112 protein-coding genes and 2 pseudogenes (2 of these 114 running past the window's edge) are annotated in these 113,259 nt (G+C 71.0%); 59 read left to right on the top strand and 55 right to left on the bottom strand.

All coding sequences use genetic code 11. The features are described 5' to 3' along the window. The 6 genes from ABEA33_RS09135 to deoC form a co-directional block, all read right to left on the bottom strand. Positions 1–598 carry the 5' portion of a hypothetical protein gene (locus ABEA33_RS09135; RefSeq protein WP_345526449.1) on the bottom strand. It extends 488 nt beyond the left edge of the window, so only the first 598 of its 1,086 coding nucleotides appear in the window; the start codon lies at positions 596–598; the stop codon falls past the left edge of the window. Next, positions 595–2,115, bottom strand: a complete 1,521-nt coding sequence (locus tag ABEA33_RS09140; RefSeq protein WP_345526450.1) for a WXG100 family type VII secretion target — start codon at positions 2,113–2,115, stop codon at positions 595–597. The genes ABEA33_RS09135 and ABEA33_RS09140 overlap by 4 nt, the downstream gene beginning before the upstream one ends. Next, positions 2,102–2,383: a hypothetical protein gene (locus tag ABEA33_RS09145; RefSeq protein ID WP_345526451.1), complete on the bottom strand. Its 282-nt coding sequence runs from the start codon at positions 2,381–2,383 to the stop codon at positions 2,102–2,104. The genes ABEA33_RS09140 and ABEA33_RS09145 overlap by 14 nt, the downstream gene beginning before the upstream one ends. A gap of 213 nt (positions 2,384–2,596) precedes the next feature. Next, positions 2,597–3,469: an aldehyde dehydrogenase family protein gene (locus ABEA33_RS09150; protein WP_345526452.1), complete on the bottom strand. Its 873-nt coding sequence runs from the start codon at positions 3,467–3,469 to the stop codon at positions 2,597–2,599. Further along, on the bottom strand, positions 3,466–4,908 hold the full coding sequence (locus ABEA33_RS09155) for an aldehyde dehydrogenase family protein (protein ID WP_345526453.1): 1,443 nt from the start codon (positions 4,906–4,908) through the stop codon (positions 3,466–3,468). Before ABEA33_RS09155 ends, ABEA33_RS09150 begins: the two co-directional genes overlap by 4 nt. Before the next feature lie 5 nt (positions 4,909–4,913). Next, positions 4,914–5,888, bottom strand: coding sequence for a deoxyribose-phosphate aldolase (gene deoC, locus ABEA33_RS09160; protein WP_345526454.1), 975 nt, complete (start codon positions 5,886–5,888; stop codon positions 4,914–4,916). A gap of 64 nt (positions 5,889–5,952) precedes the next feature. On the opposite strand from deoC, the gene ABEA33_RS09165 reads away from it, so the two are divergent. Continuing rightward, positions 5,953–6,564 carry a hypothetical protein gene (locus tag ABEA33_RS09165; RefSeq protein WP_345526455.1) on the top strand — a complete coding sequence of 204 codons (612 nt, stop codon included), beginning with the start codon at positions 5,953–5,955 and terminating at the stop codon, positions 6,562–6,564. A 14-nt stretch (positions 6,565–6,578) separates the two neighbouring features. Here ABEA33_RS09165 and ABEA33_RS09170 read toward each other — a convergent pair whose 3' ends face one another. Further along, positions 6,579–8,216, bottom strand: a complete 1,638-nt coding sequence (locus tag ABEA33_RS09170) for a phospho-sugar mutase (protein ID WP_345526456.1) — start codon at positions 8,214–8,216, stop codon at positions 6,579–6,581. Between the two features lie 18 nt (positions 8,217–8,234). On the opposite strand from ABEA33_RS09170, the gene ABEA33_RS09175 reads away from it, so the two are divergent. Continuing rightward, a complete protein-coding gene (locus ABEA33_RS09175) occupies positions 8,235–8,678 on the top strand; it encodes an SRPBCC family protein (protein WP_345526457.1) in 444 nt (147 codons plus the stop codon). 58 nt (positions 8,679–8,736) lie between these two features. Here ABEA33_RS09175 and ABEA33_RS09180 read toward each other — a convergent pair. The 15 genes and pseudogenes from ABEA33_RS09180 to ABEA33_RS09250 form a co-directional block, all read right to left on the bottom strand. Next, positions 8,737–9,369: pseudogene (locus ABEA33_RS09180) on the bottom strand (lysoplasmalogenase family protein); the annotation flags it as partial. A 42-nt stretch (positions 9,370–9,411) separates the two neighbouring features. Then, complete coding sequence (locus tag ABEA33_RS09185; protein ID WP_345526458.1) at positions 9,412–10,416, bottom strand: aldo/keto reductase; 1,005 nt, start codon at positions 10,414–10,416, stop codon at positions 9,412–9,414. Between the two features lie 8 nt (positions 10,417–10,424). After that, positions 10,425–10,817 (bottom strand): MerR family transcriptional regulator, encoded by a 393-nt coding sequence (locus tag ABEA33_RS09190; protein WP_345526459.1) that lies wholly within the window; start codon positions 10,815–10,817, stop codon positions 10,425–10,427. 39 nt (positions 10,818–10,856) lie between these two features. Then, positions 10,857–11,519, bottom strand: coding sequence for a biliverdin-producing heme oxygenase (locus tag ABEA33_RS09195; protein WP_345526460.1), 663 nt, complete (start codon positions 11,517–11,519; stop codon positions 10,857–10,859). Positions 11,520–11,633: 114 nt separating this feature from the next. After that, positions 11,634–12,209: a TetR/AcrR family transcriptional regulator gene (locus tag ABEA33_RS09200; protein ID WP_345526461.1), complete on the bottom strand. Its 576-nt coding sequence runs from the start codon at positions 12,207–12,209 to the stop codon at positions 11,634–11,636. An 89-nt stretch (positions 12,210–12,298) separates the two neighbouring features. Continuing rightward, complete coding sequence (locus ABEA33_RS09205; RefSeq protein WP_345526462.1) at positions 12,299–14,461, bottom strand: Ig-like domain-containing protein; 2,163 nt, start codon at positions 14,459–14,461, stop codon at positions 12,299–12,301. Next, entirely contained in the window at positions 14,458–15,804 is a 1,347-nt protein-coding gene (locus ABEA33_RS09210) for an HtaA domain-containing protein (protein WP_345526463.1), read from the bottom strand. Before ABEA33_RS09210 ends, ABEA33_RS09205 begins: the two co-directional genes overlap by 4 nt. Beyond that, on the bottom strand, positions 15,801–17,018 hold the full coding sequence (locus tag ABEA33_RS09215) for a hypothetical protein (RefSeq protein WP_345526464.1): 1,218 nt from the start codon (positions 17,016–17,018) through the stop codon (positions 15,801–15,803). The genes ABEA33_RS09210 and ABEA33_RS09215 overlap by 4 nt, the downstream gene beginning before the upstream one ends. Beyond that, positions 17,015–17,815, bottom strand: coding sequence for a heme ABC transporter ATP-binding protein (locus ABEA33_RS09220; protein ID WP_345526465.1), 801 nt, complete (start codon positions 17,813–17,815; stop codon positions 17,015–17,017). Before ABEA33_RS09220 ends, ABEA33_RS09215 begins: the two co-directional genes overlap by 4 nt. Further along, positions 17,812–18,930: a FecCD family ABC transporter permease gene (locus ABEA33_RS09225; protein WP_345526466.1), complete on the bottom strand. Its 1,119-nt coding sequence runs from the start codon at positions 18,928–18,930 to the stop codon at positions 17,812–17,814. Before ABEA33_RS09225 ends, ABEA33_RS09220 begins: the two co-directional genes overlap by 4 nt. Continuing rightward, a complete protein-coding gene (locus ABEA33_RS09230; RefSeq protein WP_345526467.1) occupies positions 18,927–20,039 on the bottom strand; it encodes a heme/hemin ABC transporter substrate-binding protein in 1,113 nt (370 codons plus the stop codon). Before ABEA33_RS09230 ends, ABEA33_RS09225 begins: the two co-directional genes overlap by 4 nt. A 110-nt stretch (positions 20,040–20,149) precedes the next feature. Beyond that, positions 20,150–21,328, bottom strand: a complete 1,179-nt coding sequence (locus ABEA33_RS09235; RefSeq protein ID WP_345526468.1) for a sulfotransferase family protein — start codon at positions 21,326–21,328, stop codon at positions 20,150–20,152. Beyond that, complete coding sequence (locus ABEA33_RS09240) at positions 21,325–22,359, bottom strand: zinc-binding dehydrogenase (protein WP_345526469.1); 1,035 nt, start codon at positions 22,357–22,359, stop codon at positions 21,325–21,327. The genes ABEA33_RS09235 and ABEA33_RS09240 overlap by 4 nt, the downstream gene beginning before the upstream one ends. A gap of 46 nt (positions 22,360–22,405) precedes the next feature. Beyond that, positions 22,406–23,041, bottom strand: coding sequence for a TetR family transcriptional regulator (locus ABEA33_RS09245; RefSeq protein WP_345526470.1), 636 nt, complete (start codon positions 23,039–23,041; stop codon positions 22,406–22,408). 1 nt (position 23,042) lies between these two features. After that, positions 23,043–23,855: a purine-nucleoside phosphorylase gene (locus ABEA33_RS09250; RefSeq protein WP_345526471.1), complete on the bottom strand. Its 813-nt coding sequence runs from the start codon at positions 23,853–23,855 to the stop codon at positions 23,043–23,045. A gap of 104 nt (positions 23,856–23,959) precedes the next feature. Between ABEA33_RS09250 and ABEA33_RS09255 the strand changes: the two genes are divergently transcribed. Next, positions 23,960–24,247, top strand: a complete 288-nt coding sequence (locus ABEA33_RS09255) for a VOC family protein (RefSeq protein ID WP_345526472.1) — start codon at positions 23,960–23,962, stop codon at positions 24,245–24,247. A gap of 123 nt (positions 24,248–24,370) precedes the next feature. Next, positions 24,371–25,324 (top strand): type IV toxin-antitoxin system AbiEi family antitoxin domain-containing protein, encoded by a 954-nt coding sequence (locus ABEA33_RS09260; RefSeq protein WP_345526473.1) that lies wholly within the window; start codon positions 24,371–24,373, stop codon positions 25,322–25,324. Positions 25,325–25,430: 106 nt separating this feature from the next. Here ABEA33_RS09260 and ABEA33_RS09265 read toward each other — a convergent pair whose 3' ends face one another. Further along, positions 25,431–25,883 (bottom strand): gamma-glutamylcyclotransferase, encoded by a 453-nt coding sequence (locus tag ABEA33_RS09265; RefSeq protein WP_345526474.1) that lies wholly within the window; start codon positions 25,881–25,883, stop codon positions 25,431–25,433. A gap of 114 nt (positions 25,884–25,997) precedes the next feature. Between ABEA33_RS09265 and lpdA the strand changes: the two genes are divergently transcribed. From lpdA to ABEA33_RS09285, 4 genes are all read left to right on the top strand, one after another. Beyond that, positions 25,998–27,395 (top strand): dihydrolipoyl dehydrogenase, encoded by a 1,398-nt coding sequence (lpdA, locus tag ABEA33_RS09270; RefSeq protein ID WP_345526475.1) that lies wholly within the window; start codon positions 25,998–26,000, stop codon positions 27,393–27,395. A gap of 34 nt (positions 27,396–27,429) precedes the next feature. Then, complete coding sequence (locus tag ABEA33_RS09275) at positions 27,430–28,821, top strand: NAD(P)H-quinone dehydrogenase (RefSeq protein ID WP_345526476.1); 1,392 nt, start codon at positions 27,430–27,432, stop codon at positions 28,819–28,821. Positions 28,822–28,876: 55 nt separating this feature from the next. Next, positions 28,877–30,049, top strand: coding sequence for a SpoIID/LytB domain-containing protein (locus ABEA33_RS09280; RefSeq protein WP_345526477.1), 1,173 nt, complete (start codon positions 28,877–28,879; stop codon positions 30,047–30,049). Between the two features lie 99 nt (positions 30,050–30,148). Next, on the top strand, positions 30,149–31,360 hold the full coding sequence (locus ABEA33_RS09285) for a SpoIID/LytB domain-containing protein (RefSeq protein WP_345526478.1): 1,212 nt from the start codon (positions 30,149–30,151) through the stop codon (positions 31,358–31,360). Here ABEA33_RS09285 and ABEA33_RS09290 read toward each other — a convergent pair. Continuing rightward, positions 31,341–32,528 (bottom strand): benzoate/H(+) symporter BenE family transporter, encoded by a 1,188-nt coding sequence (locus ABEA33_RS09290; RefSeq protein ID WP_345526479.1) that lies wholly within the window; start codon positions 32,526–32,528, stop codon positions 31,341–31,343. The genes ABEA33_RS09285 and ABEA33_RS09290 overlap by 20 nt on opposite strands. A gap of 47 nt (positions 32,529–32,575) precedes the next feature. Here ABEA33_RS09290 and ABEA33_RS09295 point away from each other — a divergent pair, with 47 nt between their 5' ends. The 3 genes from ABEA33_RS09295 (at position 32,576) to ABEA33_RS09305 (ending at position 35,477) form a co-directional block, all read left to right on the top strand. Next, positions 32,576–33,100: a helix-turn-helix domain-containing protein gene (locus tag ABEA33_RS09295; protein WP_345526480.1), complete on the top strand. Its 525-nt coding sequence runs from the start codon at positions 32,576–32,578 to the stop codon at positions 33,098–33,100. A gap of 14 nt (positions 33,101–33,114) precedes the next feature. Beyond that, the gene (locus ABEA33_RS09300; protein ID WP_345526481.1) at positions 33,115–34,272 is read left to right on the top strand and encodes a hypothetical protein; all 1,158 of its coding nucleotides are present in this window, start codon (positions 33,115–33,117) and stop codon (positions 34,270–34,272) included. 98 nt (positions 34,273–34,370) lie between these two features. After that, the gene (locus ABEA33_RS09305) at positions 34,371–35,477 is read left to right on the top strand and encodes a hypothetical protein (protein WP_345526482.1); all 1,107 of its coding nucleotides are present in this window, start codon (positions 34,371–34,373) and stop codon (positions 35,475–35,477) included. Positions 35,478–35,519: 42 nt separating this feature from the next. Here the strand turns inward: ABEA33_RS09305 and ABEA33_RS09310 are convergent, their stop codons facing one another. The 7 genes from ABEA33_RS09310 to ABEA33_RS09340 all read right to left on the bottom strand — a co-directional run bounded on the left by ABEA33_RS09310 (position 35,520) and on the right by ABEA33_RS09340 (position 46,238). Next, entirely contained in the window at positions 35,520–38,921 is a 3,402-nt protein-coding gene (locus ABEA33_RS09310; protein ID WP_345526483.1) for a pyruvate carboxylase, read from the bottom strand. Between the two features lie 263 nt (positions 38,922–39,184). Further along, on the bottom strand, positions 39,185–40,657 hold the full coding sequence (locus tag ABEA33_RS09315) for a PH domain-containing protein (protein WP_345526484.1): 1,473 nt from the start codon (positions 40,655–40,657) through the stop codon (positions 39,185–39,187). Then, positions 40,654–41,154, bottom strand: a complete 501-nt coding sequence (locus ABEA33_RS09320) for a PH domain-containing protein (RefSeq protein WP_345526485.1) — start codon at positions 41,152–41,154, stop codon at positions 40,654–40,656. Before ABEA33_RS09320 ends, ABEA33_RS09315 begins: the two co-directional genes overlap by 4 nt. A 25-nt stretch (positions 41,155–41,179) precedes the next feature. Then, on the bottom strand, positions 41,180–42,385 hold the full coding sequence (locus tag ABEA33_RS09325; protein ID WP_345526486.1) for a hypothetical protein: 1,206 nt from the start codon (positions 42,383–42,385) through the stop codon (positions 41,180–41,182). A gap of 24 nt (positions 42,386–42,409) precedes the next feature. Then, complete coding sequence (locus ABEA33_RS09330; protein ID WP_345526487.1) at positions 42,410–43,072, bottom strand: hypothetical protein; 663 nt, start codon at positions 43,070–43,072, stop codon at positions 42,410–42,412. Next, the gene (locus tag ABEA33_RS09335) at positions 43,069–44,382 is read right to left on the bottom strand and encodes a hypothetical protein (protein WP_345526488.1); all 1,314 of its coding nucleotides are present in this window, start codon (positions 44,380–44,382) and stop codon (positions 43,069–43,071) included. Before ABEA33_RS09335 ends, ABEA33_RS09330 begins: the two co-directional genes overlap by 4 nt. 77 nt (positions 44,383–44,459) lie before the next feature. Further along, on the bottom strand, positions 44,460–46,238 hold the full coding sequence (locus tag ABEA33_RS09340) for an acetyl/propionyl/methylcrotonyl-CoA carboxylase subunit alpha (protein WP_345526489.1): 1,779 nt from the start codon (positions 46,236–46,238) through the stop codon (positions 44,460–44,462). Between the two features lie 182 nt (positions 46,239–46,420). On the opposite strand from ABEA33_RS09340, the gene ABEA33_RS09345 reads away from it, so the two are divergent. Together ABEA33_RS09345 and ABEA33_RS09350 are read left to right on the top strand one after the other, a co-directional pair. Then, the gene (locus tag ABEA33_RS09345; protein WP_345526490.1) at positions 46,421–47,605 is read left to right on the top strand and encodes an acyl-CoA dehydrogenase family protein; all 1,185 of its coding nucleotides are present in this window, start codon (positions 46,421–46,423) and stop codon (positions 47,603–47,605) included. A 30-nt stretch (positions 47,606–47,635) separates the two neighbouring features. Beyond that, the gene (locus tag ABEA33_RS09350) at positions 47,636–48,232 is read left to right on the top strand and encodes a GtrA family protein (protein ID WP_345526491.1); all 597 of its coding nucleotides are present in this window, start codon (positions 47,636–47,638) and stop codon (positions 48,230–48,232) included. Here the strand turns inward: ABEA33_RS09350 and ABEA33_RS09355 are convergent. Beyond that, on the bottom strand, positions 48,177–48,776 hold the full coding sequence (locus ABEA33_RS09355; protein ID WP_345526492.1) for a Maf family protein: 600 nt from the start codon (positions 48,774–48,776) through the stop codon (positions 48,177–48,179). The two genes, ABEA33_RS09350 and ABEA33_RS09355, sit on opposite strands and share 56 nt — an antisense overlap. Beyond that, the gene (locus ABEA33_RS09360) at positions 48,773–49,357 is read right to left on the bottom strand and encodes a TetR/AcrR family transcriptional regulator (protein ID WP_345526493.1); all 585 of its coding nucleotides are present in this window, start codon (positions 49,355–49,357) and stop codon (positions 48,773–48,775) included. The genes ABEA33_RS09355 and ABEA33_RS09360 overlap by 4 nt, the downstream gene beginning before the upstream one ends. Before the next feature lie 101 nt (positions 49,358–49,458). On the opposite strand from ABEA33_RS09360, the gene ABEA33_RS09365 reads away from it, so the two are divergent. The 6 genes from ABEA33_RS09365 (at position 49,459) to ABEA33_RS09390 (ending at position 57,670) form a co-directional block, all read left to right on the top strand. Then, positions 49,459–50,877, top strand: coding sequence for an MFS transporter (locus tag ABEA33_RS09365; protein WP_345526494.1), 1,419 nt, complete (start codon positions 49,459–49,461; stop codon positions 50,875–50,877). Between the two features lie 59 nt (positions 50,878–50,936). Next, complete coding sequence (locus tag ABEA33_RS09370) at positions 50,937–51,941, top strand: glycoside hydrolase family 6 protein (protein ID WP_345526495.1); 1,005 nt, start codon at positions 50,937–50,939, stop codon at positions 51,939–51,941. A 56-nt stretch (positions 51,942–51,997) separates the two neighbouring features. Further along, a complete protein-coding gene (locus tag ABEA33_RS09375; protein WP_345526496.1) occupies positions 51,998–52,990 on the top strand; it encodes a response regulator transcription factor in 993 nt (330 codons plus the stop codon). A 292-nt stretch (positions 52,991–53,282) separates the two neighbouring features. Beyond that, positions 53,283–53,489 (top strand): hypothetical protein, encoded by a 207-nt coding sequence (locus ABEA33_RS09380; RefSeq protein WP_345526497.1) that lies wholly within the window; start codon positions 53,283–53,285, stop codon positions 53,487–53,489. Positions 53,490–53,733: 244 nt separating this feature from the next. Further along, positions 53,734–54,354 (top strand): HtaA domain-containing protein, encoded by a 621-nt coding sequence (locus ABEA33_RS09385; RefSeq protein WP_345526498.1) that lies wholly within the window; start codon positions 53,734–53,736, stop codon positions 54,352–54,354. 109 nt (positions 54,355–54,463) lie between these two features. After that, the gene (locus ABEA33_RS09390; RefSeq protein ID WP_345526499.1) at positions 54,464–57,670 is read left to right on the top strand and encodes an Ig-like domain repeat protein; all 3,207 of its coding nucleotides are present in this window, start codon (positions 54,464–54,466) and stop codon (positions 57,668–57,670) included. Positions 57,671–57,760: 90 nt separating this feature from the next. Here ABEA33_RS09390 and ABEA33_RS09395 read toward each other — a convergent pair whose 3' ends face one another. The 4 genes from ABEA33_RS09395 to ABEA33_RS09410 all read right to left on the bottom strand — a co-directional run bounded on the left by ABEA33_RS09395 (position 57,761) and on the right by ABEA33_RS09410 (position 62,201). After that, positions 57,761–58,495, bottom strand: coding sequence for a hypothetical protein (locus tag ABEA33_RS09395; RefSeq protein WP_345526500.1), 735 nt, complete (start codon positions 58,493–58,495; stop codon positions 57,761–57,763). A gap of 41 nt (positions 58,496–58,536) precedes the next feature. Beyond that, positions 58,537–60,000, bottom strand: a complete 1,464-nt coding sequence (locus ABEA33_RS09400; RefSeq protein WP_345526501.1) for a glycosyltransferase family 2 protein — start codon at positions 59,998–60,000, stop codon at positions 58,537–58,539. 145 nt (positions 60,001–60,145) lie between these two features. Beyond that, positions 60,146–60,400 carry an acyl-CoA carboxylase subunit epsilon gene (locus tag ABEA33_RS09405; RefSeq protein WP_345526502.1) on the bottom strand — a complete coding sequence of 85 codons (255 nt, stop codon included), beginning with the start codon at positions 60,398–60,400 and terminating at the stop codon, positions 60,146–60,148. A 169-nt stretch (positions 60,401–60,569) separates the two neighbouring features. After that, positions 60,570–62,201 (bottom strand): acyl-CoA carboxylase subunit beta, encoded by a 1,632-nt coding sequence (locus ABEA33_RS09410; RefSeq protein ID WP_345526503.1) that lies wholly within the window; start codon positions 62,199–62,201, stop codon positions 60,570–60,572. Positions 62,202–62,269: 68 nt separating this feature from the next. On the opposite strand from ABEA33_RS09410, the gene ABEA33_RS09415 reads away from it, so the two are divergent. From ABEA33_RS09415 to purE, 6 genes are all read left to right on the top strand, one after another. After that, on the top strand, positions 62,270–63,076 hold the full coding sequence (locus tag ABEA33_RS09415; RefSeq protein WP_345526504.1) for a biotin--[acetyl-CoA-carboxylase] ligase: 807 nt from the start codon (positions 62,270–62,272) through the stop codon (positions 63,074–63,076). A 12-nt stretch (positions 63,077–63,088) separates the two neighbouring features. Further along, on the top strand, positions 63,089–63,595 hold the full coding sequence (locus tag ABEA33_RS09420) for a PH domain-containing protein (RefSeq protein WP_345526505.1): 507 nt from the start codon (positions 63,089–63,091) through the stop codon (positions 63,593–63,595). Next, the gene (locus ABEA33_RS09425) at positions 63,561–64,583 is read left to right on the top strand and encodes an adenylate/guanylate cyclase domain-containing protein (protein ID WP_345526506.1); all 1,023 of its coding nucleotides are present in this window, start codon (positions 63,561–63,563) and stop codon (positions 64,581–64,583) included. Before ABEA33_RS09420 ends, ABEA33_RS09425 begins: the two co-directional genes overlap by 35 nt. An 86-nt stretch (positions 64,584–64,669) precedes the next feature. Then, positions 64,670–64,987: a winged helix-turn-helix domain-containing protein gene (locus tag ABEA33_RS09430; protein ID WP_345526507.1), complete on the top strand. Its 318-nt coding sequence runs from the start codon at positions 64,670–64,672 to the stop codon at positions 64,985–64,987. A 22-nt stretch (positions 64,988–65,009) separates the two neighbouring features. Further along, positions 65,010–66,194: a 5-(carboxyamino)imidazole ribonucleotide synthase gene (locus ABEA33_RS09435; RefSeq protein ID WP_345526508.1), complete on the top strand. Its 1,185-nt coding sequence runs from the start codon at positions 65,010–65,012 to the stop codon at positions 66,192–66,194. A gap of 2 nt (positions 66,195–66,196) precedes the next feature. After that, positions 66,197–66,718 (top strand): 5-(carboxyamino)imidazole ribonucleotide mutase, encoded by a 522-nt coding sequence (gene purE, locus ABEA33_RS09440; RefSeq protein WP_345526509.1) that lies wholly within the window; start codon positions 66,197–66,199, stop codon positions 66,716–66,718. On the opposite strand, the gene ABEA33_RS09445 is transcribed toward purE, so the two are convergent. Next, a complete protein-coding gene (locus ABEA33_RS09445; RefSeq protein ID WP_345526510.1) occupies positions 66,648–67,913 on the bottom strand; it encodes an MFS transporter in 1,266 nt (421 codons plus the stop codon). The two genes, purE and ABEA33_RS09445, sit on opposite strands and share 71 nt — an antisense overlap. A gap of 22 nt (positions 67,914–67,935) precedes the next feature. On the opposite strand from ABEA33_RS09445, the gene ABEA33_RS09450 reads away from it, so the two are divergent. Genes ABEA33_RS09450 through ABEA33_RS09460 form a run of 3 tightly spaced genes read left to right on the top strand, consistent with a single transcriptional unit; the run spans position 67,936 to position 70,185 of the window. Further along, the gene (locus tag ABEA33_RS09450; protein ID WP_345526511.1) at positions 67,936–68,532 is read left to right on the top strand and encodes a TetR/AcrR family transcriptional regulator; all 597 of its coding nucleotides are present in this window, start codon (positions 67,936–67,938) and stop codon (positions 68,530–68,532) included. 31 nt (positions 68,533–68,563) lie between these two features. Next, a complete protein-coding gene (locus ABEA33_RS09455) occupies positions 68,564–69,199 on the top strand; it encodes a DUF6758 family protein (protein WP_345526512.1) in 636 nt (211 codons plus the stop codon). Between the two features lie 26 nt (positions 69,200–69,225). After that, the gene (locus ABEA33_RS09460) at positions 69,226–70,185 is read left to right on the top strand and encodes a PHP domain-containing protein (RefSeq protein ID WP_345526513.1); all 960 of its coding nucleotides are present in this window, start codon (positions 69,226–69,228) and stop codon (positions 70,183–70,185) included. On the opposite strand, the gene ABEA33_RS09465 is transcribed toward ABEA33_RS09460, so the two are convergent. Further along, positions 70,121–70,882 carry an SDR family NAD(P)-dependent oxidoreductase gene (locus ABEA33_RS09465; protein WP_345526514.1) on the bottom strand — a complete coding sequence of 254 codons (762 nt, stop codon included), beginning with the start codon at positions 70,880–70,882 and terminating at the stop codon, positions 70,121–70,123. The two genes, ABEA33_RS09460 and ABEA33_RS09465, sit on opposite strands and share 65 nt — an antisense overlap. Before the next feature lie 77 nt (positions 70,883–70,959). Between ABEA33_RS09465 and ABEA33_RS09470 the strand changes: the two genes are divergently transcribed. Continuing rightward, on the top strand, positions 70,960–71,769 hold the full coding sequence (locus ABEA33_RS09470; RefSeq protein ID WP_345526515.1) for a ParA family protein: 810 nt from the start codon (positions 70,960–70,962) through the stop codon (positions 71,767–71,769). Then, on the top strand, positions 71,766–72,485 hold the full coding sequence (locus ABEA33_RS09475; RefSeq protein WP_345526516.1) for a L,D-transpeptidase: 720 nt from the start codon (positions 71,766–71,768) through the stop codon (positions 72,483–72,485). The genes ABEA33_RS09470 and ABEA33_RS09475 overlap by 4 nt, the downstream gene beginning before the upstream one ends. A 198-nt stretch (positions 72,486–72,683) precedes the next feature. On the opposite strand, the gene ABEA33_RS09480 is transcribed toward ABEA33_RS09475, so the two are convergent. Then, positions 72,684–74,168: a DEAD/DEAH box helicase gene (locus ABEA33_RS09480; protein ID WP_345526595.1), complete on the bottom strand. Its 1,485-nt coding sequence runs from the start codon at positions 74,166–74,168 to the stop codon at positions 72,684–72,686. 166 nt (positions 74,169–74,334) lie between these two features. On the opposite strand from ABEA33_RS09480, the gene ABEA33_RS09485 reads away from it, so the two are divergent. Next, positions 74,335–75,048: a ferritin-like fold-containing protein gene (locus tag ABEA33_RS09485; protein WP_345526517.1), complete on the top strand. Its 714-nt coding sequence runs from the start codon at positions 74,335–74,337 to the stop codon at positions 75,046–75,048. A 21-nt stretch (positions 75,049–75,069) separates the two neighbouring features. Here the strand turns inward: ABEA33_RS09485 and ABEA33_RS09490 are convergent, their stop codons facing one another. From ABEA33_RS09490 to ABEA33_RS09500, 3 genes are read right to left on the bottom strand one after another with little or no spacing between them, the layout of a single operon-like run. Next, a complete protein-coding gene (locus ABEA33_RS09490; protein ID WP_345526518.1) occupies positions 75,070–75,339 on the bottom strand; it encodes a hypothetical protein in 270 nt (89 codons plus the stop codon). 24 nt (positions 75,340–75,363) lie between these two features. Further along, entirely contained in the window at positions 75,364–75,585 is a 222-nt protein-coding gene (locus ABEA33_RS09495) for a DUF3107 domain-containing protein (protein ID WP_345526519.1), read from the bottom strand. Positions 75,586–75,641: 56 nt separating this feature from the next. Further along, positions 75,642–76,229, bottom strand: a complete 588-nt coding sequence (locus ABEA33_RS09500) for a TetR/AcrR family transcriptional regulator (RefSeq protein ID WP_345526596.1) — start codon at positions 76,227–76,229, stop codon at positions 75,642–75,644. A gap of 195 nt (positions 76,230–76,424) precedes the next feature. Between ABEA33_RS09500 and moeZ the strand changes: the two genes are divergently transcribed. From moeZ to ABEA33_RS09515, 3 genes are all read left to right on the top strand, one after another. Beyond that, complete coding sequence (gene moeZ, locus ABEA33_RS09505; protein WP_345526520.1) at positions 76,425–77,624, top strand: adenylyltransferase/sulfurtransferase MoeZ; 1,200 nt, start codon at positions 76,425–76,427, stop codon at positions 77,622–77,624. Positions 77,625–77,728: 104 nt separating this feature from the next. Then, positions 77,729–78,607, top strand: a complete 879-nt coding sequence (locus tag ABEA33_RS09510; RefSeq protein ID WP_345526521.1) for a S1 family serine peptidase — start codon at positions 77,729–77,731, stop codon at positions 78,605–78,607. A gap of 83 nt (positions 78,608–78,690) precedes the next feature. Continuing rightward, a complete protein-coding gene (locus tag ABEA33_RS09515; protein WP_345526522.1) occupies positions 78,691–79,023 on the top strand; it encodes an MGMT family protein in 333 nt (110 codons plus the stop codon). A 50-nt stretch (positions 79,024–79,073) separates the two neighbouring features. Here the strand turns inward: ABEA33_RS09515 and ABEA33_RS09520 are convergent, their stop codons facing one another. From ABEA33_RS09520 to ABEA33_RS09530, 3 genes are read right to left on the bottom strand one after another with little or no spacing between them, the layout of a single operon-like run. Next, positions 79,074–80,465, bottom strand: coding sequence for a YlbE family protein (locus tag ABEA33_RS09520; protein ID WP_345526523.1), 1,392 nt, complete (start codon positions 80,463–80,465; stop codon positions 79,074–79,076). Further along, positions 80,462–81,847, bottom strand: a complete 1,386-nt coding sequence (locus tag ABEA33_RS09525; protein WP_345526524.1) for an AllF/FdrA family protein — start codon at positions 81,845–81,847, stop codon at positions 80,462–80,464. Before ABEA33_RS09525 ends, ABEA33_RS09520 begins: the two co-directional genes overlap by 4 nt. Beyond that, positions 81,844–82,515: an oxamate carbamoyltransferase subunit AllH family protein gene (locus tag ABEA33_RS09530; RefSeq protein ID WP_345526525.1), complete on the bottom strand. Its 672-nt coding sequence runs from the start codon at positions 82,513–82,515 to the stop codon at positions 81,844–81,846. The genes ABEA33_RS09525 and ABEA33_RS09530 overlap by 4 nt, the downstream gene beginning before the upstream one ends. Positions 82,516–82,590: 75 nt before the next feature. Here ABEA33_RS09530 and ABEA33_RS09535 point away from each other — a divergent pair, with 75 nt between their 5' ends. The 7 genes from ABEA33_RS09535 to ABEA33_RS09565 all read left to right on the top strand — a co-directional run bounded on the left by ABEA33_RS09535 (position 82,591) and on the right by ABEA33_RS09565 (position 91,072). After that, entirely contained in the window at positions 82,591–83,844 is a 1,254-nt protein-coding gene (locus ABEA33_RS09535; RefSeq protein ID WP_345526526.1) for a PucR family transcriptional regulator, read from the top strand. Positions 83,845–83,973: 129 nt separating this feature from the next. Then, positions 83,974–85,344 (top strand): uracil-xanthine permease family protein, encoded by a 1,371-nt coding sequence (locus tag ABEA33_RS09540; protein WP_345526527.1) that lies wholly within the window; start codon positions 83,974–83,976, stop codon positions 85,342–85,344. After that, positions 85,341–86,171, top strand: coding sequence for an FAD binding domain-containing protein (locus ABEA33_RS09545; RefSeq protein WP_345526528.1), 831 nt, complete (start codon positions 85,341–85,343; stop codon positions 86,169–86,171). The genes ABEA33_RS09540 and ABEA33_RS09545 overlap by 4 nt, the downstream gene beginning before the upstream one ends. Then, positions 86,168–86,668, top strand: a complete 501-nt coding sequence (locus tag ABEA33_RS09550; RefSeq protein WP_345526529.1) for a (2Fe-2S)-binding protein — start codon at positions 86,168–86,170, stop codon at positions 86,666–86,668. Before ABEA33_RS09545 ends, ABEA33_RS09550 begins: the two co-directional genes overlap by 4 nt. Further along, positions 86,665–89,052, top strand: a complete 2,388-nt coding sequence (cutA, locus tag ABEA33_RS09555) for an aerobic carbon-monoxide dehydrogenase large subunit (RefSeq protein ID WP_345526530.1) — start codon at positions 86,665–86,667, stop codon at positions 89,050–89,052. The genes ABEA33_RS09550 and cutA overlap by 4 nt, the downstream gene beginning before the upstream one ends. Next, positions 89,049–89,684: an SRPBCC family protein gene (locus tag ABEA33_RS09560; protein ID WP_345526531.1), complete on the top strand. Its 636-nt coding sequence runs from the start codon at positions 89,049–89,051 to the stop codon at positions 89,682–89,684. Before cutA ends, ABEA33_RS09560 begins: the two co-directional genes overlap by 4 nt. Beyond that, positions 89,681–91,072, top strand: a complete 1,392-nt coding sequence (locus ABEA33_RS09565) for an amidase (RefSeq protein WP_345526532.1) — start codon at positions 89,681–89,683, stop codon at positions 91,070–91,072. Before ABEA33_RS09560 ends, ABEA33_RS09565 begins: the two co-directional genes overlap by 4 nt. Before the next feature lie 51 nt (positions 91,073–91,123). Here ABEA33_RS09565 and ABEA33_RS09570 read toward each other — a convergent pair whose 3' ends face one another. Next, a complete protein-coding gene (locus ABEA33_RS09570) occupies positions 91,124–91,378 on the bottom strand; it encodes a hypothetical protein (RefSeq protein ID WP_345526533.1) in 255 nt (84 codons plus the stop codon). A gap of 1,143 nt (positions 91,379–92,521) precedes the next feature. Between ABEA33_RS09570 and ABEA33_RS09575 the strand changes: the two genes are divergently transcribed. The 6 genes from ABEA33_RS09575 (at position 92,522) to ABEA33_RS09600 (ending at position 99,968) form a co-directional block, all read left to right on the top strand. Continuing rightward, a complete protein-coding gene (locus ABEA33_RS09575; RefSeq protein ID WP_345526597.1) occupies positions 92,522–93,187 on the top strand; it encodes a lysophospholipid acyltransferase family protein in 666 nt (221 codons plus the stop codon). A 226-nt stretch (positions 93,188–93,413) separates the two neighbouring features. Then, positions 93,414–95,504: a hydantoinase/oxoprolinase family protein gene (locus ABEA33_RS09580; RefSeq protein ID WP_345526534.1), complete on the top strand. Its 2,091-nt coding sequence runs from the start codon at positions 93,414–93,416 to the stop codon at positions 95,502–95,504. Beyond that, positions 95,501–97,429 carry a hydantoinase B/oxoprolinase family protein gene (locus ABEA33_RS09585; RefSeq protein ID WP_345526535.1) on the top strand — a complete coding sequence of 643 codons (1,929 nt, stop codon included), beginning with the start codon at positions 95,501–95,503 and terminating at the stop codon, positions 97,427–97,429. The genes ABEA33_RS09580 and ABEA33_RS09585 overlap by 4 nt, the downstream gene beginning before the upstream one ends. A 443-nt stretch (positions 97,430–97,872) precedes the next feature. Next, complete coding sequence (locus ABEA33_RS09590; protein WP_345526536.1) at positions 97,873–98,544, top strand: hypothetical protein; 672 nt, start codon at positions 97,873–97,875, stop codon at positions 98,542–98,544. Between the two features lie 47 nt (positions 98,545–98,591). After that, positions 98,592–99,296 (top strand): class I SAM-dependent methyltransferase, encoded by a 705-nt coding sequence (locus ABEA33_RS09595; RefSeq protein WP_345526537.1) that lies wholly within the window; start codon positions 98,592–98,594, stop codon positions 99,294–99,296. A gap of 3 nt (positions 99,297–99,299) precedes the next feature. Next, positions 99,300–99,968 carry an SDR family oxidoreductase gene (locus ABEA33_RS09600; protein ID WP_345526538.1) on the top strand — a complete coding sequence of 223 codons (669 nt, stop codon included), beginning with the start codon at positions 99,300–99,302 and terminating at the stop codon, positions 99,966–99,968. Between the two features lie 28 nt (positions 99,969–99,996). Here ABEA33_RS09600 and ABEA33_RS09605 read toward each other — a convergent pair whose 3' ends face one another. Beyond that, positions 99,997–100,674, bottom strand: a complete 678-nt coding sequence (locus ABEA33_RS09605) for a TIGR00266 family protein (RefSeq protein ID WP_345526539.1) — start codon at positions 100,672–100,674, stop codon at positions 99,997–99,999. A gap of 27 nt (positions 100,675–100,701) precedes the next feature. Further along, on the bottom strand, positions 100,702–101,400 hold the full coding sequence (locus ABEA33_RS09610) for an SDR family oxidoreductase (RefSeq protein ID WP_345526540.1): 699 nt from the start codon (positions 101,398–101,400) through the stop codon (positions 100,702–100,704). Between the two features lie 106 nt (positions 101,401–101,506). On the opposite strand from ABEA33_RS09610, the gene ABEA33_RS09615 reads away from it, so the two are divergent. Then, the gene (locus ABEA33_RS09615) at positions 101,507–102,076 is read left to right on the top strand and encodes a TetR/AcrR family transcriptional regulator (RefSeq protein ID WP_345526541.1); all 570 of its coding nucleotides are present in this window, start codon (positions 101,507–101,509) and stop codon (positions 102,074–102,076) included. 2 nt (positions 102,077–102,078) lie between these two features. Here ABEA33_RS09615 and ABEA33_RS09620 read toward each other — a convergent pair whose 3' ends face one another. Next, positions 102,079–102,585, bottom strand: coding sequence for a cupin domain-containing protein (locus tag ABEA33_RS09620; protein WP_345526542.1), 507 nt, complete (start codon positions 102,583–102,585; stop codon positions 102,079–102,081). Between the two features lie 54 nt (positions 102,586–102,639). Between ABEA33_RS09620 and ABEA33_RS09625 the strand changes: the two genes are divergently transcribed. Further along, entirely contained in the window at positions 102,640–103,305 is a 666-nt protein-coding gene (locus tag ABEA33_RS09625) for a TetR family transcriptional regulator (protein WP_345526543.1), read from the top strand. 4 nt (positions 103,306–103,309) lie between these two features. Next, positions 103,310–103,510: pseudogene (locus ABEA33_RS09630) on the top strand (sulfatase-like hydrolase/transferase); the annotation flags it as partial. A gap of 114 nt (positions 103,511–103,624) precedes the next feature. Here the strand turns inward: ABEA33_RS09630 and ABEA33_RS09635 are convergent. After that, on the bottom strand, positions 103,625–103,798 hold the full coding sequence (locus tag ABEA33_RS09635) for a hypothetical protein (RefSeq protein ID WP_345526598.1): 174 nt from the start codon (positions 103,796–103,798) through the stop codon (positions 103,625–103,627). A gap of 278 nt (positions 103,799–104,076) precedes the next feature. Here ABEA33_RS09635 and ABEA33_RS09640 point away from each other — a divergent pair, with 278 nt between their 5' ends. The 7 genes from ABEA33_RS09640 (at position 104,077) to bar (ending at position 109,226) form a co-directional block, all read left to right on the top strand. After that, positions 104,077–104,736 (top strand): LuxR C-terminal-related transcriptional regulator, encoded by a 660-nt coding sequence (locus ABEA33_RS09640; protein WP_345526544.1) that lies wholly within the window; start codon positions 104,077–104,079, stop codon positions 104,734–104,736. Between the two features lie 17 nt (positions 104,737–104,753). Continuing rightward, on the top strand, positions 104,754–105,239 hold the full coding sequence (locus ABEA33_RS09645; RefSeq protein WP_345526545.1) for a nucleoside deaminase: 486 nt from the start codon (positions 104,754–104,756) through the stop codon (positions 105,237–105,239). Next, positions 105,236–105,646, top strand: a complete 411-nt coding sequence (locus ABEA33_RS09650) for a cupin domain-containing protein (RefSeq protein WP_345526546.1) — start codon at positions 105,236–105,238, stop codon at positions 105,644–105,646. Before ABEA33_RS09645 ends, ABEA33_RS09650 begins: the two co-directional genes overlap by 4 nt. Then, a complete protein-coding gene (locus ABEA33_RS09655) occupies positions 105,643–106,386 on the top strand; it encodes an SDR family oxidoreductase (protein ID WP_345526547.1) in 744 nt (247 codons plus the stop codon). Before ABEA33_RS09650 ends, ABEA33_RS09655 begins: the two co-directional genes overlap by 4 nt. A 159-nt stretch (positions 106,387–106,545) precedes the next feature. After that, on the top strand, positions 106,546–107,046 hold the full coding sequence (locus tag ABEA33_RS09660; RefSeq protein ID WP_345526548.1) for a hypothetical protein: 501 nt from the start codon (positions 106,546–106,548) through the stop codon (positions 107,044–107,046). A 140-nt stretch (positions 107,047–107,186) separates the two neighbouring features. Then, positions 107,187–108,119, top strand: coding sequence for a carbamate kinase (locus ABEA33_RS09665; protein WP_345526549.1), 933 nt, complete (start codon positions 107,187–107,189; stop codon positions 108,117–108,119). Between the two features lie 12 nt (positions 108,120–108,131). Then, positions 108,132–109,226 (top strand): barbiturase, encoded by a 1,095-nt coding sequence (bar, locus tag ABEA33_RS09670; RefSeq protein WP_345526550.1) that lies wholly within the window; start codon positions 108,132–108,134, stop codon positions 109,224–109,226. A gap of 66 nt (positions 109,227–109,292) precedes the next feature. Here bar and ABEA33_RS09675 read toward each other — a convergent pair whose 3' ends face one another. Next, positions 109,293–109,616: a nuclear transport factor 2 family protein gene (locus ABEA33_RS09675; protein ID WP_345526551.1), complete on the bottom strand. Its 324-nt coding sequence runs from the start codon at positions 109,614–109,616 to the stop codon at positions 109,293–109,295. A 158-nt stretch (positions 109,617–109,774) separates the two neighbouring features. Here ABEA33_RS09675 and ABEA33_RS09680 point away from each other — a divergent pair, with 158 nt between their 5' ends. Together ABEA33_RS09680 and ABEA33_RS09685 are read left to right on the top strand one after the other, a co-directional pair. Continuing rightward, positions 109,775–110,065 carry a putative quinol monooxygenase gene (locus tag ABEA33_RS09680; protein ID WP_345526552.1) on the top strand — a complete coding sequence of 97 codons (291 nt, stop codon included), beginning with the start codon at positions 109,775–109,777 and terminating at the stop codon, positions 110,063–110,065. Beyond that, the gene (locus tag ABEA33_RS09685) at positions 110,062–111,027 is read left to right on the top strand and encodes an alpha/beta hydrolase (protein ID WP_345526553.1); all 966 of its coding nucleotides are present in this window, start codon (positions 110,062–110,064) and stop codon (positions 111,025–111,027) included. Before ABEA33_RS09680 ends, ABEA33_RS09685 begins: the two co-directional genes overlap by 4 nt. Here ABEA33_RS09685 and ABEA33_RS09690 read toward each other — a convergent pair. From ABEA33_RS09690 to ABEA33_RS09700, 3 genes are all read right to left on the bottom strand, one after another. Beyond that, positions 111,024–111,920, bottom strand: coding sequence for an AraC family transcriptional regulator (locus ABEA33_RS09690; protein WP_345526554.1), 897 nt, complete (start codon positions 111,918–111,920; stop codon positions 111,024–111,026). The two genes, ABEA33_RS09685 and ABEA33_RS09690, sit on opposite strands and share 4 nt — an antisense overlap. 92 nt (positions 111,921–112,012) lie before the next feature. Next, the gene (locus tag ABEA33_RS09695; RefSeq protein WP_345526555.1) at positions 112,013–112,771 is read right to left on the bottom strand and encodes an SDR family NAD(P)-dependent oxidoreductase; all 759 of its coding nucleotides are present in this window, start codon (positions 112,769–112,771) and stop codon (positions 112,013–112,015) included. 125 nt (positions 112,772–112,896) lie between these two features. Then, a protein-coding gene (locus tag ABEA33_RS09700) for a CaiB/BaiF CoA transferase family protein (RefSeq protein WP_345526556.1) crosses the window boundary here: on the bottom strand, positions 112,897–113,259 show its 3' end. It continues 795 nt past the right edge of the window; only the last 363 of its 1,158 coding nucleotides appear in the window; the start codon falls outside the window, past its right edge; its stop codon occupies positions 112,897–112,899.

The following is a 113,259-nucleotide window of genomic DNA, read 5'->3' on the forward strand; positions in this document are numbered from 1 at the left end:
GGCCGGCGTCGGACCACTCGGGAGTCTCGACGTCGTCGTCGGCGGACCCGCGTGGTTCGTCGTCGGGCGGCGCCGGCGCGGGGTTGCCGGAGGCGCCGGCGAGGCAGGTGTCCGTCACGTCGACCGCGGGTCCGAGGTCGGGCCAGTCGTCGTCGAGGTGGTGTGGGACCTCGGCTGTGACCGAGACGTCGACGAGCTCGTCGTCCGGTTCGGCGCGCACCTCGGCGACCGCCGCGCTGTCGAGGTCGGTGCCACCCCGGGTCAGGACGGCACGGACGTCGTCGAGCTCGCAGGTCGCCCCGACGAGCGTCCAGCCCTGGTCCTCCGCGCCGGCGACCTCCTGAGCCGTGGCCGCGCTTGCGTCCAGAGCGACGTACGTCGTGGTCCGGGTGCCGGCGTGCCGGCTCACCCGTCCGTTGCTGCCGTAGCCCGCCTCCGGCACCGACAGGGTGCTGGGGGCGACCCACGGGTCCTCCCACACGGCCTGCGCGCGGGTCAGGTCGACGTCGTCGGCGTAGAGGTCACCGGGCAGGTTCGAGCATCCGGTCAGGAGCACCGAGCCGATGATCGCGGCCGCTCCGGCGGTCCGTGGTCTCACGACTCCGGGACCACGACGAACCACGGCTCGCTCCAGCCGGCGACGTCGAGGGTCCCGTTGACCCAGTCGTCGCGCGAGACGGTGATGGTCGAGCCGTTGGAGGGGTCGTAGACCGAGAGCGAGTCGCCGCCCTCGGACGCCGTGACGAGGGTGACGTGCCCGGGGCGGGTGTCGTCGCCGACGTAGATCGGGACCGTGGTGCCGCCCTCGCTGGCCCGCACGACCGCGTCGAAGCTGCTGCCCCGGTTGTCGGGGTCGACCACGCTGACGTCGTACGACGTGCCGGGGACGCCGGACCCGCCATCGGCGGACATCTCGGCCGCCAGGGCCCAGGGCTGGGTGCCGGCCTGCGGCGGCCACGGGAACTGCAGGTCGTGGTCACGGTCGACGGGCAGGTTGGTGCGCACGTGCATCGCCTGGGACTCGTCGGCGAACCGCTCGGCAGGGCTGCGGGGGTCGGTCTCGCCGGTGACGGGGTCGTAGCCGGTCTGCATCCACAGCGCGTACGCCGGGTCGTTCTCCATCCGCGACATGACGAGCGAGGAGGAGCCGCATGTCGTCTGGTCAGGCTGGGTGGCGTCGTCCCCACGGAAGTTGCCGGGATCGAGGTCGCGGAGCTCGCTGGGGCTCATCTGAGCGACCTGGTCGGCGTAGTTGTTGAGCGCGTCACCGCTGAGCCCGGACGCCACCGCCGCCATGATCCACGCGCGGGCGGTCGGGTCGTCGGTGCTCTCGAGCAGCCGGCGCACCTCGGCCCGTTCGTCGGCGGTCATGCCGGCCAGTGCGGCGTCGTAGCGGCTCAGCGTCGAGCCGTCGAGCGGTCCGCCGTCGTCGGACCACTCGTTGACGACGTCGACCGCGGACACCCCGTCTGGCAGGTGGTCGGGCAGCTCGATGTCGTCCATGGCGCCGGTCACCGCCCGCCGGGCCGTCGCGGCCGCCCGGGCGGCGTCCTCATAGGCGCCGATCAGGTCCTGGATCGCGTCGATCACCTCGCCCACGATGCCGCTGAGCTTGTCGGCCAGCTGCCACGGCAGCAGGTCGTCCCAGGTGATCGACAGGTGCTTGCGCAGGCCGTCGAACGCGTCGGCGTGCCTCTTGCGGGCGGCGTCCATGGAGCCCGCCATCGTGTCGAGGGCGGTCGCGACGCCGCGGGCGGCCTCGGGCACGGCGTCGACCCGGCCCGCGAAGGCGGTGACCGAGCTGCGGAACGAGTTGCCCGCCTCGCCCTCCCAGATCGCCGTCGTCATCTCGTCGTGCAGCGACCCCAGCGAGGTGTGCGCGCGGTCGACCGTGGTGGCGATCAGCCGCCACTCGTCGGCGGCGTCGCGCAGGTTGGCAGGCTCCGGCTCCGGGGGTTGGGAGGCGATCTCGAACGCCCGGCCGACCAGCCGGACGATGGTCTCGGCGGCGTCCCACGGCGGCCAGAGGTCGATGCCCTGCAGGTCGGCGAGCACCGAGCGCAGCTCGGTGATGGTGTCCTCGAGGGCGTCCTGTGCCACGTCACCGAAGCCCATGGAAGGCCCCCGCGCTCGTGTGGTCGGTGGCGTCGTACGTCGTCAGGCAGGCCTCGAGGTTGGTGCCGTGCTCCGAGACGAGTGCCTGGCAGACCTCGAGGACTCCCGCCATGTCGGTGGCTGCGTCGCTGACGACCGCGGCGACGCCGGCCAGGTCCGTGCCCGCCGCGGCCGTCGTACGGCGCCTGGCGGACGTGAGCTCGGCGCCGGCATCGCCCCCGTGGAGCCACGCGCGGCGTACGGCGCCGGGATCGACGTGCAGGGTCATGCAGGGTTCCTCCCCCCTGATCCGGCGGGACAAACGGGCCGATGGGGATGGCCCGGGTGGGCCACGCTCCCGGGACCGGTCGGCTCGACTTGGTCGCCCGGCGCACCTGGCAGGCGATCGCGTCGCGCTAGGGGCGTTCGGGACGTCATCCGAATCGTGGGTCAGGGGCCACCATCCGTATGACGTCCAGGACGCGGTGGACGGCGAGTCGCGCTAGACCCCGATCGGGTGCCAGACGGTCTTGATCTCGAGGTACGCCGTCATCGGCTCAAGACCGGGGTCGAGCGTCCAGTCGGGCTCGGCCGCCGGGGCGCGGCGTACTCGCTTGAGGTTGTCGGCGGCCGCGACCTCGAGGTCGGTCGCGAGGGTGGTGTCGCCCGCGATGCCGGTGAGGTCGATGGCGTTGACGTCCATGTGGGCGGCGAGCCAGGGGCCGATGGTGGCGGCCGAGCCGGTGAGGATGTTGACGACGCCGCCGGGCACGTCGGACGTCGCGAGGACCTCAGCGAGGTTGACGGCCGGCAGCGGGCGGTCGTGGGACGACACGACCACCACGGTGTTGCCGGTGACGATCACCGGCGCCACGACGCTGATGAGACCGAGCAGCGAGGACTCCTGCGGCGCGAGGACCGCGACCACACCGGTGGGCTCGGGCGTGGAGAGGTTGAAGAACGGCCCGGCTACCGGGTTGGCGTTGCCGATGACCTGGGTGATCTTGTCCGCCCAGCCGGCGTACCAGACGAGCCGGTCGATGGCGGTGTCGACGACCTTGTCGGCCTTGCTCGGGGAGAGCCCCTCGGACTGGACGACGGACTGCACGAACTGCGGGCGCCGGTCCTCCATGACCTCGGCGATCCGGTAGAGGATCTGCGCGCGGTTGTACGCCGTACGACCCGACCACGAGCCGAACGCCTTGCGTGCGGCGATGACGGCGTCGCGGGCGTCCTTGCGCGAGGCGAGGGCGGCGTTGGCCACGAACTTCCCCTTGCTGTCCTTGACCTCGTAGGAGTACGCCGACTCCGAGCGCGGGAACGCGCCACCGATGTAGAGCTTGTACGTCTTGCGGACGTCGATGCGGTCGCTCACTTGAGATACGCCTCCAGACCGTGGCGGCCGCCCTCGCGGCCGTAGCCCGACTCCTTGAACCCGCCGAACGGGCTGGTGGGGTCGAACTTGTTGAACGTGTTGGCCCAGACGACGCCGGCGCGCAGCTGGTTGGCCATGTGCAGGATCAGCGAGCCCTTCTCCGTCCAGACACCGGCGGAGAGGCCGTACGGCGTGTTGTTGGCCTTCTCGACCGCCTCGGCCGGCGTGCGGAAGGTCAGCACGGACAGCACCGGCCCGAAGATTTCCTCACGGGCGATCCGGTGGGCCTGGGTGACGTCGGTGAAGAGCGTCGGCGGGAACCAGAACCCGGTAGCCGGGAGGTCGCACGCGGGCGACCAGCGCCCCGCACCTTCGGCCTCACCGATGTCGGACAGCTCGCGGATCCGGGCGAGCTGCTCGGCGGAGTTGATGGCGCCGATGTCGGTGTTCTTGTCGAGCGGGTCGCCGATGCGCAGCGTCGACATCCGGCGCTTGAGCTTCGTGAGCAGCTCGTCGGCGACCGACTCCTGGACCAGGAGTCGCGACCCGGCGCAGCAGACGTGGCCCTGGTTGAAGAAGATCCCGGTCACGATGCCCTCGACGGCCTGGTCGAGCGGGGCGTCGTCGAAGACGATGTTGGCGGCCTTGCCGCCGAGCTCCAGGGTGACCTTCTTGCTCGTGCCTGCCACGGTGCGGGCGATGGCCTTGCCGACCTCGGTCGAACCGGTGAAGGCGACCTTGTCGATGCCCGGGTGGGCGACCAGCGCCTGGCCGGTGCCCCCGGCGCCGGTGATGATGTTGACGACCCCCGGCGGGAGGTCGGCCTGCTGGCAGATCTCCGCGAAGAGCAGCGCGGTCAGCGGAGTGGTCTCGGCCGGCTTGAGGACCACGGTGTTGCCACACGCCAGCGCCGGGGCGATCTTCCAGGCGAGCATCAGCAGCGGGAAGTTCCACGGGATGATCTGGCCGGCGACGCCGAGCGGCTGCGGGTCGTTGCCACGTCCGGCGTACTCGAGCTTGTCGGCCCAGCCCGCGTAGTAGAAGAAGTGCGCAGCGACGATCGGGATGTCGACGTCGCGCGACTCCTTGATCGGCTTGCCGTTGTCGATCGACTCCAGGACGGCGAGCTCGCGGCTGCGCTCCTGGATGATCCGGGCGATCCGGTAGAGGTACTTGGCGCGCTCGCGGCCGGGCATCTTCGACCAGACCCGGTCGTTGGCCCGGCGTGCTGCCCTCACCGCCACGTCGACGTCGGCCTCGTCGGCCTCCGCGATCTCGGCGAGGACCTCCTCCGTGGAGGGGCTGATCGTCTTGAATGACGTGCCGCGACCCTCGACGAAGTCACCGTTGATGAACAGACCGTACGACGGCTTGATATCGACGATGCTGCGCGACTCGGGCGCGGGGGCGTACTCGAAGGGTGTCGTCTTCTTGGCCATGAGAATCAGTCCAACGTGAAGTAGTCGGGGCCGGAGTAACGGCCGGTCTTCATCTTGGTGCGCTGCATCAGCAGGTCGTTGAGCAGCGTGGAGGCACCGAACCGGAACCAGTCCGGGTCGAGCCAGTCCGGCCCGGCGACCTCGTTGACCATCACGAGGTACTTGATCGCGTCCTTGCTGGTGCGGATCCCACCAGCCGGCTTCACGCCGATCATCCGGCCGGTGAGCTCGCGGAAGTCACGGACCGCCTCGAGCATGATCATCGTGACCGGCAGCGTCGCCGCCGGCTGCACCTTGCCGGTCGAGGTCTTGATGAAGTCGGCGCCGGCCATCATTGCCAGCCAGCTCGCACGGCGGACGTTGTCGTAGGTCTGCAGCTCGCCGGTCTCGAAGATGACCTTGAGGTGCGCACTCTCCCGATCAGGGCGGGCACAGGCCGCCTTCACGGCGACGATCTCGTCGTACACCTGCTGGTAGCGACCGGACAGGAACGCACCCCGGTCGATCACCATGTCGATCTCGTCAGCGCCGGCCTCGACCGCGTCGGCCGTGTCGGCGAGCTTGATGTCGAGCGCGGCGCGGCCGCTGGGGAACGCGGTGGCGACGGCGGCGATGTGGACGCCGGAGCTGCCCAGCGTCTCCTTCACCGTCGCGACCATGTCGGGGTAGACGCAGACGGCCGCGACGGATGGGCAGTCGGGGTCAGCGGGGTCGGGTCGCATCGCCTTCGACGCGAGCGCACGCACCTTGCCGGGGGTGTCCGCACCCTCGAGCGTCGTCAGGTCAACCATCCGGATCGCGAGGTCGAGTGCGTACTCCTTGGCCGTGGTCTTGATCGAACGGGTGCCGAGACCGGCGGCGCGGGCGTCCGCACCGACCTGGTCGACACCCGGCAGGCCGTGGAGGAACCGCCTCAGCGACGCCTCTGACTTGGTCACATCGTCGAGCCCGGGGCCGAGGATGGTGGAAGTGGCGGTCACCGACCCAGCATAGGGTTGGCCGCGCCCGGCACCACAACCCAGCGATCAGCCCGGAGAGAGTCCCGTGACCGACCCCGACTCTGACACCGTCGTCGAACGGTTCGCCCCGACCAGCGGCCGCATCAGCGGGGTCGCAGGGCTGATCACCGCCGGCGTGGTGCTGATCCTGGCGCTGCTCGGCTGGGACACCGGTACGCCGCTCGGGGTCGCCATCGTGGCACTGCTCGGCGCGCTCATGGTCTGGGCGGCGATGCTGCGCCCGGCGCTGTGGACGACGGGCAATGATCTCGTGATGCGTGGGATGCTCGGCACCCACTGGGTCCCGCTCGCCGCGATCGACACGGTGATCGTCACTCAGGTGCTCGCCGTCAAGGTCGGCGACAGGCGCTTCGTCTCGCCGGTGATCGGCTACACGGTCCGGCAGACGGTGAAGTCGAAGGCCCGTGACGCGCGGTCGCCGAGCGGCTCCGCCCCCGCACCGACCCAGGAGCACCAGGCGTTCGTCGAGGCTCGGATCGCGTACGTCGCCCAAGACGCGCGCGACCGCCTCGGCATCCGCAAGGGCTCGCCGGAGCAGCAGGCCCTTGCCGCCGGCGTACGACACACCTGGGCGTGGCCGGAGCTCGTCGCCACCGCGTTGCTCGTGCTGGCGTTCGCGGTCTGGGTGATCCTCTAGTCAGCTCTGCCGGCTCAGATGGCTGCCGCTGCCTTGATCCCGTTGCGGAGCGCGTCGAGACGGCCGACGGCCGCGATGCGCGCGGCGTCTACGCCGTCGTCCGGGTCGACCGGGATGACGACCTCGAGGTAGCACTTGAGCTTGGGCTCGGTGCCGCTCGGGCGCACGATGACCCGGGCGCCGTCGGCGAGGTGGTAGCGCAGCCCGTCGGTCGGCGGCAGGTCGGCGCTGCCCAGGTTGAGGTCGTCGATGGCCTCGACGGCCAGGCCGCCGAGCTCGGTCGGGGGAGTGGCCCGCAGGCGCGCCATCGCGGCCGCGATCTCGTCGAGGTCGGTGACCCGCACGGAGAGCTGGTCGGTGGCGTGCAGGCCGTGGGCGAGGGCGATGTCGTCGAGGAGGTCGAACAGCCCACGACCCGCGGCCTTGGCGTCGGCAGCGAGCTCACAGAGCAGCAGCAGCGCCGAGACGCCGTCCTTGTCGCGCACGTTGTCGGGGTCGACGCAGTAGCCGAGCGCCTCCTCATAGCCGAAGGCCAGGCCCTCCACTCGGCTGATCCACTTGAAGCCGGTGAGCGTCTCGGCGTACGGCTGACCGGCTGCCGCTGCCAGCTTCGCGAGCAGGCTCGAGGAGACGATGCTGCACGCGTAGGTGCCCTGCTTGCCCTTCGCGAGCACGGCGTGGGCCAGCAGGGCGCCGACCTCGTCGCCCCGGAGCATCCGCCAACCGTGCGGGCCGGGTACGGCGGCTGCGCAGCGGTCGGCGTCCGGGTCGTTGGCGACCACGATGTCGGCGCCGTTGCGCTCGGCGAGCGCCATCGCCAGGTCCATCGCGCCCGGCTCCTCGGGGTTGGGGAAGGCGACGGTCGGGAAGTCCGGGTCGGGCTGCTCCTGCTGCTCCACGACCGACGGCGCGTCGAAGCCCGCCGCCTCCAGCACGCGCTCGACGGGCACGCCGCCGACACCGTGCAGCGGGGTGTAGACGATCTCCAGGTCGCGCGGGCCGTCGTCGACCAGGCCGGCGACGGTGTCGAGGTAGCTGTCGACGATCTCTTCCTGGAGCACCTTGCCCGGACGACCGCGAGGGACGTCGGCGACCGCTCCGACGGCGGCGATGCGGGCCGCGATCTCGGCGTCCGCAGGCGGCACGATCTGGCTGCCGTCGCCGAGGTAGACCTTGTAGCCGTTGTCGCGCGGCGGGTTGTGGCTGGCGGTCACCATGATGCCGGCGGCGCAGCCGAGCTCGCGGATCGCGAACGCCAGGATCGGCGTGGGCAGCGGTCGCGGCAGGACGTACGCCGTGAACCCGGCGCCCGTCATCACCTCGGCGGTGTCGCGCGCGAAGACGTCGGAGTTGTGGCGCGCGTCGTACCCGATCACGACCGACCCGCCCTTGTGGCCGGTGTCGAGCAGGTAGGCAGCGAGGCCCGCGGCGGCGCGGGTGACGACGACCCGGTTCATCCGGTTGGGTCCGGCGCCGAGCTCGCCACGCAGCCCCGCCGTACCGAACTCCAGGGTGCCGTCGAACCGGTCGGCCAGATCCCCCGCAGCCCCGCCGGCCTCGACCGCCGCGATCACGGCCTCGAGCTCGGCGCGGGTCTGGTCGTCGGGGTCGTCGGCGGCCCAGGCACGGGCGGCGGCGAGGAGGTCGCTCATGGAGGGCACGATACGAGGGTGATCCCCACCTTCGTCTTCCGGGACAGCTGGGAGGTCGCGGCCGCCCCGAGCGACGTGCACGACGTGCTGGTCGACCTCGAGCACTACCCCGACTGGTGGCCCCAGGTCGTCGCCGTCGCCTCGCTCGGGCCCGACGACGCGCGGGTGCTCTGCCGGTCTCGGCTGCCGTACACGCTCGATCTGGTGCTGCACGCCGTGAACCGGTCGCCCGGGGTGCTCGAGGTCGGTGTCTCCGGGGACCTATGCGGGTCTGTGCGCTTCGACCTGGTGCCGGCGCCGGGTGGGACGCGGCTCGACTTCGCGCAGGAGGTCAGGGTGCCGGGCTGGCTGGGGGCGGCGTCGTACGTCGCCGGTCCGCTGCTGCGCTGGAACCACGACCGGATGATGCGGGGCTGTGCTCGCGGACTGCGTGCGCGTCTCGACTCTGGTCACGTCGGATGACGCCGAGGAGGAGCAGCGCCTGGGCGACGACGTAGGTCGCCATCACGCTGACGTCGTGCGCCGGCAGGTCGAGGTCGGAGAACGCGTCGACCGCGATCAGCCCGTCGGACACCAGGAAGAACGCGCCGCCCACCCAGGCCAGCCGGTCGACGCCGGTCGCGAGCACGGCCATCGTGCCGAGGCACAGCCCGTAGACGAGCACCGCCGGCGCGAGCACTCCCGCCCCCGGCAGGCAGACCGCGATGAGGGTGACCACTACGACGCCGTACGCCGCGAGCCAGCCCCGGCTCCGCCGCACGATGCTGTCGGCGGCGTACGGGCGGAAGGCCACGATGCAGCAGACCTGCGCCACCAGGAAGAAGCCCACCATCGCGAGGAACGCGGGGTCGCCGTCGAGGAACCGCGGCGCCGTGTCGCCCAGCCACGATCCCGCCAGGGCCCCGAGCGTCAGCACGACCAGGCGGCTGCGGGGGCTGGCTGTCTGGGCCAGCAGCGCCAGCGCCAGGACGGGCATCAGCAGCACCTGCGTGAGCCCGGCCAGCCAGCTCGGCCCGGTCGCCTGCGCGACCACCTGGACGATCCCGACCACGACGTACGCCACCAAGATCGCTCGGGCTCTCGGCTTCAGCACGGCGTCACCGTAGTGCGAAGTCGTCCCCGAACCACCGGGGTCGGCGCCGCGCGCCTTCATCGATCCTCGGCGTTACGCAATGAACTCGACGGGTGCCGGGTCTCAGGAGTCGATCGAGCTCAGGTCGCCGTACCGGTCGCCGACGACGGCACCCCGCGGGACGGCGGCGTCCAGGGCGGCGAGATCGTCGTACGTGAGCGAGACGTCGACGGCGCCGACGTTCTCCTCGAGGTACGTGACCCGCTTGGTGCCGGGGATCGGCGCGACGCCGAGCTCGTCGTCGCCCTGGGCGAGGACCCAGGCGAGCGCGAGCTGTCCCGGCGTGCAGCCCTTCTCCTCCGCGATCGCACGCACCCGGTCGACGAGCTGCAGGTTTGCGCGTAGGCCCTCGCCGTTGAGGCGGGGGAAGTACGCCGAGCGCCGCGAGTCGCCCTCCTCCAGCGCCGACTCCGTCGTGATGGCGCCGGTCAGGATGCCGCGGCCGAGCGGGGAGTAGGGGACCAGGCCGATCCCGAGCTCGCGCAGTGCCGGCAGGATCTCGTCCTCGAGGTCGCGGGTGAAGAGCGAGTACTCCGTCTGGAGCGCCGTGATCGGGTGCGTGGCATGGGCGCGGCGGATCGTGGTGGCCGATGCCTCGGAGAGGCCGAGGTGGCGCACCTTGCCGGCAGTCACCAGCTCGGCCATCGCGCCGACGGTCTCCTCGATCGGGACGGTCTTGTCGACACGGTGCTGGTAGTAGAGGTCGATGTGGTCGACGCCGAGGCGCTGCAGCGAGGCGTCGCACGCGGAGCGGACGTACTCCGGGCTGCCGTTGATGCCGACCCGGGTGCCGTCAGGGAGCCGCTCGTTGCCGAACTTGGTCGCCAGCTGGACCTCGTCGCGGCGCCCAGCGATCGCCCTGCCCACGAGCTGCTCGTTGGTGAAGGGGCCGTACATGTCGGCGGTGTCGAGGAAGGTCACGCCGAGGTCGAGCGCTCGGTGGATGGTGGCGAGGCCGGACGCCTCGTCGGGGCTGCCGTAGTACTCGGACATGCCCATGCAGCCGAGCCCGAGCTCGGAGACGTCGAGGGGCGAGGTGGTGCCGAGCGTGCGCGTCTGGATGGTCATGTCTCCACTCAAGCGCTTGGAGTGCGCTCCAGGTCAAGCGCGTCGAGCGTCGAGGTGTAGATGCCGATCTTGCGGTCGATCGCACCCAGGTGCTCCTGCACCTCCGCGAGCTGGGCGAGCACGTGCGTGCGGTGCGCCCGGAGCAGGTCGAGCCGGACCGTCTCGTTGCCCTCGCCGGCGCGCACGAGCTCGGCGTAACGGCGTACGTCGCGGATCGGCATGCCGGTGCCTCGCAGGCAGTTGAGCAGGTCGATCCACCGCAGGTCCGCGTCGGTGTAGCGGCGGTGACCGGTCGCCGAGCGGCCGACCGGGCGCAGCATCAGCCCGTCGCGCTCGTAGTAGCGCAGGGTGTCCGGCGTCAGGCCGGTGAGGTCAGCGGCTTCGGCGATCGAGTAGGTCACGCCTCAGTCTCACCCCTGGAGTGCACTCCAGGTCAACCGTCAGCGGGCGTACGCCTCGAGGTTCTGGCCGAGCTCGACGAAGAGCGCCTGGTTGAGTTGGAACGCGGTCTTGACCTCGGTGACCACCCGCTCCTGCTCCTCGGCGCTCAGGCCGAGGGCGTCGAGGCGGGCGCGGTAACCGTCCTTGTAGATCTTCGGCTTCGGGATCTCCGGGAAGTCGTAGAACGCGATGCCGGCGCCGTCGAGCTCGAAGGTGCGGTCGAGGATGCGGCCGATCGCCTGGCCGCCGGAGAGGTCGCCGAGGTAGCGGGTGTAGTGGTGCGCGACCATCAGGGTCGGCCACTCGGCCGCGGCGGCGAGCAGCCGCTGGCGGTAGGCCTCCGCGGCAGGGGAGTCGACCGTGCGGTCACCGTCCGCGACCCAGTGGTCGAGGTCGGCGTCGATCGCGGCCAGGCGCTCGAGTGCCGTGTCGGCGACCGCAGCCACGGCGGCGTCGTCACGGTGGGCGGCGACGATCTCCTCCATCGTCGCGTAGACGACGCGCAGGCGCAGGAGGTAGTCGGCGTACCCGCGCTCGTTGACCTTGCCGCCGAGGAGCTCGGACATGAACGACGAGTCCTCCGCCGCCTGGTGCTCGGCCATCGAGCCCTCACGCATGGCCACCGACAGTGCGAGGTCGGTGGTCTGATCGAGGATCGTCATGGGCATGCCTTTCGAGGCGCGGGAAGACGCGGAATTCTTTCAGACACATTGTCTACAAGATGTCGACAATCTGTCAAGACATTGCATCAGGTTAGGCTTACCTAACTCAGAATACTAGGCGTCTGTCCTCGGTATGGCGAGTGCCCGGAGGATGAACCGCTCCACCTGGTCAGGAGCAACGTCGCGGGGAGCGAGGCAGGCGTGGACGAGCGACATCGTCGCCGCCAGGTCCGGTACGTCGAACACGCTCGCGCGGGCGCCCGCCTCGAGGAGCTCGCGCAGGACGTCCTCCACAGCCACGACGTGCTCGCGGATCTCCTGGGCGGCCTGGCGAGACAGCACGCCGACCAGCTGCATGCCGAGGCCCATGTGGAACTGCTCGCCGGCTCGCAGCTGGTGCCGGATGTAGACCGCCATCCGGTCGACCGGATCGGTGACCCGGTCGAGCTCGGCGCGCAGGTCGTTGAGGTATCGCTCGGTCTCGTCGGAGGCGAATGCGACCACGACCGCTTCCTTGTCGGGGAAGTGGTGGTAGATCGCGGTACGGCCGATGTCGGCCCGGGCAGCGATCTGGGCCATCGTGACGGCGTCGAAGCTACGCTCGGCGAGCAGTGTCGCGAATGCCTCGAAGATCCGCCGACGCACCTGGTCGCGGTGCTCGGCCACGGTCTGGGCGCTGATCTTGGGCACGCTCGGCACTGTAGAGGACGCCGAACGTGCGTGACGCCCCTCCCGGTGGGGGAGGGGCGTCACGTCGTACGGCGGTGAGGCTGGAAAGCTCAGCTCACCTTGAGGGACGCCGTCTTCGACGAGCCCTTGACGTTGCCGTCGCCGCCGAACGTCACCGCGAGCTGATACTTGCCCTTGGCGAGCTTGGGCAGCTTCACGTTGACGATGCCCTTCTTGAGCTTCGCTGCCTTGATCTGCGCGACGACCTTGCCGTTGCCGTTGCGCACCACGACCTTGACGGAACCGTCAGCAGCCCCGGCGTTGCGCGCCTTGACCGTGACCTTCGCCGTGCCGGCCTTCTTCGCCGTCGGCTTCTTGGTCACCTTGACCGTCGTCGTGCTGGTCGTCTTCGCGACGGACGTGGTGACAGTGCCCGTCGCAGGTCCGGCGTTCGCGTTGCCGGCGTACGTCGCGGTCAGCGTGTGCTTGCCCGCGTCCAGCTTGCCGAGCGTGAACGTCGCCTTGCCGTCGACCAGGTCGGCGGATCCGACGAGCTTGCCCGCGCGCTCCAGGGTCACCGCTCCGGAAACGCCCGTGCCGCTGACCGTGACGGTCGCGGTCGAGGCCTGACCGTAGCTGCGGTTGGGCGACTCGACCGTGAGCGCCGTCGCCTTCTTGGCGATCGTCAGCGTTGCCGTGGCTCCGCCCGCGTTGGTGTTGTCGTTGCCGGCGAACGCGACCCGCAGGTTGTGCTGACCCGCCGCGAGACCGGTCCCGAGGTCGAACTTCGCCGTACCGCCGACGACGTCCTTGGTGCCGAGCACGGTCGTGCCCTCGTAGAGGGTCGCCGAGCCGCTCGTACCGCCGCTGCTGGCGACGGTGGCGGTCGCAGTGGCGGCCTCGCCGTACGTCGTGGTCGGCGCGGTGAGCGCGACGGTCGGGGTGGCCTTGGCGAAGGTGATCGGCGTGTAGGTCTCGTACGCCGCGACGGTGGGGCCGCCGCCGGCGTAGGTGTAGATGCCGAAGTTGCCTGTCTTGTCGGCCAGCCAGGACTGGTCGACCTGGATGGTGGTGTTGAAGGTTCCGTCGGTGCCGAGGATGGTGTACGACGCGCTCGACGGGCTCTGGGCGGGGCTTGAGGCGTCGAACGATGCCTGGGGCACCGCCCACTTCACGGCGACGCCGTTGCCGTTGGCTCCGGCGGGGTTGTTGCGGTTGCCGGACGGGGCTCCCGCGGAGGGGCGCCAGGTGTCGGCGTAGCGGCCGAACGCGATGTAGACGCCGGACGGCACGCCGCTGAAGGGCGGTCGGGTGCCGATCGCCGCGTCGGGGTTGAAGCCGGAACCGGTGACGGTGACCGCCTGCTGGCCGTTGGGCAGCAGGGCGGTCTTGGAGACCTCCACAGTCGGGGTCGCGGAGGCACCGAGGTCGACGTCAACAGGCAGTGCGGGCTTGCTGTCCTGCATACCCGAGCAGCCGGTGGAGTAGAAGTGAGGACGCACCGAGTCAGGGATCACCGAGATGAACGACTGGGGCCACGAGCCCCACCAACCGGTGGCGCCACCCGCGGTCGTGCAGGAACGATCCTGTACGGCGCCTCCGGGGACGGTGACTTCCACGCCCTGGTAGTCCGGAGTGGCCCGGAACGAGTCAGCTCCGGTGGAGGCGACGTCGCCGTCGCTGAACGTCATCAAGGTGACCCGACCGAGGTTCTGCGCCTCGGTCGGGTTGCCCTCCATGTCGACGCCCGCGCCGAGGGCGAAGTTCATGGTCAGCGAGCCGGCGCCGGAGGCGTTCAGAGTGAGCTTGGGGTCGGAGTAGATCTCGTCAGGTGCGCCGTACAAGGCCGGGTACGCGTTGACGGTGTAGGAGCCGGTCCACGAGAGGTCGACCTTGTCGGTGTCGGGGTCGGCGGTACCTGTGCCGGCCGTGAACTTGACCGCGTTCGGGGTCTTGTTGGCCGGGGTGGTCACCGGCATGGAGGTCGTAGGGACGGGGTCGACGACGTACTCGTTCTGCGTACCGCCAGAGACGGAGCCGACGAGTTGACTGGCGTTGCCCGTCAGGTTCTTGTAGGTCCAGGGACCGAAGATGCCCTTCTGGGCGTAGCCGTTGAGCCCCCAGGTGAACGTCGCGTTGCTGACGAACGAGTCAGCGGCTTCCGCGGGGGCGGCTGTCGTGGCTCCGACGGCTGCCAGTCCGGCTACCGCAAGCGAAGTGGCGGTGAACCTGGCGAATCCCCGCCTGGCGCGCCCAGCTTTACTGCTGGTCATGATCTTCCTTTCAGACTGCTGATGGTGGTGACTGCGGCTGCCCCGAGCAACAGCAGCGATCCGGCCCACCACTCCCATGGGTGGTCGGAGTTGGACGCCTCGGACGCCACGGGGGACGTCAGGGCGGTGACCACCGGCACAGCGGGGAGCCGGGGGTCGAAGGTCTGGACTGCGCCGGCCGCGACCGCGGCAGGCACGGTGGGCACGGCGGGCTGGGCCGGCACGGCCGGTCCGGCCGGCTGGCTCGGTGGGTTCGGCGCGGTCGAACCGGTCGGTTCGGGGGGAGCCGCAGTGGCCGACTTCGTCGGGCGCGGCGGCTTGGGTGCGACCGAGACGCTCGGTGTCGCCGTGGGTTTGCTGGACGGCGTGGGGGTGGGCTGGGCGACCGGGGCCCCCGCCGAATAGCTCAGGGTGAGGGGCAGGGCGACTTTGTGGGCGTCCGCGCTACCGCCGGATGAGTACCAGTACGCCGCCGACCCCAAGGTGCCCATCTGGGTGAGGAACGACGCCGGGAAGGCGCCCCACGACGAGCCGGTGCGCACCTGGGACACGGCGTCCGCAGGGGCGTCGTACCTGACACCGAGGTAGGCAGGGGCGGCGGAGAAGCCGCCCTCGCTCGGCAGTTGGAGGCTGGCCCTGGGAAGGTCGGCGAGCACGACCTGCTGGGCGGGGACCTTCTGCCACTTGCTGGCGTCGTTCATGTCCGCGGAATAGCCGCCGAGGTTGGCCACGAGCTGGGCGCTCGTGGCCGTCACCTGCAGCTGCGGATCGCTGACCGTGAAGAACGTCATGCCGGAGTAGTAGAGGACCGTGAAGGTGCCGCTCCACTGGATCGTGGCGGTCCCGGCGGCGGGGTCCACCGTGCCCGTCCCGCCGTCGATGACGATCTGGTGCTCGGAGAAGGTGCTGCCGCTGGTGGTCAGGCGGGTGCCGGCGACATCGGTCGACGTGCCGGCGAACGTGGCGAGTGCATAGCTGCCGTCGGGCTGCCGCTTCTCGATGCGGACCTTGCCGGATTGAGCGCTCCAGCCGGCCGGTCGGCCGTTGCTCCAGGTGGCGCCGGTCCCGGTCCTCGGCAGAGTCTTGCCGCCCTCGCCCGGGTCGCCCACCTCTCCCGCGGAGAAGAAGTTGAAGGTGCCGGGCGCGAACGCGGCGTTGTTGCTCTCGTTGTTGATGCCCCAACGCAGCTGGGCGTCATCGACGGTGAAGGCGGCGCCGTCGGCCGACGGAGCGGCGGCGGTGCTCGACCCGACGGCGCCCGAGAGCAGCAGGGCGGCCGAGGGCAGAGCGAGGGCGAGCGCCAGCGCGGCGCCGGCGGTGCGGACCTGGTGTCGGATGCTCATGGTGCGACTCCCGCCGCCGGCACGGTGGTCTGCGGCTTGCGCGGCGCCCGGCGCCGCCGGAGCAGGCGGAGGATCACGGCCACCAGCGCGCCCGCGAACACGAGCGCTGCGAACGCGAGGAAGGCCTGGGGTGCGCCCCAGCCCCCGTCGGTCGTGGTGTCCGACGCCGGCGTGGCAGTCGACGTCTCTGCCGACCGCACCGGGAAGAGCTCGGTCACGGCTGTGCCGGACGCTGCGCCGGTCAGGCGCAGCTCGTGCGTGCCCGCCGCCAGGTCCACCGGCAGCTGGATCAGTCCGGCGACCTCGCCGGAGACACCGGCCACCATCGGCCCGATCGCCACGATCCCGTCGTCGAGGATCGCCAGGACCTGCTCCCCGGGAGTGAGGCCCGAGCTGGTGAACGCGAGCGCGTGCCCCGGAGTTGCGGTGTCACGGTCGACGGTGAGAGTGGGCTTGCCGGCCCGCTTCGTGGGGACCACAGGGGAGGACGGTGGCGCGCTGCCGTCCGTCGCGCCGGGCCCGGGGGCCGCGCCGCCTGTCGTGGAGCCGCCTGTTGTCGAGTCGTTGTCGGCGTTCGGGCTCGGATCCGGCGTCGAGCTCGGCGGGGCGGAGTCGCCGTACACGTTGCCGAACCGGACCGGGGTGAAGGTCTCGTTGGCGCCGTTGATGACGCCGTGGGCTCCGATGGTGATGACCCCGCAGGTGACCTTCCGGCAGTCGACCTCGTGGGCAGTGCCGTCACGGTCGACGCTGGTGAAGACCGGGCCGGGGATGGTCAGGTCCACCGAGAAGCCGCCGCTCGCCGACAGCACGGCGTTGGCGTCCGCGGCCGTCGAGCTCCCGGGGAACGCGACGAACTTGAGGTAGCCCTTGTTGGCATCGGCGTTCTCGGCGTCGGGTATGTAGCGGTAGTCGTCGCCGGTGTGGCCACCCTTCGACGGCTTCCACGAGCCGCTGTTGGCGTCCTTGACCCAGCCGAACATGACGTAGACGCCGCCGAAGCCACCGCGGACGACCTGGAAGCCCGTGCCGCTGAGGGTGAGCTTGGTCTGGTACGTCGAGTCTGCCTGGTTGCCGCCGCGGTCGTTGCGCACCGTGATGCGGGCGGCCGCCTCGGCGGGGGTCGCGACCAGGGCGACGGTGGCGCCGACGAGTGCCGTCGCGACGGCGGCGGTCAGCACCCGCCGGAGTTGTCTGCGGTGGGTCGGTCTCATGCGTCCTCCTTGCGCTTCGCGGCCGCCTGCCGGTCGGCGAGCACGAGCAGGTCGCCGGTGACGGGGTGTTCGATCACGTCGATCGGGTAGTCGTAGACGCTGCTCAGCAGCGGGGCGGTGAGTACTTCGGCCGGCGGCCCGTCACTTGCGACCCGCCCGTAGGAGAGCAGCACCACCCGGTCGGACCAGGCGGCAGCGAGGCTCAGGTCGTGCAGGACGACGACGACTGCGGAGCCGTTGTCGGCTTCGCGCCGGGCCCGCTGCAGGACCGCTTCCTGGTGGCCGATGTCGAGCGCGGCTGTCGGCTCGTCGAGCATCAGGATGCCGGTGCGCTGGGCGAGGATCCGTGCGAACGACGTACGCCCCTTCTCGCCGCCCGACAGCAGCCCGAAAGCCCGGTCGGCCAGGGCGGTCGTGTCCGTGGCGTCCATGGACTCGGCGACGATCTCGTCGTCGCGATCCTCCTCCGCCAGCCCTCTCCAGGGGGCGCGGCCCATCCGGACGACCTCCTGCGCGGGGAAGGGGAACGAGATGTGGTGCTCCTGGGTGAGGACGGCCCGATGCCGGGCGAGCTCGCGCAGCCGCCACTCCTCGAGCGGTCGTCCGAGCACCTCGACCTTGCCTGCGTCGGGGCTCAGATCGCCTGCCAGTACGGCGAGCAGCGTGGACTTGCCGGCGCCGTTGGGGCCGGCAAGAGCGACGACCTCGCCGTGGTGGAGGTCCAGGTCGACGCCGTCCAGGACGGCGACCGGACCGAAGCTGAGCGCGACTCCGCGCGCTACCAACGCGGCGCTCATGCCCAGCCTCCGGCAGTACGTCGGGTTCGGCGGAGCAGCCAGAAGAAGAAGGGGCCGCCGACGAGCGAGGTCAGCAGGCCGAGCGGCAGGTCGGCGTACGCAACCAGGGTGCGTGCCGCCGTGTCGGCGATGACCAGAGCGAGCGCGCCCGCCAGTGCGGAGGCGGGGATCAGGATGCGGTGGCCGGGTCCGGTCACCATCCGGATCAGGTGGGGGATGACGAGCCCCACGAACGCGACGATGCCGCAGAAGCTGACGGCGGCCGCGGTGAGCAGGGCGACGACGACGATGAGCAGGATGCGGAGTCGCTCGACGTTGACGCCGAGGTGGCGGGCCGAGCGTTCACCGAGCGCCAGCAGGTCCAGGCTGCGCGCGCTCAGGCAGGCGACGAAGATGCCGACCGCGGCCATGGGAGCGACGACCGCGACGTACTGCCAGCGGCTGCCGTTGAGGCTGCCGAGCTGCCAGAAGACGATCTGCTCTCGGGCCTGGGTGTCGCCGAGGAACATCAGCAGAGCGAGCAGGGCACTTGCAACCGCGTTGACCGCGATGCCGGTCAGCACCAGGGTCACGACCTCGGTGCGACCGTCAGCGCGAGAGAGCAGGTAGACCGCGAGGGTCGTGACCAGACCTCCGACGAACGCGCAGACCGCCGTGGTCCAGTCGCCCGCGAAGGTGAGGCTGAAGACGATCGCGCACGCGGCCGCGACTGCCGCGCCGGCGGAGACGCCGACGACGCTGGGCTCTGCCAGCGGGTTCCCGAAGATGCCCTGCATGAGCGCGCCTGCGACCGCCAGGGCAGCGCCGACGACGATCGCCATCGCCACCCGGGGAAAGCGCACCGACCAGAGCGTGGCGTCGCCGCGAGGGTGGGTCGGCATCGGGCCGATGTCGAGGCCGAAGTGGTGGAAGAAGCTACCGACCACTTCCGCGAACGGGATAGGCAGCTGGCCGGATCCGGCAGCGGCGAGGGAGCTGACGAACAGCGCGATCGTCAGGCCGAGGAAGAGAATGGACGATCGCGTGATGCGCCGATGACCGGAACTGGCCTGCTGTGGAGTCCGGCGCTGGGACGGCCCGGCCGGCTGCGTGGTCGGCCGGGCGGAAACGGTCACATCGCGTCCGGGGCGTAGAGGGCGACAGCAAGAGCGTTGAGCACGTCGGAGGTCCGCGGGCCGAAGCTCAGCACCTGGTCGTCGTCCATGGCGATGATGCGCTCGTTCTCACCGGCTGGCGTCTGGGCCAGCGCGGGGAAGCGCTCGAGGAGGCCGTCGACGCCGTCGATCGACTCGAGGCCGTGGCGCATCATCAGGACGACGTCGGGCTGAGCGGCGATCAGACCTTCGTCGCTGATCGGCCGCATCCCCTTCCAGTCGATCTCCTTGCTGACGTCGTAGCCGCCTGCGGCTTCGATCAGGGAGTCCGCCCCCGAGCCCTCGCCGAACATGTAGTAGACGCCGGCCTGGCCGCGGACGTAGAGGAAGATGGTGCGCAGCTTGCCGGTGACGTCCTGCGGGGCGACCTCGACGATCTCTTTCTCCGTCGCCTCGGCGGCAGAGGCGATCCGCTGGCCCAGCGCCTTGCCCTCGGCCGGGAGACCCAGGGCATCGGCGATCTGCTGGGTCAGCGATTTGAGATTGTCCAGCCCGCGGTGGGAGTCGGTGACGACGACCGGGATGCCGGCATCGCGGAGCTGCAGGACGACGTCCCAGGGGCCGAGCGAGGTATCGGTCAGGACCACGGTCGGATCGAGCTCGAGGATCGCCTCGGCGTTCAGCTCGTGGCCGTTGTGCGTGACGAGCGGGCGGTCGGCGATCTCGGGGAAGGACGAGGAGACGTCTCGGCCGACGATGTTGTCGCCCAGCCCGAGCTCGAAGACGGTGTGCGAGAGCGTGCCGTAGACGTCCAGGGCGAGGATGCGGCTGGTGTCGGTCACCTTGACCTCGGTGCCCTGCGCATCAGTCACCGTGACGGGCAGGTCGGGCTGCGGGTCGTCGGTGACCGGGTCGATCTCGGGGTCGGGAAGGTTGACGTCCACGACGCCCTGCCAGGAGCGAGGGTCGTCCAGGGGCGTGACCTCGGACAGGCGCGGGACTGCGCTGGTGCTGGCTTCGTCCGACGCGGAAGGGCCGGATGAGAGCACGGGACCGCATGCGGTGAGTACGACGGTGGCGAGGCTGAGTCCGAGGCTGCCCGCCAGGAGGCGGCGAGAAGGACGACGCATGCTGCTGTAGCTCCTGACCTGGCGTCGACCATCGGCGCCTCGAGGAGTCTAGCCCACTATTTAGGCTTGCCTAACCTTCCTTCTCCAGTGAGACGGCGGTGTGACCGGGGTCATGCGTCGATCGGACGGTCCAGGTGCTCAGCCTCGACGTCGTAGCGCTCGATGTAGTCGCGGAACCGGTCGCGTACGGCGGCCTCGGTGAGCCCGAACTCGGTGACGTCGTAGCGGTGTCCGCCGAACTCGCCGCGGGGGTGGGCGGTGCGATGCGCGTCCATCGCGTCGAACGCGCCGTCGCCGGCCTCGAGCCCGAGCGAGCCGTAGATGCCGCGGACGGTGCCGACCGGGTCGCGGGCGAGGTCCGCGTAGCGGACATCGAGGACCTGGTGCTCGGGGCGGCGGGCCCGGAAGTCCTCGATCCGGCGGATCGACTCCTCGAGCGTGTCGCTCCAGTGCTGGGCGATGTAGGGCCGGTGGTCGGCGTCGGAGAACGTGCTCGACATGACGTTGATCAGGCTGCACACCGAGCCGGTCAACGTCGCCGGGTCGCGGTGCATGAGCACCAGGCGGGCGTCGGGGTAGGTGTCGACCAGCGCGTCGAGGGCCAGTGCGTGGTGCGGGCTCTTGAGCGTCCAGCGGCCGCGGACGCCGGCGCTCTGCAGGGTCTGCAGCACGAGGCGGTGGTAGTCGTAGGCGCCGCGGTTGTCGCCGGCCCGCCACCATGCGCCGTACGACGGGACGTTGGCGATCGCCTCCCAGGAGATGCTCTGGAACGCCTGGCCCATGACGGCGATGCACTCAGTCGGGTCCGAGGCGGCCTCGTGGTGGATCGCGCTGATCGCGGGGTTGAGCATCTCGAGCATGTCGACGCCACCCTGGGCGGCGTCGACCCGGGGGCCGGTCTTGCGCTCGCCCGGCAATGGCGGCGGCACGGAGTCCTGCGACTCCCAGCCGAGCAGCGCTCGGTTGGAGGGGTCGACGTCGAGCAGGTTGGACAGGAACGTCGTACCGGCACGGAACATCCCGATCACGACGACCGGCGCCTCGATGCGTTCCCCGGTCACCTCCGGGTGCTGCTTGGCCCAGTCGACGACCTTGAGCCTGTTGACCAGGGCAGCGACCAGGGACGGGGGGAGTGCCACGTTGCCGAGGTCGTTGAGCTGCGCCTCGTGGACCAGGGCGTCGCCGTACCGTTCCAGCCCCTCGCGGTAGCTCGGGTCACCGAAGTCGTCGAGGCCGGTCTGCTCGGTGGCCTGGGCCTGGAGGTCGTCGGGGTTCATGGCCGCGCTCATGTCCGGGCTCCGATCACAGCGACGGTGCGGCCCGACGTACGGCGGGCGGCGTGGTCCTCGAGGGCAGCCGCCACGTCGTCGAGGCCGATCCGGCGCCCGATCACCGGCCGGATGCTGCCCGCCGCGACCAGCTCGAGGAGGGCGGCGTGCACCCGCTGGCCGGTCTCGGGCGGGAACGGATTGATGCCGAAGCGGCGGAAGTCGCGTGGTACCTCGAGGTAGGCGAGCAGGACGCCGAGGACCGACAGGTTCGCCATCGACAGCTTGCGCAGGGGGCGACCGGTGAGGCCGGACTCCGGGTCGTCGTTGAAGCCGACGGCGAGGTAGCGGCCACCGAGCGCGCCGCAGGTCCACATCGTCTCGGTCTGCTCGCCGCCGATCGGGTCGAAGATCACCTCGGCGCCGCGTTCGGCGGTGGCGTCCATGATCGCGTCGAAGACGTCCTCGGAGGTGTGGTCGATCGCGACCTCGGCGCCGAGGTCGCGGCACAGCTGGGCCTTCTCCTCGCCGCCGGCGATCGCGAGCACCCTGGCCCCGGCGGCGACGGCGAGCTGGATCGCCGCCGTACCGACCGCGCTGGCCCCGCCGCGGACGACCACGGTCTCGCCGGGTTGGAGCGCGGCACGCTCGTGGAGCGCGAGGTAGCCGATGTGGAAGGGGAGGGTGAACGCCGCGGCCTCGGCGTCGTCGAGCTCGGGAGGCGCCTCGAAGACGTTGCCGGCGAGGGCGCGCTCGGCGAGACCTCCGAGCGACTGCGGCGCGATCCCGACGACCCTGCGGCCGATCCAGTCCTCGGCGCCGTCCCCGGCCGCCTCGACGACTCCGGCGAGGTCCATGCCGAGGGTGAACGGCGGCTGCGCCATCACGGCAGCGACGCCACCTCGGCAGCGGGCGATGTCGCCGAAGTTGAGCGAGGCGGCCGATACCGATACCAGGACCTGTCCGCGGCCTGGTGCCGGGACCTCGACGTCGTCCTGGATCTCGATGGCTGAGCTCGGCTCGCCGTGGCGGACGACGCGGACTGCCCTCATGTGACCTCCATCACTCGGTGATGTCGGACCGTACTAAGAGGGGGTATTACTCGTCAACGGGTGGGGCGGTCGCCATGCCCGCCGCCATCGTCACCAGGTTGCGCACGAACCGCTCGGTCGGGAGCTGCGCACGGCCTGGCTCGGTCCGCTCGCTGGCACGGGCGCGGTCGGCGACCGAGCGCAGGATGAAGCCGGTGATCAGGGCGAGCCGCTCGTTGTGCAGGGCGTCGTCGAGGGGTGGCATCCGCTGCTCGAGGAGCTCGTAGACGGCGTACCCGCCGGTGGCGGCGAGCTCCGCGGCGACGGCCTCGTCGAGGCGGTCGAACTCCTCGACGAGCTGGCCGACGATCACGAGGTACTGGCGACCCGACGGCCCGGTCTCCGCGAGCTCGACCGCCGGACGCACGATCGCCTCGAGCACCGAGCCGAGGTCGTCGGCGGGCGTCGTACGGGCGGCGGCGAGGAGCTCGCCCTCGCGGGCGGCGAGGAACGGGACGTGCTGGTGGAGCACGGCGACGAGCAGGCTCTCGCGCGAGCCGAAGTGGTAGTGGACCGCGCCGCGGTTGCGCTGGCCGGCCCGTCGGGTGATCTCGACGAGGGACGCGGCGAAGACGCCGTCCTCGGCGAAGACGGATGTCGCGGCCTCGATGAGGCGGTGGCGGGTGTCGTCGGCGGCCGCCATCTCAGATCCGCGGGACGATCCGCACGAGCAGGTCGCCCATGCGCGAGGCGGCCGCCCGGCCGGCCTCGAGGACCTCCGCGTGGTTGAGCGGCTGGTCGCTGATGCCGGCGGCCAGGTTGGTGACCAGGCTGATCCCAAGGACCTCCATGCCGGCCTCGCGGGCGGCGATCGCCTCGAGGGTGGTGCTCATGCCGACCAGGTGGCCGCCGAGCATGCCGGCCATCCGGACCTCGGCGGGAGTCTCGTAGTGCGGCCCGGGGAACTGCACGTAGACGCCCTCGTCGAGGCTCGGGTCGACCTCGCGGCACATCGCCCGCAGCCGCGAGCTGTAGAGGTCGGTGAGGTCGACGAACGTGGCGCCCACGATCGGGCTCTTGCCCGTGAGGTTGACGTGGTCGGAGATGAGGACCGGCGTACCCGGCGTCCACGACTCCTTGAGGCCGCCGCAGCCGTTGGTGAGCACGATGGCGCGGCAGCCCGCGCGGGCCGCCGTACGAACTCCGTGGACGACGGCCTCGACGCCCTTGCCCTCGTAGTAGTGGGTGCGGCTCAGGAAGACCAGGAGCTGCTTGTCACCGGCGCGGACCGAGCGGATCTTGCCGGAGTGGCCGGCGACCGCCGACGCGGAGAATCCCGGCAGGTCGGTGGTGTCGATCTCGGCGGTCGCCTCGCCGAGGGCGTCGACCGCGGGCAGCCATCCGGAGCCGAGCACCAGGGCGACGTCGTGGCGCTCGACGCCGGTCAGCTCCGCGAGCCGCTCCGCGGCGTGGGCGGCAAGCTCGTACGGGGAATTTTGGACGGCAGCGTGACTCACCCGCACGACTCTAGTCGGGCAGGATGGGCCGATGGTCGACCAGTTCGGCATCAGCTGCGCCGACCTCCCTGCGTCGGCGGCGTTCTACGACAAGGGTCCTCGGCGTGCTCGGCTTCAGCCGTGTGCTCGACTTCGAGGTCACCCTCGACTACGGCCCTCCCGGCAAGCCGGACTTCTGGATCGGCATCCAGCCCGAGGGTGAGGGTCCGTCGTCCGGACCCAACCGCGAGGTCCACATCGCGTTCGCCGCATCGCCCGCGGACGCGGTCCGGGCCTTCCGCGACGCTGCCGTGTCGCTGGGTCCGCGACCCCGACGGCAACAACGTCGAGGCTGTGTGTCACACGGTGGCGCCGGAGTAGCCAGGGATACCCGGTTCACCGGGTATCCCTGAGGTTCTGGGGTGGTGCAGAGGCCGAGAACCTGATGATCAGACCGAAGACATCGGCCGACCTTGTTATCCACAGACGCGGAAGTGGTCGGCCTGGGAGCACCGCAAGCGGGGCAAGCCTCGAGCGTGACGAAGCCACGGGCCCGCCCGGCCGACGATCCCCGCAACACTCCGGTCTGGCTCCGCAAGGAGCTCTTGAGCCAGGGGTACGACGACTACGCCATCCGACAACTTCTGCGCGACGGCGTCATCGTCCGGCTCCGGCGTGGAGCGTTCGTGTCCAAGGGTCCTCACGATCAACTCGATGTGGTCGGTCAGCACGGCCTGCTGGCTCGGGCCGTCATCAAGCAGGCGAAGACTGAGGTGGTGCTCTCGCACGTCTCCGGGCTCGGCGAGTACGACGTACCTGTGTGGGGAATCGACCTCACCGACGTCCATGTGACGCGCGTCGACGGGAAGGTCGGGCGACACGAAGCAGGTGTCCATCAGCACTGCGGCCGGATCCAGGAGGGGGACGTCGTCACCCGCAACGGCGTGAGGGTCATGAGCGCTACCCGACTGGCGCTGGAGGTGACGACGGTCGTCGACATCGAGCGCGCATTGTGCGTGGTCAACTTCCTGCTGAACGCGGGTCACACCACACCGGAGCAGCTTCGTGCCAGGTATCGCACCATGGAGTGCTGGCCGAACACGCTCCCTACTGACATCGTCCTTCGCCTGGCCGACCCGCGGATCGAGTCGGTGGCGGAGACCAGGAGCTACCACCTGTTCTGGCGCTGCGGGCTTCCGGCGCCGGAGTTGCAGTACGAGGTGCGCGACGTCGACGGCGAGCTGCTCGGCCGCCTGGACTTCGCCTGGCCAGCGCTAGGCGTGTGGATCGAGTTCGACGGCAACGTGAAGTACGAGAAGCCGCTGAAGCCCGGGCAGTCTGCGTCCGAAGTCGTCGTGGCGGAGAAGCGCCGAGAGGACCGGATTCGGCGGCGTACGGGCTGGCGATGCATCCGGCTCACCTGGGCCGATCTCGAACACCCCGAGCGGACTGGCGCGATGCTCCGAAGAGAGCTCCTTGGCCAGATTTGACGGCGGGGCGGGTCACCTTCTCGGGCTCTTCGGCAGGTTCTGGGTGTTTGCAGTGCCCGAGAACCTGAGGGATACCCGGTGAACCGGGTATCCCCGGGATGGGGCCCTACTCCCCGATCGAGCGGCAAGGCCGCCGGCGGAGGGCGGCGACGTAGTCGGCGGGGGCGTCGGCGGCCTCGGCGGCGTCGGCGAGGACGCCGAGGTACGACGCAGAGGGCAGGCCGCCCTCGTAGGCGTCGAGCACGTAGGTCCAGGCCACGAGGGAGCCGGTCATGGTCGCGACCCGCACGCGCGTCTTGCGGTAGAGACCGGAGTCGGCGGCCTCCCAGCCGTCGAGCTTCGACTCGTCCTCGCGGGAGACGTCGTAGACCGCGACGAACACCTGGTCGATCGGGTCTTCGACCAAGGTCGAGAGCGCGCCGTCCCAGCCGTGCTCCTCGCCGCCGAAGGTGAGCCGCCAGCCCTGGACCCAGCCCGTGGTCGACAACGGGGAGTGGGGACACCGCTCGCTCATCCGGGCGGGATCGAGGTTGGTCCCGTAGGCGGCGTAGAGCGTCATCGGGGTCCCCGCGGCGGTGCGAGCGCAGCGAGCAGCGGCCTGGGGTGAAGCGTCACGCCCGAAGACTAGTAGAGCGATGCGGAGTGGGCTGCCTCACGTCAGTAGGCTGAGCGCGTGAGCACGCACTTCAACGTCCTTGTCCTCGGTGCCGGCCCCGGTGGGTACGTCGCCGCGATCCGCGCCGCCCAGCTCGGCCAGTCCGTGGCCGTGATCGAGGAGAAGTACTGGGGAGGGGTCTGCCTCAACGTCGGTTGCATCCCCTCGAAGGCGCTCCTGCGCAACGCCGAGATCGCGCACATCATCACCAAGGAGAAGGACGTCTTCGGGATCAGTGGCGACGCCACGATGGACTTCGGCGTGACGCACAAGCGCAGCCGCGGCGTCGCGGACTCCAGCGCCAAGGGCGTGCACTTCCTGATGAAGAAGAACAAGATCACCGAGATCGACGGCTGGGGCACGATCAAGGGCGCCAACGAGGTCGAGGTCGACAACGGCGGCACGAAGACGTCGTACACGTTCGACAACCTCATCATCGGCACCGGCGCCAAGGTCCGGATGCTCCCCGGCATGAGCAAGAGCGACAACGTCGTGACGTACGAGGAGCAGATCCTCGACAGCTCCCTCCCGGGCTCCATCATCATCGGCGGGTCGGGTGCGATCGGCGTCGAGTTCGCCTACGTCATGACCAACTTCGGCGTCGACGTGACGATCGTCGAGTTCCTCGACCGGATGGTCCCCACCGAGGACCCCGACGTCTCGAAGGAGCTCCTCAAGCAGTACAAGAAGCTCGGTGTGAAGGTGCTGCTCTCCACCAAGGTCGAGCAGGTCGAGGACACCGGCTCCGGCGTACGCGTCACAGTCAGCCCCGCCGACGGTGGCGACTCGCAGGTCCTCGAGGCCGACAAGATGCTCGCCGCGTTCGGCTTCGCGCCGCGGGTCGAGGGCTACGGCCTGGAGAACGCCGGCATCGAGCTCACCGACCGCGGCGCGATCGCGGTCGACGCGCGCGGCCGCACCAACGTGCCGAACATCTACGCGATCGGTGACGTGACCGGCAAGCTCATGCTCGCCCACACCGCCGAGGCCATGGGCGTCGTCGCCGCCGAGACCATCGCGGGCGCGGAGACCATGGAGATCAACTTCGACATGATCCCGCGGGCGACCTTCTGCCAGCCGCAGATCGCGTCGTTCGGCTACACCGAGGCGCAGGCGACCGAGAAGGGGTACGACGTGAAGACGTCGTCGTTCCCGTTCTCCGCCAACGGCAAGGCCCGTGGCATGGCCGAGGGCGTCGGCTTCGTGAAGATCGTCGCGGACGCCGAGCACAACGAGATCATCGGCGCCCACATGATCGGGCCCGAGGTCACCGAGCTGCTGCCCGCGCTGACCCTCGCGCAGCAGTGGGACCTGACCGCCGACGAGGTCGCCCGCAACGTCTTCGCACACCCGACGCTGTCGGAGGCGATGAAGGAGGCCATCGAGGGCATCGCCGGTCACATGATCAACCTGTGAAGGTTTCGACAGGCTCGACCACCGGAGGCTTGGCATGACCGAACGCGTCGTCATCATCGGCGGCGGCCCGGGCGGCTATGAGGCCGCCCACGTCGCCGCGCAGCTCGGCGCGGACGTGACCATCGTCGACACCGACGGCGTGGGCGGCTCCGCCGTACTCACCGACTGCGTGCCGAGCAAGACCCTGATCGCCACGGCCGAGGTGATGAGCGAGCTGTCCGGGGCGGCCGAGCTCGGCGTCACGTTCCGGGACGCCGAGGGTGACGCGGCCACCTCGATCCGAGTCGACCTGGCCCGCGTCAACGCACGCGTCAAGCAGCTCGCCACCGACCAGTCCTCCGACATCGAGCGCCGCCTCCTGCGAGACGGAGTCGCCCTTCTCCGGGGCCGCGGCCGGCTCGACGGGCCCGGTCGCGTGGTCGTCGAGACCGACGGCGCCGAGCAGACCCTCGAGGCCGACGCCATCCTGCTCGCGACCGGCGCGGCTCCGCGAACGCTGCCGACGGCGCAGCCCGACGGTGAGCGGATCCTCACCTGGGAGCAGGTCTACGACCTCACCGAGGTGCCCACCGAGCTGATCGTGGTCGGCTCCGGTGTCACCGGCGCGGAGTTCGCCAGCGCCTACCTCAACCTCGGCATCTCCGTCACGCTGGTCTCCAGCCGCGACCGGGTGCTGCCCGGCGAGGACGCGGACGCGTCCAAGGTCCTCGAGGACGTGCTGACTCGGCGTGGCATGAACGTCCTCTCCAAGTCCCGCATGGAGTCGGTGGCCCGCGACGGCGACGTGGTCAAGGTGACCCTCACCGACGGCCGCACGGTCCAGGGCTCGCACTGCATCCTCGCGCTCGGCTCCGTGCCCAACACGGACGGCCTCGGCCTCGAGGAGTCCGGCGTGATCACCAAGGACGGCGGCTTCGTCAACGTCGACCGGGTCTCCCGCACCTCCGCCCGGGGTGTGTACGCCGCCGGCGACTGCACCGGCGTCCTGATGCTCGCCAGCGTCGCAGCCATGCAGGGCCGGATCGCGATGTGGCACTTCCTCGGCGACACGGTGCACCCGCTCGACCTCAAGAAGGTCTCCTCCAACGTCTTCACCGCGCCCGAGATCGCGACCGTCGGCTGGTCCCAGCAGGCCGTCGACGCCGGCGAGATGCAGGCCGAGGTCGTGATGCTCCCGCTGTCGGGCAACCCTCGCGCCAAGATGCAGGGCGTCCGCGACGGCTTCGTGAAGCTGATGTGCCGCCCCGGCACCGGCATCGTCGTCGGGGGAGTGGTGGTCGGGCCGCGGGCCAGCGAGCTCATCCACCCGGTCTCGATCGCGGTCGCCGAGTCGCTGACCGCCGACCAGCTGGCGCAGGCGTTCACGGTCTACCCGTCGATGAGCGGGTCGCTGGCCGAGGCCGCGCGACGGTTGCACCACGTCTGACTCCGTCGACGATGGCGGCTACCCTTTCGCACTCGTCCGCTTCTCGGGAGGTTCGATGTTGATCCGGCGTGCCGCCGTACCCCTGCTCGCCCTGCTGCTCACCGCGACCGGAGGTCCTGCCGCGGCGGGGGAGGGCCCCGAACGCCGGGGCCCGGCGACGGTCACCTTCACCGGCACCGGCTGGGGCCACGGCGTGGGCCTGTCGCAGTACGGCGCCCGCAACCGCGCCAACGCCGGCCACACCTACCGCCAGATCGTGCAGGCCTACTACCCCGGCGCGCGGTGGGGGAGGGTCGTCGGCGCGGTCCGGGTCCGGCTCGACGCCGACACCACCAAGGACGTCCAGGTGCTGGCGATGAAGGGCCTCAAGGTCCAGCAGGTCGGCAAGCGTGCGCAGCGCCGGCTTCCGGTGAAGGTCCGGGGCAAGCAGGTGCAGCGCTGGCGGATCGTGCCGGTCGGGGAGCGCTCCAAGGTCCAGCGGAAGGCCAAGGGTGGCTGGCGCACCTGGAAGACCCTCCGCGCGGAGGCCCAGTTCACCGCCGGCGGCCGGCCGATCACGCTGGTCACGCCAGCCGGACGCGCGGCGTACCGCGGCGCCCTGCGCTCGACGCACCGCAACACGGTCAACGTCGTCCCGATGGAGGCCTACCTGCGCGGGCTCGTGCCCAACGAGGTGCCGGCGACGTGGCCCGCTCACGCCGTGCGCGCCCAGGCCGTCGCCGCCCGCACCTACGCTGCCTACGAGCGGCGCGATCACCGCGGCGACTACTACGACACCTGCGACACCGACGCGTGCCAGGTCTACAGCGGGTACGACGGCGAGCACGCGCGCTCGAACGCGGCCGTCCGCGCGACGGCCCGCCGAGTGCTGACGTACGGAGGCGGGCTGGCGTTCACGCAGTTCTCGGCCAGCAACGGCGGCTACAGCGTCGCCGGGCGGGTGCACGGGGAGCCGGTGCCCTACCTCCCGGCCCAGGCGGACCCGTTCGACCACGGCGTTCCCGACGACCCGTGGAGCGAGACGGTCAGCGCCGCCGAGATCACGCGCAGCTGGGACGGTATGGGCGACCTGGTCTCGATCCAGGTGACCGGCCGGGACGGCAACGGACCGTACGGCGGCCGGGCCACCGAGGTCACCGTGACCGGGACCAACTTCACGAGGACGGTCGGCGGGGACACGTTCAGGTCCTGGCTCGGCATGCGCTCGACGCTCTTCCAAATTACATAAGTGTAGTTCCCAGGTTCACATTGCGAGGCCGATGAGACGCGTGGTGCGATTGCTCGTCACACGAGCACCATCCGTTGTCACCGACCCCAGAGGACCCTCATGCGCCGCGCCCTCCTGCCCGCCTGGACGGGGCTGCTGGCCGCCGTCCTCGCGCTGGGCGTGACGGCCCCGGTCGAGGCCGCTCACCTGAAACAGCGCGGTTTGGGAGCGTGGGAAGTCGTCGGCTCCTCCCGGATCACGGTCACCGGGCACGGCTACGGACACGGTCACGGCATGTCCCAGTACGGCGCCGAGGGCGCCGCCCGGCAGGGCGTGACCTACCGGCAGATCGCCGAGTTCTACTACCCCGGCACGGAGTGGGGGACCGGCGGCGGGCGGGTCACCGTGCAGCTCACCGGTGACACCACGCCGGCCGACCTGGTCGTGCGCTCCCGACCCGGCCTGACGTTGCGCGACACCGCTGTGCCCGGCCGCAACGCGCTGCCCGACAACGGCGCCACCAGCTGGCGCGTCGTGACGGGCGCCAACGGCCGCAGCACGGTGTCCTACCTGACCGATCGCTGGCGGACGTGGGCCACGCTCACCGGCAGGGGCGAGTTCGCCGCCGGCGGCGCCCCGATCACGCTGGTGACGCCGTCGGGCGAGCGTGCCTACCGCGGCCGGCTCCGGACCGCGATCACGACCGCCGGCACCCGCGTGACGGTCAACAACCTCGGCCTCGAGGGCTACCTCAGGGGCGTCGTGCCGCTGGAGATCCCCGCGTCGTGGAGTGTCGAGGCGGTCCGGGCGCAGGCCGTCGCCGCCCGCACCTACGCGTCGTACGAGCGAGCCCACCCTCGCTCCTCGGCGTACCAGCTCTGCGACACCTCGTCCTGCCAGGTCTACGGCGGGTACGGCGCTGAGCACCCCGCCGCCAACCGCGCGATCGCCGCCACCCGCAAGCAGATCCTCACCAGCGGTGGGGAGGCGGCGTTCACCCAGTTCGGCTCCAGCAGCGGGGGCTGGACGTCGGCCGGCTCGGTGTCCTACCTGGCGGCGCGCGAAGACCCGTACGACGGCTGGGCGGGCAACCCGGTGCACGAATGGAAGCTGAGGCTGGACGACACGGCCGTCGAGCGCGGGTGGCCCGCGATCGGCGACCTGACTGCGATCGCGGTCACGGCTCGGGACGGCAACGGCGAGTGGGGCGGTCGGGTCCGCTCGATCACGCTGACGGGGTCCAGTGGACATGCCGTCGTCAGCGGCGACACCTTCCGGTCGGTGCTCGGGCTGCGTTCGACCTGGCTGACGTTCAGCGTCGCGCCACGCTGAGCAGCGGCCGCAGCACCAGCCCGGCGAGCAGCGCCCAGAAGGCGGCACCGATGCCGAGGATCGAGACGCCCGACGCGGCGACGACGAAGCAGACCACGGCCGCCTCCCGGCCGTCCTCGTCGGCGAGCGCTCCGGCCAGTGAAGCCGCGAGCGTGCCGAGGAGAGCGAGGCCGGCGGCGGCCTGCATGACGTCGCCGGGGGCGGCCGCGACCAGCGCGGTCAGGGCGCCGCACGCGAGAGCGAGTATCAGGTAGGTCGCGGCCGCCGCGACCACTGCGGTCCAGCGACGGCTGCGGTCCGCGCCGGCCGTCGGGCCTGCGGTCATGGCGGCGGTGATGGCCGCGAGGTTGATCGCGTGCCCACCGAAGGGTGCGCCGATGAGCGTGCCGATGCCGGTGACGGTCATGGTCTCCCGCCACGGGACCTGGTAGCCGTAGCTCGACATCACGGCGACGCCGGGGACGTTCTGCGAGGCCATCGTCACGATGTAGAGCGGGATCGCGATGCTCACGACCGCGGAGACGGTCCAGTGCGGCGTGGTCCAGGTGAGCGTCGGGACCAGGTCGGAGGAGGAGATCGACGAGCCGGCCGACACCAGGACCACGACCAGGGCGACCACCAAGGAGACCGGCACCGCCCACCGGCGGGAGATCCGGTGCATGACCACCCAGGCGAGCACGACCGGTCCGACGTACGCCGGCGAGTCCGCCAGCCCGGTCACCGGCTCGAGGCAGATCGGCAGCAGCACGCCGGCGAGCATCGCCCGTGCCAGCGACGTCGGGATCCGGGCGATCAGGTCGCCGAGGGCCGGGATCAGCCCGGTGAGGACGATCAGCACGCCGGTGACGATGAACGCGCCGACCGCGGCGGCCCAGCCGCCGGTGACCGCGCCGGTCGAGACGAGCAGGGCCGCTCCCGGTGTCGACCAGGCCAGGGTGATCGGGGTGCGGTGCCGGACCGCGAGCCAGAGCATGCCGAGCGCCTGCGAGACGAGGAGGGTCAGCAGACCGGACGCGGACTGGGCGGGGCTCGCGCCCACAGCGGTCAGGCCGGCGAGCACCACCACGAACGAGCTGCTGGAGCCGACGACCGCCGTCACGATCCCGGCGCTGACCGGCGTGCCCTCGTGCGGTGCCGTCGCCTGCTGTGCCGTCTCAGGCTGGGACATGGCAGACTCCGTTCTGTAAACAGAACGAAGGCTAGCCGGAGGTGGCGATGAGCAGCGAACCCGGGGCCGCAGCCGGCGCCCGGATCCGCGCGCTGCGGACCGAGCGCGGTCTCTCCCTGAGTGCGCTCGCGGCAGCAGCCGGGATCGGCAAGGGGTCGCTCTCCGAGCTCGAGAGCGGACGCCGCAACCCCACGCTCGACACGTTGTACGCCGTCGCCGGTCCGCTCGGGGTACCGCTCGCGCTGCTGGTCGACTTCCGCGAAGGATCCGTGGTCGCGGACGAGGGGTTCGAGACAGTCCTGCTCCACACCGAGCGCACCGCGACGACGACCTCCGAGGTCTGGCTGCTCCGAGTCGACGCGGGCGTCACGCGCTCGTCGCCGGCGCACCAGGCCGGCGTCGTCGAGCAGCTGGTCGTGCTCGCCGGCAGCTGCCGGGTGGAGTACGCCGACCAGGTGGTCGACCTGGGTGCCGGTGACCACGCTTCGTGGCCGGCCGACCGGCCGCATCGCTACACGGCCGGCGAACACGCCGACCTGCGCGCTGTCAACGTGATCATGACGCCGACCTGACGTACCCTCGCGCGGTGATCTCGGCACCTTCTCGCCAACGGACCCGTGCGACCGCCCTCGTCGGAGCGATCACCGCTCTGCTGCTGCTCCCGGGCCTGACCTCGGTCGGCGCCTCCGCGGAGCCCGCCCCGCCGATCCGGTTCCGGCCGACGGAGCTGCCTCTGGGCGCGGAGCCGGCGCCCGCCTGGGTCGCCTCCGCCCACGGCGACCAGTTCAACGACGAGCTCCGCCGCGCCGGCGAGGAGCCCATCTCGCTCGCCATGCGCGGCGCTGCGCCGCTGGCCGTGCGTGAGGCCCGCGCGGGCTGGCTGGTCGACTACGTGGTGTGGGGTCGGCCCGTCCTCGCACCGCACCGGCTGGTCCTGGTCCGTCGCGACGGGACGAAGCGGGTCGTGGCGCAGCGGACCGACCCGGTGCAGGTGGTGTCGGGGGACGGCACCAGCTACGTCACCAAGCGTGAGGTGCTCGACCGCAGGCAACGAGTGACTGCCACCGTGCTCAGCACGGTCAGGATCGACGACGGTCGCGTCTCCGACCAGCTGAGGCTCACCGGTCCGGACACGATCCGGGTCCGGTTCATGAGTGGCTTCGTGCTGGTGGACCGGGTGGCCCCGGCCACCCGAGGTGGCGACCGGCGCGTGACGACGATCGAGTGGCGCCCCGCGAGCGGCAAGGTCACGACCCGGTGGCGTCGTACGGCGCACCGCACCGACCTCCCCGGCATCGGGCGGGTCGGCAGCCGAGAGATCGTCGTCCCCGACCGGCGCAAGGGGCAGGGCCAGACCGTCGCCGACCTGGCATCCCACCGCAGCCTGTGGCGCCTTCGCGTCGGGGAGCGCGCGATGAGGTTCGGGCGCGGCAAGCTGTTGACCCTCACGGACAAGGCCGGCCCGAACGACGTCCGCACCCTGCGCGTCCGCACAGCGCGCACCGGTCGGCTCCTGGCGACCTACCGCGGCACGATCTTCGACTCCTACGTCCGATGGGAGTCGTCGAGGAAGTTCGTCGTCATGGCGGCCGACGGCCTGGAGCCGTACGACGGTCCCGGTGGCGGCTCCACCTGGGCCAATCCGAGCCTGGTCCGCTGCTCGGTCGGTGCTGGCGGGTGCGAGCGGGTGGACGCCGAGTTCGACTACACGTCGATCTCGGTCGCGCCGGGTACGACGTACTGACCGTCGGCCACCGGGGGACCGCGATGTAACGCGGGAGGACGCTTCGTCGCTGTCGTTCATAACGGTGCCGTCGAGGGCGCCGGCGGAGGAGTGGGACCATGAAGCTCAGCAAGGTGATCGGCACCGCGGTCGCGACCGTTGCACTCGTCGCCGGACTGGCGACCGCCCCGGTGGCCGCGGCCACGCCGCCTGACGCCCGGATCAAGCCGTCCGACCTGCCGGTCGGGGCGAAGCCGGCCGCCGCGTGGCTCGACGACGGGCAGCTGCACAAGCCCGACGGCACCTCCGTCGAGGTGAACGGCTCCGAGGAGGTCGCAGGCAACGCCTATCGGGCACGGGGCGGGTGGGTGCTCTCCTTCAGCTGGAAGCGCTTCTGGACGGGGTTCGTGCAGCCCGACGGGACGAAGCGCCGGGACGCTCGCGGCCAGGTGGAGCTGGTCTCGGAGGATGGTCGCTCCTACATCAGCGACGACACGCACTACGACCGGCGCCTCGACCACTGCGTCACCATCCTGCGCCAGATCCGGGTGCGCGACGGTGTCGTGCTGGCGCAGCGTCGCTTCCCGTGCCCTGTCTACGGTGAGACCTCCGCCCTGCAGATGTCGTCCGGACGCGTGCTCTTGGAGCGCGACGAGCGCTTGGGACGGGACGGGGGCGGGGACCAGCGCTACACGACGATGTGGTGGACGCCCAGGACCGGCAAGGTCGCCGTCATCTGGCGCCGCACTGCGCGGCCGGACGCCGTGCTGACTCGGCCGGCCGCCAGCCTGGCCGCCGGCGCGGTCTCGGTGCGGGAGGGGCGCTCCGGTCAGGCGATCCGAGACCTGCGCTCTCGCCGCTCCTTGTGGCGCCTTCCTACCGGTGAGCACGCCGTCGAGTTCTCTCCCCGGGGTGACGTGCTGCTGACCGTGACCGAGACCGAGACGATCGGCGAGGACGATGTCCGTGCTCTCCGGATCCGCAAGGCCCGCACCGGGCGGTTGCTCTCGACCTTCCGCATCACGCTGGACCTCCCGTTCATCAAGACCTGGGAGTCCCCGAGCGTCTTCGTCGTGCGGACCGCCGATCGGATCGAGCGTGGCGCGGGACATGCCTGGGTGGGCACGGCGCTGGTCCGGTGCTCGACGCGGACGTACGAGTGCGGTCGCGTGGACGTGGCGGGAGACGTGGAGCTGGCTGTCTCGGTCAACCGCGCGCGCAACTGATCGCGGTCATCGCCACGACCAGCGCACTGGAGAACGACCGGTCTACGCCAGCACCAGCACCAGGTCGCCGCCGTCGACGGCTTGGGTGCCGGAGAGCGCGATCCGTTCGACGGTGCCGGAGATCGCTGCGGTGATGGAGGCTTCCATCTTCATCGCCTCGATGGTCGCGACCGTGTCGCCGGCCTCGACGCGGGCGCCCTTGTCGACGACGACGGTGACGACGCCCTGGAACGGTGCGGCGACGTGGCCGGGTTGGCCGGTGTCGGCCTTCTCGGCGGCGGCGACCTCGGAGGCGACGTTGCGGTCGCGGACGTTGACCGGGCGCAGCTGGCCGTTGATGGTGGCCAGCACGGTCCGGAAGCCGCGCTCGTCGGGCTCGCTGATGGCCTGGAGGCCGACGATGAGGGTCTTGCCTTCCTGGAGCTCGACGGCGTGCTCCACGCCGGTGCGCAGCCCGTAGAGGTAGTCGAGGGTGTTGAGCACCGAGACGTCGCCGTACCTGGCGCGCGACTCGGTGAACTCCTTCGTGGGGCCGGGGAAGAGCAGCTCGTTGAGGGTACGGCGGCGGGTGGGGCTGCTCCCTCGATTTCCGGGGCTGGCCAGGCCTTCTTGCTGCTCGGGGGTGAGGGTCTCCATCGGTGGCTTGTGGGTGCGGCCCTCGAGCGCCTTGGTGCGGAACGGCTCGGGCCAGCCTCCGGGCGGGTCGCCGAGCTCGCCGTTGAGGAAGCCGATGACGGAGTCGGGGATGTCGAACTTGCCGGGGTTCTGGGCGAACTCGGCCGGGTCGGCGCCGGCGCCGACGAGGGCGAGGGCGAGGTCGCCGATGACCTTCGAGGAGGGGGTCACCTTGGGGATCCGGCCGAGGATGTCGTTGGCCGCGGCGTACATGTCCTCGATCTGCTCGAACTTCTCGCCGAGGCCGAGTGCGATCGCCTGCTGGCGCAGGTTGGAGAGCTGGCCGCCGGGGATCTCGTGGCGGTAGACGCGTCCGGTGGGGGCCGGCAGGCCGGACTCGAACGGTGCGTAGACCCGGCGGGTGGCCTCCCAGTACGGCTCGAGCGCGTTGATCGCGGCGAGTGAGAGTCCGGTCTCGCGGGGGCCGTGGTCGGTGGCCGAGACCAGCGATGAGATGGGCGGCTGTGAGGTGGTGCCGGCCATGGAGGCGGTGGCGGCGTCGACGGCGTCGACGCCGGCGTCGATCGCGGCCAGCAGGGTCGCGAGCTGGCCGCCGGGGGTGTCGTGGGTGTGCAGGTGCACCGGCAGGTCGAAGCGCTCGCGCAGCGCGGTGACCAGGGTGTGCGCGGCGGGCACCCGGAGCAGTCCGGCCATGTCCTTGATGGCCAGCACGTGGGCGCCGGCACTGACGATCTTGTCGGCCAGGTGCAGGTAGTAGTCGAGGGTGTAGAGGTCCTCGTCGGGGTTGGACAGGTCGCCGGTGTAGCACAGGGCGACCTCGGCGACGGCGGTGCCGGTCGCGCGGACGGCCTCGATCGCGGGGCGCATCTGCTCGACGTCGTTGAGGGCGTCGAAGACCCGGAAGACGTCGATGCCGGTGGCTGCGGCCTCTTCGACGAAGGCGTTGGTCACGTCGGTGGGGTAGGGCGTGTAGCCGACCGTGTTGCGGCCGCGGAGCAGCATCTGGAGGCAGATGTTGGGGACCGCCTGGCGCAGTGAGGCCAGTCGCTCCCAGGGGTCCTCGGAGAGGAAGCGCAGCGCCACGTCGTACGTCGCGCCGCCCCAGGCCTCGAGCGACCACAGCTCGGGCGTCGTCCGGGCGACGTGGCCGGCGACGGTGAGCAGGTCACGGGTGCGGACCCGGGTGGCGAGCAGCGACTGGTGGGCGTCGCGGAAGGTCGTGTCGGTGACGGCGACGTTGGTCTGCGCGCGCAGCCGGCGGGCGAACTCCTGCGGGCCGACCTCGAGCAGGAGCTGGCGGCTGCCGTCGGGGGCCGGGACATCGAGGTTGACCGACGGCAGCTTGGACGCCGGGTCGAGGGTGACGGGCGCGGGGCCGTGCGGCTGGTTGACGGTGACGTCGGCGAGGTAGCCGAGCAGCTTGCTGCCGCGGTCGCCGGAGCTGCGGGCCTGCAGCAGCTGCGGGTGGGTCTCGATGAACGAGGTGGTGACGTGGCCGCCGGCGAAGTCGGGGTCGGTCAGCACCGCCTGGAGGAACGGGATGTTGGTGGACACGCCGCGGATGCGGAACTCGGCGACCGCACGCCGGGCCTTCTCGACGGCCTTGTCGAAGGTGCGGCCGCGACAGGTGAGCTTGGCGAGCATCGAGTCGAAGTGCGCGGAGACCTCGGCGCCGGTGTAGACGGTGCCGCCGTCGACGCGGATGCCCGGGCCGCCAGGGGAGCGGTAGGTCGTGATGACGCCGGTGTCGGGGCGGAAGTTGTTGGCCGGGTCCTCGGTGGTGATCCGGCACTGCAGCGCCGCGCCGCGCAGCCGGACGGTGTCCTGCGAGAGACCGAGGTCCTCGAGGGTCTCGCCTGAGGCGATCCGCATCTGGGACTGCACGAGATCGACGTCGGTGACCTCTTCGGTCACCGTGTGCTCGACCTGGATGCGGGGGTTCATCTCGATGAAGACGTAGTTGCCGGCCGGGTCGAGCAGGAACTCGACGGTGCCCGCGTTGCGGTAGCCGATCTCCTGGGCGAAGCGCACCGCGTCGGCGCACATCCTCATCCGCAGCTCGGGGTCCAGATTGGGCGCCGGGGCGATCTCGACGACCTTCTGGTGGCGGCGCTGCACCGAGCAGTCACGCTCGAAGAGGTGGATCACGTTGCCCACGCCGTCCGCGAGGATCTGCACCTCGATGTGGCGCGGCTCGACGACCGCCTGCTCGATGAACACGGTCGGGTCGCCGAAGGCGGCCTCGCCCTCACGCATGCAGGTCTCCACGGCCTCACGCAACAGCTTCGGGTCGTCCACGCGCCGCATGCCACGCCCGCCACCACCGGCGACGGCCTTCACGAAGAGCGGGTACGGCAACGCGGAGGCCGCCTCGACGAGCGCATCGACGTCGGTGGACGGCTCGACGCTGGCCAGGGTGGGTACGCCGGCAGCCTTCGCCGCCGCGATCGCACGCGCCTTGTTGCCGGTCAGCTCCAGCACGTTCGACGTCGGGCCGATGAACGTGATGCCGGCATCCGCGCACGCCTCGGCGAGCGCGGGGTTCTCGGACAGGAACCCGTAGCCCGGGTAGACCGCGTCCGCACCGGCCTTCAGAGCGACCGCGACGATCGCCTCGGGGTCGAGGTAGGCCCGCACGGGGTGACCCCGCTCGCCGATCTCATACGCCTCGTCCGCCTTCAACCGGTGCTCGGACCAACGGTCCTCATACGGAAACACCGCGACCGTCTTCGCATCCAGCTCGTACGCCGCACGGAAGGCCCGGATCGCGATCTCGCCACGGTTGGCCACGAGTACCTTGGAGAACATGCGGGACACGCTATAAGTCCCGCTGCACGAGCGCTGTGGGGCCCGTCTCTCGCGAGACGCGGCCATCCCCGCCCGGTGGTCGAGCAGTGAAGGCGCTCTGGCGCCTGAGCGTCGTCGAGACCTCCGCAGCCGAGGGGCGTTCGTGGGTTGCGGGGGTCTCGCTGGCGCTCGCCGCTCGACCACCGGTGTGGGGTGTCGGCGCTCGCTGCTCGACCACCGGCGTGGGTGGGGGGCTCGGCCCTAGTGGTGAAGGAGGCTCGGCCCTAGTGGTGAAGGAACTGCGACACCAGGTCCGGCATCGCCCGGTGCGCCAGGTCGAGAGCGGCACCGTCCGGTACGTCGAGCACGGTCACCGACTGCCGTCCGCCCGCGGTCGTCGCGACCAGCGTCGTGAGGCCGGCACGGCGCTGGAACCAGCTCGAGCGCAGGTTCCAGCCGATCACGCCGTGCACCGCCAGGGCGTCGCGGCGCCGGTCCAGGCTGCCGGAGCGGGCGACGACGTGACCCGAGACCAGGGTGTGGCCGAGGGCGGCCGCGCGGTCGCGGGCCAGCAGAGCGGCGGCGGGGAGCGCGAGCACGACGGCCAGTGACCAGAGACCGATCTCGTCGAGGCCGACCAGCAGCACGACAGTGGCCACCACGACGGCCGTTGGTGCCAGGGCGCGGGTGTAGCGGCGCTTCCGCGCCTGTGGCCCGTGCCCGGCCAGCGGGGCGTCGAGGGGCGCCGAGGTGCCGAGCACCTCGCTGGCCACCCGCTCGACCACCGCACGGGGCGCTGGTGGCGCGAGCAGCGAGCTGCCGGAGCCGTCCCCGCCCAGCCCGGTCACGATCGCGGAGATCCGACCGCCGCCGGCCAGGCGCAGTCCGAGTGGCGCGGCGACGGTCACGCCGCTGACGCGGTCGTCGTCGAGCGTGGTCTCCCGGGTGGTCAGCAGGCCGCGCCGCAGGTGCCACGCTCCCCGCCGCTCAGGACCGGTGTGGGTCAGCGTGAAGCCCCAGTTGGTGACGACGTAGCCGCCGATGGCGAGCGCCGAGACGGCGACCAGGAGCAGCACGATCCCGATCGGGATCGCGAGCGCAGCCGACCACCCGGCCGTGCTGTCCACGAGCTCGTCGGGGTTGAACCGGTCGAACCCGCCGAACGTGTTGACGCCCTGCGCCGCGACGCCGAGCGCACCACCGGCGAGCACCAACCCGGTGGTCGTCAGCGGCGCGAACCGCACCCAGGCGGGGTCGAACCGGAGCACCACGCGGTCGGGCTCGCCGGCCTCGGTGCCCTGCGCCGCGGCCGGCACGCCGAGTCGCAGCAGCTCGGTCCGCAGCTCCCGGGCTCGTACGGCGGGCAGCCCGTCGAGGTCGAGGTGGTCCTCGTCGTCCTTGGACGCGGTGCCCGTGCCGATGCGCACCGTCGTGAGGCCGAGCGCGCGGTGGGTGAGAGACGCGGAGATGTCGACGGTGCGGACCCGGTCGAGCGCCGTGGACAGCTGGTGCCGGTTCAGCAGCCCGCGGCGCAGCTCGACGCGGGTCTCGGTGATCCGGAAGTACGTCGTGAAGTAGCGCAGCACGCCCAGGAGCATCGGGATCGCGATGCCGGCGCCGTGCCACCAGTCGGTCCGGCCCGACGCGCTGCCGGCGATGAAGAGGCCGATCAGGACCGGCAGGAAGCGGACCAGCTCGCGGACCGGATAGACGAGCAACATCCGCGGGTCCACCCGCTGCCACTCGACGTCGATCACGTCGCGTCGCCCGGCACGGTGTCGGCCTGGACGGCGAGCTGCTCGACCAGCGCCAGCGCCCGGTCGCGCTCGAGGCCGACGATCTCCAGTGCGCCGGCAGCCGACGCAGTCGTGACCGTGACGGTCGCCAGCCCGAAGAGTCGCGCGAGCGCGCCCTCGGCGTGGTCGACGGTCTGGATGCGCGACATCGGGGCGATCCGTCGCTCGCGCACCCACCAGCCGGTCTGCGTGTAGACGGCGGTGTCGGTGACCTCCCACCGATGCACGCGGTAGCGCCAGACCGGCATCACGACGGCGTACGCCGCCGCGAGCACGCCGACCAGGACGACCATCCAGGCCGGGATCGGGACCCAGTCGGTGACGGGCCCGATGACGGCGAGCGCCGCGACCAGGATCGCGCCCTCGATCCCGGCGGAGGTCGCCCACAGCCACCGGGCACGTGGACTGACCCGCTCGCTGGGCTCGCGCAGGCGCAGCGGAGGCGCGGGATCCGTCACGAACCCGAGGGTACGGCCAGCACCGTCACCCGAGGCGGTGGATCCGCTCGACCAGATCGGTCTGCAGGGCGCCGTACCCGGACGACGACCAGGGCTCCGCGTCGGCGTCGAAGTAGTGCACCGGCTCGCCGTCACGCATGACGTCGAGGATGTCCGGGGCTCGTCCGGCGGCCAGGTCCTTTCGACAGGCCTTGCACAGCGGTACGTCGAGGCGGCGGGCGCCGTGGTCCACGCTCCGGCGTGCGGTGGCCGTGCCGTGCAGGGGGTTGAGGTAGCACGGCGTGCTCGGGGTGAAGGCCCGGCCGGCGAGAGCGGCGTCGAGCGCGGCCGCGCCGCGCTCGACGAGCACGACCGCGCCGACGGCGTCCAGCAGGTCACCGCTGCTCCCGACGCGGCGCGCGGCGTCGTAGTGGTCGAGCGCGGACTGCCAGGCCGTGGTGTCGGCACCGGTCCCGATCTCGGCGGCCTCGATGCGCTCGCCGAGGGCGAGGGTCTCGCGGTCGGCGCGGGCCGCGATCCGGTCGGTGTCGGCCTCGCGGACGCGGTCGAGCACCGAGGCCGGCAGGGCATAGTGCCGTCGCGCAGGCGGGGTTACGGCCTGCCGCAGCCCACCAGCCCCACGCCGCGCCCGGACCAGCGCCACGACCAGGACGACCAGCACCAGGAGGACGATCCCGCTCACGATCCAGTCGGCGTCCGAGTCGCCGCCGGCGGGGTCCGAGCCGGTCGTGCTGATCGGTGGCCGTCCTTCTTCCGCGCGGCGGGCGTCGCGGGCCTGATTGGCCTCCGTGACCTTGTCGGTGACGTTGCCGTCGGCGATCGCCGTGGTCAGCTCGACGAGGCCGGCGCCGAGGTCGGTGGGGTGCAGCTCTTCGGCGATGCCGAGGGCGTCGTAGGGCAGGTCGAGGCCGGCGTCGTACGACGACGCCCACTGCTCCGCGGTGAGGTTGTAGTCGCCGTCGTCGAAGGTGTACGCCGGCGCGACGTACCAGCCGTCCCCTCCGACCTTGTCGTGGACCCGGGTCAGCAGGTCCTCGGCGCTGCCGGCGAACATGTCGTCGTCGCGCAGCGGCACCGCGATCACGGTGACCGGGGTGTCGATCCGGGCGACCGCGGCCTCGATCGCCGCCTCCTCGGCGGCGTCGACGTGCTGGCGGAATGCGGGTGCGACGTACACGCCGTCCTGCTGCACCTCGCGGACGATCTCATCCAGGATGCTGTCGTCGGCCACGGGTGCATCTTCTCCGGTCGGTGGTCAGCGGGTGGATCGGGGGCGGTTGCGGAACGGACGGCCGGTGACGGCGCGTGCGATGCCGACGAGCACCCAGGCGCTGAGCGCGATGCCGCCGCCGAACATCAGTCCGGCGGCGAACCCACCGTCTCGCCCTCCCCAGTAGTCGAACCCGTCGTCCTCGATGAGGGAGTCCGCCTCGAGCTGCTCGACGAACTCCGTGATCCGGAGCTCGGCGTCCCCGGCGGCCTCGAGGTCCGGGCCGCCGAAGTCGATCCGCGTGCCCGCAGCGGCGTCGGCGTCGGCGTCGCCTGGCCCCTGCCAGACCACGTAGACCCCGGGCTCGCCGAGCTCCTCGGCGATCATCTCGGGCAGCGTGAACGAGTACGGCTCCCCGCCGGCCTGGTCGCTGGCCCGCCACACCACGACGTGCACGGGGACGGGGGCGTCGGCGACCACCTGCTCGAGTCGTTGCTCGGCGTCCTCCGCGAGCATCCGTCGGCCGTCGGGCGGCACGTAGACGGGGTCGGTGCGCAGCGCGTCGACGGCGGCCTGCACCCGGTCGCCCGGCGCGATGCTGGTCACGTCGGCCCGGCCGTCGACGACGTGGACGCCCCAGGCGACGCCGGCGGCCCCGATCGCGAGGGCGGCGACGGTGTCGACGGCGAGCCGGGTGGCGCCGTTCACCGGTGGCCCCGGCTGTCGTCGACGTCGCGCCACAGCTCGTCGGTGAACGCCCCGTAGCCGGTGCGGGCCCACACCGAGTCGCCCTCGTAGTAGGGCCGGGCGCGGCCCCAGGTCCCTCGGACGACGAGGGGGTCGAACCGCTCCGGTCGATCGGCGTCGCGCTTGCACAGGCGACAGACCGGGACCTCGACCTCGTCCGTCCCGGCGGGAGCAGCGAGCACGTGGTCGCCGCGGCCGTGGCAGGGGTTGAGGAAGCAGGGGCGGTACGGCGCCGCCTGGGGGTCATCGACGACCTCCCGGGCGGACCGCACCAGGACCAGCGCGCCCACGGCGTCGAGCAGGGCGGGGGACTGGGGCGCGATCACCGCGGGCAGGCCGGCGAGCACGGCCTCGGCGGCGGCTCGCGAGCCTTCGACGGTCTGCATCGCCTCGACCGGGAGCGCGGCTCCCTTGCGGTGGGCGCGGGCGATGGCTGGCGCCAGGTCGTCGAGCTCGCGGTCGATCGCTGCCCGGACCGCGGGCCCGTCGGCCGTCAGCGAGCCGCCGGGTCGGCGCGGGGTCGAGGGCGGCTTGCTCTTCGCCTTCGAGGTCACGCGACGTGGTGGATCCCCGACCGGAGCGAGCTCGCGCCACCGGGCGATCGCGCGGAGCACCACGAACGCCGTGACCGTCAGGCCGAGAGCGATCGAGGTCGTGACGACGGCGTAGGTGCCGGCCGTGGGCGGGTCGACCTCGCGCGCCGGACCGCTCGCAGCCTGCACCCACAGGTCGCCGGTGCGGTAGTCCTCGAGCTGGTTGTCGTGCAACGGCTTGGCGTCGTTCGCAGCGGTGGCGACCAGCTCGGCGACGTCGCCGGCGGCGCTCTGACTCGGCGCGTACTCGCTGTTGTCAGGTGGCTCGTTGACGCCGGACAGGTCCCACTTCGCCGGGACGCCCGCGCCGTACGTCTGCCAGCCGACGTGGCCCCCGGACGGGTCGGCGGAGACGACGTACAGGCCGTCCTTGCCGATCCTGGCGTGCAGGAGGCTCGCCAGCTCGCTGTCGGCGTCGTCCTCGCGGAGGTCCGGGATCTGGTTGACCAGCGCGACGTAGACGGGGTAGTCGGCCGACTCCGCGAGCTTGGTCAGCGCAGCGTCGACCTCGTCGCGCTGACCGTTGCCCAACAGCTGCTGGACCACGACCGGGTCCTGCTGCAGACGGTTCGCCAGCTCGACGACGGTGTACGTGCCGTTGGCGGCGGGCTCGTCAGGCCCCGCCGCGTCTCTCGAGAAGAGCAGCTCTGTCAGTCCGGGCTTCGACGCGCCCGTCACGGCTTCGCGGGCTCAGCCGTGGGCTTGCTCAACCTGCGTGAGCCCACGCACCGAGCTCGTTCCTCGCTCGCCGCTGCTCACTTGATCTCGCAGACGACGGCGCCGTTGCCGATGGTGGCGCCGACCTCGGCCTGCAGGCCGGTGACGGTGCCGGCCTTGTGGGCCTTGAGGGGCTGCTCCATCTTCATCGCCTCGATGACGACGATGGTGTCGCCCTCGGCGACCTCCTGGCCCTCCTCGACGACGACCTTGACGACGGTGCCCTGCATCGGGGAGGCGACGGCGTCGCCGCTGACCTTGGCGCCAGCCTTCTTGGCGCGCTTGGCCTTCTTCGCCCCACCAGCCGGGCCCGCCGCGAGGCCGCCCAGTCCGCCGGGGATGACGACCTCGAGCCGCTTGCCGCCGACCTCGACGACCACGGTCTGGCGCTCGCCCACCTCCTCCGCCTCCGCGGAGTCGCCGGCGTACGGCTCGATCTGGTTGTCGAAGTCGGTCTCGATCCAGGTCGTGTAGACGGTGAAGTCACCCTCGCCGGACGGGTTCGAGGCGCCGACGTACGCCGGGTCGCCGACGATCGTGCGGTGGAACGGGATCACGGTGGGCATGCCGTCGACCACGAACTCGGCCAGCGCCCGGCGCGAGCGCTCGAGTGCTTGGGTGCGGTCGCGGCCGGTGACGATGAGCTTGGCGATGAGGGAGTCGAACGAGCCCGGGATGGTCTCGCCGTTCTCGTAGCCGCCGTCGAGCCGGACTCCGGGGCCCTGCGGCGGGCTCCACGCGGACAGGGTGCCGGGCGCGGGCATGAAGTTGCGGCCGCCGTCCTCGGCGTTGATCCGGAACTCGATCGAGTGGCCCCGGATCTCGGGGTCGTCGTAGCCGAGCTCCTCGCCCGCGGCGATGCGGAACATCTCGCGCACCAGGTCGATCCCGGTGACCTCCTCCGAGACGCAGTGCTCGACCTGGAGGCGGGTGTTGACCTCGAGGAAGGAGATGGTGCCGTCCTTGGCCACGAGGAACTCGCAGGTGCCAGCGCCGACGTACTCGGCCTCGCGCAGGATCGCCTTGGACGACTCGTAGAGTCGGGTGATCTGGTCGTCGGTCAGGAACGGCGCGGGCGCCTCCTCGACCAGCTTCTGGTGGCGTCGCTGCAGCGAGCAGTCGCGGGTCGAGACGACCACGACGTTGCCGTGCTGGTCGGCGAGGCACTGGGTCTCGACGTGACGGGGCTGGTCGAGGAACTTCTCCACGAGGCACTCGCCGCGGCCGAACGCCGAGACGGCCTCGCGGACCGCGGACTCGTAGGCGTCGGGGATCTCCTCGAGCGTGCGGGCGACCTTGAGGCCACGACCGCCGCCACCGAAGACGGCCTTGATCGCGACCGGCAGGCCGTTTGCCTCCGCGAACGCGACGACCTCGTCGGCGTCCTTGACCGGGTCCTTGGTGCCGGGCGCCAGCGGCGCGTTGGCTCGCTGCGCGATGTGCTTGGCCTTGGCCTTGTCGCCGAGGGCTTCGATCGCGGCGGGCGGGGGGCCGATCCAGATGAGACCGGCGTCGATCACCGCCTGAGCGAAGTCGGCGTTCTCGGCGAGGAACCCGTAGCCCGGGTGCACCGAGTCGGCGCCGGACTTCTCGGCGACGGCGATGATCTTCGCGATGTCGAGGTAGGAGTCGGCGGGGGTCGCGCCCCCGAGCGAGTGGGCCTCGTCGGCCAGCCGGACGAACAGCGCGTCCCGGTCCGGCTCGGCGTACACGGCGACGCTGCCGATGCCGGCGTCCTTGCACGCTCGGATGACGCGCACCGCGATTTCTCCGCGGTTGGCGATGAGGACCTTCTGCAACGGCTTGCTCTCGGGCACTACCCCTCCTGCTTCCAGACATGGCGGATCGGTCACGACCCCGCGGGGCAGGGTATCGCCAGCACGGCCTCAGAGGGGCGGTGCCTTCGTGTGGTTCATCTCGCACCCCCGAGCAGATGCTTGGTTGAGGAGCACCATCCGCGAGGTTAACAACCGCTAACCAAACGGCTAGGGTGCGGACCATGAGCACTGAGTCGACCTTCGCGCTGTCGCGTGAGCACGAGGAGTTCCGCCGTACCGTCCGCGAGTTCGCCGAGGCCGAGATCGGCCCGCACGCGGCGCAGTGGGACCGGGACCACCACTTCCCGGTCGACGTCGTGCACAAGATGGGCGCGCTCGGGCTGTTCGGACTCACCGCTCCCGAGGAGTACGGCGGCGCGGGGGAGGACGGCGACTTCACCAGCCTCTGCGTCGCGATCGAGGAGGTCGGCCGGGTCGACCAGTCGATGGGCATCACGCTCGAGGCCGCGGTCGGCCTCGGCGTCAACCCGATCCTGACCTACGGCTCCGACGAGCAGAAGCAGGCCTGGCTGCCCGACCTGGTCGCCGGCACCGCGCTCGCCGGCTTCGGCCTGACCGAGCCGGGCGCCGGCTCCGACGCGGGAGCGACCAGGACCAAGGCTGTGCTGACCGACGGCGAGTGGGTCGTCAACGGCTCGAAGCAGTTCATCACCAACTCGGGCTCGTCGATCACCAGCGTCGTCACCATCACCGCCCGCACCGGGGACCGCGGCGACGGCCGACCCGAGATCAGCACGATCATGCTGCCGAGCGGCACGCCCGGGTTCACCGCCGAGAAGGCCTACGACAAGCTCGGCTGGCACGCGTCCGACACGCACCCGCTCAGCTTCGAGGACGCCCGGGTCCCCGAGGCCAACCTGCTCGGCGAGCGCGGCCGCGGCTACGCCCAGTTCCTCGCCACCCTCGACGACGGCCGGGTCGCCATCGCTGCGCTCGCGGTCGGCTGCATCCAGGCCTGCCTCGACCTGAGCCTCTCGTACGCCGGGGAGCGGCAGACCTTGGGCGGTCCCATCGGCCGCAAGCAGGGCGTGGCGTTCCAGATCGCCGACCTCGAGGTGATGCTGCACGCCAGCCGGCTGCTCACCTACCGGGCCGCCTCGATGAAGGACGCCGGCGCTCCGGTGAGGGAGTTCAAGCAGGCCGCGGCCGTCGCGAAGCTCTACGCGACCGAGTCGGCGGTCACCGCCACCCGCATCGCGACCCAGGTCTTCGGCGGCTACGGCTTCATGGAGGAGTACCCGGTCGCTCGGTTCTACCGCGACGCCAAGGTGCTCGAGATCGGCGAGGGCACGTCCGAAGTGCAGCGGATGCTGATCGCGCGGGGGCTCGGCCTGCCGATCGAGTGAGCGGGGAGCGCAACGGCTAGCCTGGGCGGCATGGGTGACCGGTGGCATCGGATCTTCACCGAGGCCTACCGGTTCCTTGCAGTCGGTGGTCTCGCGACCGTGGTCGCCATCGTCATCTTCAACCTCCTGGTGCACGGCTTCCACACCGGATGGGACGCGCCGCTGTCGGAGAACCCCTATCTGGCCTTCGTGATCGCGAACGTCTTCGGCATGGTCGTCAGCTATCGGGGCAGCCGCACGTGGGTGTTCAAGGATCGACCGCCGCGGACCGCCGACGGTGGGCTCCTGATGTTCGTCGTCATCAACCTGGTGACGATGCTGATCCCGATCGCGTGCCTGTGGTTCAGCCGCAACGCGCTCGGTCTCGACGACCCGTTCTCCGACAACATCGCCGCCAACATCCTCGGGCTCTTCCTCGGCATGGTGGCGCGCTTCTACCTCTTCCGGACGCTTGTCTTCCGACGCCCGGTGCACCTCGCAGACTTGAAGCAGAACCCCATGCAGGTCTTCGAGATGAGCGAGCTCCAGCAGGTCGAGCTGCTGGACGCCCCGGTCGACGTCGAGCCGGAGGTCACGGACGCCACAGCTCCGTCCACGAGCGACCCAGCTCGCCCACCAGCTCCCTGAGCAGCGGCAGGCTGACGCCGACCACGTTGTGGAAGTCGCCGTCGATCCCGGTCACGAACGCACCGCCGAAGCCGTCGACCGTGAACGCGCCGGCCACGACCAACGGTTCGCCGGTCGCGACGTACGCCGCGATCTCCTCGTCGCTCACGTCCGCGAAGTGCACGGTCGTCGACGCGGTCGCGGCGGCCACCTGGCCGGTGGCCGTGTCGTGGAGGCAGTGGCCGGTGCGGAGCACACCGGACCGTCCGCGCATCGCCTGCCAGCGGCGTACGGCGTCCTCCGCGTCGTCGGGCTTGCCGAGGGCCCGGCCGTCGAGGTCGAGCACGGAGTCGCAGCCGAGCACGAGCGCCCCGGGCGGTACGCCGTCGCCCGCCACGACGGCCGCGCACTTGAGCTCGGCGAGCTGGAGTGCGAGCTCGGCCGGGGGCAGCCCCTCGAGCTGGGACTCATCGACCCCGGAGACGATCACCACCGGCTCGACGCCGGCGCTGCGCAGCGTGGCCAGGCGGGCGGGGGACTGGGAGGCGAGGACGAGGAGGGTCACGCGGGCGATTCAAGCACCGGCGCTTGAAGGACGGCCAGCTCGTCACCGAAGGCGCAGATCGCGAGGGTCGTGAGCGGGTCGCCCGGCGCGAGGTGCTCGGGGGCGCGCATCGAGATCATCACGTTGAGCAGCATCCCGTAGGCGACGAAGTCGCGGACCTGCTCGTCGTCCCACCCGGTGCGCTGGATGGTGGCGAACACCGAGCCCATGCACCGGCGGGCCGCGGCGGCGATCTCCGGCACGTCGCCGTTCGAGAAGCCGTGCATCATCACCTGCAGGAACTCGTGGTCGCGCAGCAGCTCGGTGTAGGCCAGGCCCATCCGCGCCTTGTCGTCCTCGCTCTCAGGGTCGAACGGCCGCTCGTCGAGGACCTCCTCGAAGGCTGCCGTGATCCGGCCGACCGACTCCTCGAACACCTCGAGGAAGAGCTCCAGCTTGGTGCCGAAGATGCGCACGACGTACGGCTGGGAGACACCGGCCTCCTTGGCGACGGCGTCGGTGCTGGTCCCGTGGTAGCCGCCGTGGGCGAACGCCCGGGTGCCGGCCTCCAGGACGAGCGCCCGGCGGTCCTCGGCAGACATCCGTCTGACTTTCTCCGCCTTCATGCTTGACATGTTATCAGTCGATTACTTAAGGTCGCAGCACAAGTAATCATTCAATGCCTTCCTGGATGGAGAATTCGATGACCACGCTCGACGAACCCCGGGTCGCAGGCCCGGACCGGCCCGCGGTTCGACGGCGCCAGCTCCCGGTGTGGGTCGCGATCGTGGCGGCCTCCCTCCCGATGTTCATGGCCACCCTCGACAACCTGGTGATGACGAGCGCGCTGCCGGTGATCCAGGCCGACCTCGGCTCCTCGGTCGGCCAGCTGTCCTGGTTCATGAACGCCTACACGTTGACGTTCGCGACCTTCATGCTTCCGGCCGCCACCCTGGGGGACCGGCTCGGCCGGCGCCGGATGATGCTCGCCGGCGTCGCCGTCTTCACGCTGGCGTCGGTCGCCTCGGCGCTCAGCACCTCCTCCGAGGCGCTGATCGCGGCCCGCGCGGTCCAGGGCCTCGGCGCCGCGGCGATCATGCCGCTCTCGCTCACGCTGCTGGCCGCGGCCGTCCCGCCGGCCATGCGGGCCGCCGCGATCGGGATCTGGGGTGGCGTCAGCGGCCTCGGCGTCGCGCTCGGCCCGGTGATCGGCGGCGCCGTCGTCGAGGGCGTGAGCTGGCAGGCGATCTTCTGGCTCAACGTGCCGGTCGCGCTGGTCGCGATCCCGTTGCTGGTCGTCGCGATCCCGGAGTCCAAGGGTGCCTGGCAGAAGCTCGACCCGTTCGGCGTGCTGCTGCTCGGCGGCGCGGTCTTCCTCGGGATCTGGGGCATCGTGCACGGCAACGACGACGGCTGGAGCGACCCGAGCGTGCTCGGCCCGCTGGTCCTGTCCGGCCTGTTGCTGCCGGCGTACGTCCTCTGGGCGCGCGGCCGGGCCCACGCCGTGCTCCCACTGCGGCTCTTCTCCGCTCGGAAGTTCACGGTCGCCAACGTCATCTTCCTGATGTTCACGCTCGGCATGTTCGGCACCGTCTTCCTGCTCGCGCAGTACCTCCAGGTCGTGCAGGGCTACAGCCCGCTCGGGGCCGGCCTCCGCACGCTGCCGTGGACCGCGGCCCCGATGGTGGTCGCCCCGATCGCCGGCGCACTCGTCGGCCGGCTGGGCTACCGGGCCCTGCTCTTCACCGGCCTGGTGCTGCAGACGGTCTCGCTGGTCTGGTTCTCGGTGATCACCGAGAACGGCTCGTCGTACTCGGCCTTCCTCGTCCCGCTGGTCCTGGCCGGCGTCGGGATGGGCCTGGTGTTCGCGCCGGGGGCGTCGATGGTGCTCGACGGGCTGCCGGACAGCGACTTCGCGATCGCCAGCTCGGCCAACTCCACGATCCGCGAGTTCGGTGTGGCGCTCGGCATCGCCGTCCTGGTTGCGGTCTTCCTCGGCAACGGTGGCCAGATCACCCCGGCCGGGTACGACGGTGCGATCGGCCCGGCGCTCCTGACGGGTGCCGCTGCGGTGGCCGTCGCCGCGATCGCCAGCCTGTTCGCGCCCGGCCGCAAGGCCTGAGCGGGAGGGGCGCGCCGCCTTGACATGATGGCGGCGTGCTCCTTCGTCGACCTCCTCGTGTGTCAGCGTCCCGCCTGCTGGCCGCGTGCGTGCTCGCCGCCCTGGCGACCCTCACCGCGTGCTCGAGCAGCGACGGCTCCGGGTCCGACCCGGGCTCGCCGGACACGAGTCGCGACGCGCAGGCGGTGAACCCGTACGCCGACCACGACCAGTTCGCGGACCCGAACTCGAAGGCGGCCCAGGCAGCCTCGGCCGCGAAGGCGGACGGCGACAACGCCAGCGAGGACGTGTTCACCCGCCTCGCCGGGACGCCCCAGGGCATCTGGCTGACGCCGGAGGAGTACCCCGCCGGCTCGGTCGGCCCGTTCGTCGCCCAGGCCGTGGCGGCCGCCGACAAGGCCGGTCAGGTCCCCACCTTCGTGATCTACGGCGTCCCCGACCGCGACTGCACCGGCCAGCACTCCGCCGGAGGCCTGGCTGCCGACCAGTACGGACCCTGGGTCGGCGAGATCGCGGACGCCGCCGGCGCCGGCGGCGAGGTGGCCGCGGTCGTCGAGCCCGACGGGCTGTCCTCGCTCCTCGAGTGCGGAGACCGCGACGAACGGGTGGGGCTGATCGCCGACGCCTCCCACCGCCTCGCCGACGCGGGCGTGACGACGTACATCGACGGCGGCCACTCCCACTGGAACGACCCCGCTGAGCTCGCTCCGCTGCTCGAGGACGCCGGCGTCGCCGACGTCCGCGGGTTCTCCTCCAATGTCTCGAACTTCCAGAGCGACGAGGACGAGCAGGCGTACGGCGAGGAGCTCAGCGCGCTGCTCGACGGAGCGCACTACATCGTCGACACCGGCCGCAACGGGTTCGGCGCGACCAAGGACTGGTGCAACCCGCCGGGGCGCGCGTTCGGCACCGAGCCGGGGGCCGGATCGAGTGCAGAGCACCTGGACGCGTACGTGTGGGTGAAGCCGCCCGGAGAGAGCGACGGCGAGTGTGGCGGCGGGCCGCCGGCCGGGCAGTTCTGGGCCGATCGGGCGCTGGCGCTGGCTGCGGCGTCGGGTTGGTGAGACTGCCGCGTGGTTGCGGGCGGGGTTCCCTCGCAGGCGTTGTTAGCATCACCAGCATGGAACCGGGTAGCCAGTGGGTCGCTGTCATCATCGAGGACGACCCCGACGTGCGCGACCTGATCGACATCGTGCTGACCCAGTCCGGTTTCACGACGATCGTCACCGAGAACGGCACCGACGGCGTCGAGGCGGTCCGCAAGCACAACCCGCTGATCACGACGCTCGACGTGAACATGCCCGGGATGGACGGCTTCGCGGTCGCCAAGCGGCTGCGCGAGTTCAGCAGCACCTACCTGATCATGATCACCGCACTGGCGGACGAGATCGACGTGGTGCAGGGCTTCGAGGCAGGCGCGGACGACTACCTCGTCAAGCCGTTCCGGCCGCGTGAGCTGCGCGCCCGCGCCGACTCGATGCTGCGGCGCCCGCGCACCCGGGTGGACAAGCCGCGCGCGTGGGCCGAGACCGATCAGGAGCCGGAACCGGCTGCCCCGGCGACGCCGACCTCGTGGGCCGCCCCAGCTGCGCGCGACCTCGCCGAGTCCCACCCGCTCGCTCCGCTGCCGACGCAGCCGGCAGTCCAGCCAGCTGCGCCGCCGGCGTACGAGCCGCCGGCTGCCGCTGCTCCGCCCGTGCAGGCACCCACCCCGGCACCCCAGAAGCCGGTCGCGCCAGCCGCCCCGGCCGCCCGGCACGGTGCGGTCACGGCCGACCCGGGCACGGGGTGGATGCGCTTCAACGGCCTGGCGCTCAACCACGAGACCCGGCTCGTCACCGTCCACAACTCGTCGGTGGACCTGACCCGCACCGAGTTCGACCTGCTCGCCTCACTGATGAGCACCGGTCGCCGGGTGCGCAGCAAGGCCGACCTGGTGCTCACCATGCGTGGCCAGCAGTACGTCACGTCGTACTTCGTCAACGAGGCCGACAAGCGCTCGGTCGAGGTCCACATCGCCAACCTGCGACGCAAGCTCGGCGACGACGCAGCCACGCCGCGCTACGTCGAGACCGTGCGGGGCGTCGGCTACCGGCTCGCCGAGGGCGCCTAGTGTCGCGCGCCAGCGCTCGTGCTTCGCGATGGTGACTACGGGTGCTCGTGGGGCGGTTGCGGTCGCGGACAGTGAGTGCCGGCCTGGCGAAGCGCGCACGGACCGCGTTGCTCGCGGCCGAGGGGCGTGGGGAACCGCGAGATCGCGCAGCGAGTCGGTGCGTCTCCGACCACGGTGATCCAGGGGCGCGAGCACAACGGCCAACGCGGCCGCGCGGGGCCCGAGGATCCGCGCCTGGTCGGTCGAGCACTCGCGGTTCACGATCCACTTCACCCTGAGCCACGCGTCGTGGATGAGTCTCGTCGAGGTCTGGTTCGGCATCGTCGAGCGACAGGCCATCCGAGGCGGCGTCTGTAAGTCAGCCAAGGACCTGAATGCCAAGATCCGGGCCTTCATCGACGGCTGGAACGACCCGTCCCACCCATTCGTCTGGACCGAGACCGCAGACCCGATCCTCGCGAAGGCCAGCCGTCCAACAATGTCAAGTCCGCGGCACTAGTCACCAGCAGGAGAGACGGCTATTGACGACGGGTCATCCCGCTCACTAGGTTCGCGACTGCGACTAAGGGTTGCCTTACCTAACCCCTGGGCATTCCGGTCGCCACGAGACGGTGAGAACCGGGGCGCGCCTCCTGACAAGATCCGCGCCCCGGCCGCCTCGCCGACTCGCGACTCCGCACCGAGGTGCGGCTCCATCGGGTCGCCGGCTCGGCGACCCGCCACATTAGGAAGGCGAACCACGCATGTCAATCAGGAAGACCACCGCGATCGCGGTCACCGCGATCGTCGCCTCGCTGCTCACCCCCGGGAGCGCGCAGGCCGCCGTACCGACCGGCACCACCGAGGTGACCTGGAATGTGCGGACCAGCTGGGTCAACTACGTGACCAACCCGGCCTGGTACCTCGGCTTCGGCCAGGGCACCGTGACCACGACCGCGAGTAACGGCGGCACCTCGTCGCCCGCGCCCGGCAGCGCCACGACCACGTGGGGCGGGACGTACGACGAGTCCGCGTACAGCTACGACTTCGGCGTCGCCAGCGACACCGGCTCCCCCCGCACCACCACGCTGCAGGGCGGGCTCGACTTCGACCTGAGCGCGCACTCCATCGACATCTCGCTGACGAACCTGAGGATCGTCGACAACCCCTCCGGCGACGAGAAGCTGCGCGTCAACGGCAGCTACGACCCGCTCAGCGGCGGACCCGTCACGCTCACGAACGTCGACGCGTTCACGATCGCCGAGACCGCCAGCGGCGGCGTCTACGCCGTCACCCTCACCGCCGCCGGTGCCGCCATCTTCAACGGCGGCTCGAACGGCAGCTACGCCGCCGGCGACCAGTTCGGCTCGGTCGGCTTCAGCTGACGCACCACCGGCCGGCCGCCGTTCCGCTCGGGACCCGGGGCGGCGGCCGGTCGCCGTACCCATCCCTGACGTCTCCCCAGACACCTGCCCAGAAACCTGGAGACCCCGCATGACCACGTCCCCACGCCCGCTTCTCGCCAGCGTCCTCACCCTGAGCCTCGCGGCCGCCGCCCTGGTCGCCACGCCCTCACCCGCCCGCGCGGACTGGAGCTCGTCCTCGACCGCGGTCCCCGAGGGGCCGGTCGGGGAGGAGGTCGAGTCGGACCGTCGGCTGGGCGGCGAGCTCGCCGTCGCGCGGGACGGTACGACGTGGTTCGCGTGGGTTCAGGACGCGATGACCAGCCCGCTCCCGAGCCAGCAGCGGGTCCTCGTGACCAAGCGGCCCGCGGGCGGCTCCTGGGAGGCGCCGGTCGTCGTCGGCACGGTCACCCGGACCACGAACTCCTACCCCACCGGCAACGACGTCGAGCTCGCGCTCGACGGTGCCGGCCGGCCGACGGTCGCCTGGAACGAGCTGACCGGCACCGTGGCTGCACCGACCACCCAGACGGTCCTGGTGCACACCCGCTTCCTCGGCAGCACCGGCGAGTGGGGCGCCGTCACCGACTTCAGCTCCGCGATGACCCTGAACCCGCTGGAGGCTCCGCTGACCCTCGACGTCGGTCACGATGGCGCCGCCGCGCTCGCCTGGCAGGGCACCGACGGCGTGCACCTCGCCCGTCGTGCCGACGGGACCTGGGGCAACTCGGAGGTCGTCGAGCCGACCAGCGTCGCGAAGATCCCCGACACCGTGGGTCTCGGCCGTGACCAGGAGGGCCGGCTGACCCTGCTCTGGCGTTCCTGGGACGCGACCGCGTCAGCCTGGGACGTCCGAGCCCGTGTCCACAACGGCTCCGACTGGGCCGGCGCCGCCGTGACCCTGCAGGAGGACGCGACGGTCGCCGCGCGCGCCACCCTGGCGGTCGACAGCAGTGGCGCCGCCGTCGCGGCCTGGGGCACGAACGACGGCGCCCGGGCCGCTGTCCGGACCGCGACGGCCACCGGGTTCGGCTCCCCGGTCACGCTCTCCTCCGGTGCCGCCAACACGGTGGCCGACCCGGTCGCCAGCGCGAGCTACCGGCAGACCGCCGGTACCGGTGTGCCGTCGGCCGTCTTCGATGCCTACGGGACCGCGACCGTGGTCTGGCCCGAGGCCTCGCCGGCGCCGCGCGTCGCGTACGCCGAGGTCGGCCGCACCGGCGCCTGGACCGACCCGGCCACGCTGGCACTCGACGGCGACGCCAACACGCCTCCGGCCGCCCCGAAGGTAGTGGTCGGCCGCGACGGCGAGGCCGCCGCGGTATGGAACCGGAGGATCGCCATCGTCGGCGGCGCCTTCCTCGGCGGCCAGGTCGTCGTCAGCGAGCGCGACGCCGGCACCACGTCCTGGAGCGCTCCGGAGGTGTACACGACCCCGAGCAACGGCAGCTACGCGGCCATCAGCGCGCTCGGCCTCAACAACTCGGCCAACGTCGGGCTCGTCGGTGACGGCGCGGGCGACGTGACGGTGGCGTGGACGCCGTACGCCAGCCACGCCGCGGCCGGCATCCAGACCAACCAGGTGGTCGACCGGCCCGGCGCGCGCGCCGCGTCGCTCGAGTGGACCGCCCGTGGGGTGGGCGGGTCATCGAACATCCGGAGCTGGCTCAACTACCTGCGGACCGACTGGGCCTCGCCCGGCGAGGCCTGCCCGCACGGCCTGCACGAGGTCCAGGTCGCCGACGGCGCGACCATGCCCGGGGCCGAGGACGACTCGTCGTGGCGGTTCGCCCAGGTCGGCGCCTCGATGGACGCGAGCGGCCGCACAATCGTCCAGTACGACGGCGAGCTGCGCTGGGTCATGGAGGCGCACTGCATCGACATCCGGCTCCGCGACCCGCGCCTGGAGATCGCGGCCGACGGCCTGACCGCGCGGCTCTACGCGTCCGGCCTGACCAACGGCAGCATGAGCGAGGCGATCGGCGGTAACCCGAGCACCACCCCGTTCGCCAACCTCCGCGTCCTGGAGATCGACCTCGCCGGCGCCGGGCCCCGCCCGGGCGGCGGCACCGACACCTGGCTCTCGGCCCGGGCGACGCTGGCCTCCGCGGCGGCATCGACGCTCGGCCTGGACCTGTACGCCGACCGGCCCTTCGGCTTCGTCACCGTCACCGCTCCCGACGACCTCGACCTGGCCCCGGCCATGACGGTCACCGGCTCCACGACCACGACGTACGGCGCCGCCGGCACCGTCACCGTCAACGTGCCCGGCGCAACCGGCGACGTCGTCCTCTCGGGCGCCGGTGCCGACCTGACCCAGTCCCTCGTCGGAGGCACCGCGACCTTCGCGCTGCCCCGCACGCTCGGCGCGGGCCCGCACGTCCTGACGGCGGCGTATGCCGGTGACACGACGTACGCCCCCCGCTGGGCGTCGCACGCGCTCACCGTCGAGAAGGCCACACCCGCGGTCGGCGTCAGCGCACCGGCCGTCACCGACGGCACCGCGGCCAGCGTGACCGTCTCGGTGCCGGGCGCGACGGGCGCGGTGACCCTCACCGGCGCCGGCGACCCGGTCACCGCGGACCTGGTCTCCGGCGCGGCCACGCTCACGCTGCCGGTCCTCCCGGTCGGCAGCCACGACCTGAGCGTGGCGTACGGCGGCGACGCCAACAATGACGAGGCGACCGGCACCGCGACCCTGGTGGTCGGCGTGGCCCCGGCCCGGTCGACGACGACCGTGACCCTGGGCAGCCCGACGACCCGCTACGGGACGGCGACGACCGCGACGGTCGCGGTCACCGCCCCCGACACGAACCCGACCGGCCCCGTATCGGTCGTGGTCGGCGGCCGCACCCTGACCGGCACCCTCGACGGCGGCCGCGCGACCCTCCGGCTGCCGGCCGACCTGACGCCGGGCCAGCAGGCCGTGCGGGCGTCGTACGCCGGAGCGGACGGCGTGACCGCGTCCACCGGGACCGCGACCCTCACGGTGGCCAAGGCGACCCCGCGGATCCGGCTGGCGCTCGTGAAGAAGCGGGTCGCCCGGAGCAAGCGGGCGAAGGTGACCGTGCGGGTCGACGTGCCCGGCGCCACCGGCATCGCCCCGGCGGCGAAGGTCGTCATCAAGGTCGGCCAGCGCACCCTGGTCACGAAGCGGGTGATCGTCGGTGTCACCGGCACCGTCACCCTGAGCCTGCCGCGCCTCGCCCGGGGCAGCCATCGCCTGAGGGCGACCATCGGCGCGACGCCGCTGCTGCTCGGCACCACGAGTGCCGTGCGCGTGCTGAAGGTCCGGTAGACCGGGCTTGGTTCCGGGCGGGCCGGTCGGCCCGCCCGGAACCGCACGTCGTGAACTAGAGCGCGGCGAGAAGAAGCGGATGCTTGGTGACTAGTTCGCGTTGACCGGGATCGACTGCGCCTCGGTGGGCTCGTCGGACGAGAAGATGGCGATCGGCACCTTCTGCTTGATCTGCTCCTTGTAGAAGGTGTCCGAGCCGGCGCGACGTTCGATCCACACCGTGGCCGAGAAGGTCAGCACGAGCCCGGCGGTGTCGTCTGCCATCGGCCCGATCTTCTGGTTGCGCAGCTCGAAGGCGCCCTTCGGCGAGGTGATGAGCATGCCGTACTTGGTCGACACCGGCTCGGGGTCGAACGTGGCCTTCTTGGCGACGACGTTGAACTCGTAGGGCTGCTCGGGCTCGCCGCCACCGGATCGCCTGGTCTCGGATGTCACCTTCATCCGGTCGAGGTAGACCAGGCGCTTGGTGTCGAACGGCGCGCGCAGCGGTTGATCGAGGTCGTAGGCCTGGAAGGTGAAGGAGAAGTACTTGTTGCCCTTCGGGAACCACTCGTTGGTGCGCGGCGTCGACTTGGTCGGGTAGAGCGTGTAGACGAAGTCGACACCGTTCACGTCGATGTGCGACTGGAAGGTGCCGTCCCGGGTGAACTGGGAGTCGAACGGCGTCTCGGACGCCGTCGGGGAGGCGGACGGCGTCTCGGCAGGGTCGTCGTTGCCGGTGAGGCCGTCGAGGGCCGAGCAGCCGGAGAACGCCGCCATCGCGACGACGACGCTCAGGACGCCGGCCGGCCCCCGGATGTGCAGGCGCGGGCGGGTGCTGGTCATGGCGTGCTCCTGGGAGTCGGGGGAGGTGGTCGTGCGGCGGGTCATGCCTTGAAGCCGCGGTAGCGCTTCATGGCCTTGATGCACATCCACGCGGTCTGGAGCACGGTGATGACACCGAGGATCGGCCAGCTCACGGCGAGGATGTCGGACCGCAGCCCGATCGGCAGCTGCAGCCAGATCGCCGCGGACACCACGAAGATGAACGCGAACGCGACGAACGGATAGGTCCAGGCGATGCCCTTGCCGCGCTCGGCCTTCGCCTGGGCGGCCCAGTTGTCAGTCTGCTGGCGGCTGAAGAACTTCAGCCAAGCGCGGATGAAGTGACCCATCCGGATGACCATGTAGCTCTCGGCCGGGATGATCAGCAACGAGAACAGGTAGTCGCGCCGATTGGCGAACTCCATGGACCGGGCCACCCGGAAGTTCAGCCAGATCGAGGCGAACGGCGGGATCAGCCACCAGGGGCTGAACACGAACGCGTGGATGTTGAGCGATCCCGCGAGCAGCAACACGAACAGCACGCGCGTCGTGATGTTGATGACCATCGACATGTGCTCGAACCAGCGCAGCCGCAGGTTGGGGTGGAACGGCTGACCCTTGGTGTCACCACGCTGGCCGGGCCACATCAGGTCGATGGCGCCGAAGTTCCACTTGACCTGCTGGGCGTCGAGCGAGCGCAGCGTGTCCATGCCGCCGACGTGCGCCCGGGCGCGGGCGCTGATCTTGGTGAGGTAGCCCGCGCTCTTGATCTGGAGCGACAGCAGCGAGTCCTCCACCTCGCTGTCGCTGACCCACGGGGTGCGCTGGTGGCTGTCGCGCAGGACGTCGCGCAGGGCCTGGGTGGAGAAGATCGAGAACTGGCCGCCGAGGACCGCCATGTTGCGGCCCTTGAGCAGGTTCTGCATGTTGAACGCCGAGAACTGGGCCCGCTGACCTGCGATGAGGAACTTCGCCATCCAGCCGTCGAGGGCGCTGTCGTCGATGGAGTAGATCGCGGAGATGCCGCCGATCCGGTCGTCGCTGGAGATCTCGTCGACCAGGTGCTGGATCGCGTCCGGCTCGGGCGTGGTGTCGCCGTCGACGCCCAGCAGGTAGTCCATCGTCTCGACGAGCGAGTAGCCGTAGTTGAGCGCCCCGACCTTCTTGTCGGGGTTCTTGCCGATGTCGTGGACGTAGATCGCCGTCTCCTGCTCACCGGTCGGCGTCATCCGCTTGTGCGGGCCGGCGTAGTGGCTGGCGATCTCGACGGAGTCGTCGGAGGAGTTGTTGATGATGACGTGGATGGCGTCGGGCAGCCGGGTCTGCTGGAGCAGCGAGTCCAGCACGCCCGCGATCGTCTCGGCCTCGTTGTACGCCGGGATGATGCAGCCGACGGTGGGACGGTAGGTCGGGAGGTCGTCGACCTCGTCCTGGTACTGGTGCTCGTACGCCGCCAGGTCCGGGTCAGCGATCCGGAGGTACGGGTCGTCCGCCTCCAGCTGCGTCCTCGTGTCGTTGACGTCCAACGTCGTCCTCGTCTCCGTGCCCCGCGGCTGCCGCCCGATGCGACCGCCCCTGTGTCTCCAGTGTGAGGACCGTGCCTCAAGGCGCCCCACCGGAAACCCCCAAGATCTCCCTAAGTATGGGCGAGGGGACCGTTCAGGTCGCCGTTCAGCGGGGAAGCGAGCTGGAGCGCCAGCCGCCCGGCCCGTGCGGGAGCGTACGGCGGACCGTGCGGTGGCGCGCCGACCACTCCGGCGTACGCCGCGGCTCGGCTGTCGGTGCCGTCCGCAGGGCGCTGAACACGGCGACGATGGCCGCGATCTCCTCCGGCGTTGCATCCGCGTTGATGATGCGGAGGGTGGGGGGAGCGGCTTCACTGCCCGTGGTTGAGCCTGCCTCTTGGCTTCCTGTGGTCTCAGCCATCTCCTCGCCCGGCCTTTCTTCTCGGCTCACTGTCCGCTTCGCGCCGAGTCGGCGCAAAGTGACCCTTCCCCCGCTTCGCTCCTCCGGGTCACTTTGCGCCGACTCGGCGGAAACTCCCTCGGGGTTGTTGCTCTTGGGGTTGTTGCTCTTGGGGTGCTGTTCCTGGTCTTTACAGGGGGATGTTGCCGTGCTTCTTGGCGGGGAGGGTCTCGCGCTTGCTGCGGAGCAGGCGCAGGGCGCGGACGATCTCGACGCGGGTCTCGTGGGGGGTGATGACGGCGTCGACGTAGCCGCGCTCGGCCGCGATGTAGGGGTTGGCCAGGGTGGTCTCGTACTCGTCGATCAGCTCGGCGCGCTTGGCCTCGACGTCGCCGCCGTCGTCCGCGACCTTCTTGAGGGTCTTGCGGTGCACGATGTTGGCGGCGCCCTGGGCGCCCATGACGGCGATCTGGGCCGTCGGCCAGGCGAGGTTGATGTCGGCACCGAGGTGCTTGGAGCCCATGACGTCGTATGCGCCGCCGTACGCCTTGCGGGTGATGATCGTGACGAGCGGGACGGTGGCCTCGGCGTACGCGTAGATCAGCTTGGCGCCGCGCCGGATGATGCCGTTCCACTCCTGGTCGGTGCCGGGCAGGAAGCCGGGGACGTCGACGAAGGTCAAGACCGGGATGTTGAACGCGTCGCAGAACCGCACGAACCGGGCGGCCTTCTCGGACGCGTCGATGTCGAGGGTGCCGGCGAACTGCATCGGGTTGTTGGCGACGACGCCGACCGGGTGGCCCTCGACGCGGCCGAACCCGATGACGATGTTGGGCGCGAAGAGCTCTTGGACCTCGAGGAAGTCTTCGTCGTCGACGACCGCGGTGATGACGTCGCGGATGTCGTAGGGCTGGTTCGGGGAGTCCGGGATGATCGTGTCCAGCGCACGATCCAGGTCCGAGATCTCGGTGTCCGCGGCCTCTCCGTACGTCGGAGCCTCGTCGAGGTTGTTCTGCGGCAGGTAGGACAGCAGCGCCTTGACGTACTCGATCGCGTCGTCCTCGTCGGAGCCCATGTAGTGGGCGTTGCCGGACTTGGTGTTGTGCGTCCGCGCGCCGCCGAGGTCCTCCATCGAGACGTCCTCGCCGGTGACGGTCTTGATGACGTCGGGGCCGGTGATGAACATGTTGGAGGTGCCGTCGACCATGATCGTGAAGTCGGTGACCGCGGGGGAGTAGACGTGCCCGCCGGCGCAGGAGCCCATGATCATCGAGATCTGCGGGATGACGCCCGAGGCGTGCACGTTGCGGCGGAAGATCTCGCCGTACAGGCCGAGCGAGACGACGCCCTCCTGGATGCGGGCGCCGGCGCCCTCGTTGATGCCGATGATGGGGCAGCCGGTCTTGATGGCGAGGTCCATCACCTTGGTGATCTTCTCGCCGTACACCTCGCCCAGCGAACCGCCGAAGACGGTGAAGTCCTGGGAGAACACGCAGACCTGGCGGCCGTCGATGGTGCCGTAGCCGGTGATCACGCCGTCGCCGTACGGCCGGTTCTTCTCGAGGCCGAACGCCGTCGAACGGTGCCGGGCGAGCTCGTCGAGCTCGACGAACGAGCCCTCGTCGAAGAGCAGCTCGATCCGCTCGCGGGCCGTCTTGCGACCCTTGGCGTGCTGCTTCTCGACCGCCTTCGCCGAGCCGGCGTGGACGGCCTCGTCGAGGCGCCGATCCAGGTCGGCCAGCTTGCCCGCCGTCGTGTGGAGGTCGATGTCGGCGGGGACGTCGGTCCCCTCGCCGGGCTGTGCACTCGACTGCGCGCTCATCGCTGGGCACTCATTTCTGGTGGCTCCTCCTGGGCATGGGGTTGGGACCGTGGGCCAATGTAGTGCCCGTGACCTCCCCGTCGATGCGACGCTCATCACTCGAACCCGCTCCGCTCGCGGCGCTGGCCCCCGACCTGGTCGTCGAGGTGCTGGACACGACGACCTCGACCAACGCGGTGGCCGCCGCCCGCGCCCGCGACGGCGCGCCCGAGGGGCTGGTCGTCGTCGCCGAGCACCAGACCGCGGCGCGGGGACGTCTGGACCGCACCTGGGAGTCGCCGCCGCGGTCGTCGGCGGTGTTCTCGATGGTGCTGCGCCCGACCGTGCCGCTCGCGAGCTGGCCGTGGCTGCCGCTGCTCACCGGCCATGCGCTGGGCAAGGCTCTGCGCACCGAGGGGTACGACGTAGGCGTGAAGTGGCCCAACGATCTGCTGATCGGCGACAAGAAGATCGCCGGGATCCTGATCGAGCGGGTCGAGACGCCCGACGGTCCGGCAGCGGTCGTCGGCGTCGGGATCAACGCGAGCCTGACCGAGGCCGAGCTCCCGGTGCCGACCGCGACCTCGCTCGCGATCGAGTCGGGCGTCGAACCCGACCGGACCGCTCTGCTGGTGACCCTGCTCCGGTCGCTGCGCGAGGCGTACGACGCCTGGCAGGTCGGCGGGGAGGAGGCGACGACTCGCCTGCGCGCGTCGTACGCCGCCGCGTGCGTGACCATCGGGCGCGACGTCCGGGTCGAGCTGCCCGGCGGGGCCGCGCTGACCGGCCGGGCGACCGGAGTCGACCCCGGGGGTCGACTGATCGTCACCGGGCCCGACGGAGAAACCGCCGTGGGCGCGGGTGACGTGGTCCACGTGCGGGCCACCGATCGGTGACATGATCGCCCCGTGGCCATCTCACCGAAGCTGTTGAACGAGGGCGAAAAGGTCGTCATCGACACGCGCACCCACGTCAAGGCACTGATCTTCCCGATCTTCATGCTGGTCCTGTTCCTCGCGATCGGCACGTTCGTGCAGGTCAAGATCGACCAGGGCATCCTGACCAACGGGGCGTGGATCCTGGTCGCCGTCGGGATCATCTGGTTCGTGCTGCGACCGCTGGTCATCTGGGCGACCGCGACGTACACGTTCACCGACCGCCGGCTGATCACGCGTACCGGTGTGATCGTCCGCCGTGGGCACGACATGCCCCTCGCGCGGATCAGCGACATCGCCTACGAGTTCGGACCGATCGACCGGTTGCTCGGGTGCGGAACGCTGCTGATCTCCGATGCCAGCACGCACGGCACCATCAAGCTGCACGACATCCCGCGGGTCGAGGAGACCCAGCGCACGCTGAACCTGATGCTGCAGAAGATCCATGACCCCGCGGCAGGACATGACGACGGAGCCTGAACCAACCGAGCCTGACGCACGCCCTGGCCCCGAGGACCTCGAACGAGCGATCCTCGGTCAGGAGGTGGAGTTCAACGCGCTCGAGGTGGCCGCTGCCACCGGGGTGACGCTGGCGGAGGCGCGCCGGCTGTGGCGCGCCCTCGGGTTCCCCGAGCACGGGGTCGAGAACGCGTACACCGACGCCGACACCGAGGCCCTGTCGACGATGATCAGCGCCGTACGCGCGGACCTGTTCGACTTCGACCTCGCGGTGAACCTGACCCGGGCTGTCGGCCAGACCATGGCCCGGCTCGCGGACTGGGAGGTCTCGACGCTGGTGTCGCGGGTGGACGAGCTGGCCGCCGGCCCCGACAGCGACGAGGGCCGTACCGGGTCGGCGCTGCGGCTGATCGAGCAGATCAAGGGCCCGTTCGAGGACCTGCTGATCTACGTGTGGCGGCGCCACCTCGCGGCCGCCGTGGCTCGCGTCGAGGCGATGCGGTCCAACGAGGAAGACCTCAACACCGTCCAGCTCACGGTCGGCTTCGCCGACATCGTCAGCTTCACGGCCCTCTCCAACCGGCTCACCGAGGAGCGGATCGGTGACCTGGTCGAGCTCTTCGAGTCCCGGTGCTCCGACGTCGTCACCGTCCACGGTGGCCGCGTGATCAAGAGCATCGGCGACTCGGTGCTGTTCGTCAGCGAGGACCCGATCGGCGCCTACAACATCGCGGAGGGGATCATCAACGTCGTCGGCCGCGACTCGCGGATGCCCGATATCCGGCTGGGCCTGGCCACCGGCTCGGTCGTGATGAGACTCGGCGACGTCTTCGGCCCGCCGGTCAACCTGGCCGCCCGGCTCACCGCCGTGGCCCGGCGCAATCGGATCATCATCGACGCGACGACCGCCGGGCTGCTGCCCGACGACGAGTTCGAGACCCGCCGGCTCCCGGCGCGGCCGGTCCGCGGCTTCGGCATCGTCGAGCCGCTCACCGTCCGCCGCTCCTGAGCTCGTACCGGCTTCTTCGTACCTAGTTCTCCCTAGTTTTTCGTCATTCGCCCACGTGACGCGCGTCACTTTTCTACGGTGGGCCAATGATCGAGGTGCAGGAGATCAGGCTCGATCCCGACCAGCGCCGGACCTGGCGCGGGGACGAGGAGATCGTGCTGTCGCGCAAGGAGTTCGATCTCCTGCACCTGCTGATGGCACATGCCGGCGAGATCGTCAGCCGGGAGGAGCTCATGCTCGAGGTCTGGCACACCACGTTCTTCACCTCGTCGAAGACGATCGACGTGCACCTGGGGTGGGTACGCCGCAAGCTCGGTGACGACAGCCGCAATCCGCACCTGATCACGACCATCCGCGGCCAGGGGCTGCGCTTCGAGACCGAGGACCTCCGAACTCCCAACTGACGGCACGCTCTACTCTTGGCCCGTGCCTGTGCCGGACCCTACTCACGCGCCCACGCTCGCCGTGATCGGCGGCGGTCAGCTGGCCCGGATGATGGCCGAGCCGGCCGCCGCGATGGGAGTGCCGCTGCGGCTGCTCGCCGAGGCGGAGGGAGTGTCCGCCGCGCAGGTGATCGCGGACCACCAGGTCGGCGACTACCGCGACCTCGCCACGCTGCGCGCCGTCACCGCCGGCTGCCCGGTGGTGACCTTCGACCACGAGCACGTCCCGACCGAGCACCTGCACGCGCTCGAGGCCGACGGCATCGCCGTGCGCCCCGGACCAGACGCGCTCGTCCATGCCCAGGACAAGGGCGTGATGCGCAAGCGGCTGGCCGAGCTCGGCGTCCCGTGCCCGCGCAATGCCATCGTCGCGACGGTCGCGGACATCGAGGCGTTCGGCTTCCCCTGCGTGCTCAAGACGACGCGGGGCGGGTACGACGGCAAGGGCGTGTGGTTCGTCCGCTCGGTCGATGCTCTGTCGGAGGTGGCGGTCGAGGCGTTCGCCGCGGCCGACGCGAGCGGCGTCCGGCTGCTCGCCGAGGAGCTCGTCGACTTCCGTCGCGAGCTGTCCGCGCTGGTCGCGCGCTCGCCGAGCGGCCAGGCGGCGTCGTACCCCATCGTCGCCTCGACCCAGAAGGACGGCATCTGCCACGAGGTGGTCGCGCCAGCGCCGGACCTCTCGCCGGAGCTCGCGGGCCAGGCGCAGGAGATCGCGCTGCGCATCGCCGGGGCGCTCGACGTCACCGGCGTGCTGGCGGTCGAGCTCTTCGAGACCAATGACGGCCGAGTACTGGTCAACGAGCTCGCGATGCGCCCGCACAACACCGGCCACTGGACGCAGGACGGCGCGGTCACCTCGCAGTTCGAGAACCACCTGCGCGCCGTCCTCGACCTGCCGCTCGGCTCGCCGGCGCCGCGGGCGCGGTGGACCGTGATGGTCAACATCCTCGGCGGGCCTGACGCGACCGTTGGCCGTCTGTACGACGGGTATCCGCACGCCCTCGCGCGCGACCCGCACCTGCGGGTGCACCTCTACGGCAAGGACCTCCGTCCGGGACGCAAGGTCGGGCACGTCAACGCCTACGGCGACGACCTCGACGAGTGTCTCGAGCGAGCCCGGCACGCGGCCGCGTGGTTCCGGGGAGATCTTGGAAACGAGAGTGAATGACCATGGCTGACTCCGCCGCCCGTGTCGGCATCGTGATGGGATCCGATTCGGACTGGCCGGTGATGAAGCTGGCCGCCGAGGCGCTCGCCGAGTTCGACATCGCCTACGAGGCCGACGTGACGTCCGCGCACCGGATGCCCGAGGAGATGCTCGAGTACGGCCGCTCGGCCGCGGACCGCGGACTGTCGGTGATCATCGCCGGCGCCGGCGGTGCGGCCCACCTGCCGGGGATGCTCGCGTCCGTGACGCCGCTGCCGGTGATCGGCGTACCGGTCCCGCTGAAGTACCTCGACGGCATGGACTCGCTGCTCTCGATCGTGCAGATGCCGGCCGGCGTGCCGGTCGCCACGGTCGCCATCGGGGGTGCCCGCAACGCCGGCCTGCTCGCCGTTCGCATCCTTGCCGCGACCGACCCGGTGCTGCAGGCGCGGATGCGCACCTTCCAGGCCGACCTCAAGAACACCGCCCAGGAGAAGGGCGAGGTCGTCCGCAACGACGCCGGCCACCGCAAGGTTGGCTTCTAGCAACCACACCCGTGACGGCCGCGACGGCGACAGTTCCTCGGGCACGCGTCGGCACCAGCGCGCACGCGGCTGCCGCGACCGCGACGGTCGCAGCGAGGACGAACGTGGTCGACATGCCGATGCTGTCCGAGACGGCACCGGCTGCCGCGGAGCCGGCTGCCTGGCCGAGGACGAGCGCGACGAAGAGGACCGACGTGCCCGGGGCGGCCCGGTCGGGCACGAGCTGGGTCGTCCAGGCGATGAGCGCCGAGGACGCCGCGACGAATCCCCAGCCGAAGACCCCGCACGCGAGGGTGGCGAGCCGGTACCGGTCCGGCGCGAGGCCGAGAGTGGCGACCGCGACGGCGACGACCGAGGCGGTGAGCAACCACGCGCGTGACGGTTCCCGGGCGCTGAGCAGGCGCGCGCTGAGGACGGTGGCGGTGCCGCCGACGCCGATGGCGATCCAGGCGACGGTCGACGCGGAGCCGCTGGCTCCTGCCGAGACCAGGTGGGCTCGCCCGTACGTCCATACGGCAGCCGATGATGCGCCGAGCAGCACAGCCGCCGTCGCTGGTACGACGAGCGCGGACAGCCATCCTGTGCCGACGACCGACATGCCCGGGGTCGTGCCGGTGCGGTCTCGAGACCCGCTGCGACGATCGAGCAGCAGGACGCAGAGACCCGCCGCCGTGGTGAACGTCGCGCCGACCGCGAACCCGACCCGCCAGTCCGTCAGCAGCAGAGCCAGCAGCCCAGCTGCGACGAGGCCCGGGCCGGTGCCCGCGTTGACTGTCGCCTGCGCGCTGTCGACCCGGCCCGCAGGGAGGTTCCGTTCGACGATCGCCACCAGTCCCGGTGAGGCGAGGCCGGCACCCGTCGACGCCAGGACCGCGGAGGGCGCGAAGGTCGTCAGGTCGGACGCCAAGGCCATGCCGATCGACCCGATGGACGCGGTCGACAGTGCTCCCGCGACGAGCAGACGCGGCTGCTGCGACGCTGCGAGCCCGGCGAGTGCTCCGACGCAGTAGGCGATCGACGCACCGGTCGAGACGTAGCCCGAGACTGCGGACCCCATCGACACCGATGCCTGGATGTCCGGCAGGAACAGCCCGTAGGTCAGTCTCACCAGTCCATAGGTCCCGGCGATCAGACAGGTGCCTGCCGTGACGAGCAACCACTGGTGTGTCATCTCAAACGATAACGATCGTTTCATTTTAGGAGTCTAGAGTGTGGGAGTGGGCACGCGAGAATCGACCCGGACCAAGCTCCTGGACGCGACGGACGAGCTGCTCTTCTCCGTCGGCGCCACCCACACTCCCGTCGACCAGATACTGGAGCGCGCCGGGGTCTCACCCGCCACGCTGTACCGCGCGTACGACAGCAAGGAGGCGCTCATCGCCGCGGCTCTCGATCGACGCCACGGCGCGTGGCTGCAGGCCTGGGACGAGGCTGTGGCGCGAGCCGCTGATGAGCGGGGGCGCCTGTTGGCGGTCTTCGACGCGCTCGAGGAGTTCCGGCGGCGGCCGGACGGTGCGCGCTGGTGCGCGTTCCTCGGCACTGCCGCCGGGTACGTCGATCCGCCGCCCGTCCTGGCAGCAGCCATCCGGCAGGACAGCGACTCGATGCGGGAGCGGTTGCGACACCTCGCCGAGCCGCTGGCCGGTCCGCACGCTGTCCGACTCGCCGACGCCCTGATGGTGATCGTCTCCGGCCAGCTGGCGATGCGCCTCCGGCCGGGCCGACCCGTCGCGTCGGGGACCGCACGTGCCGTCGCCGAGCTGCTCGTGGACCACCCGGACAGCATCCGTCCCTCGAGCGGCGTGATCTCTTGACGCGCGGCGGTGCGGTCCGCACCGTTGTCCCATGCTGACGGCGAGCTGCGTGCGCTGCCCCGCTCCCGTGGCCGAGGCGACCGACGGCACCTGGTCCTGTCCCGACCACGGGGTCACCCGACCGCTGTGGCGCGCCGAGGAGGCGTCGTACGACGGCTTCGCCGAGCACCTGCGCACGGCGGCCGGCTTCCCGACGTACGTGCCGTGGCCGCTGAGCCCGGGCTGGTCGATGACCGACTTCGCGGCGGTCGCGACCGCACCGGGGCGGGCAACGGCGTCACTGACCTGCACCTCGGGGACCAGCGAGCTCGACGGACCGGTGGACGTGCTGGTGGTCGCCGAGGAGGCCGGCACCGGGCTGGGAGCGCGGTGCGCGGGCACGCGCTACACCGACCCCGGCTTCGAGATCGGGGAGCGGCCGCCGTCGGCGCGGGTGCGGATCGGCAGCCAGTCGGTCAACCTCTGGGACATCTCGACGAGCAGCGACGACGGCGAGTTCGACCGCTCCGTGCTCGCGGGCGAGGCCGCCGGCCGATGGCTGTGGATCGTGCTGCGGCCGGCGTCCGCGCTGCTGCTCTTCCGCGACGACTGGATCCTGCGAGACGTGTCGGGGGCCGGGCCGCAGTTGGTGGAGCTGCCGTTCGGGGGGCACCGGCCCGGGTGGTGACGACCCCCACGCTCTACGGTTGAGCCGTGCGCATCGACCTGCACACGCACTCGCGTGCCAGCGACGGGACCGACACCCCGTCCGGGCTGGTGCGCGCGGCCGCGCGGGCCGGGCTCGACGTCGTGGCGATCACCGACCACGACACCGCCGACGGATGGGCGGAGGCCTCCGGAGCGGCCCAGGACGTAGGCATCACGCTGGTGCCGGGCATGGAGATCAGCACCGGGCACCGCGGGCGCAGCGTGCACCTGCTCGCCTACCTCCCCGACCCCACCTGCCCGCCGCTGGCAGCTGAGCTCACCCGGGTGCTCACCGGCCGCGAGTCGCGGGTGCCGGACATGCTGTCGCGGCTGCGTGGACTGGGGATCGAGATCACCGCCGACGACGTACGAGTGGCGGCGCACGGTGCGGCGGCGACCGGCCGTCCGCACATCGCCGACGCGCTGGTGACGCTCGGCGTGGTGGCCGACCGGACCGAGGCGTTCGACCGCTACCTGGGCGCCGGGCGGGTGGCCTTCGTGAACAGGTACGCCGCGCCGCTGGAGACGACGATCCGGGCCGTGACCGAGGCCGGAGGGGTGTCGGTGATCGCGCACCCGTGGGGGAGAGGCGGCCTGGGCCGCCCGGACGAGGCGACCCTGGCGCACCTGCACGACGTCGGGCTGGCCGGCATCGAGGTCGACCACCAGGACCATGATGCGGCGACCCGGGAGCGGCTGCGCGCGATGGCCCGGGACATCGGACTGGTCGCGACCGGCTCCAGCGACTACCACGGCTCCGGCAAGGTCGACCACGACCTGGGCTGCAACACGACGGACCCGGGAGAGTTCGAACGGCTGATCGCGCTCGCCGCCGAGGCGTCCGCGCGCAGTGCGTGGACGACGCCGGCGGTCACCCACGGCCGAGCTACTTCTGGCCGAGCTACTTCCGGCCGAGCGACTGGAACCGCTGCAGAAGGCTCGTCGGCACCAGGCGCCCCGCGGTAGCGATCGCCTTGTACTGAGGGCTCGGGATCGACCACACCCGTCCCTTGGCGTGGTCTTTGAGCGCCGTGGCGACCAGCTCGTCCGCGTCGAGCCACATGAAGTCGGGGGCCGATCCCCGCGAGACCTCCATCCGCTCGTGGAACTCGGTCTTCGTGAAGCCGGGGCACAGGCAGGTGATCGTCACACCCTGGTCGCGGTACTCGTAGGCCGCCCACTCGGAGAACGAGTTCACCCACGCCTTGGCGGCGCCATACGTCCCACGCGGCAGGAACGACGCGACGCTCGAGACGTTGATGATGCCGCCGCTGCCGCGCTGCGTCATCGGGCCGAGGGCCGCGTGGCTCAGCCGCAGCACGGCGGTCACCAGCACCTCCAGCATCGCCTCCTCGGCGTCGACCGGATTGTCGAGGAACCGCTTCTTCAACCCGAAGCCGGCGTTGTTGACCAGCAGGTCGACCGGGCGGTCCGGTTCGGCGAGTCGGGCCTCGACCGTCGCGAGCTGCGCCCGGTCGGCCAGGTCGGCGGGCAGCACCTCGACGGCGACGCCGTACGTCGTGGTCAGCTCGGCCGCCTCGGCATCGAGGCGGCCGTGGTCGCGGGCGACCAGGACGAGGTCGTAGCCCTGGCCGGCGAGCTGGTGGGCGAAGGACTTGCCGATCCCTGCGGTCGGCCCGGTCACGAGTGCGGTCTTCGACATGTCGCGAGTAAATCAGGTGTCAGCTCAAGCAGGTGCTTGCGGTGTCTCTCGGGGTCGGTCCGGCATGATGGTCCACGATGACGACCACACTCGCGATCGCCAACCAGAAGGGCGGCGTCGCCAAGACCACGACCGTCGCCTCGGTCGGCGCCGCGCTGGCCGAGCTGGGCCACTCGGTGTTGCTGGTCGACCTCGACGCACAGGCGTGCCTGACGTTCTCGCTGGGCATCGACCCCGAGGACCTCGAGCTCTCCGTCCACCACGTGCTGACCAAGGATGTCGACCCGGCCGAGGTCATCATCGCCACGGACGACGGCGTCGACCTGATGCCGGCCACCATCGAGCTGGCCCGCGCCGAGGCCGAGCTGCTGACCCGCACCGGTCGCGAGCACGTGGTCAAGACGATGATCGAGACCCTCGCCGAGGACGGCGCGGCGTACGACTGGGTGCTGCTGGACTGCCCGCCCTCGCTCGGCGTGATGACGGTCGCGGCGCTCACCGCCGCCGACGGCGTACTGATCCCGTTGCAGTGTGAGACGCTCTCGCACCGTGGCGTGGGGCAGCTGCTCGACACCGTCCACGACGTACGCCGCTTCACCAACCGCAAGCTCGAGGTCTGGGGCGTGCTGCCGACGTTGTACGACGGGCGCACCAACCATGCCCGCACGGTGCTCGAGACGATCTCGGAGACCTACGACCTCGAGGTCATCGAGCCGCCGATCCCGAAGACGATCAAGTTCGCCGAGGCTCCCGCCGCCGGGCGGTCGATCCTCGCCACCAGCCGCAGCAGCAAGGGCGCCCGCGCCTACCGTGAGGCGACCGAGGCCCTGGTGGCCCGGTCCAAGCGGCCGAAGACGCGCAAGAAGAAGGCGGGCAAGGCGTCGTGAGCGAGCCGCGAGGTGCCCATCGCGCCGTACCCGTGCGGCCGCGCTACGGCCGTCTCACCGCCCTCGGGGTGTCGCTGGCCGTCACCGCGATCGCCGTGTTGGGGTCCTTCGGGATCCTGCCGTTCTCCGGCGGAGACGGAGCGGCGGCCCAGAAGTCGCCGACCAGTCCGGCCGCGGCGGACATCGGACAGGCCGAGCGCCCACCCGCCGACGCGTCGCCCAGCGAGACCGCGTCTGAGCCGCCATCGACCTCGACATCGACGTCGACCTCGGCCGACAGCGCCGAGACCGAGGCCGATCCGGCCCTCGACACCACGGTCCCGGCCGAGTCGGGTGACGGCAGGCGGGTGGTCTTCAGCCAGAGCCGGCAGCGGGTCTGGCTGATCGGCGACCGCGGCAAGGTGCAGCGCACGTACCTCGTCTCGGGCAGCGTCTACGACAACCTCGATCCCGGCAGCTACCAGGTCTACTCACGCTCCGAGCAGGCATGGGGCATCGACGACTCCGGGACCATGAAGTACTTCGTGCGCTTCGCCCAGGGCGACCACGCGGCGATCGGCTTCCACGACATCCCGATCGACGACGGCAAGCCGGTGCAGACGCTGCGTCAGCTGGGTACGCCGCTGTCGCACGGGTGCATCCGCCAGAAGGAGGCCGACGCGGTCGCCCTCTGGGAGTTCGCGCCGATCGGCACGGACGTGGTCGTCACCGCCTGACGGACAGCCCGCACCGCTGGGCGAGCCTGTCGAGCTCGAGCCCCGCGCGCGAGCTCGGCGGTCGGGTTGCGGGGGTCTCGACGACGCTCGCTGGCGCTCGCTGCTCGACCGACGGAGGCCGATCGCTCTGGTCCGAGGGGGCGGCCCAACGCCAGGGATCGAGCTGTCGGCGCTTGCTGCGCGGCCGACGGGGTCAGATCACTCCGCGGCGGGAGCCTTGTCTCCTCCGCCGGAGCCGCCTGAGCGACGGCGACGGTTGCGGCTGCGGTTGCGGCTGGCACCGGCGGGAGCGGATGCGTCGCCGCCCTCGGCGGCGGTCGCTGCGGCAGGAGCGCCGGCTGGGGCGACCTCTCCCGAGCGGGTGCGCGTCCGGTTGCGGTTGGACCGCTCGCGGTCGCCGCCGGAGCGGCCACCGCCGGAGCGGCCGCCACGGTCGCGGTCCTCACGCGGCTTGCGCTCCACGGGAGCGGCGTCGACGATCCGGCCCTTTGTGCCCGGGGGGATGCCCTGGTCGTGGAAGAGGTGCTCGGAGGTCGAGTAGGTCTCCTGCGGCTCGTCGAACGGCAGGTCGAGCGTCTTGTTGATCATCTTCCAGCGATGCAGATCCGCCCAGTCGACGAAGGTGATCGCGATGCCGGAGGCGCCGGCGCGGCCGGTGCGGCCGATCCGGTGCACGTAGGTCTTGTCGTCCTCGGGGCACGTGTAGTTGATGACGTGCGAGACTCCGCGGACGTCGATGCCGCGGGCGGCGACGTCGGTCGCGACCAGGACGCGGATCTTGTCCTCGCGGAACTTCGTCAGTGCCTTCTCGCGCGCGACCTGGGCCATGTCGCCGTGCAGCGGGCTGGCGCTGAATCCGCGCTCGACGAGGTCGTCGGCGACGCGCTGCGACTGCCGCTTGGTGCGGGTGAAGACGATGATCTTCTCGGCGTCTTCGGCCTGCAGGATCCGGCCGATGATCTCGGGCTTGTCGAGGTCGTGGGCCTGGTAGATGAACTGCGCGGTCGCCGGCACCATCGAGGTGTCGTACGACGACTCGGCGCGGATGTTCATCGGGTGCCGCATGTGAATGCGGGCGAGCGAGACGATCGCCGACGGCATCGTGGCCGAGAACAACATCGTCTGGCGGGTCTCGGGGGTCATCCGCAGGATCCGCTCGACGTCGGGCAGGAAGCCCAGGTCGAGCATCTCGTCGGCCTCGTCGAGCACCAGTGCGTGCACGTGGGAGAGGTCGAGGGCGCGGCGGTTCGCGAGGTCGATCAGGCGCCCCGGCGTACCGACGACGATGTCGACGCCGGACGCGAGGGCGTCGAGCTGGGTGTCGTAGCCGACGCCGCCGTAGACGGTCAGGACCCGGAGGCCGGTGTCCGCGCTGGCGATGGAGAGGTCGCTGGAGACCTGGAGCGCGAGCTCGCGGGTCGGCGCGACGATGAGCGCCTGCGGCTTGCCCTGCGGTAGGTCGGCGTACGCCGGGTCGGTCGGGGACACGCTGCGCTGGAGCACCGGGATGCCGAAGGCGAGGGTCTTGCCGGTGCCGGTGCGGGCCTGGCCGATGAGGTCGGTGCCCATCAGCGCGACGGAGAGGGTCATCTCCTGGATGGCGAACGGAGTGGTGATGCCGTGGCGGTCGAGGGCATCGCAGATCTCGGGCAGGACCCCGAGCTCTCGGAACGTGGTCGTCAGTGTCTTCTGCTTTCGTGAGTCAGCCGGGTATCAACCGATTGAACGTCGGATGCGGCGGACTCCCCGATTTAAGACACGGAATGGTCTGCCGCGCACATGCGGCGAGGTCGTGCCTGGAACGGTCGAGCGACCTCGGTCACCTTCACTGTATCGGTAGGGTGCGCACGTGCCCCCATCCGCGCCGCCGCCCGCCCCGGACGAGACTCCGGTGGCGTTCCAGGACCCGCAGTACCGCGAGGCCGTCATCGACCTGCTCGCGGCGATCGCGTACGGCGAGATCTCGGCCTTCGAGCGCCTCGCGGAGGACGCCAAGCTGGCGCCGACCCTCGAGGACAAGGTCGCGATCGCCTCGATGGCCTCGGCCGAGTTCGGGCACGTGGCCCGGCTGCGCGAGCGGCTCGCCGAGCTGGGCGCCGACCCGTTCGAGGCGATGGCGCCGTTCCGGGCGCCGATCGACAAGTTCCATGAGCACACCGCTCCGGCCGACTGGTTCGAGGGGCTGATCAAGGCCTACGTCGGCGACGGGATGGCCAACGACTTCTACCGCGAGATCGCGGCCTACCTCGACGCTGACACTCGCGACCTGATCGTGGCCTCGCTCGAGGACTCCGGGCACTCCGCGTTCGTCGTCGACCGGGTGCGCGCCGCGATCGCGGCCGACCCGCGCCTCGGCGGTCGGCTGGCGCTGTGGGGCCGGCGGCTGATGGGGGAGGCGCTCACCCAGGCTCAGCGGGTCGCGGCCGACCGGGACGCGCTCACCGCACTGCTCGCAGGCGGGATCGACCGCCCGGGTCTCGACCTCGCCGCGCTGGGCCGGATGTTCGCCCGGATCACCGAGCGGCACGCCGAGCGGATGGCCGAGCTGGGACTCGACAGCTGAGCGGAGTCGCGGACGGGTGGTCTACACCCGTCGACGGCCCGTGAGGGTCGCGGCGGCCGTCACCAGGACGGCTGCAGCCACGACCTGCCAGCCGTGCCGCCACCAGTCCACGCCCAGGGTCTGCGGGTTGTAGAACTGGCGATACAGGTAGTCACCGAGCAGGCAGCCACCGATGCCGCAGAGGATCGTGAGCCACAGCGGCACGTTGTCGCTGTCGCCGGGGGCCACCAGCTTGCCGAGCACGCCGATCACGGTGCCACCGATCACGGCCCACACCAGGGCGACGATCATCTTCGGATGATGCTCTCGTGAGGGCTAGGAGCGGAAGCCGACCTGGCCGGCGGTGCCGTGGCCGAGCTCGACGTACGCCAGCTTGGCGACGGGGACGATGATCCGGCGGCCCTTGACGTCCTTGAGGTTGAGCACGCCCTCGCCGGAGACGGCGTCGGCGACGAGCTTCTCGACGTCCTCGGGGCTCTCCTCGACGTCGATCGTCAGTTCACGTGCGGCGTTCTGGACGCCGATCTTGACCTCCACGAGGTCCTCCTTGATTGCAGTGCTTGCTTCGGGGCTTGCTGGGGGTGTGCGTCGGGTCAGTGGTCGTCGGTGAGTGGGTAGCCGCGGATGCCCCGCCAGGCGAGGCCGGCCACCAGGGCGGCTGCGTCCTTGCGGCTGATCTCACCGGGGTCCGAGAGCCAGAACCTGGCGCTCACCTGTGCCATTCCCACGAGGGAGACCGCGAGCAGCCGGGAGGCGTCGTCCGGCAGGCCGGTGTCGTCGTGGATGACGTGCGCGATCATCGCCGCGCACTCGGTCGTCACCCGGTCGACGTGCTCGCGTACGGCGGGCTCGTTGGTCAGGTCGGACTCGAAGACCAGCCGGAAGGCGCCGGTGTCGCTGGCGATGTACTCGAAGAAGACATCCATCGTCGCCGCCACGCGCAGCTTGTTGTCCGGCGTGGACTCCAGTGCGACCCGGGTGTTGTCGATGATCGTGTCGCACGAGCGGTCGAGCAGGGCCAGGTAGAGGTCGAGCTTGCCGGGGAAGTGCTGGTAGAGCACCGGCTTGGAGACACCGGCGCGTTCGGCGATGTCGTCCATCGCCGCCGCGTGGTAGCCCTGGGCCACGAACACCTCGAGGGCGGCCTCCATCAGCTGGGCGCGTCGCTCCCGCCGGGGCATCCGGCCGCCGCGGGGCCGCGCCGGTGTGTCGTACTGCTCTGCCGTCACGCGGCGAAGCGTACCCGTCGCCCGCCAGCGTCCGGATGACGGGACGCGGCGATCCGGACGTCGTGTCGGCGGGGAACATGGCAGGACCGGAGGTTGTTCGGACCGACGAGACAACCTGAACCTTCGGCTGAACCTGAGGAGTACGCCGTGTCCTTTCCCGCGCTCGTGGAGCCCGCGGACGAGCTGACCATCGACGAGGTGCGCCGATACAGCCGTCACCTGATCATCCCCGACGTCGGGATGACCGGTCAGAAGCGCCTCAAGAACGCCAAGGTGCTGGTCATCGGCGCCGGCGGTCTGGGCAGCCCCGCCCTGCTCTACCTGGCCGCCGCCGGCGTGCACACGCTGGGCATCGCGGAGTTCGACGAGGTCGACGAGTCGAACCTGCAGCGCCAGATCATCCACGGACAGTCCGACATCGGGAAGTCGAAGGCGGTGTCGGCCAAGGAGTCGATCGCCGAGGCGAACCCGTACGTCAATGTGATCCTGCACGAGCAGCGTCTCGACAACGACAACGTGATGGACGTCTTCAAGGGTTACGACCTGATCGTCGACGGCACCGACAACTTCGCGACCCGCTACATGGTCAACGACGCGGCGTACTTCCTCGGGATCCCGTACGTCTGGGGCTCGATCTACCGCTTCGACGGCCAGGCCTCGGTCTTCGCGCCGTCGATGGCCGACGACGCCCCCTGCTACCGCTGCCTCTACCCCGAGCCGCCGCCGCCGGGCATGGTCCCGAGCTGCGCCGAGGGTGGCGTGCTCGGCGTGCTGTGCGCGTCGATCGGCTCGATCCAGGTCAACGAGGCCATCAAGCTGCTGACCGGCATCGGCGAGCCGCTGGTCGGCAAGCTGATGATCTACGACGCACTCGAGATGGAGTACCGCAAGCTGAAGGTCCGCAAGGACCCCAACTGCGCGCTCTGCGGCGACCACCCGACTGTCACCGGCCTGATCGACTACGACGCGTTCTGCGGCGCGATCTCCGACGACGCGGCCGAGGCGGCCGCCGGGTCGACGATCTCGGTCACCACCCTCGAGCACATGCTCAAGGAGCGCGAGGAGGGCGCCCGCGACTTCGTGCTGATCGACGTGCGCGAGCCGAACGAGTACGAGATCAACCGGATCCCCGGCTCCGTGCTGATCCCCAAGGGCGACTTCCTCAACGGGTCCGCGCTCGAGCAGCTCCCCGCCGACAAGCAGATCGTCATGCACTGCAAGTCGGGCGTGCGCTCGGCCGAGACGCTCGCCATCGTGAAGGGCGCCGGGTACGCCGACGCCGTGCACGTGGGTGGCGGCGTGGTCGCCTGGGTCAACCAGATCGACCCCTCGCAGCCCACCTACTGACAGCGCGAGTCGGCGCAAACTGACCCCTTACCCGGGGTCAGTTTGCGCCGACTCGGCATTTACCGGCGCGTAACCTCGGTCGCGGAGGTGTCGTTGGTCGGTGCATGAGCCTCACTCGTTCCCAGCTGGCCGCCGTGTTCGCGGCCGTGACGATCACGATCCTGACCGCCGCGCTGCTGACCTTGACCCAGTCGCGCGCCGACAGCGCCCAGGCCTGGGCGTCCGCCGACACGGCAGCGATCCACCCCGGCACGATGATGTACACGGAGGGTGCCCAGTGCACCGCCAACTTCGTCTTCACCGACGGCACCGGCTCCGTGTACGTCGGCTACGCCGCTCACTGCGCGGGCACCGGAGAGGCCACCGACACCAACGGCTGCAACGTCGACTCGCTGCCGCTCGGCACCTCGGTCACCTTCAACGAAGGCGGCAACCTGCTCAGCGAGGGCACCCAGGTCGGTGCCGGCACCCTGGCCTACTCGTCGTGGGACACGATGGCGAAGGTCGGTGAGACCGACGCCAACACGTGCGCCTACAACGACCTGGCGCTGGTCAAGGTCGACGCGGCCGACGTCTCGAAGGTGAACCCGTCGATCCCGTTCTGGGGTGGACCGACCGGCATCGACACCGACGGCACCGCCGCCGGCGACCGCGTCTACACCTTCGGCAACTCCAGCCTCCGCGCCGGCATCACCCAGCTCTCGCCGCACACCGGCATCAGCCTCGGCGACGACGCCGCCGACGGTGGCTGGTCGCACCCGCTCTACACCGTCACCCCCGGCGTGCCCGGCGACTCCGGCTCCGCGTTCGTGAGCGCGGACGGCAAGGCCATCGGCGTCCTCTCGACCCTCGGCCTCGCCCCGCTGCCGCTGTCCAACAACATCGGCGACCTCGGCAAGGAGCTCGGCTACGCCCAGCAGCACTCCGGCATCGCCGGTCTGCGGCTGGTCAACGGCTCCGAGGCGTTCTCGCCCATCCTCTGAAACGAGGGCGTCGCGGCCGGCCTGGCCGCTACGGTGGCGGCCGCCGTGGCGCTGACCGCGCGCCAGCCGGGAGAGGAGTAGGGGTGAGCCTGGACCACGAGGAGTACGTCGAGCTGGTACTGCGCTGCGTCGAGGCGGTGCCGCGCGGCCGGGTCACGACGTACGGCACCATCGCCGAGGTCGTCGGCGCCGTGGTCGGCGGCGGCGGACCGCGGCTAGTCGGCAACGTGATGGCCTCGCACGGCGCCGGGATGCCGTGGTGGCGGGTGGTCCGCGCCGACGGGTCGCTGCCGCCGAGCCACCAGGGGGAGGCTCGTCAGGCCTACCTCGAGGAGGGCACGCCGCTGCGGCCGTCGGGCAACGTCGACATCAGGGTCGCGCTCTGGCGGCCGCCGACGTTGCGTCGAGACACCTGAGATGGTCGCGATATCGCCCCGGTGAGAGCCGTGTGGGGTGTCTCGACGACTCAGGCGCGAGCCCGGGCCAACTCTGCCAGGCGGCTGAGCGCCTTCGGGAAGATCTCGGCGGGCGGGTCCACCAGCCCGGCGCCGACCTGACCGACGCCGGCGACCTTGCCGGCCATGCCGGTGTTGATCTGCGGCAGGATCCCGGTGCGGCACACCATCGAGACGTCGATGCCGGTGGGCGTGCCCTGGAACTCGAGCACCGGCACCGTCCAGCGTGGGTTCTCCCCGAGCGTGATCTCGTGCATCCGCCGGGTGGTGGCCAGGGCGTCGGGCACCGAGCCGCCGACCAGCCGGACGATCGCGGGTGCGGTCGCCATCGCGAACCCGCCGATGCCGGCCGTCTCGGTGATGGCCGAGTCGCCGATGTCGGGGTTGGCGTCGTCGGGACCGTAGCTGCCGAGGAAGAGCCCGTCGGCGAGCTGGGCGGGTCCGGTGAACCACTCGTCGCCGGTGCCGGCGACCTGGATCCCGAAGTCGGTGCCGTTGCGGGCCATCGCGACGACCATCGTCGAGCCTTCGATGCCACGGGCGGCGTCGAGCGCGAGCTTGCAGGCGGGCATCGCGAGGTTGAGGAAGAAGTGGTCGTTGCCGCCGATGAAGCGCAGCGACTCCGCCACGTCCGACGCGTCCATCCCACTGGTCACCATCGCGGGGGAGAGGTCGCGCAGCAGCATCAGAGTGCCCGCCCGGTTGCGGTTGTGGGCCTCGTCGCCCATCTGCAGCATCTGGGTGAGGATGCCGGAGACGTCGACGGGTTCCGACCCGCGGACGGCCCGCTGCAGCAGCGGGCCGAGCACGTCGCGCATCCAGCGCAGCCGGGTCAGCACCTCGGGCCCGTAGGCGCCGTACCGCAGCACCTTGCCGAGGCCTTCGTTGAGCGAGCAGTAGGTACGCCGGCCGGTGGCGGCGTCCTCGAGCACGAACATCCACATGCTCGGCGTGACCACGCCGGCCATCGGGCCGACCGTCGACCGGTGGTGGCACGGCTCGAGCGAGACGTTGCTGCCGGACTCGAAGAGGGCAACAGCGTCCTCGGGGTCGTCGACCAGGCCTTCCAGTGCGGCACCGGCCATCAGGCCTCCGCGCAAGGGGCCCGAGGCCAGCGCCCACTCGATCGGTGGGCCGGCGTGCAGGAACTCACCGGGCTGGAGGCCGAGCACCTCGGAGGCCGGTGCGACGTCGACGAGGCTGGCCGTGACGTCGAGCATCGCGGCCAGTGCGCGCTCGTTGGCGGTACGGCGGAGCGGGTCGGCGGCGACGGTCGCGAGGTCCGCCTCGGTGCCGGTCATCGGCGGCCGCCAGTCGACCCGGGTGACGGCGGTGGCCTGGTCGGCGACGGCGTCGGCGAGCAGGTCGGCGCCGACGTTGACGACGGCCTCGGGGGTGGTCACGAGAGTGCTCCGATCAGTTCGAGGGCGCGCCGGGTGGCGCCGGCGTTGGACAGGTGGACTTCCGCGCCGGCCGCGACGAGGGCAGCGACCTGATGGTCCCGGCCCTGCGGGTCTCCGTCGGTGCCGACGACCGCGATCACCACCGGCTGGCCGACGGCGGCCAGCGCCGGTGCGAGCTCGGCTGCCGGGTCGGGCTCCGCGCCGTGGCCCAGTACGACGTCGAGCAGCAGCACGCCGGTCGCAGGGTCGGCCGCCGCGCGTGCCAAGTGCTCGAGCCGCAGGCTCGGGTCGATCATCGGGTGGGCGCGACCCGAGGTGTACTCGTCGTCGCCGAAGTCGACGAAGGTGTGTCCGCCGTCGGTGCCGGCGATCAGCTGGGCCTCGCTCTTCAGCGTGCCGCCGACGAACAGGCCGCGGACCACGCCTTCACCCGGGTCCGCCTCGCCGACGACCGGCCAGGTCGGCACGTCGTGGCCGAGCCGACGCAGCACCACCTCTGCGGCGGCGGTGAGGTCGGGCTTGCCGGCGCCCAGGAGCGCGAACTCGACAGGGGTCGACAGGCCGGCGGCGTACTCCTCGATCTCGGCAGCGACCTCGGGCGCCGGTGGCTTGGAGATCACCACGATCAGCTCGACGCCCGCGTCCTCGTCGAGACGGCGCAGCGCTTCGCGGGTCGAGGCGCCGCGGACCTCGGACGACAGGTCGCGTCCGCCGACGCCGTACGCCGACGTGACGCCGACGCCGGAGTGGTCGAGCAGCGCGAGCAGCTGCTGGCAGCCGGTGCCGGACGCGGCGACGATGCCGACCGGTCCGGGGGAGACGACGTTGGCGAAGCCGAGGCCGAGACCACCGACGACCGCGGTGCCGCAGTCCGGGCCCATCACCAGCACGCCGCGCTCGGCGGCCGCGCGCTTGAGGGCGACCTCCTGCTCGACGGGCACGTTGTCGCTGAAGACCATCACGTCGCGACCGGCGTCGACGGCGTCCATCGCCTCGACCAGTGCGCTCGGGCCGGGCACGGAGACCACGACGACCGCGTCGGACGTACGGCGCAGTGCGCTCCTCGTCGAGCGAGGCGCGGCGATCTCGGGCGATCCCTCGTCGGGCCGCCGGTTCGCGTCCCGCAGAGCCTGGTCGACACCGGCCAACGCGGCGGTGAGCGCGTCGCCGTCGGCGAGCCGCAGCGCCACGACCATGTCGTTGCTCGTCGCCTCGACAGGGACCGCGAAGCCCATCTCGGTGAGCACCTCGATGTTGAGGGCCGTCGCCATCGCCACCTGGGCCGCGAGCACGCCGTCGAGGCTCTGCACGGCGCGGCTGACCTGGAGCAGGGTGACCGAGTCGGCGTACGCGCCCGGTCGTAGCTCCACGTGGTTCGTCATGCTGCTGCTCCTTCGGGAGAGAGATGGTCGAGTGCGGTGCGGGCGCCCTGGAGCAATCCGCGTCCGGAGGTGTGGCCGACGGCGGCGAGGGCAGCGGCGAGGCGGGGCTCGGCGGCAGTGCCGACCGCACCCAGCCAGCGGGCGAACTCCGGGATCACCTCGCCGTGCATGGCGCAGTCGAGCAGCGTCGCGGAGAGCAGGGTGGTGCGATCCAGGCAGGCGCGGACGGCGGCGTCGACCTCGCCGGTCGCGACCCCGGTCGCCCGGTGGACCGCGAGCCACCCGCACAGCACGTCGTCGTCGTACGGCGTGAGCCCGTCGCCGCGCCCCACCATCGCGGGCACGTCATCGGGCGCCGGGGCCGGAGTGGTGGTGGCGGTGCGAACCGTTGGCACCCGGACGTCGACGACGCGCCCGATCGGCAGCGCCCGGTCGTCGAGGTGCAGGACGCCGGTGTCGAGCCGGGCCCGGCGCACCTCGGGGAGAGCGTCGGCCGCAGCGCGCAACGCGCACGGCACCGCGACGGCCCGGCGGGAGACGACGCCGACGCAGCGGCCGGCGATCTCGACGTAGACCGCGTCGCGTCCCCGGTGGACCACCGGCACCGGTCCGTCGGGGGTGGATCGCAGCAGCGCCCGCACTCGAGGAGCTGCGCTGACGGGGATCACCGCACCGACGCTATCCGGGCAAGTTACGGTTTGGGGATGTGAGGTTGTGCCAACGCCTCGGTCGAAGGAGTGCAAGTGTTGATAGGCGATGACCGCGAAGAGCTCGCCAGTGCCGCGTTGGCACGAGTCGACGCCCTGCACACCGGGCTGACCCAGATCGTGCTCGAGGGCGGCAACCTCGACGGCATCGCGGCCGAGGTGAGCCGGGTGCTCGAGGTGGGCGTCGCGTTCACCTCGACCGACGGCAGGGTCCGAGCATCGGCCCTCGACGACGAGCACCAGGAGCTGCTGGTCGACCAGGACCTGGTCGACCCCACCGGGCGAGTGCGGGTCGAGCGGATCGGCAGCGGCGCCGCGCACGTGTCCCGGGTGGCCGCGGCCGGCGTCGAGCTCGCCCGTCTCGTCGCGATCGCGCACGAGCCGATCTCCGACGACGACGTGCACGCCCTCGAGCGCGCCGCGGCGGTCGCTGCGCTGCTGATCACCCGCGAGGAGGCGGTCGCCGCCGTCGAGAACAAGTACCAGGGCGACTTCCTGCGCGATCTGCTGCTGCGTCGCACGGCCGACCCGGCCTACGTGGCCGAGCACGCGGAGACCTTCGAATGGGACCTCTCGCGGCCGATGGTGGTCGTCGTAGCCGAGATCGACCCGAGCGACGAGGTGGTGTCGAGTGGTCGACGACGGCAGTGGCAGGAGCGCTTCTCGGCGGCCTGGCGGCAGGTCGCGGCGGCGGTCGCGCCCGGGATCGCCACCGTCGACTTCTCCTCCGAGGTCGTCACGTTGCTGCCGCTGGCCGAAGGGGACACAGAGCCCGTCGCGGGCCATGGCGTCGTACGCCGGGCCGTGACCGCGGTCGCCGGTGACAAGGGCGGCGGGCGTCGCCCGTTCTCGGTCGGCGTCAGCCGGGTCGCGTCCACCATCGACGAGCTGCCCGCGGCGTACGCCCAGGCGCGGCGAGCCGTCGAGGTCGGCCGCCGGATCCGGGGCGGCGGTTCCACGACGTTCTTCGACCAGCTCGGCGTGCACCGTCTGATCGCCCTGATCCCGAACAACCCGGCCGGCTCGGCGGAGCTGGACGCGTTCGTCGAGGACGTGCTCGGCCCACTCGTCGAGGACACCACCGAGGCAGCCGACCTGCGCGAGACCCTCCAGGTGCTGCTCGACACCAACTTCAACGTGGCCGAGGCGGCCCGGTTGCAGTTCTTCCACTACAACACGATGCGCTACCGGGTCTCCAAGCTCGAGCGGCTGCTCGGTCCGCTCTCGACGGACCCGCACCTGCGGCTGGACGTCGCCGTCGCCCTGCGCGTTCTAGAGATCACCGGCTGATCACGCGCCGACAACAGATGCCAGCCATTGCGGCGTTCCTTCGGCATCTGTCGCCGTCGTGGGTGTGTCATGGGCCTCATTAGGTTGAGCAGGACTCGGGGCCTGTCCTGACACCGAAAGGGTGCTCACATGTCGATGTTCAAGTGGGACGTAGTCGATCCGGCGCCGGGAGAGGCCGTCGCGCCGAACCAACGCCTGTCGTGGGGCAAGACGGCGGGCCTCGGCGCGCAGCACGTGGTCGCGATGTTCGGCGCCACGTTCGTCTTCCCGATCGTCATGGGGCTCGACCCCAACCTGGCGATCCTCTTCAGCGGTATCTGCACGATCCTGTTCCTGCTGGTCTGCAACAACAAGGTTCCGAGCTACCTCGGCACGAGCGCCTCGTTCGTCGCCGGTGTCGCCGCGATCCGGGCCCAGGGCGGCGACTCGTCCGACGTGACCGGCGCGATCCTGATCTCCGGCCTGGTGCTCCTGGCGGTCGGTGTGCTCGTGCACTTCGCCGGCGCCGGGATGATCCACAAGGTGCTGCCGCCGTCCGTCACGGGTGCCGTCGTGATGCTGATCGGCTTCAACCTGGCTCCGGTCGTGGCGAGCATCTACTGGCCGCAGGACCAGTGGGTCGCCCTGCTGACGGCGACCTTCATGGTGGTCGCGGCCTGCCTGTTCCCGGGCTTCTGGTCGCGGATCGCGGTGTTCCTGGCGCTGATCTTCGGCTACCTGATCTCGTGGCTCTTCGACGCCATCTTCGGCCAGATCAACTCGATCACCGGCTCGAGCAACGGTGAGCTGCTCGAGCACGACCGGGTGTCGTGGGCCGGTGTGAAAGCGGCCGACTGGGTCGGCTTCCCGAGCGGTGACCTGGCCGACGGTGTCAGCGCCGTCCACGGCCCGAGCTTCTCGCTGACCTTCATCCTCCTGGTGCTGCCGGGCGTCATCGCGCTGATCGCGGAGAACACCGGTCACGTCAAGGCCGTCGCCGAGATGACCGGCGAGGACCTCGACCCCTACATGGGTCGGGCGATCGGTGCCGACGGTGCCGCGACCGCGCTGGCCAGCCTCTTCGGCGGCTCGCCGACCACGACGTACGCCGAGAACATCGGCGTCATGGGTGCCACCAGGGTCTACTCGACGGCCGCCTACTACGTGGCCGCGGTCGTGGCGATCCTGCTCGGCCTGTGCCCGAAGTTCGGTGCCGTGGTGAGTGCCACCCCGGGCGGTGTGCTCGGTGGCATCACCGTCGTCCTCTACGGCATGATCGGCCTCGTCGGCGCGAAGATCTGGGTCGAGAACCGGGTCGACTTCGGCAACCCGGTCAACCTGGTCGGTCTGTCTGCGGGCATCATCGCCGGCATCGGCGGCGTGACCCTGAAGTTCACCGACGACTTCTCGCTGAGCGGCATCGCCCTCGGCACGATCCTGGTGATCGTCTACTTCCACCTCGTCAACATGCGGGGCAAGCACACCGACCGGACGTCGGGAGAGGTGACCAAGGTCCTGTGAAGCCAGCACCGTTCGACTACCGCCGGCCAGGGACCATCGCCGAAGCAGTGGCGGCTCTGGCCGGCGAGCCGAACGCCAAGGTGCTGGCCGGTGGCCAGAGCCTGGTCCCGCTGCTGTCGATGCGGCTCGCGGCCCCCGCGATGCTCGTCGACATCAACGGGCTCCCGGGCCTGGACACCATCGAGGCAAAGTCTGATGGGCAGAGCGACGACGGCGTCCGGGTGGGCGCGCTCGCCCGGCACGCCGCCGTCCTCGCCTCGCCCGACGTACGCCGGGTGCAGCCGCTCGTCTCACTCGCCCTGGCCAACGTCGCGCACGCCACCATCCGCAACCGGGGTACGACGGTCGGCTCGATCGTGCACGCCGACGCGGCCGCCGAGATGCCCGTGGTGCTGTCGCTGCTGGACGGGTCGCTCGACGTCGAGGGGCCCGGCGGGCGCCGTACGATCCCGGCGTCAGAGCTCTATCTCGGACCGCTGGAGTCGTCCGTCCGGCATGACGAGATCGCGGTCTCGGCGTACTTCCCGGCGTTGGCGCCGGGTGCCGGAGTCGCCTTCGAGGAGATCGCCAGGCGTCACGGCGACTACGCCTTGGTGGGGGCCGCTGCGCTCGTCGACGGCGAGTCCGTGAAGGTCGGCTACCTGTCGGTGAGCGACGTGCCGACCGTCGTCGACCTGACCGGCGTCGCCGACGCCGACCTGGGGGAGGCCGCGCTCGCGCAGCTCGACCCCGCGGAAGACATCCATGCCAGCGCCGCCTACCGCGCGCAGCTGGTCCGTGTGCTCACCGGGCGCGTGGTTCGATCGGCAAGAGAGGGGGTCCGATGACCGAGGAGCTCCACGACGTACGCCTCACCGTCAACGGCAACACCCACGAGATCCGGGTGCCCGCACGGCGGCTGCTCTCCGACGCGCTGCGCCACGACCTGAGGCTCACCGGCACCCACGTCGGCTGCGAGCACGGCGTGTGCGGTGCCTGCACGATCCTGGTCGACGGCAGCCCGATGCGCTCCTGCCTGATGTTCGCGGTCTCCGCGGAGGGCAGTGAGATCACGACCGTGGAGGGGCTCACCAACCCCGACGGCTCGCTCGGCCACGTGCAGCAGGCGTTCCTGGAGTGCCACGGCCTGCAGTGCGGCTTCTGCACGCCGGGATTCCTGACCACGATCACGGCCGGGCTGCGCGAGAACCCGACGCCCACGCACGAGGAGGCCCGCGAGATGATCGCCGGCAACCTCTGTCGCTGCACCGGCTACCAGAACATCGTGAAGGCAGTGGAGCGCGCCGCGGCCCTTCGACAGGCTCAGGAACCGGAGCTGACATGACGACCAAGCTGATGGGCCAGAAGGTCCAGCGCGTCGAGGACCAGCGGTTCCTGCGCGGCCTCGGTCGGTACGTCGACGACGTGGCCGTGGAGCAGGACGTCCTGCACGCCGCCGTGCTCCGCTCGCCGCACGCGCACGCCAGGATCATCGACATCGACGTCGAGGCCGTGCTCGACATCGAGGGCGTGCACGCCGTCTTCACCTGGGACGACCTGGCGTCGTGCACCCCGATGATGGCCGAGCCGCTGCCGCTGCTGATCCCGCACCCGGCGCTGACGCACGGGCGCACGCAGTACGCGCTGGCGAAGGACGAGGTCAACTACGTCGGTGAGGCGATCGCGTTCGTGGTCGCCGAGGACCGCTACATCGCCGAGGACGCGGTCGGCCGGATCCGGGTCGACTACGAGTTGCTGCCGCCCGTCGTCGGCGTCGACGCTGCCAGGGCGGCGAAGACACTCGTGCACGACGACGTGCCCGGCAACATCGGCGCCCGCCTGGAGCAGAACGTCGGTGACGCACCGGCTGCCATCGAGAAGGCGCCGCACCGGCTCGAGCTCGACCTCACGATCGAGCGCAGCGCGTGCATGCCGATGGAGGGCCGCGGCACCGTCGCGCGCTGGGACCCGGACCTCAACCGGCTCCAGGTGTGGACGTCGACGCAGAGCTCGACCGGCGTACGCGCGGCGGTCGCGGTGAAGATGGGCCTCGACCTCGGCCAGGTCGACGTGATCACCCCCGACGTCGGCGGCGGCTTCGGCGTGAAGATCAACCACCCGTGGCCCGAGGAGCTCCTCGTCCCGATGGCGGCGAAGGCCCTTGGTCGCACGGTGAAGTTCACCGAGGACCGGCGTGAGCACTTCATCTCGTCGGCGCACGAACGCGGCCAGGTGCAGCACATCGAGGTCGGCTTCGACGACGACGGCCGGCTGCTCGGGCTCGACGTGGAGTTCTGGCACGACCACGGCGCCTACATCCCGTACGGCCTGATCGTGCCGATCATCACCTCGACCCAGCTGCTCGGTCCCTACAAGCCGCAGAACTATCGCGTCGTCTTCGAGTCGCTCTACACCAACACCGTGATGGTCACGCCGTACCGCGGGGCCGGGCGGCCGCAGGGCTGCTACGCGATGGAGCGCACGATGGACGCGATCGCGGCGTACCTCGGCAAGGACCGCGCCGACGTGCGCGCCGTGAACTTCATCCAGCCCGACGAGTTCCCCTACGACCAGGGGCTGATCTTCCAGGACGGCCGCGAGCTGGAGTACGACTCCGGCGACTACCCCGCGTCGCTGGAGAAGCTCAAGGCGTTGGTCGGCTGGGACGAGTTCCCGGCGTTCAAGGCGGAGATGGCAGCGCAGGGCCGGCAGGTGGGCATCGGTCTCGCCTGCTACGTCGAGGGCACCGGTGTCGGACCCTACGAGGGCGCGCACGTGCACATCGAGACCAGCGGCAAGGTCAAGGTCGCCACCGGCCTGACCACCCAGGGCCAGGGCCACGCCACGGTCTTCGCGCAGCTCGTCGCCGACGAGCTCGGCGTGAAGTTCGAGGACGTCGAGGTCGTCACGGGTGACACTCGCCGGATGCCGTACGCCGTCGGCACGTTCGCCTCGCGAGCGGCCGTGATGAGCGGCTCGGCGATCCACCTGGCCGCGAAACGGGCCAAGGAGAAGGTGCTCAAGATCGCCGCCGAGGCGCTCGAGGCGTCCGAGGACGACCTCGAGATCGTCGACGGTGTCGTGTCCGTGAAGGGCTCGCCCGGCACCTCGATCGACCTGGGCACCGTGTCGGTGCTGTCCAACCCGCTGCGCTACGCCTTCGACGAGGCGTCCAAGGCCGCGACCCAGTTCTCGGTCGGCGACCCGGGCAAGCCGCCGGTGCCCGAGGACGAGGAGCCCGGCCTCGAGGGCAGGGACTTCTACTCGCCGGAGCGCGCGACGTTCGCCTCCGGCATGCACGCCGTGATCGTGGAGACCGACCCGGAGACGGCCGAGATCACGATCCTCAAGTACGCCGTCGTCCACGATTGCGGCCACCTGATCAACCCGATGATCGTCGAGGGCCAGATCCACGGCGGCGTCGCGCAGGGCATCGGGGGAGCGCTCTACGAGCGGATGGCGTACGACGAGTCGGGGCAGCTGCTCAACGCGTCGTTCATGGACTTCCTGATGCCCTACGTCACCGAGGTGCCCGACGGCATCGACATCGACCACCTCGAGACGCCGTCCCCGCTCAACCCGCTCGGCATCAAGGGCGCCGGTGAGGCGGGCGTGATCCCGTCCGCCGCCGTGTTCGCCGCCGCCATCGAGGACGCCGAGTCCATCACCATCACGGCGATGCCGATCTCGCCGTCCGAGCTGTACGCCCTGCGTCTGGAGAACTCATGAAGATCAGCGGATCCAACGTCGTCCCCTTCCCGGTCGAGACGGTCTGGGACGCGATCCTCGACCCCCGGGTCCTGGTGGCCACGATCCCCGGCTGCGAGCAGCTGGCCGCGACGGGCGACAACGCCTACGACATGACGGTCACGGCCGGCGTCGCCGCGATCAAGGGCACCTATCAGGGCTCCTGCACGCTCTCGGACCTGAAGGACAACGAGTCGCTGGTCATGCGCCTCTCCGGCGCCGGTGCCCCGGGCACCATCGACGCGACCGTCAAGGTGCTCTTCGGCGAGGCAGAGCCCGGCGTGACCAAGATCGACTACGAAGCCGACGCGATCGTCGGTGGCATGGTCGGCGGTGTCGGCCAACGGATGCTCACCTCGGTCTCGAAGCGGATGGCCGGCGAGTTCTTCGGCAACGTCGCGTCCGCGATCGCCTCCCCGGCGGTCGACGCTCCGGTGGTCGAGCCTGTCCAGACCCCGGCGGGCCAGGCAACGCCCGCGCCCGCCACCGTCTTCAGCGCGCCCGCCAAGACGTCCGGTGTCTCCTCGCAGGACGACTTCCTCAAGGGCATCGCCGTCGGCGCCGGACTCGTCGTCCTCGGCGTCGTCGTCGGACGGTTGTTCGGCCGCTCATGAGCATCACCGTCGAGTCCGCCGCACGCGACCAGGCCGGCGCCGTACGACGCCGCGAGATCTCCGCGCGCGAGCTGCTCGACCTGCACCTGGAGCGGATCGCCGTACGCAACCCCGAGCTCAACGCGATCGTCTCGCTCGACGAGGAGCGCGCCCGCGAGGGGGCCGCTGCGGCCGACGAGGCGCTCGCGTCCGGCGCGGAAGTCGGTGCCCTGCACGGGCTCCCGTTCGCCTTCAAGGACACCCACGGGGTCGCGGGCTGGCGCACGACGTACGGCTCCCCACTCTTCGCCGACCACGTCGCCGACCAGGACGACCTGATCGTGGAGCGGGTACGCCGGGCGGGCGTGGTCGTCATCGGCAAGACGAACGTGCCGGAGTTCGCTGCCGGCTCCCACACCTTCAACCGGGTCTTCGGCCTCACCCGCAACCCGGTCGACCCGTCGCGGTCGGCCGGTGGCTCCTCGGGCGGCGCCGCGTGTGCCCTGGCGTCCGGGATGGTGCCGTTGGCGGACGGCTCCGACATGGGTGGGTCGCTGCGCAACCCGGCGTCGTTCTGCGGCGTGGTCGGGCTGCGGCCGTCGCTCGGCCGGGTGCCGGAGTGGCCGCTCTACAACCAGTGGGAGACGACGTCGGTCGGCGGTCCGATGGCCCGCAATGTCGGTGATCTCGCGCTTCTGCTGTCGGTGATGGCCGGCCCGGACCCCCGCGCACCGCAGGCACTGACGGATCCTGGAGCCGCCTTTGCGCCGCCTCTCGACGGCTCGCTCGCCGGGCTGCGTGTCGCGCTCTCTCCCGACCTCGGCGGCGCGATCGAGGTCGACGCCGAGGTCGCCGAGATCGTCGCGTCGTCCGGATCTGCCTTCGCCGGAGCGGGAGCCGTGGTCACGGACGCGCACCCGCTGCTCGCCGAGGCCGACGACACCTTCCGCACCCTGCGCGCGTGGCACTTCCAGGCCAAGTTCGGGATGATGCTGGCCGCCTCGCCCGACGAGTTCAAGCCCTCGCTCGCCGACAACATCCGGGCCGGCGAGTCGCTCACCGGCGCCGATGTGGCCCGTGCCTACGCCCAGCGCACTGCCCTCTCCGAACGGATGCGCGAGTTCTTCGAGACCCACGACCTGCTGGTGCTCCCGGTGTCACAGGTGCCGCCGTTCCCGGCCGACCAGGAGTACCCGTCCGCGATCAACGGTCGCCCGATGGCGACCTACCTCGACTGGATGCGCGCGGCGTACGTCATCACCGTGACCGGCTGCCCCGCCATCTCGGTCCCGTTCGGGCACACCGCCGACGGGCTGCCCGTCGGCGTCCAGATCGTCGCCCCGCACGGCCGCGACCGGTTCCTGCTGGAGGTCGCGGCAGCGTTCGAGGCCGTCAGTCGGCCTGGTTGATCTCGCGGCCTCGCCGGCCCAGCGCACATCCGGCACCTGCCGCGAGCACGATCAGGGTCGGCGCGCCTGCACCCCACGCCGCGCCTTCTGCAGCTTGCCGGTGAGGGTGTCGAGGTCGATGGTGATCACGATGGTGGCGTCGGTGCCGCCGACCTTGGGGAGCCTGTTGGCGGGGATGCGGTCGATGAGCTCGTCGAACGCTCGGCCCAGCCGCTCCGGGCCCGGCCGCCGTTCCGCACCGGGTCCGTGGGTGGCGGGCTGGTGTGCGCGAGCCAGTTCGCCGCCTCGGCAGCGTCCATGGACCACACCGACGCGTCTACCAGGGTGTCGGCGAGGTCGCGCAAATGCGCGGTCGCCGAGGCCATCTGGTGGCGAGGGGCATCGCTGTCATGGGTCAACCCCATCAGGGTCACCGACCCTCAGAGGCCCAGAACCCCTTGTCTTCACAGGGTCCTGGGGCCTTTGTGATCCATCTTCCGCACGATCGTGCGGCTTTTCCGCACGAACGTGTGAACAACCGGAACGCGACGTCCGTGGGGGTTGAGGCTCGGGCCTGGCCGCTCTCACACCTCAACCACCGGGGGCCGGCGTACCGCACCTCAACCGCCGCGCATCACTCATCCACAGGGGCGGTGGATAGCCTGTGGGATCTCACCGGCCCGTTGTGGATGAAGGCCGCGAAACTGTGGAGCACGCAGTCAATTTCGGTGGAACCCGAAGTTTGTTTCCCGAACCCCTTGCGCGCCGATCCCGGGAGGCATAGAACTTCTCCCACGCCCTCCGGCAACGGGAGGCGGGACAGCTCGAAGACGAGGGTCCACACGATCGCCGACCGGCTTGCCGGGGAGTGATCGCGGCGGCTGGGTGACGAGGCCGCTGGGACCGGAGACGAAGAGCGTGTCGACCGGAAGCGTCACCGGTACCGGTCATCTGAAGGGCCCTTGCGACTCATACTCGCGAGGGCCCTTCGTCCATTTCGGGACAGGCGCCGGATGCCCAATCCCGCTCAACTGTGGGGATCTGAGGGATTTCTGTGGACAACTCAGGCCCTTTCTGTGGACAGTCTGGCCAATTCCGGTGGAACCAGAGGAATGTTTCCCGAAAGGTCTTGCGCACCACCTCGCAGAGGGCATAGAACTTTCCCACGCCCTCCGGAGACGGAAGGCGGGACAGCTCGGAGACGAGGGTTCTGACGAGAGCGAACCGGCTTGCCGGGGAGTGATCGCGGCGGCGAGATGACGACGACGCCGGGGCCGGAGAAGCCGAGCAGTCGACCGGGAGCGTCATCGGTACCGGTCAACCGAAGGGCCCTTGGGACTCATACTCTCGAGGGCCCTTCACCTATTTCACCGCGCGACTTTCACCGCGCGACCGATCTTCCGCCGGCGCCCACCCTCTGACACCGAAGTCGGCGGACCCGTCGGTAACCACGAGACTGGGCGAGTGGTCATGTACGCCGTCCTGCACACGGTCATCCCGCCCGTCGCGAAGCTGGTGTGGCGGCCGACGGTGACCGGCCTCGACAACGTGCCGCGCACCGGAGCCGTGCTCCTGGCGAGCAACCACCTGAGCTTCGCCGACTCCCTGGTGATCCCGATCGTGGCGCCGCGCAAGGTGCACTTCCTGGCCAAGTCCGACTACTTCGCGGGCGGCGGGATCAAGCGCAACCTGCAGAAGGCGTGGTTCGAGGGCATGGGGATGCTGCCCGTCGACCGCGACGACCCGCGGGCCGCCATCGCGAGTCTCGAGACCGCGCTCGAAGTGCTGGGCCGCGGGGACGCCTTCGGCCTCTACCCGGAAGGCACCCGCTCACGCGACGGCCGGCTCTACCGCGGCCGCACCGGAGTAGCGCACCTGGCGCTGACCGCGGGCGTGCCCGTCGTCCCCGTCGGCATCACCGGCACCGAGAAGCTGCAACCGGTCGGCTCCCGCTTCCCGAAGGTCGTGCCGGTGACGGTCACGTTCGGCAGGCCGATCGAGGTCGCCGGTCGGTACGACGGCGTACCGCTCGGCAAGGCCCGCCGCGAGGTCACCGACGAGATCATGCGCGCGATCCAGGCGATCACCGGCCAGGAAGAGGCCGGGATCTACAACGAGCGCGCCCCCGACGCGTAGCGTTCCGGTGGGGTGCTCTCGGTGATCGAGCAGGGAGGCGCCCTGGCGCCGACAGTGTCGAGATCCCGGCACCCGAGCGCGTGCGCTGGCTGGGGGGTCTCGACAACGCTCGCTGGCGCTCGCTGCTCGACCAACGGGCACTGCTGGCAGAGGTTGCCGGACGATCGCTGGTTCGTCGGCAAGGTCTGCCGTGGTCCGCTGAGTGGGACCCCGGTTGAATCGACGCATGACCCGACGGATCAGGATCGGCATCGACACCGGCGGCACGTTCACGGACGTGGTGGCCTTCGACGAGGACAGCGGCGAGCTGGTGACGACGAAGACACCGTCGACGCCGAGCAACCCCGCCGACGGCTTCCTCGCCGGCATCGACAAGGTCCTCGGCCTGCTCGGCGCCACCGGCGCCGACATCGACGCGGTCAGCCACGGCACGACGGTGGCGACCAACCAGCTGCTCGAGGGCAAGGTCGACCGGCTCGGGTTCATCACCAACACCGGCTACGAGGCGATGCTCGAGATCGCGCGACAGTCCGTGCCCGACGGCTACGGCAACTCCTACTTCTGGGTGAAGCCCGAGCGGATCGTGCCGCGCGACCGGGTCAAGGGCGTCGAGGGACGCCTCGACGTGAACGGCGAGGAGGTGCGGCCGTTCGACGAGGACGGTGCCCGTGCCGTCGCCCGCTGGTTCAGGGCGCAGGGCATCACCACCCTGGGCGTCTGCTTCCTGCACGCCTACGCCAACCCGGTGCACGAGGAGCGGATGCGCGCGATCCTCGCCGAGGAGCACCCCGACGCGGTGGTCTCGCTGTCCAGCCAGGTGCTGCGCGAGTACCGCGAGTACGAACGGGCGATGACGACCCTCGTCGACGCCGCCGTCAAGCCGCGGCTCTCGGCGTACGTCACCAACATCAAGACCCGTCTCCGGGTATATGGGCAGAGCGCCCTCGACAACCGGGTCATCCCGTTCTACGTGATGAAGTCCAACGGCGGCGTGCTCTCCGCCGACGAGGTCGTGCACCAGCCGATCACCACCGTGCTCTCCGGCCCTGCGGCCGGTGCGCTCGGCGCCGCGCTGATCGCCAAGGTCGCCGGCTTCGACAAGGTGTTGACCTCCGACGGCGGTGGTACGTCGACCGACGTGTCCGTCGTCATCGACGGCGAGCCGACGCTGACCACCGAGGGCTCGGTCGGCGCCTTCCCGTCGAAGATCCCGATGATCGACGTCGTCACCGTCGGTGCGGGCGGCGGCTCGATCGCCTGGCTCTCGCCCGAGGGGACCCTCAAGGTCGGCCCGCAGTCGGCCGGCGCCGACCCCGGTCCGCTCTGCTACGGCAAGGGCGGCACCGAGGTCACGATCACTGACGCCCATGTCTTCCTGGGCCGGATCCCGCCGCACCTGCTCGGCGGCGAGATCCCGCTCGACGTCGACGCAGCCCGCGCCGGCATCGAGGCGCTGGCCAAAGAGCTCGGCATGTCGCCGGAGGCGTGTGCCTCCGGAGTCCTGGAGATCTCGGCCTGGAACCAGGCCAACGCGCTGCGCCAGGTCACCGTCAAGCGCGGCCTCGACGTCCGCGACTTCACGCTGACGACGTTCGGTGGTTCGGGCTCGCTGCTGCTCTGCCGCCTGGTCGACGTGCTGGGCCTGCCTGCCGTGCTCGTGCCGCCCAACCCGGGCAACGTCTCGGCGTTCGGGCTGCTGACCGTGGACGTGAAGAACGACTACGTGCAGACCCACGTCACCCTCGCCGACCAGCTCGACCCGGCCACCGTCACGGGCGTGTACGACGCGCTCGCCACACGGGCTGCGGAGGCGCTGTCCAAGGAGGGCTTCGACCCGGCCGAGCACCAGTTCGTCCGCACCGCTGACCTCCGCTACTTCGGCCAGGCCTTCGAGGTGCGCGTCCCGGTCGGCGAAGGCGAGCTGGACCCGGCCGTGGTCGCCGACGCCTTCCACGCCGAGCACCGTGCGACGTACGGCTACGACTTCTCCGGTGACTCCACCCAGCAGGTCGAGTGGGTCAACCTCCGGGTCTCCGGCATCGGTCCGATCCAACGCCCGGAGATCAAGAAGTCCCCGGTTGAGGAAGGCGCGCTGGCGCCTGTCTCGAAACCCCGGGCCACGAGGCAGGTCTGCTTCGACGCGACCGAGGGGTACGTCGAGTCGCCGGTGCTCTGGCGACCGGACCTCGCCCCCGGCACGGTGGTGACCGGCCCGGCGATCATCGAGGAGTTCGGCTCGACAGTGCCGCTGCACCCGGGCTTCACGGCCCGCATCGACGAGTACCTCAACATCATCGTGACCAGGAGTCAGGCATGAGCGACAGCCGCCGCGCACCCACCGACTTCCCGTTCGGCCACCTCACCGACGACGCGGGTGCGAGCGCCGACCCGGTGCTCGTCGAGATCGTCCAGGGCTCGCTGGCGAGCGTCGAGATGGAGGTCGAGACCGCCATCGGCCGGACCAGCCGCAGCCCGATGATCCGCGACGCGCACGACTTCCGCGCCGGTATCCACGACCGGCTGCTGCGCAAGCTCACCGGCCGCTCGTACTCCGCGCTCGTGCACCCCGTCGCCCGTGACTTCCCGATCGAGGAGATGCAGGAGGGCGACGTCTTCTTCCACAACGACGTCTACCGCTCCGAGGGCGGCATCGGGCACCTGCCCGACCTCTGCGTCACGGTTCCGGTCTTCAGCGGCGCGCCCGACGAACGCAGAGTCGTGGCGTTCGTCCAGGCCTTCGGGCACCACGACGACATCGGCGGCGCCGTACCCGGCTCGATGCCCTCCAACGCCACCAGCGTCTTCGAGGAGGGCCTGATGGTCCCCCCGATCCGCCTCTGGGACGCGGGCGTCCCCAACAAGGCCGCCCTGTCGATCATGACCCGCAACTCCCGGATGCCGGAGTCGCTGGCCGCCGACCTCGACGCCGAGTGCTCCGCCTGCCTGATGGGCGCGCGCCGGCTCGGCGAGCTCTTCGACCGGTACGGCGTGGACACCGTCGAGTCCTGCTTCGACGCGATCATCAGCCGCACCACCGAGACCTACCGCCGCGAGATCCTCAGCCAGATCCCGGTCGGGGAGTGGGTGTGGGAGGACTACGCCGAGCACGATGGCGTCGACGTACCGCAGCTGCACACCCAGCGGATCACGCTGACGCGCACCCCGGCCGACGACCCGGAGGGCGAGCGCCTGATCCTCGACTTCGGCGGCACCTCGCCGCAGGCCAAGGGGCCGATCAACCACTGCGGTGACTACAGCGACGGCGTCTTCCTCAAGAAGTGGCTGGCGCCGATCCTGCGCAACCTCGCCAAGGACCCCGGGCGGATGGCCGAGCTCGACGTCAACGAGGGCATCGTGCCGCTGATCGAGATGCGGTTCCCGCCGCCGGGCACCCTGCTCACCCCGGTCTTCCCGGCGCCGACCAACGCGCGCACGTTCGTGATCCTGCGGCTGCTCGGCGTGCTCGCCGGCGTGGTCGCCAAGGCGGTCGACGGCCGGATGCCGGCCGACCAGGAGACGATCCGCTACACCGGCGTGTACGGCGAGGACCTCGAGGGCCGGCCGTACCTGATGCGCGAGGTGCTGGGCGGCGGGTCCGGCGGTCGCTACTACGCCGACGGCGAGGACACGATCCACGTCGTGCCCGACTCCCGCAACCTGCCCTCGGAGTTCACCGAGGCGCGCTTCCCGTTCCGCGTCGAGTCGCTGTCGCTGGCGATGGACAGCGGGGGAGCGGGCCAGTTCCGCGGCGGCCTCGGCTACGAGAAGCACATCCGGATGCTCAAGGACGGCCACTTCATGTCCATCGCGGACCGGTCGATCCTGGCCTGCTGGGGCGTGAAGGGCGGGCTCGCGGGCAAGCCCTTCGAGGTCGTCATCGACGCCGGCGGGCCCAACGAGCGCGAGGTCGACGCCCTGGCCGACGCCGAGCCCGTCGCCGCAGGCGAGGTGATCCGCATCCGCACGACGGGTGGTGGTGGCTGGGGCAACCCGCTCGACCGCGACCCCGAGCTCGTCGTCCGTGACGTCGTCTGGCGCAAGGTCTCCCCGGAGGCCGCGCTCACGTCGTACGGCGTGGTGCTGACGGGTTCGCTCGATGACGACTCGCTGTCGTACGACGAAGCCGCGACGACTGCCGAGCGGGCCGCCCGCCCGGCGCCGAGCGAGGCCTTCTTCGACCGCGGCCCGGGCTATGCCGCCCTCGCCGACGGTGCGGCGTACGCCGAGGTCGACCTGGTCTAAGGCGTGCCGCCGACAGATGGCGGGATGTCGCTCGGTGACGCGAGCTCATATCGTCCGTGGCCTTGTCGGGTCGGGTCGTTGACGAACCGGACGGTGCCGTCGTTGAGCAGCGCGAACAGGTGCTTCCTCTCGGCGGCGCTGAGTCGTCGAAAGTGCACGTCGGTGGTCCACCACTGAAGGCGGCTGCGTCGCTGGATGATCGCTCCGTCGCGAACCGCGACGAGGACACGGGTTCGAACGTCCCGAGATGGCTGCTGGGGCATCGGCACCCTTCGTCGTTCATCGTTGTGATTGTCAAAGGCATGCCCAATATAGTGGGCGCCACCGACCATGCCGCCCAATCCGCATTTTCGGGTGGGTCGAGTGCTCGGCTGGCGCGCGCCTTGCAGTCGGCACTGCGCGGGCGCACGATGGAGGCACGGCGCACGAAGAAGGTGAAGCCGATGGGCACCACCGATGTCCTCCGCAGCTCGATCCAGCACAGCCAGGGGCGGCTCTCGGGCCGACTCGCCGAGGCGCGGTCGATGGAGGCCTCGCGCGACCGGCCCCGCGACGGCCACGAACGCATCGACGCCTTCCTCGCGACCACCAGCATGCATCTGCACGCCGTCGACGCGGTGCTGCTGCCGCCGGCGCGACGCAAGCTCGCCGACGGCGGTCCGCTCGTGCACGACTACCTGCGCTCGAGCAAGGCGCTCGAGGTGGAGCTCGCGCACGTGAAGGCGCACGAGTACGGCTCGGTCTACGAGACGTCGTACGGGTGGCTCGACGTGTGGTCCGACGTCGAGGTCGCGATGGCGGACCACCAGCGGCACGAGGCCGTGATCGGGATCCGGCTCAGCGACACGCTTCCCGACGACGACCTCGACGTGCTCGCCCGGCGCCTGTGGGCCGCCGAGCTGGCGGCGCCGAGCCGGCCGCATCCCTACACGCCTCACACCGGCCCGTTCGGGGTCGTGGCTCGTCGGGTGATGCACGCGGTCGACCGTTTCTGGGACACGGCCGAGGGTCGGATGGTGCCGGAGGCGACACCGGAGCCGAAGAAGCCGCCGGGCCGGTTCGCGCAGTACGTCATGGGCGACCCGCGCTTCGACGAGGAGAGCGAAGCCCGGTAGGTCGCTACGCTCCTGAGCGTGCCCATTCGACGAGGCTCGGGAGCATCATGACGGTCGACAACCCACTCGAGAAGTACTTCAGGGCGAACGACAAGCGGCTGATCCACAAGTGGATGCACTACTTCGAGATCTACCACCGCCACCTCGCGCGATTCCGAGGCAAGCCGGTCACGATCCTCGAGTTCGGGGTCAGCCACGGCGGCTCGCTGCAGATGTGGCGCAACTACTTCGGCCGGAAGGCGAAGATCTACGGCGTCGACATCGACCCGCGCTGCGCCAAGCTCGGTGGTCGGCGTACGAAGGTCTTCATCGGTGACCAGGAGGACCGGGTCTTCCTGCAGTCGATTGCCGACGAGATCGGACCGGTGGACGTGCTCATCGAGGACGGCGGGCACACCATGGGTCAGCAGATCGCGACGTTCGAGGTGTTCTACCCGCAGATGGTCTCCGACGGGGTCTTCCTGATCGAGGACCTGCACACCAGCTACTGGGAGCAGTACGGCGGCGGCTACCGACGCCCCGGCACCTTCATCGAGTACGCCAAGGGCCTCACCGACCAGCTGAACGCCTGGCACTCGCGCGAGGAGGGGTTCGTGGTGGACGAGTTCACCCGCACCACCAAGTCGGTCCACTTCTACGACAGCATCATCGTCTTCGAGCGGGGGAAGGTCGACAAGCCGCACGCGGAGCGCACCGGCCGCTGGAGCTTCGGCAAGCGCAAGGGCACCATCGCGACGTACGACGAGGGGTAGGGCATGCGGGTCGCCGTCCTGGGCGGACACGGCAAGACCGGGCGAGCGGTGTGCGCAGCTCTTGTCGAGCGGGGTGCGATCGCCGTCCCGCTCGGCCGTGCGGACTGGGCCGACCTATCCGGCTCCCTCGACGGCTGCGACGCGGTCTACGTGATCGCGCCCAACCTCCACGCCGACGAGCCGGCGTACGTCGCGGAGGTGCTCGACGCGGTCCGGGCCGCCGGGGTCGGCCGGATCGTCTACCACTCGGTCGCCTCACCCTGCGTCCCCGCGATGCCGCACCACCTGGGCAAGGCCGTCTCGGAGGACGTCGTACGCCGCTCCGGGCTGGCGTGGACGGTCCTCCAGCCGGGCGCCTACCTGCAGAACCTCGACCTGACCGGACCCGTGCGGGTGCCGTACGACGTGCACGCGACGTTCGGCTTCCTCGACCTCGCCGACCTGGGCGCCGCCGCGGCGACGGTGCTGCTCGACGACGGCCACGTCGGCGCGACGTACGAGCTGGCCTCGCGCGTCGCGACCGTCGCCGAGCTCGCCGCGGAGGCCGGAGTCGCCGCCGAGCAGGTCGACGACCCCGGCACGCACCCGTGGCTGAGCGCGATGTTCGCCTACTACGACCGGCACGGGCTGCCGGTCGGCACGCTGCCGCTGCGGGCGCTGTTCGGCTGCTGATCGCGGTGAAGGTCCACCCCGCCGCAGGTCAGTTGCTGTTGTTGGTCGGCAGCTGGGGGATCAGCCATCCCAGGAAGGCGTCCTGGCTGCGGGTCTGCAGGTAGATCCGGCCGGGGCCGGTCAGGTCGCAAACCAGGCCCTCACCGGAGAAGAACGTCGACTTCCAGTTGCCGACCTTGCGCACGTTGTACTGGATCCCGTCGGTCCACGCAACCATGTGGCCGGTGTCGACGGTGTAGGTCTGGCCGGGCTGCAGATCGATCGAATGGATCGCGCCGTAGCTGGAGAGCACCAGGTCGCCCTGGCCGGCGACGCGCAGCATGAAGAGGCCCTCGCTGGAGAAGAACGTCTTGCCGCCGCCCCACTTGGTGTCGATCTCGATGCCGCTCGACGAGGCGAGGTAGGAGCCGGACTGCACGAAGAGCGTGCCGCTGAGCGGCCAGTGCACGATGTCGCCGGAGAGGGTCGGGGCGAGGTAGAGCTCGGCGCCGTCGGACTGCGCGGTGAAGGTGTTCATGAAGAACGACTCGCCACCGAGCACCGAGCGCTTCAGACCCTTCAGCAGGCCTCCCTGGGTGGTCGTCTCCATGGCGACGCCGGGCGACATCGCGAGCATCGCTCCCGACTCGGCGCGGACCACCTCCCCGGCGGTGAGGGTGAGCTTGGCGGCGGCGTACGCCGGGCTGTAGAGGATCTCTGTCTGCATGCGCCGAGCCTAGGCCGCCGCGTGAGCTCAGAGGACGAGCTGCGCGGGTGGTCCGGACAGCACGGACTTCACGAAGCGGCTGGTCTCGTCGCCGAGGACCTCCTCCTCGCCCTTCTCCAGCGCCTCGATCACCTGGACGACGAGGTCGGCAGGCTCGGACTTCGGCGCGGTGACGCCGGCCGTCATGTCGGTGTCCATGTAGCCGACGTGCACGCCGATCACCAGCGTGCCCTGCTCACGGAGCTCGCCCCTGGCCGCGTTGGTCAGTGACCACAGGGCCGCCTTGGTCGCGGAGTAGCCGGCCGTCTGCGGGCTCGTCATCCAGGAGAGCGCCGAGTGGATGTTGACGATCGCACCGCCGCCGTTGGCTGCGAGGATCGGCGCAAAGGCGCGGGTGACGTGCAGCGGGCCGATGACGTTGGTCTCGAGCTCCTCACGGAAGCCGTCGAGCGACTCGCCCGTCAGCAGCGAACCGCTGCGGCCGATGCCGGCGTTGTTGATGACGACGGTGACGTCGCCCAGTGAGTCCGCGGCTGCGGCGACGGAGGCCGGGTCGGTGACGTCGAGTCGTACGGCGATGGCACCGGGCGTGGTCACGGACTCGGGGTCGCGCGCCCCGGCGTACACGGTCGCGCCCGCCTCGACAAGGGCCTCGGCGAACGCCTTGCCGAGGCCGCGGTTGGCTCCGGTCACGAGAACGGCGGACTGGTCGATGGAGATGCTCATGGGTGGCGCCTTTCGTTGTTGCGGACCGAGCGGTCCGTCATGGTGGCAGCCACTGGGGTGGCGCATTCATTCCCGATCTGGACCGATCGGTCCGTACGATCGCCCCATGCCCCGCCCCGCCGACCCCGCCACCCGCGACCGGATCCTCGCCGCTGCCAGCAGGCTCTTCTACACGCGCGGGATCCGGGCGGTGGGCATGGCGGAGATCGTGGCTGCTGCCGGTTGCGGCAAGAACGTGCTCTACCGGCACTTCCCGAGCAAGGAGGAGCTGGTCCTGGCCTACCTGCACCGCCTCGCGGAGCAGCTCGACGACTCGATGGACGCTGCCGTCGTCGGCCTCGAGAAGATGCCGAGCGCGGCGCTGGTGGCCGTCACCCGCGAGGTCGCCGACCGGGTGGCGGCGCGGGGCTTCCGGGGATGCCCGTTCCGCAACTACCTGCGCGAGATGCGCGACCCGTCCGACGCGCCGGGCCGGTTCGCGCTCACCGAGATCCGCGCCCTGCGCCGGCGGGTCGACGGGCTGGTCGCCGCGATGGGCGTCGAGGAGCCGGACGTGATGGCCGACCGGATCTGGCTGGCGATCGAGGGGATGTACGCGAGCGCGCCGTACGGCGACCGCCCCGCTGCCGCGACCAGCGCAGTCGGTCTCGTGCAGGAGCTGCTCGCGGCCGCGTAGGTCTATTCGGGGATCGGCGGGCCCACGACCTCGAGGCCGTAGCGCGGGGAGGCGTCCAGCCAGCGCGGGATCTCGACCTCCGGCGCCAGGCCGTCGTCGCCGGGCAGGCGTAGCTCGGCCGCTGGGATGCCGACCTCGTCGTACAGGCCGAGGAGGCCGCCTGGCTCGACCATGGCGAGGAAGCGAGCCGGCTCGTCGCCGCGGATCCGGAAGGCGTGGGGGAGGCCTGCGGGGAGGTACATGAAGCACCCGGCGTACAGCTCGTGGTCCTCGTCACCGGCGCGGTAGTCCATCCGGCCGTCGAGGAGGTAGAACGCCTCGGCTTCGCGGGTGTGCCGGTGCAGCGGCGTCGCGACCCCGGGCGGCTGCGTCACGAGGGCGACGCCGAGCCGGTCGGATCCGGGTGGCGACTCCAGCAGGTGCTCGAAGAGCGAGCTCATCGCCCAGGTGCCGCGAGCGGTGCCGGGCTCGCGCACGACGGCCCGGGCAGGTGGGGACACGTCCGACATGGCGACCCTCAATTCATCCGAATAGGATTCGGTTCAATTGGTACGGTAGGCCCCGTGGGTGGTCCGGTCAAGAAGCGCAGGTACGACTCATCGCGTCGGCGCGCAGCCGCCGAGGCGAGGAGAGCCGCGATCCTGGTCGCTGCGCGCGAGCTCTTCTCGACGCGTGGGTACGCCGAGACCTCAGTGGCCGAGATCGCCGCAGCGGCCGAGGTCTCGGTGGACACGTTGTACGCCGCGGTCGGTCGCAAGCCCCGGCTGCTGCTCGCCGTCCACGACATGGAGCTGGCCGAGGGCGATACGCCGCTGCCGGCCGAGCAGCGTGGCTATGTCCGGGACGTCCGGGCAGCCGGCACCGCCGAGGAGAAGATCGCGCTCTACGCCGCGGCGCTGGCCCGGGTGCTGCCGCGGTCCGTGCCGCTTCTCGAGGCACTGCGAGTCGCCGGCCGTTCCGACGCCGGCTGCCGGCAGGCCTACGAGTCCGTCAGTGAGCGTCGAGCGGCGAACATGCGGCTGTTCGCCGCGGACCTGCGGGCCACCGGACAGCTGCGCGACGACCTCGATGACGACACGGTCGCCGACCTGGTGTGGTCGATGAACTCGCCCGACTACTTCCAGCTCCTCCGGTCGCGGGGGTACTCGCCCGGACAGTACGCCGCGCTCGTGCAGGAGGTGTGGACGCGGACTCTCCTACATAAAAGTCGAGCGGGTCAGCAGAATTAAGTGCGTGACCGTCTCGCGCCCCAACGTCGTCCTGATCCTGGCCGACGACCTCGGTTACTCCGACCTCGGTTGCTATGGCGGCGAGATCCGCACCCCCAACCTGGACCGGCTCGCCGAGGACGGCGTACGACTGGCGCAGTTCTACAACACGGCCCGGTGCGGCCCGTCGCGCGCGTCGCGGCTGACCGGGCACGCTGCGCTCCGACTCGGCCACGGTCGCCGAGGAGCTCGTCGTGGCGCGCGAGCAGATCATCGATCTCTACCGGGATCTGCACGAGCGGCGCGTGGTTGTCGAGGGCGGGGTCGATGGGTGGAGGCGTCAGTCCTCGGTGAACTCGGCGACGATCACGAGGTCGGGCTTCACGGCTGCGTCGATCCAGACGTGGCACGCACCCCGGTCGAGGAGCACCTCCTCGATGGCGTCGAGCAGGGCCAGCTGCAGGTCCGCGCTCGCCTCGGGGTGGACGGTGAGTACCCGCCGGATCAGTGCCATGGCGCCTGCGTCGCCCCCGAGGTCGGCTGCATTGTGGTCACGCGCGTTGTGTCCATCGGACGGTCAACGTCCGACCCACCGGCTTCGTCACGGACGTGGCCGAGATTGGGTGTTTGATCACAGGGCCGCAGCCTCGGCAGGTGTGAATCCGGCGCCGACCGGGCACGTGACGTTGGTTGGGAGAATGCTGTCGACAGGCTGCTCTACGCACGGAGCAGGCCGCACAGGGAGTCCAGGTGTGGGCGTCGCGTCAACGGACTGACCAACGGACTGACGGTGTGCCGGAGTCGGCGCGAGGCCGCCGGATCGTGGTCCTGGGCGCGCACATCGCGGTGGCCGAAGCGCTGTGCAACGCCCTGGAGCGAGCCGGCTACCGTGCCAGTCACCTTCTCGGCTCGCCTGGCGGCGCGCTCGCGTCCCAGGTGGCGGCCACCTCGCCGGACGTCGTCGTCGTCGGTTCACAAAGTGGCGACCTCGCGTTCGAACGGATGCCGCTGATCGCCGAGCTCGCCGCCGCCGGAATCCCGGTGGTCGGCCTGGCAGGTTCGCGTGACGACGCCGTACGGCGACGGCTGATCCGGCGCGCCGGCGCGACCGTGGTCGTCGAGCACGCCGACGGGCTCGCGCACTTCGTAGACGTCGTCGAAGCCGTGAGCGGAGGCACCTTCGAGCAGGTCCCGGCCCCCGAGCTCGGGACGTCCGAGGACGAGGCGCGTGAGAGGTACGTCGTCAGGCTGGCTCGGCTCACCCCTCGGGAACGAGAGGTCCTCGAGCACCTCCGGCTCGGACACACCGTCGACGAGATCGCCCGGCGGGACCACGTGGCGATCGCGACCGTGCGCGGCCAGGTCGCGAGCGTGCTGCGCAAGCTGGACGTCTCGACGCAGCTCGCCGCGGTCGCGGTGACCCACTGGGCGACGGAGCGCGGCGACGGCTGAGTGCCAGACTCGTCCCCGTGACGCTCTCCGAGACCGACCTCCACCACCTCCGTCGCTGCGTCGAGCTGGCGCGCGAGGCCCTCGACGACGGCGACGAGCCGTTCGGGTCCGTGCTGGTCTCCGGTGCCGGCGAGGTGCTGTATGCCGACCGCAACCGGGTGAAGGACGGCGACCAGACCCGGCACCCGGAGTTCGACATCGCCCGGTGGGCGGGGGAGCACCTGCCGCAGGAGGAGCGGGTGGCCTGCACCGTCTACACGTCCGGCGAGCACTGCCCGATGTGCTCGGCCGCGCACGCCTGGGTCGGGCTCGGCCGCATCGTGTACGCCGTGTCGGGCGCCCAGCTCGGCGCCTGGCTGCAGGAGTGGGGCGTCGCACCCGGCCCGGTCACCCCGATGTCGGTCCAGCAGGTAGCCCCTGGCGTACCCGTCGACGGTCCGGCCGCCGAGCTCGAGGCCGAGGTCCGCGCGCTGCACGCCCGGTTGCACGGGGTGGAGCAGTGAGCCGGCGGCCAGCGATCGCCGAGGCCCTCGACCTCGAGCCGCACCCCGAGGGCGGCTGGTACCGCCAGACCTGGCGTTCGCCCGTCGACGTCACGCTGCCCGACGGCCGGGTGCGTCCGACCGCGACGCTGATCTACTTCCTGCTGCCGGCGGGCGAGTCGTCCGCGTGGCACAAGGTCACGTCCGACGAGCTCTGGATGGCGCACACCGGCGCGGTCACCCTCGAGCTCGGCGGGAAGGGAGCGACGCCAAGCCCCGAGTCGAGCGCCGTCGTCGACGCCGAGCACCCGCAGGCACTGGTGCCCGGCGGGGTGTGGCAGCGGACCGTCCCGAGGGACGCCGACGCGCTGGTCAGCTGCCTGGTCTCGCCGGGCTTCGACTTCGCCGACTTCGAGCTCGAGCGATGAGCAGCCTGACGCTGGTCACCGGTGGCACCCGGGGCATCGGTGCCGCGATCGCGATGCGGCTCGCGCGCGACGGCCACGACCTGGTGCTGGGCTACGCGCGCGACGACGGCGCCGCCGAGGAGGCCCGGCTCGCTGTCGAGGACGCGGGCGCGCGGTGCGCCGTCGTACGCGCCGACCTGACCGAGCCAGCGGGCGTCGACCGGCTCTTCGAGGCCGCCTCCGAGCACGGCCGGCTGACCGGCGTGGTCAGCAACGCCGGCGCGACCCTGCACATCGGTCGACTCGCCGAGACGCCTCCCGAGATCGTCGAGGCGACCATCGACCTCAACCTGACCTCCGCGCTGCTGGTCGCCCGCGCCGCGGTCCGCGCCCTCGGGACCTCGTACGGCGGAGCGGGCGGCGTGATCGTCAACATCAGCTCGGGTGCGGCGACGCGGGGGGCGCCGGGTGAGTACGTCCAGTACGCCGCGGCGAAGGCGGGGGTCGACGCCCTGACCGTCGGCCTCGCCCAGGAGGTCGCGGCCGAGGGCATCCGGGTCGTCGGCGTCGCCCCCGGCATCGTGCGCACCACGATCCACGCCGATGCCGGTGAGCCCGGCCGACTGGACCGGGTCGGTCCGCTGGTGCCGCTCGGCCGCCCCGGGGAGCCGCACGAGGTCGCCGACGCGGTCGGCTGGCTGATGAGCGACGAGGCGTCGTACGTCACCGGCACGACGCTGCGGGTGGCCGGCGGGCGGTGAGTCGCCGGGCGCTGAGTCGCCGGGCCCTGTCTGGACAACCGGAGGGATGTTCGCCGTCGCCCGGTGGGGACGGGCGCATCTCCCTAGGGTCGCGTCGGCAACACGAACCCCACTCGTCACACGGGCGGAGACGGGTTCGGCCCACAACGGGGAGACAACTTGGGACGCTGGAACCGCAACGGCAACTCGACCTTCGGCTACGAGTGGCTGCGCGGTGCCATCGTCGTCGGCACGGCCAGCACCTACACGCTGACCGCTGCCGACGCCGGGCAGGGAATCTCGCTGCGAGTGACGAACACCAACTTCGACCTGGACCAGCCGCGGACCGCCTCAGCGACCACCCCCGTCAAGGTCGCGAAGTACTCGTCCGCCGTCAGCGCGAAGGCCAAGGCGATCAAGAAGGGCAAGAAGGCCGGTGCCTCGCAGGTCACGGTCTCGGTCAAGGCAGGCGCACAGGCCGCAGCCAAGATCACCGGCACCGTCAAGGTCACCGAGGGCAAGAGGAAGGTGGCCACGGTCAAGATCAAGAGCGGCAAGGGCAGCTTCCTGGTCTCGAAGGCCGGCAAGCACCACTACACGCTGACCTACTCGGGCAACGGGTCCACGCTGGGCGACGCCGGCAAGGTGACCGTCATGGTGAAGAAGTCCAAGAAGAAGTAGCGCCTGGCATCAGTGATGGCCCCGGACCTCGTGTCCGGGGCCATCGTGCGCCCGGTTCCGCACTTCGTACTCGGCCGAGCGGCCTTCTGTTGGCAACTCCTGCCATCGCTCGCGGGCTTGGGGGTCATTAGGTTCGAGTCATGAGGGTCCTGCTCGCGCTCGGCGGCAACGCCATGACGGCGGACGGTCGCGCCCGTCCCGAGGACCAGATCGCCGCGGCCGGGGTCGCGATGGAGGCGGTCGCCGGCCTGCTCGAGCAGGACGTCGACGTCGTGGTCACCCACGGCAACGGCCCCCAGGTCGGCAACCTGCTGGTCAAGAACGAGCTCGCCGCCGCCGTCGTACCCCCCGTGCCGCTCGACTGGTGCGGCGCGCAGACCCAGGCGACGCTCGGCTTCGTGCTGATGGACGCGCTCGACGCCGCCCTCGCGCGACGCGGGCTCGACCGGCGTACGGCGACCGTGGTCACCCGCACGCTCGTCTCCGCCGGCGACGCGGGATTCACCCGCCCGACCAAGCCGATCGGTCGCTTCCTGCCCGCCGAAGACGCCGCCCTGCTCGTCGAGCACGGCGAGACCTGGGAGGACCGCGGGGAGAAGGGCTGGCGCCGGGTCGTCGCCTCACCCGAGCCCCTCGAGATCATCGACGCCCCGGCCGCGCGGGCGCTGGTCGACGCCGGCTTCGTGGTCGTCGCCAACGGTGGCGGTGGCATCCCGGTGGTCCGCGACGCCGACGGCAACCTGAGCGGAGTCGAGGCGGTCATCGACAAGGACCTCGGTGCGGCGCTGCTCGCCCGGACGGTCGGTGCCGACGTGCTGGTGATCGGCACCGACGTGGCGCACGCCGTGCTGCACTTCGGCACCCCCGAGGCGCGCGACGTCGGCGTCGTGACCGCCGCCGAGCTGCGTGCGTACGCCGCCGAGGGCCACTTCGCCAGTGGCTCGATGGGCCCGAAGGTGGACGCCGCCTGCCGGTTCGTCGAGGGCGGCGGCGCCCGCGCCGTCATCACCGATCTCGCTCATCTCTCCGAGGCGGTGACCGGCGCGACCGGCACCGTCGTCGTACCCAACTAGTAAAGGACTGTCATGCCTGACGCCATCGAAGTACGCAAGGTCCCGATCCACTCCGTCGCCGACGCCAGCGAGCTGGCGAAGTTGATCGACGACGGCGTGATGGAGGCGTCGCGCGTGATCGCGATCATCGGCAAGACCGAGGGCAACGGCGGGGTCAACGACTACACCCGGATCATCTCCGACCGCGCGTTCCGCGAGGTGCTGGTCGAGAAGGGTGCGCCGGCCGACCAGGTCAAGCAGATCCCGATCGTGTGGTCCGGCGGCACCGACGGTGTGATCAGTCCGCACGCGACGATCTTCGCGACCACCGACGCCGAGCCGAGCGAGGAGCCGCGGCTGACCGTGGGCTTCGCGATGAGCGAGGTGCTGCTGCCCGAGGACATCGGCCGGGTGGCGATGGTCAGCAAGGTCGCCGACGCCGTGAAGGCCGCGATGGAGCGCGCCGGCATCACCGACGTCGCCGACGTCCACTACGTGCAGACGAAGACCCCGCTGCTCACCGTGCACACGATCCGCGACGCCAAGTCCCGCGGGAAGACCGTCTGGACCGAGCACACCCACGAGTCGATGGACCTCTCCAACGGCACCACCGCGCTGGGCATCGCGGTCGCGCTCGGCGAGATCGAGATGCCCACCGACGCCGACGTCATGCACGACCGCTCGCTCTTCTCCGCCGTCGCCTCCTGCTCCTCGGGCGTAGAGCTCGACCAGGCGCAGGTCGTCGTGGTCGGCAACGCGACGGGTGTCGGCGGCCGCTACCGCGTCGGGCACTCGGTGATGAAGGACGCACTGGACTCCGACGGCATCTGGGAGGCCATCCGCGACGCCGGTCTCGACCTGCCGGACCGCCCGCGCACCGCGGACCTCGACGGCAAGCTGGTCAACGTGTTCCTCAAGTGCGAGGTCTCGCAGGACGGCCAGGTCCGCGGCCGCCGCAACGCGATGCTCGACGACTCCGACGTGCACTGGCACCGTCAGATCAAGGCCGCAGTCGGCGGCGTCACCGCCGCCGTCACCGGCGACCCGGCTGTCTTCGTGTCGGTCTCCGCTGCCCACCAGGGCCCCGATGGTGGCGGCCCGGTGGCCGCGATCGTCGACCTGGGCTGAGGCCTGCCGCCGGACGTCATACGAATCGAGCCCTCTGGGCCACGATTCGTATGACGTCCCGCGGCGTCAGGGAGCGATCACCAGCCGGCTGATCAGGCCCTGATCGTCGAAGGTGAACACGAAGCCGAGCAGCACCGGGCTCCCCGGGAAGTCGCCGGAGATCTCGGTGGTCGCGACGTGCGATCCGGTCGAGGTGTCGGCGACTGCGCGTACGTCGTACGCCACCCCTGGCACGCTGCGCCGCCAGGCCCGGACCGCGTCGATGCCGACGTGGGTCTGGCCGTCGTCCTCGACGACGACATCAGGCGCGAATTGGGCGAAGTAGGGCTCCATGTCGGACTGGGTGGCGAGGGCGAAGTAGTCCTGGATGCGTTCGGTGGGAGTGGTCACGACTCCACCGTGCCACCCGCCACCGACATTCGCGTCGTGGGCGTCCCTCGACGTCCTCGTGGAGGATCCGGCAAGAGGCGCAGAGCATCGGTCTAGGGGCTCGCCCGGTTCGCTGGCTTCATGGAGGCATGAACCCCCACTACGGATTCCAAGCGACCATGACCGCCAAGCCCGGCCTCGGTGACCGGCTCGTCGAGCTCCTCCGCACCGGCCTCGACGCGGGCAACCCCGCGTCGACCGAGTACTGCCTCGTCTACCTCGTCAGCCGCTCCGCCGTGGACCCCGACGTCATCCACATCACCGAGGGATGGACGTCGGAGGAGGACCACCACCGGGTCTTCGCGGGCGAGGCCGCCCAAGCGATGGTGTCCCGGTTCGCGGACCTGCTCGCGGGCGAGTCCGTCTACACCGACCAGGTCCCCGTCGCCGGCAAGGCGGAGCTGCGATGACCACCCGCCCCGGCCTCGACCCCGAGCTCGCGACGCTGCTCGGGGCGCTGCCGCAGGCGCCGCCGCTGAGTGCCGAGACGCTGGACCTGATCCGGTCGTACGCCGTGGTGCCGGCCTCGACCGCGCTCGCCGGCCATGACGTCGACCGGCGCGACGTCACACTCACCGCTGCCGACGGCGGATCCGTCGGGCTGACGGTGCTCAGCCCGACGGGCAGCGACGGCGAAGGGACCCGAGGAGGCGCCCCGTGCATCTACTGGGTGCACGGCGGCGGGATGGTGATGGGCGACCGGTTCTCCCAGATCGACATCCCGCTCGAGTGGCTGGCGCGGTTCGGTGCGGTGGTCGTGACCATCGACTACCGCCTCGCGCCCCAGGTGGGTGGCACGACCCTGGTCGAGGACTGCTACGCCGGGCTCGTCTGGACGGCGGAGCACGCAGCGGAGCTCGGCATCGACCCACAGCGCATCGTCGTCGCCGGCACCAGCGCCGGCGGCGGCCTCGCCGCCGGCACGGTCCTGCTCGCCCGGGACCGCCGCGGTCCGGCCGTCGCCGGACAGGTCCTGGCCTGCGCGATGCTCGACCACCGCAACGACACCGGCTCGAGCCATCAGTTCGACGGGCCGGGCGTCTGGTCCCGCGAGGCCAACGCCTTCGGCTGGCGGTGCGTGCTCCAGGGCGAGGCCGACGTGTCGGCGTACGTCTCGCCGGCGCTCGCCGCCGACCTGTCCGGCCTGCCTCCGACGTACGTCGATGCCGGGACCGCCGAGGTGTTGCGCGACGAGGACGTCACCTACGCCACCCGGATCTGGGCGGCCGGCGGCCAGGCGGAGCTGCACGTGTGGGCGGGCGGGTGCCACGGCTTCGACGCGCTCTTCCCCGGCGCGCGGCTGTCGGCCGTTGCCCGCGAGGCACGGACCCGCTGGCTCGACCGCCTGCTGGTGCCATCCGAGCAGCCCTAGGCCGTCGCCTGCTCGGCCTGGCGCATCCGGGTCGCGTCGGCGCTCGGCGGTACGCCGAACTCGCGCCGGTACTCGCGGCTGAACTGCGAGGCGCTGGTGTAGCCGACCGAGTGGCCGACGGCGGCGATGTCGGTCGGGTCGTGGAAGAGCCGCAGGCGCGCGACCTGGAGCCGCAGCCGCTTCTGGTACTGGATCGGGCTCATCGAGGTGACCGCGCGGAAGTGCTTGTGGAACGACGACACCGCCATGCCGCTCAGGGCGGCCAGCTCCTCTACCTGGATCGGCTCGAACGCGTTCGAGCGCAGGTGTCGCACGGCCCGCCCGATGTAGCTCAGGCTGCTGTCGGCCAGGCCGATCTGGCGCACGGTCGGCCCCGCCGGCCCGCTGAGGACGCGCCACAGGAGCTCGCGTTCGACGAGCGGCGCGAGCACCGGTGCGTCCTCGGGGTGGTCGGCCAGGGCGAGCAGGCGCGCGAGGGCCTCGACGATCTCGGGCGAGGCACGGTGGATCGAGATGCCGGGCGGTGGCGGCGTGTGGATCCCGCGAAGCCCGGCGGCCTCGCCGACGAGGAGCTCGGCGATGGCCGCCGGCCGCAGCTCGAGAGCGACGCCGAGGTAGGGCTCCGACCGGGACGCATCGGCGTAGTGCCCGGTGATCGGCAGGTCGACGGCGACCACCATGAACGTGCCGGCCGTCTGGTCATAGACCCGCTCGCCGAGCGCGATCCGCTTGCTGCCCTGGAACGAGAACGCCAGGATCGGCTCCGCGATCGACGGCGTCGGCTCGGTCGGGTCGGTGACCTTCTTGACCAGCACGCCGGGCAGGCCGGAGACCTCGTCCCCCTCGGCCCGCGCGTGGGCCGTGATCAGGGACCGCACCTGCTCGACACCCACCCGCGGCTCCTGTCCTCCCACGCCCGTCCCACGACGGGTGGTCCCGATGATAGGGCCGTCGGCGACCCGCGGCAGGAGGCGCAGGACCACGGTCACAGCCGCTCGCCGCCGGACACCTCGATGACCTGCCCGGTCACCCAGGCGGCGGCGTCGGAGAGCAGGAAGGCGATGATGGCGGCTGCGTCATCAGGTTCGCCGATCCGGCCCAGCGCGATCCCCTCGGCCACGGCCGGGATGAGCTCGGGCATCCTCGCGAACGCGTCGTCCCCGATCCGGGTCCGGGTGGTCCCGGGTGCGACGGCGTTGACGCGGATGCGTCGCGGTGCCAGCTCCTTGGCCCAGTACGGCGTGACCGTGTGCACCGCGCCCTTGAGCGCGGCGTAGACCGAGTAGCCCGCCGACACCCGGTTCGGGAGCGCCGAGGTGCTTCCCGTGTTCACGATCGCGCCGCCGTCGGCGAGCACGGGGAGCAGCTTCTGCGTCAGGAAGTACGGACCTCGCAGCAGCACCCGCTCGTAGCGGTCGAACGCCTCCTCGGTGACCTCCCCGAACGCCAACCCTCCGCCGATCCCAGCGTTGTTGACCAGGTAGTCCAGACGGGTCGCGCCGAACGTGGCGGACAGTGCGCCCACGACCTGCTCCACGAAGCCGTCGAGACCGGCGACGTCGCCGAGGTCGAGCGGTAGGGCGACGGCGCGCCCGCCCTCCGCCGTGATCCTGGCGGCGGTGGCCTCGCCCTCGCTGCCGTGGGACCGGTAGGTGGTGATGACTCCGACGCCGGCGCGCGCGATCGCGAACGCGGCGGCCTGTCCGATGCCGGCGCTGGCGCCGGTGACGAGTGCGACCTTCATGGTGGCTCCGTTCCGTGAGATGGCTGGTGCCTGCCATTGAACGGACGGCGGGAGCCTGGGCCTTGCCCGTTGCTCCGGCGCCCTTGCCCGTTCCTCTCCGGAGGTCAGACGGACGGGCGCGGGCCTCAGGAGTCGAGCCACTCCCGAATGGACGCGTCGTGCTGGCCGAGGGTCGGGGGAGCGAGGTGCGTGGAGCGCCCGCCGGAGTACGGGTTGTCGTCGAAGCGGATCGGCGACCCGGGCAGCTTCACCTCACCCTGCGTGGCATGGTCGACGGAGAGCAGCAGGCCCTGCGAGAGCACCTGGTCCCAGCTGTAGACGTCGTCCATCGAGCGCACCTTGCCCGATGGCACGCCGGCATCCGACAGCAGCTCCAGCCAGTGCTCGGCCGGCGACGACGCGAAGAGCGTCTCGATGCGCGCCACCAGCGCGTCCCGGTTGGCGACCCGCAGCGCGTTGGTCGCGAAGTCCGCCTCGGTGGCGTCCCA

This window comes from Nocardioides endophyticus, assembly GCF_039543845.1.
Lineage (GTDB): Bacteria > Actinomycetota > Actinomycetes > Propionibacteriales > Nocardioidaceae > Nocardioides > Nocardioides endophyticus.

Bases quoted from the DNA above. Each gene is read 5' to 3' on its own strand.
- ABEA33_RS09345 (WP_345526490.1), top strand. From the start codon at position 46,421: ATGAGCACTGAGTCGACCTTCGCGCTGTCGCGTGAGCACGAGGAGTTC.
- ABEA33_RS09695 (WP_345526555.1), bottom strand. From the start codon at position 112,771: ATGAAGGTCGCACTCGTCACCGGCGCCAGCGCCGGCATCGGACAGGCC.
- ABEA33_RS09210 (WP_345526463.1), bottom strand. From the start codon at position 15,804: ATGAGCATCCGACACCAGGTCCGCACCGCCGGCGCCGCGCTGGCGCTC.
- ABEA33_RS09285 (WP_345526478.1), top strand. From the start codon at position 30,149: ATGCGCCGCGCCCTCCTGCCCGCCTGGACGGGGCTGCTGGCCGCCGTC.
- ABEA33_RS09235 (WP_345526468.1), bottom strand. From the start codon at position 21,328: ATGAGCGCGGCCATGAACCCCGACGACCTCCAGGCCCAGGCCACCGAG.
- ABEA33_RS09145 (WP_345526451.1), bottom strand. From the start codon at position 2,383: ATGACCCTGCACGTCGATCCCGGCGCCGTACGCCGCGCGTGGCTCCAC.
- ABEA33_RS09680 (WP_345526552.1), top strand. From the start codon at position 109,775: ATGACCGCCAAGCCCGGCCTCGGTGACCGGCTCGTCGAGCTCCTCCGC.
- ABEA33_RS09655 (WP_345526547.1), top strand. From the start codon at position 105,643: ATGAGCAGCCTGACGCTGGTCACCGGTGGCACCCGGGGCATCGGTGCC.
- ABEA33_RS09600 (WP_345526538.1), top strand. From the start codon at position 99,300: ATGCGGGTCGCCGTCCTGGGCGGACACGGCAAGACCGGGCGAGCGGTG.
- ABEA33_RS09615 (WP_345526541.1), top strand. From the start codon at position 101,507: ATGCCCCGCCCCGCCGACCCCGCCACCCGCGACCGGATCCTCGCCGCT.
- ABEA33_RS09290 (WP_345526479.1), bottom strand. From the start codon at position 32,528: ATGTCCCAGCCTGAGACGGCACAGCAGGCGACGGCACCGCACGAGGGC.
- ABEA33_RS09685 (WP_345526553.1), top strand. From the start codon at position 110,062: ATGACCACCCGCCCCGGCCTCGACCCCGAGCTCGCGACGCTGCTCGGG.
- ABEA33_RS09620 (WP_345526542.1), bottom strand. From the start codon at position 102,585: ATGTCGGACGTGTCCCCACCTGCCCGGGCCGTCGTGCGCGAGCCCGGC.
- ABEA33_RS09430 (WP_345526507.1), top strand. From the start codon at position 64,670: ATGATCGAGGTGCAGGAGATCAGGCTCGATCCCGACCAGCGCCGGACC.
- ABEA33_RS09510 (WP_345526521.1), top strand. From the start codon at position 77,729: ATGAGCCTCACTCGTTCCCAGCTGGCCGCCGTGTTCGCGGCCGTGACG.
- cutA (WP_345526530.1), top strand. From the start codon at position 86,665: ATGACGACCAAGCTGATGGGCCAGAAGGTCCAGCGCGTCGAGGACCAG.
- ABEA33_RS09595 (WP_345526537.1), top strand. From the start codon at position 98,592: ATGACGGTCGACAACCCACTCGAGAAGTACTTCAGGGCGAACGACAAG.
- ABEA33_RS09280 (WP_345526477.1), top strand. From the start codon at position 28,877: ATGTTGATCCGGCGTGCCGCCGTACCCCTGCTCGCCCTGCTGCTCACC.
- bar (WP_345526550.1), top strand. From the start codon at position 108,132: ATGCCTGACGCCATCGAAGTACGCAAGGTCCCGATCCACTCCGTCGCC.
- ABEA33_RS09195 (WP_345526460.1), bottom strand. From the start codon at position 11,519: ATGACGATCCTCGATCAGACCACCGACCTCGCACTGTCGGTGGCCATG.
- ABEA33_RS09590 (WP_345526536.1), top strand. From the start codon at position 97,873: ATGGGCACCACCGATGTCCTCCGCAGCTCGATCCAGCACAGCCAGGGG.
- ABEA33_RS09445 (WP_345526510.1), bottom strand. From the start codon at position 67,913: ATGAAACGATCGTTATCGTTTGAGATGACACACCAGTGGTTGCTCGTC.
- ABEA33_RS09525 (WP_345526524.1), bottom strand. From the start codon at position 81,847: ATGACGAACCACGTGGAGCTACGACCGGGCGCGTACGCCGACTCGGTC.
- ABEA33_RS09215 (WP_345526464.1), bottom strand. From the start codon at position 17,018: ATGAGACCGACCCACCGCAGACAACTCCGGCGGGTGCTGACCGCCGCC.
- ABEA33_RS09560 (WP_345526531.1), top strand. From the start codon at position 89,049: ATGAAGATCAGCGGATCCAACGTCGTCCCCTTCCCGGTCGAGACGGTC.
- ABEA33_RS09205 (WP_345526462.1), bottom strand. From the start codon at position 14,461: ATGACCAGCAGTAAAGCTGGGCGCGCCAGGCGGGGATTCGCCAGGTTC.
- ABEA33_RS09405 (WP_345526502.1), bottom strand. From the start codon at position 60,400: ATGGCTGAGACCACAGGAAGCCAAGAGGCAGGCTCAACCACGGGCAGT.
- ABEA33_RS09550 (WP_345526529.1), top strand. From the start codon at position 86,168: ATGACCGAGGAGCTCCACGACGTACGCCTCACCGTCAACGGCAACACC.
- ABEA33_RS09170 (WP_345526456.1), bottom strand. From the start codon at position 8,216: ATGAGCGACCTCCTCGCCGCCGCCCGTGCCTGGGCCGCCGACGACCCC.
- ABEA33_RS09585 (WP_345526535.1), top strand. From the start codon at position 95,501: ATGAGCGACAGCCGCCGCGCACCCACCGACTTCCCGTTCGGCCACCTC.
- ABEA33_RS09310 (WP_345526483.1), bottom strand. From the start codon at position 38,921: ATGTTCTCCAAGGTACTCGTGGCCAACCGTGGCGAGATCGCGATCCGG.
- ABEA33_RS09390 (WP_345526499.1), top strand. From the start codon at position 54,464: ATGACCACGTCCCCACGCCCGCTTCTCGCCAGCGTCCTCACCCTGAGC.
- ABEA33_RS09540 (WP_345526527.1), top strand. From the start codon at position 83,974: ATGTCGATGTTCAAGTGGGACGTAGTCGATCCGGCGCCGGGAGAGGCC.
- ABEA33_RS09220 (WP_345526465.1), bottom strand. From the start codon at position 17,815: ATGAGCGCCGCGTTGGTAGCGCGCGGAGTCGCGCTCAGCTTCGGTCCG.
- ABEA33_RS09295 (WP_345526480.1), top strand. From the start codon at position 32,576: ATGAGCAGCGAACCCGGGGCCGCAGCCGGCGCCCGGATCCGCGCGCTG.
- ABEA33_RS09375 (WP_345526496.1), top strand. From the start codon at position 51,998: ATGGAACCGGGTAGCCAGTGGGTCGCTGTCATCATCGAGGACGACCCC.
- ABEA33_RS09490 (WP_345526518.1), bottom strand. From the start codon at position 75,339: ATGATCGTCGCCCTGGTGTGGGCCGTGATCGGTGGCACCGTGATCGGC.
- ABEA33_RS09240 (WP_345526469.1), bottom strand. From the start codon at position 22,359: ATGAGGGCAGTCCGCGTCGTCCGCCACGGCGAGCCGAGCTCAGCCATC.
- ABEA33_RS09265 (WP_345526474.1), bottom strand. From the start codon at position 25,883: ATGACGCTCTACGCCGCCTACGGGACCAACCTCGATCCCGCCCGGATG.
- ABEA33_RS09605 (WP_345526539.1), bottom strand. From the start codon at position 100,674: ATGCAGACAGAGATCCTCTACAGCCCGGCGTACGCCGCCGCCAAGCTC.
- purE (WP_345526509.1), top strand. From the start codon at position 66,197: ATGGCTGACTCCGCCGCCCGTGTCGGCATCGTGATGGGATCCGATTCG.
- ABEA33_RS09365 (WP_345526494.1), top strand. From the start codon at position 49,459: ATGACCACGCTCGACGAACCCCGGGTCGCAGGCCCGGACCGGCCCGCG.
- ABEA33_RS09665 (WP_345526549.1), top strand. From the start codon at position 107,187: ATGAGGGTCCTGCTCGCGCTCGGCGGCAACGCCATGACGGCGGACGGT.
- ABEA33_RS09575 (WP_345526597.1), top strand. From the start codon at position 92,522: ATGTACGCCGTCCTGCACACGGTCATCCCGCCCGTCGCGAAGCTGGTG.
- ABEA33_RS09410 (WP_345526503.1), bottom strand. From the start codon at position 62,201: ATGAGCGCGCAGTCGAGTGCACAGCCCGGCGAGGGGACCGACGTCCCC.
- ABEA33_RS09610 (WP_345526540.1), bottom strand. From the start codon at position 101,400: ATGAGCATCTCCATCGACCAGTCCGCCGTTCTCGTGACCGGAGCCAAC.
- ABEA33_RS09565 (WP_345526532.1), top strand. From the start codon at position 89,681: ATGAGCATCACCGTCGAGTCCGCCGCACGCGACCAGGCCGGCGCCGTA.
- ABEA33_RS09305 (WP_345526482.1), top strand. From the start codon at position 34,371: ATGAAGCTCAGCAAGGTGATCGGCACCGCGGTCGCGACCGTTGCACTC.
- ABEA33_RS09425 (WP_345526506.1), top strand. From the start codon at position 63,561: ATGACCCCGCGGCAGGACATGACGACGGAGCCTGAACCAACCGAGCCT.
- ABEA33_RS09155 (WP_345526453.1), bottom strand. From the start codon at position 4,908: ATGGCCAAGAAGACGACACCCTTCGAGTACGCCCCCGCGCCCGAGTCG.
- ABEA33_RS09635 (WP_345526598.1), bottom strand. From the start codon at position 103,798: ATGGCACTGATCCGGCGGGTACTCACCGTCCACCCCGAGGCGAGCGCG.
- ABEA33_RS09230 (WP_345526467.1), bottom strand. From the start codon at position 20,039: ATGCGTCGTCCTTCTCGCCGCCTCCTGGCGGGCAGCCTCGGACTCAGC.
- ABEA33_RS09360 (WP_345526493.1), bottom strand. From the start codon at position 49,357: ATGTCTGCCGAGGACCGCCGGGCGCTCGTCCTGGAGGCCGGCACCCGG.
- ABEA33_RS09275 (WP_345526476.1), top strand. From the start codon at position 27,430: ATGACCGAACGCGTCGTCATCATCGGCGGCGGCCCGGGCGGCTATGAG.
- ABEA33_RS09350 (WP_345526491.1), top strand. From the start codon at position 47,636: ATGGGTGACCGGTGGCATCGGATCTTCACCGAGGCCTACCGGTTCCTT.
- ABEA33_RS09245 (WP_345526470.1), bottom strand. From the start codon at position 23,041: ATGGCGGCCGCCGACGACACCCGCCACCGCCTCATCGAGGCCGCGACA.
- ABEA33_RS09470 (WP_345526515.1), top strand. From the start codon at position 70,960: ATGACGACCACACTCGCGATCGCCAACCAGAAGGGCGGCGTCGCCAAG.
- ABEA33_RS09395 (WP_345526500.1), bottom strand. From the start codon at position 58,495: ATGACCAGCACCCGCCCGCGCCTGCACATCCGGGGGCCGGCCGGCGTC.
- ABEA33_RS09580 (WP_345526534.1), top strand. From the start codon at position 93,414: ATGACCCGACGGATCAGGATCGGCATCGACACCGGCGGCACGTTCACG.
- ABEA33_RS09455 (WP_345526512.1), top strand. From the start codon at position 68,564: ATGCTGACGGCGAGCTGCGTGCGCTGCCCCGCTCCCGTGGCCGAGGCG.
- ABEA33_RS09140 (WP_345526450.1), bottom strand. From the start codon at position 2,115: ATGGGCTTCGGTGACGTGGCACAGGACGCCCTCGAGGACACCATCACC.
- ABEA33_RS09465 (WP_345526514.1), bottom strand. From the start codon at position 70,882: ATGTCGAAGACCGCACTCGTGACCGGGCCGACCGCAGGGATCGGCAAG.
- ABEA33_RS09185 (WP_345526458.1), bottom strand. From the start codon at position 10,416: ATGACCATCCAGACGCGCACGCTCGGCACCACCTCGCCCCTCGACGTC.
- ABEA33_RS09385 (WP_345526498.1), top strand. From the start codon at position 53,734: ATGTCAATCAGGAAGACCACCGCGATCGCGGTCACCGCGATCGTCGCC.
- ABEA33_RS09500 (WP_345526596.1), bottom strand. From the start codon at position 76,229: ATGCCCCGGCGGGAGCGACGCGCCCAGCTGATGGAGGCCGCCCTCGAG.
- ABEA33_RS09380 (WP_345526497.1), top strand. From the start codon at position 53,283: ATGAGTCTCGTCGAGGTCTGGTTCGGCATCGTCGAGCGACAGGCCATC.